111 protein-coding genes, 8 tRNA genes, 1 pseudogene and 1 riboswitch (1 of these 121 cut by a window edge) are annotated in these 111,712 nt (G+C 66.3%); of the genes and pseudogenes, 64 read left to right on the top strand and 56 right to left on the bottom strand.

Annotated elements, in window-relative coordinates:
* Window positions 1-128: 128 nt before the first annotated feature.
* From NGB94_RS06295 to NGB94_RS06305, 3 genes are all read right to left on the bottom strand, one after another.
* Window positions 129-596: a MarR family transcriptional regulator gene (locus NGB94_RS06295; RefSeq protein ID WP_325789772.1), complete on the bottom strand. Its 468-nt coding sequence runs from the start codon at window positions 594-596 to the stop codon at window positions 129-131.
* A 205-nt stretch (window positions 597-801) separates the two neighbouring features.
* Entirely contained in the window at window positions 802-1,626 is an 825-nt protein-coding gene (locus NGB94_RS06300) for a hypothetical protein (RefSeq protein ID WP_325789773.1), read from the bottom strand.
* A 282-nt stretch (window positions 1,627-1,908) separates the two neighbouring features.
* Window positions 1,909-2,400 (bottom strand): GNAT family N-acetyltransferase, encoded by a 492-nt coding sequence (locus NGB94_RS06305; protein ID WP_325789774.1) that lies wholly within the window; start codon window positions 2,398-2,400, stop codon window positions 1,909-1,911.
* A 186-nt stretch (window positions 2,401-2,586) separates the two neighbouring features.
* Between NGB94_RS06305 and NGB94_RS06310 the strand changes: the two genes are divergently transcribed.
* Window positions 2,587-4,455, top strand: coding sequence for an ABC transporter ATP-binding protein (locus NGB94_RS06310; RefSeq protein ID WP_325790017.1), 1,869 nt, complete (start codon window positions 2,587-2,589; stop codon window positions 4,453-4,455).
* Between the two features lie 54 nt (window positions 4,456-4,509).
* Here NGB94_RS06310 and NGB94_RS06315 read toward each other — a convergent pair whose 3' ends face one another.
* Together NGB94_RS06315 and NGB94_RS06320 are read right to left on the bottom strand one after the other, a co-directional pair.
* A complete protein-coding gene (locus NGB94_RS06315) occupies window positions 4,510-5,016 on the bottom strand; it encodes a MarR family winged helix-turn-helix transcriptional regulator (protein WP_325789775.1) in 507 nt (168 codons plus the stop codon).
* Window positions 4,997-6,550, bottom strand: a complete 1,554-nt coding sequence (locus tag NGB94_RS06320) for an MFS transporter (RefSeq protein WP_325790018.1) — start codon at window positions 6,548-6,550, stop codon at window positions 4,997-4,999. The genes NGB94_RS06315 and NGB94_RS06320 overlap by 20 nt, the downstream gene beginning before the upstream one ends.
* 280 nt (window positions 6,551-6,830) lie before the next feature.
* On the opposite strand from NGB94_RS06320, the gene NGB94_RS06325 reads away from it, so the two are divergent.
* Both NGB94_RS06325 and NGB94_RS06330 read left to right on the top strand, forming a co-directional pair.
* Window positions 6,831-8,249 (top strand): deoxyribodipyrimidine photo-lyase, encoded by a 1,419-nt coding sequence (locus NGB94_RS06325; RefSeq protein WP_325789776.1) that lies wholly within the window; start codon window positions 6,831-6,833, stop codon window positions 8,247-8,249.
* Window positions 8,250-8,361: 112 nt separating this feature from the next.
* Window positions 8,362-9,711 carry an LssY C-terminal domain-containing protein gene (locus tag NGB94_RS06330; protein ID WP_325789777.1) on the top strand — a complete coding sequence of 450 codons (1,350 nt, stop codon included), beginning with the start codon at window positions 8,362-8,364 and terminating at the stop codon, window positions 9,709-9,711.
* On the opposite strand, the gene gap is transcribed toward NGB94_RS06330, so the two are convergent.
* Window positions 9,704-10,714 carry a type I glyceraldehyde-3-phosphate dehydrogenase gene (gap, locus tag NGB94_RS06335; protein ID WP_325789778.1) on the bottom strand — a complete coding sequence of 337 codons (1,011 nt, stop codon included), beginning with the start codon at window positions 10,712-10,714 and terminating at the stop codon, window positions 9,704-9,706. The two genes, NGB94_RS06330 and gap, sit on opposite strands and share 8 nt — an antisense overlap.
* A 100-nt stretch (window positions 10,715-10,814) precedes the next feature.
* Between gap and NGB94_RS06340 the strand changes: the two genes are divergently transcribed.
* The 4 genes from NGB94_RS06340 to NGB94_RS06355 all read left to right on the top strand — a co-directional run bounded on the left by NGB94_RS06340 (window position 10,815) and on the right by NGB94_RS06355 (window position 14,028).
* On the top strand, window positions 10,815-12,050 hold the full coding sequence (locus tag NGB94_RS06340; protein WP_325789779.1) for an ROK family protein: 1,236 nt from the start codon (window positions 10,815-10,817) through the stop codon (window positions 12,048-12,050).
* Window positions 12,051-12,093: 43 nt separating this feature from the next.
* Window positions 12,094-13,191: a winged helix DNA-binding domain-containing protein gene (locus NGB94_RS06345; RefSeq protein WP_325789780.1), complete on the top strand. Its 1,098-nt coding sequence runs from the start codon at window positions 12,094-12,096 to the stop codon at window positions 13,189-13,191.
* A 103-nt stretch (window positions 13,192-13,294) separates the two neighbouring features.
* Window positions 13,295-13,774 (top strand): SDR family oxidoreductase, encoded by a 480-nt coding sequence (locus NGB94_RS06350; RefSeq protein ID WP_325789781.1) that lies wholly within the window; start codon window positions 13,295-13,297, stop codon window positions 13,772-13,774.
* Window positions 13,765-14,028, top strand: coding sequence for a hypothetical protein (locus NGB94_RS06355; protein WP_325789782.1), 264 nt, complete (start codon window positions 13,765-13,767; stop codon window positions 14,026-14,028). Before NGB94_RS06350 ends, NGB94_RS06355 begins: the two co-directional genes overlap by 10 nt.
* Here the strand turns inward: NGB94_RS06355 and NGB94_RS06360 are convergent.
* Window positions 14,025-14,504: an NUDIX domain-containing protein gene (locus NGB94_RS06360; RefSeq protein WP_325789783.1), complete on the bottom strand. Its 480-nt coding sequence runs from the start codon at window positions 14,502-14,504 to the stop codon at window positions 14,025-14,027. The two genes, NGB94_RS06355 and NGB94_RS06360, sit on opposite strands and share 4 nt — an antisense overlap.
* A 142-nt stretch (window positions 14,505-14,646) precedes the next feature.
* On the opposite strand from NGB94_RS06360, the gene NGB94_RS06365 reads away from it, so the two are divergent.
* Complete coding sequence (locus tag NGB94_RS06365) at window positions 14,647-15,477, top strand: polysaccharide deacetylase family protein (RefSeq protein WP_325789784.1); 831 nt, start codon at window positions 14,647-14,649, stop codon at window positions 15,475-15,477.
* 16 nt (window positions 15,478-15,493) lie between these two features.
* Here NGB94_RS06365 and NGB94_RS06370 read toward each other — a convergent pair whose 3' ends face one another.
* Complete coding sequence (locus NGB94_RS06370; RefSeq protein ID WP_325789785.1) at window positions 15,494-16,321, bottom strand: SDR family NAD(P)-dependent oxidoreductase; 828 nt, start codon at window positions 16,319-16,321, stop codon at window positions 15,494-15,496.
* Window positions 16,322-16,402: 81 nt separating this feature from the next.
* The gene (locus NGB94_RS06375; protein ID WP_325789786.1) at window positions 16,403-17,371 is read right to left on the bottom strand and encodes a bile acid:sodium symporter family protein; all 969 of its coding nucleotides are present in this window, start codon (window positions 17,369-17,371) and stop codon (window positions 16,403-16,405) included.
* Window positions 17,372-17,458: 87 nt separating this feature from the next.
* Here NGB94_RS06375 and NGB94_RS06380 point away from each other — a divergent pair, with 87 nt between their 5' ends.
* Window positions 17,459-18,397, top strand: a complete 939-nt coding sequence (locus tag NGB94_RS06380; protein WP_325789787.1) for a 5'-3' exonuclease — start codon at window positions 17,459-17,461, stop codon at window positions 18,395-18,397.
* Window positions 18,398-18,403: 6 nt separating this feature from the next.
* Here NGB94_RS06380 and NGB94_RS06385 read toward each other — a convergent pair whose 3' ends face one another.
* Complete coding sequence (locus NGB94_RS06385; protein WP_325789788.1) at window positions 18,404-19,354, bottom strand: zinc-binding dehydrogenase; 951 nt, start codon at window positions 19,352-19,354, stop codon at window positions 18,404-18,406.
* Window positions 19,355-19,651: 297 nt separating this feature from the next.
* Between NGB94_RS06385 and NGB94_RS06390 the strand changes: the two are divergent.
* Window positions 19,652-20,716 (top strand): annotated as a pseudogene (locus NGB94_RS06390) (MFS transporter); the annotation flags it as partial.
* Window positions 20,717-20,787: 71 nt separating this feature from the next.
* On the opposite strand, the gene NGB94_RS06395 reads toward NGB94_RS06390, so the two are convergent.
* Window positions 20,788-20,872, bottom strand: a tRNA-Leu gene (locus NGB94_RS06395).
* 130 nt (window positions 20,873-21,002) lie between these two features.
* Here NGB94_RS06395 and NGB94_RS06400 point away from each other — a divergent pair.
* Window positions 21,003-21,608, top strand: a complete 606-nt coding sequence (locus tag NGB94_RS06400) for an ANTAR domain-containing response regulator (RefSeq protein WP_325789789.1) — start codon at window positions 21,003-21,005, stop codon at window positions 21,606-21,608.
* Between the two features lie 83 nt (window positions 21,609-21,691).
* On the opposite strand, the gene pyk is transcribed toward NGB94_RS06400, so the two are convergent.
* The 11 genes from pyk to hisI all read right to left on the bottom strand — a co-directional run bounded on the left by pyk (window position 21,692) and on the right by hisI (window position 36,724).
* Window positions 21,692-23,203 carry a pyruvate kinase gene (gene pyk / locus NGB94_RS06405; RefSeq protein ID WP_325789790.1) on the bottom strand — a complete coding sequence of 504 codons (1,512 nt, stop codon included), beginning with the start codon at window positions 23,201-23,203 and terminating at the stop codon, window positions 21,692-21,694.
* A gap of 108 nt (window positions 23,204-23,311) precedes the next feature.
* The gene (locus NGB94_RS06410) at window positions 23,312-24,769 is read right to left on the bottom strand and encodes a glutamate synthase subunit beta (RefSeq protein WP_325789791.1); all 1,458 of its coding nucleotides are present in this window, start codon (window positions 24,767-24,769) and stop codon (window positions 23,312-23,314) included.
* The gene (gene gltB, locus NGB94_RS06415; protein WP_325789792.1) at window positions 24,762-29,348 is read right to left on the bottom strand and encodes a glutamate synthase large subunit; all 4,587 of its coding nucleotides are present in this window, start codon (window positions 29,346-29,348) and stop codon (window positions 24,762-24,764) included. The genes NGB94_RS06410 and gltB overlap by 8 nt, the downstream gene beginning before the upstream one ends.
* A 256-nt stretch (window positions 29,349-29,604) precedes the next feature.
* Window positions 29,605-30,657, bottom strand: a complete 1,053-nt coding sequence (lgt, locus tag NGB94_RS06420) for a prolipoprotein diacylglyceryl transferase (protein ID WP_325789793.1) — start codon at window positions 30,655-30,657, stop codon at window positions 29,605-29,607.
* A 2-nt stretch (window positions 30,658-30,659) separates the two neighbouring features.
* On the bottom strand, window positions 30,660-31,460 hold the full coding sequence (gene trpA, locus NGB94_RS06425; RefSeq protein ID WP_325789794.1) for a tryptophan synthase subunit alpha: 801 nt from the start codon (window positions 31,458-31,460) through the stop codon (window positions 30,660-30,662).
* A complete protein-coding gene (gene trpB / locus NGB94_RS06430) occupies window positions 31,457-32,809 on the bottom strand; it encodes a tryptophan synthase subunit beta (protein ID WP_325789795.1) in 1,353 nt (450 codons plus the stop codon). The genes trpA and trpB overlap by 4 nt, the downstream gene beginning before the upstream one ends.
* Before the next feature lie 74 nt (window positions 32,810-32,883).
* Complete coding sequence (gene trpC / locus NGB94_RS06435; RefSeq protein WP_325789796.1) at window positions 32,884-33,717, bottom strand: indole-3-glycerol phosphate synthase TrpC; 834 nt, start codon at window positions 33,715-33,717, stop codon at window positions 32,884-32,886.
* Entirely contained in the window at window positions 33,718-34,008 is a 291-nt protein-coding gene (locus NGB94_RS06440) for an HGxxPAAW family protein (RefSeq protein WP_325789797.1), read from the bottom strand.
* A 99-nt stretch (window positions 34,009-34,107) separates the two neighbouring features.
* Window positions 34,108-34,728 carry a Trp biosynthesis-associated membrane protein gene (locus NGB94_RS06445; RefSeq protein ID WP_325789798.1) on the bottom strand — a complete coding sequence of 207 codons (621 nt, stop codon included), beginning with the start codon at window positions 34,726-34,728 and terminating at the stop codon, window positions 34,108-34,110.
* The gene (locus tag NGB94_RS06450; RefSeq protein ID WP_325789799.1) at window positions 34,725-36,311 is read right to left on the bottom strand and encodes an anthranilate synthase component I; all 1,587 of its coding nucleotides are present in this window, start codon (window positions 36,309-36,311) and stop codon (window positions 34,725-34,727) included. The genes NGB94_RS06445 and NGB94_RS06450 overlap by 4 nt, the downstream gene beginning before the upstream one ends.
* A 29-nt stretch (window positions 36,312-36,340) precedes the next feature.
* Window positions 36,341-36,724, bottom strand: coding sequence for a phosphoribosyl-AMP cyclohydrolase (gene hisI, locus NGB94_RS06455; RefSeq protein WP_325789800.1), 384 nt, complete (start codon window positions 36,722-36,724; stop codon window positions 36,341-36,343).
* 90 nt (window positions 36,725-36,814) lie between these two features.
* Between hisI and NGB94_RS06460 the strand changes: the two genes are divergently transcribed.
* The gene (locus NGB94_RS06460; RefSeq protein WP_325790019.1) at window positions 36,815-37,459 is read left to right on the top strand and encodes a TIGR03085 family metal-binding protein; all 645 of its coding nucleotides are present in this window, start codon (window positions 36,815-36,817) and stop codon (window positions 37,457-37,459) included.
* 89 nt (window positions 37,460-37,548) lie between these two features.
* A complete protein-coding gene (locus NGB94_RS06465) occupies window positions 37,549-37,827 on the top strand; it encodes a hypothetical protein (protein WP_325789801.1) in 279 nt (92 codons plus the stop codon).
* A gap of 54 nt (window positions 37,828-37,881) precedes the next feature.
* Here NGB94_RS06465 and hisF read toward each other — a convergent pair whose 3' ends face one another.
* The 3 genes from hisF to NGB94_RS06480 all read right to left on the bottom strand — a co-directional run bounded on the left by hisF (window position 37,882) and on the right by NGB94_RS06480 (window position 39,878).
* Window positions 37,882-38,652, bottom strand: a complete 771-nt coding sequence (gene hisF / locus NGB94_RS06470) for an imidazole glycerol phosphate synthase subunit HisF (protein ID WP_325789802.1) — start codon at window positions 38,650-38,652, stop codon at window positions 37,882-37,884.
* A 10-nt stretch (window positions 38,653-38,662) separates the two neighbouring features.
* On the bottom strand, window positions 38,663-39,505 hold the full coding sequence (gene hisG, locus NGB94_RS06475; protein ID WP_325789803.1) for an ATP phosphoribosyltransferase: 843 nt from the start codon (window positions 39,503-39,505) through the stop codon (window positions 38,663-38,665).
* Window positions 39,506-39,614: 109 nt separating this feature from the next.
* Window positions 39,615-39,878 (bottom strand): phosphoribosyl-ATP diphosphatase, encoded by a 264-nt coding sequence (locus NGB94_RS06480; protein ID WP_325789804.1) that lies wholly within the window; start codon window positions 39,876-39,878, stop codon window positions 39,615-39,617.
* Window positions 39,879-39,998: 120 nt separating this feature from the next.
* Here NGB94_RS06480 and NGB94_RS06485 point away from each other — a divergent pair, with 120 nt between their 5' ends.
* Entirely contained in the window at window positions 39,999-40,871 is an 873-nt protein-coding gene (locus tag NGB94_RS06485; RefSeq protein WP_325789805.1) for a type II CAAX prenyl endopeptidase Rce1 family protein, read from the top strand.
* Window positions 40,872-40,968: 97 nt separating this feature from the next.
* Window positions 40,969-41,574, top strand: coding sequence for a DUF1349 domain-containing protein (locus NGB94_RS06490; protein ID WP_325789806.1), 606 nt, complete (start codon window positions 40,969-40,971; stop codon window positions 41,572-41,574).
* A gap of 64 nt (window positions 41,575-41,638) precedes the next feature.
* Here the strand turns inward: NGB94_RS06490 and NGB94_RS06495 are convergent, their stop codons facing one another.
* Complete coding sequence (locus NGB94_RS06495) at window positions 41,639-42,889, bottom strand: MFS transporter (protein ID WP_325789807.1); 1,251 nt, start codon at window positions 42,887-42,889, stop codon at window positions 41,639-41,641.
* A gap of 102 nt (window positions 42,890-42,991) precedes the next feature.
* On the opposite strand from NGB94_RS06495, the gene NGB94_RS06500 reads away from it, so the two are divergent.
* The 4 genes from NGB94_RS06500 (at window position 42,992) to NGB94_RS06515 (ending at window position 46,786) form a co-directional block, all read left to right on the top strand.
* Window positions 42,992-43,798 carry a MerR family transcriptional regulator gene (locus NGB94_RS06500; protein WP_325789808.1) on the top strand — a complete coding sequence of 269 codons (807 nt, stop codon included), beginning with the start codon at window positions 42,992-42,994 and terminating at the stop codon, window positions 43,796-43,798.
* Between the two features lie 74 nt (window positions 43,799-43,872).
* On the top strand, window positions 43,873-44,046 hold the full coding sequence (locus NGB94_RS06505) for a hypothetical protein (RefSeq protein ID WP_325789809.1): 174 nt from the start codon (window positions 43,873-43,875) through the stop codon (window positions 44,044-44,046).
* Between the two features lie 13 nt (window positions 44,047-44,059).
* The gene (locus tag NGB94_RS06510; RefSeq protein ID WP_325789810.1) at window positions 44,060-45,436 is read left to right on the top strand and encodes an MFS transporter; all 1,377 of its coding nucleotides are present in this window, start codon (window positions 44,060-44,062) and stop codon (window positions 45,434-45,436) included.
* Between the two features lie 123 nt (window positions 45,437-45,559).
* A complete protein-coding gene (locus NGB94_RS06515) occupies window positions 45,560-46,786 on the top strand; it encodes an amidohydrolase family protein (RefSeq protein ID WP_325789811.1) in 1,227 nt (408 codons plus the stop codon).
* 19 nt (window positions 46,787-46,805) lie between these two features.
* On the opposite strand, the gene ribH is transcribed toward NGB94_RS06515, so the two are convergent.
* The 7 genes from ribH to NGB94_RS06550 all read right to left on the bottom strand — a co-directional run bounded on the left by ribH (window position 46,806) and on the right by NGB94_RS06550 (window position 52,936).
* A complete protein-coding gene (gene ribH, locus NGB94_RS06520) occupies window positions 46,806-47,288 on the bottom strand; it encodes a 6,7-dimethyl-8-ribityllumazine synthase (RefSeq protein ID WP_325789812.1) in 483 nt (160 codons plus the stop codon).
* 31 nt (window positions 47,289-47,319) lie between these two features.
* A complete protein-coding gene (ribA, locus tag NGB94_RS06525; protein WP_325789813.1) occupies window positions 47,320-47,952 on the bottom strand; it encodes a GTP cyclohydrolase II in 633 nt (210 codons plus the stop codon).
* Entirely contained in the window at window positions 47,949-48,584 is a 636-nt protein-coding gene (gene ribB, locus NGB94_RS06530) for a 3,4-dihydroxy-2-butanone-4-phosphate synthase (protein WP_325789814.1), read from the bottom strand. Before ribB ends, ribA begins: the two co-directional genes overlap by 4 nt.
* Complete coding sequence (locus NGB94_RS06535; RefSeq protein ID WP_325790020.1) at window positions 48,581-49,231, bottom strand: riboflavin synthase; 651 nt, start codon at window positions 49,229-49,231, stop codon at window positions 48,581-48,583. The genes ribB and NGB94_RS06535 overlap by 4 nt, the downstream gene beginning before the upstream one ends.
* Window positions 49,232-49,241: 10 nt before the next feature.
* Window positions 49,242-50,300 carry a bifunctional diaminohydroxyphosphoribosylaminopyrimidine deaminase/5-amino-6-(5-phosphoribosylamino)uracil reductase RibD gene (ribD, locus tag NGB94_RS06540; RefSeq protein ID WP_325789815.1) on the bottom strand — a complete coding sequence of 353 codons (1,059 nt, stop codon included), beginning with the start codon at window positions 50,298-50,300 and terminating at the stop codon, window positions 49,242-49,244.
* 2 nt (window positions 50,301-50,302) lie between these two features.
* On the bottom strand, window positions 50,303-50,986 hold the full coding sequence (gene pnuC, locus NGB94_RS06545) for a nicotinamide riboside transporter PnuC (RefSeq protein WP_325789816.1): 684 nt from the start codon (window positions 50,984-50,986) through the stop codon (window positions 50,303-50,305).
* A 107-nt stretch (window positions 50,987-51,093) separates the two neighbouring features.
* Window positions 51,094-51,240, bottom strand: a riboswitch (FMN riboswitch).
* Window positions 51,241-51,343: 103 nt separating this feature from the next.
* Window positions 51,344-52,936 (bottom strand): ABC-F family ATP-binding cassette domain-containing protein, encoded by a 1,593-nt coding sequence (locus NGB94_RS06550; protein WP_325789817.1) that lies wholly within the window; start codon window positions 52,934-52,936, stop codon window positions 51,344-51,346.
* A gap of 135 nt (window positions 52,937-53,071) precedes the next feature.
* Here NGB94_RS06550 and NGB94_RS06555 point away from each other — a divergent pair, with 135 nt between their 5' ends.
* Window positions 53,072-53,902: an SMP-30/gluconolactonase/LRE family protein gene (locus NGB94_RS06555; protein ID WP_325789818.1), complete on the top strand. Its 831-nt coding sequence runs from the start codon at window positions 53,072-53,074 to the stop codon at window positions 53,900-53,902.
* Here the strand turns inward: NGB94_RS06555 and rpe are convergent.
* From rpe to NGB94_RS06585, 6 genes are all read right to left on the bottom strand, one after another.
* A complete protein-coding gene (rpe, locus tag NGB94_RS06560) occupies window positions 53,871-54,557 on the bottom strand; it encodes a ribulose-phosphate 3-epimerase (protein WP_325789819.1) in 687 nt (228 codons plus the stop codon). The genes NGB94_RS06555 and rpe overlap by 32 nt on opposite strands.
* Before the next feature lie 14 nt (window positions 54,558-54,571).
* Window positions 54,572-56,056: an RsmB/NOP family class I SAM-dependent RNA methyltransferase gene (locus tag NGB94_RS06565; protein WP_325789820.1), complete on the bottom strand. Its 1,485-nt coding sequence runs from the start codon at window positions 56,054-56,056 to the stop codon at window positions 54,572-54,574.
* Complete coding sequence (fmt, locus tag NGB94_RS06570; protein ID WP_325789821.1) at window positions 56,053-56,982, bottom strand: methionyl-tRNA formyltransferase; 930 nt, start codon at window positions 56,980-56,982, stop codon at window positions 56,053-56,055. Before fmt ends, NGB94_RS06565 begins: the two co-directional genes overlap by 4 nt.
* Window positions 56,983-56,990: 8 nt before the next feature.
* On the bottom strand, window positions 56,991-57,563 hold the full coding sequence (gene def, locus NGB94_RS06575) for a peptide deformylase (RefSeq protein ID WP_325789822.1): 573 nt from the start codon (window positions 57,561-57,563) through the stop codon (window positions 56,991-56,993).
* Window positions 57,564-57,637: 74 nt separating this feature from the next.
* Window positions 57,638-58,528, bottom strand: a complete 891-nt coding sequence (locus tag NGB94_RS06580; RefSeq protein ID WP_325789823.1) for a PD-(D/E)XK nuclease family protein — start codon at window positions 58,526-58,528, stop codon at window positions 57,638-57,640.
* 100 nt (window positions 58,529-58,628) lie between these two features.
* A tRNA-Val gene (locus NGB94_RS06585) sits at window positions 58,629-58,703 on the bottom strand.
* Between the two features lie 176 nt (window positions 58,704-58,879).
* Here NGB94_RS06585 and NGB94_RS06590 point away from each other — a divergent pair.
* The 7 genes from NGB94_RS06590 (at window position 58,880) to NGB94_RS06620 (ending at window position 59,912) form a co-directional block, all read left to right on the top strand.
* A tRNA-Gly gene (locus tag NGB94_RS06590) sits at window positions 58,880-58,953 on the top strand.
* A 39-nt stretch (window positions 58,954-58,992) separates the two neighbouring features.
* A tRNA-Cys gene (locus NGB94_RS06595) sits at window positions 58,993-59,066 on the top strand.
* Window positions 59,067-59,091: 25 nt separating this feature from the next.
* Window positions 59,092-59,163 (top strand) — tRNA-Val (locus NGB94_RS06600).
* A 34-nt stretch (window positions 59,164-59,197) separates the two neighbouring features.
* Window positions 59,198-59,271 (top strand) — tRNA-Gly (locus tag NGB94_RS06605).
* A gap of 47 nt (window positions 59,272-59,318) precedes the next feature.
* Window positions 59,319-59,390 (top strand) — tRNA-Val (locus NGB94_RS06610).
* A gap of 33 nt (window positions 59,391-59,423) precedes the next feature.
* Window positions 59,424-59,497, top strand: a tRNA-Gly gene (locus NGB94_RS06615).
* A 157-nt stretch (window positions 59,498-59,654) separates the two neighbouring features.
* On the top strand, window positions 59,655-59,912 hold the full coding sequence (locus tag NGB94_RS06620) for an antitoxin (protein WP_325789824.1): 258 nt from the start codon (window positions 59,655-59,657) through the stop codon (window positions 59,910-59,912).
* Between the two features lie 81 nt (window positions 59,913-59,993).
* On the opposite strand, the gene zapE is transcribed toward NGB94_RS06620, so the two are convergent.
* On the bottom strand, window positions 59,994-61,049 hold the full coding sequence (gene zapE, locus NGB94_RS06625; RefSeq protein ID WP_325789825.1) for a cell division protein ZapE: 1,056 nt from the start codon (window positions 61,047-61,049) through the stop codon (window positions 59,994-59,996).
* A 144-nt stretch (window positions 61,050-61,193) separates the two neighbouring features.
* On the opposite strand from zapE, the gene NGB94_RS06630 reads away from it, so the two are divergent.
* Genes NGB94_RS06630 through ybaK form a run of 3 tightly spaced genes read left to right on the top strand, consistent with a single transcriptional unit; the run spans window position 61,194 to window position 63,153 of the window.
* Entirely contained in the window at window positions 61,194-62,099 is a 906-nt protein-coding gene (locus NGB94_RS06630) for a sulfurtransferase (protein WP_325789826.1), read from the top strand.
* Between the two features lie 39 nt (window positions 62,100-62,138).
* A complete protein-coding gene (locus tag NGB94_RS06635) occupies window positions 62,139-62,642 on the top strand; it encodes a SufE family protein (RefSeq protein ID WP_325789827.1) in 504 nt (167 codons plus the stop codon).
* Between the two features lie 4 nt (window positions 62,643-62,646).
* Window positions 62,647-63,153 carry a Cys-tRNA(Pro) deacylase gene (gene ybaK / locus NGB94_RS06640; protein WP_325789828.1) on the top strand — a complete coding sequence of 169 codons (507 nt, stop codon included), beginning with the start codon at window positions 62,647-62,649 and terminating at the stop codon, window positions 63,151-63,153.
* A gap of 15 nt (window positions 63,154-63,168) precedes the next feature.
* Here ybaK and NGB94_RS06645 read toward each other — a convergent pair whose 3' ends face one another.
* The 5 genes from NGB94_RS06645 to NGB94_RS06665 form a co-directional block, all read right to left on the bottom strand.
* Window positions 63,169-63,657, bottom strand: coding sequence for an FBP domain-containing protein (locus NGB94_RS06645; protein ID WP_325789829.1), 489 nt, complete (start codon window positions 63,655-63,657; stop codon window positions 63,169-63,171).
* A 376-nt stretch (window positions 63,658-64,033) separates the two neighbouring features.
* Window positions 64,034-65,716: an HNH endonuclease gene (locus NGB94_RS06650; RefSeq protein ID WP_325789830.1), complete on the bottom strand. Its 1,683-nt coding sequence runs from the start codon at window positions 65,714-65,716 to the stop codon at window positions 64,034-64,036.
* 790 nt (window positions 65,717-66,506) lie between these two features.
* Entirely contained in the window at window positions 66,507-66,884 is a 378-nt protein-coding gene (locus NGB94_RS06655; protein WP_325789831.1) for a hypothetical protein, read from the bottom strand.
* Window positions 66,885-67,452: 568 nt separating this feature from the next.
* The gene (locus NGB94_RS06660) at window positions 67,453-67,836 is read right to left on the bottom strand and encodes a DUF1304 domain-containing protein (protein ID WP_325789832.1); all 384 of its coding nucleotides are present in this window, start codon (window positions 67,834-67,836) and stop codon (window positions 67,453-67,455) included.
* A 113-nt stretch (window positions 67,837-67,949) separates the two neighbouring features.
* The gene (locus tag NGB94_RS06665; RefSeq protein WP_325789833.1) at window positions 67,950-69,197 is read right to left on the bottom strand and encodes an alpha/beta hydrolase; all 1,248 of its coding nucleotides are present in this window, start codon (window positions 69,195-69,197) and stop codon (window positions 67,950-67,952) included.
* A gap of 94 nt (window positions 69,198-69,291) precedes the next feature.
* Between NGB94_RS06665 and NGB94_RS06670 the strand changes: the two genes are divergently transcribed.
* The 13 genes from NGB94_RS06670 (at window position 69,292) to NGB94_RS06730 (ending at window position 79,027) form a co-directional block, all read left to right on the top strand.
* On the top strand, window positions 69,292-69,783 hold the full coding sequence (locus NGB94_RS06670) for a hypothetical protein (protein ID WP_325789834.1): 492 nt from the start codon (window positions 69,292-69,294) through the stop codon (window positions 69,781-69,783).
* A gap of 81 nt (window positions 69,784-69,864) precedes the next feature.
* Window positions 69,865-70,305 (top strand): peptide-methionine (R)-S-oxide reductase MsrB, encoded by a 441-nt coding sequence (msrB, locus tag NGB94_RS06675; RefSeq protein ID WP_325789835.1) that lies wholly within the window; start codon window positions 69,865-69,867, stop codon window positions 70,303-70,305.
* 143 nt (window positions 70,306-70,448) lie between these two features.
* Complete coding sequence (locus NGB94_RS06680; RefSeq protein WP_325789836.1) at window positions 70,449-70,772, top strand: hypothetical protein; 324 nt, start codon at window positions 70,449-70,451, stop codon at window positions 70,770-70,772.
* Between the two features lie 50 nt (window positions 70,773-70,822).
* Window positions 70,823-71,299: a hypothetical protein gene (locus tag NGB94_RS06685; RefSeq protein WP_325789837.1), complete on the top strand. Its 477-nt coding sequence runs from the start codon at window positions 70,823-70,825 to the stop codon at window positions 71,297-71,299.
* An 11-nt stretch (window positions 71,300-71,310) separates the two neighbouring features.
* Window positions 71,311-72,330 (top strand): hypothetical protein, encoded by a 1,020-nt coding sequence (locus tag NGB94_RS06690; RefSeq protein ID WP_325789838.1) that lies wholly within the window; start codon window positions 71,311-71,313, stop codon window positions 72,328-72,330.
* Entirely contained in the window at window positions 72,317-73,633 is a 1,317-nt protein-coding gene (locus NGB94_RS06695; protein ID WP_325789839.1) for a V-type ATPase 116kDa subunit family protein, read from the top strand. Before NGB94_RS06690 ends, NGB94_RS06695 begins: the two co-directional genes overlap by 14 nt.
* Window positions 73,630-74,082: an ATP synthase subunit C gene (locus tag NGB94_RS06700; RefSeq protein WP_325789840.1), complete on the top strand. Its 453-nt coding sequence runs from the start codon at window positions 73,630-73,632 to the stop codon at window positions 74,080-74,082. Before NGB94_RS06695 ends, NGB94_RS06700 begins: the two co-directional genes overlap by 4 nt.
* Window positions 74,079-74,309: a hypothetical protein gene (locus NGB94_RS06705; RefSeq protein ID WP_325789841.1), complete on the top strand. Its 231-nt coding sequence runs from the start codon at window positions 74,079-74,081 to the stop codon at window positions 74,307-74,309. The genes NGB94_RS06700 and NGB94_RS06705 overlap by 4 nt, the downstream gene beginning before the upstream one ends.
* On the top strand, window positions 74,306-74,830 hold the full coding sequence (locus NGB94_RS06710) for a hypothetical protein (RefSeq protein WP_325789842.1): 525 nt from the start codon (window positions 74,306-74,308) through the stop codon (window positions 74,828-74,830). The genes NGB94_RS06705 and NGB94_RS06710 overlap by 4 nt, the downstream gene beginning before the upstream one ends.
* Window positions 74,818-76,596 (top strand): V-type ATP synthase subunit A, encoded by a 1,779-nt coding sequence (locus NGB94_RS06715; RefSeq protein WP_325789843.1) that lies wholly within the window; start codon window positions 74,818-74,820, stop codon window positions 76,594-76,596. The genes NGB94_RS06710 and NGB94_RS06715 overlap by 13 nt, the downstream gene beginning before the upstream one ends.
* Window positions 76,593-77,996, top strand: coding sequence for a V-type ATP synthase subunit B (locus NGB94_RS06720; protein WP_325789844.1), 1,404 nt, complete (start codon window positions 76,593-76,595; stop codon window positions 77,994-77,996). The genes NGB94_RS06715 and NGB94_RS06720 overlap by 4 nt, the downstream gene beginning before the upstream one ends.
* On the top strand, window positions 77,993-78,580 hold the full coding sequence (locus NGB94_RS06725) for a V-type ATP synthase subunit D (protein WP_325789845.1): 588 nt from the start codon (window positions 77,993-77,995) through the stop codon (window positions 78,578-78,580). Before NGB94_RS06720 ends, NGB94_RS06725 begins: the two co-directional genes overlap by 4 nt.
* A gap of 9 nt (window positions 78,581-78,589) precedes the next feature.
* On the top strand, window positions 78,590-79,027 hold the full coding sequence (locus NGB94_RS06730) for a DUF2809 domain-containing protein (RefSeq protein WP_325789846.1): 438 nt from the start codon (window positions 78,590-78,592) through the stop codon (window positions 79,025-79,027).
* Here NGB94_RS06730 and NGB94_RS06735 read toward each other — a convergent pair.
* A complete protein-coding gene (locus NGB94_RS06735; RefSeq protein ID WP_325789847.1) occupies window positions 79,008-80,159 on the bottom strand; it encodes an acetyl-CoA C-acetyltransferase in 1,152 nt (383 codons plus the stop codon). The two genes, NGB94_RS06730 and NGB94_RS06735, sit on opposite strands and share 20 nt — an antisense overlap.
* Before the next feature lie 170 nt (window positions 80,160-80,329).
* Here NGB94_RS06735 and NGB94_RS06740 point away from each other — a divergent pair, with 170 nt between their 5' ends.
* The 8 genes from NGB94_RS06740 to NGB94_RS06775 all read left to right on the top strand — a co-directional run bounded on the left by NGB94_RS06740 (window position 80,330) and on the right by NGB94_RS06775 (window position 88,758).
* Window positions 80,330-81,958, top strand: coding sequence for a peptide chain release factor 3 (locus tag NGB94_RS06740; RefSeq protein WP_325789848.1), 1,629 nt, complete (start codon window positions 80,330-80,332; stop codon window positions 81,956-81,958).
* Window positions 81,959-82,020: 62 nt separating this feature from the next.
* Window positions 82,021-82,653, top strand: coding sequence for a TetR/AcrR family transcriptional regulator (locus tag NGB94_RS06745; protein ID WP_325789849.1), 633 nt, complete (start codon window positions 82,021-82,023; stop codon window positions 82,651-82,653).
* Window positions 82,635-83,360, top strand: coding sequence for a VC0807 family protein (locus NGB94_RS06750; protein ID WP_325789850.1), 726 nt, complete (start codon window positions 82,635-82,637; stop codon window positions 83,358-83,360). Before NGB94_RS06745 ends, NGB94_RS06750 begins: the two co-directional genes overlap by 19 nt.
* A 110-nt stretch (window positions 83,361-83,470) precedes the next feature.
* A complete protein-coding gene (locus NGB94_RS06755; protein WP_325789851.1) occupies window positions 83,471-84,844 on the top strand; it encodes a DUF6421 family protein in 1,374 nt (457 codons plus the stop codon).
* A complete protein-coding gene (locus tag NGB94_RS06760) occupies window positions 84,841-85,566 on the top strand; it encodes an SDR family oxidoreductase (protein WP_325789852.1) in 726 nt (241 codons plus the stop codon). Before NGB94_RS06755 ends, NGB94_RS06760 begins: the two co-directional genes overlap by 4 nt.
* 42 nt (window positions 85,567-85,608) lie before the next feature.
* Window positions 85,609-86,673, top strand: a complete 1,065-nt coding sequence (locus NGB94_RS06765) for a low specificity L-threonine aldolase (protein ID WP_325789853.1) — start codon at window positions 85,609-85,611, stop codon at window positions 86,671-86,673.
* A gap of 122 nt (window positions 86,674-86,795) precedes the next feature.
* Window positions 86,796-87,422: a DUF3000 domain-containing protein gene (locus NGB94_RS06770; RefSeq protein ID WP_325790021.1), complete on the top strand. Its 627-nt coding sequence runs from the start codon at window positions 86,796-86,798 to the stop codon at window positions 87,420-87,422.
* Between the two features lie 55 nt (window positions 87,423-87,477).
* Window positions 87,478-88,758, top strand: coding sequence for an HRDC domain-containing protein (locus NGB94_RS06775; protein ID WP_325789854.1), 1,281 nt, complete (start codon window positions 87,478-87,480; stop codon window positions 88,756-88,758).
* On the opposite strand, the gene sigJ is transcribed toward NGB94_RS06775, so the two are convergent.
* Window positions 88,759-89,655: an RNA polymerase sigma factor SigJ gene (sigJ, locus tag NGB94_RS06780; RefSeq protein WP_325789855.1), complete on the bottom strand. Its 897-nt coding sequence runs from the start codon at window positions 89,653-89,655 to the stop codon at window positions 88,759-88,761.
* Window positions 89,565-90,725: an NAD(P)/FAD-dependent oxidoreductase gene (locus NGB94_RS06785; RefSeq protein WP_325789856.1), complete on the bottom strand. Its 1,161-nt coding sequence runs from the start codon at window positions 90,723-90,725 to the stop codon at window positions 89,565-89,567. The genes sigJ and NGB94_RS06785 overlap by 91 nt, the downstream gene beginning before the upstream one ends.
* A 234-nt stretch (window positions 90,726-90,959) precedes the next feature.
* Here NGB94_RS06785 and NGB94_RS06790 point away from each other — a divergent pair, with 234 nt between their 5' ends.
* The 8 genes from NGB94_RS06790 to NGB94_RS06825 all read left to right on the top strand — a co-directional run bounded on the left by NGB94_RS06790 (window position 90,960) and on the right by NGB94_RS06825 (window position 100,486).
* Window positions 90,960-92,321 (top strand): hemolysin family protein, encoded by a 1,362-nt coding sequence (locus NGB94_RS06790; RefSeq protein WP_325789857.1) that lies wholly within the window; start codon window positions 90,960-90,962, stop codon window positions 92,319-92,321.
* Complete coding sequence (locus tag NGB94_RS06795) at window positions 92,314-93,354, top strand: hemolysin family protein (RefSeq protein ID WP_325789858.1); 1,041 nt, start codon at window positions 92,314-92,316, stop codon at window positions 93,352-93,354. The genes NGB94_RS06790 and NGB94_RS06795 overlap by 8 nt, the downstream gene beginning before the upstream one ends.
* Before the next feature lie 78 nt (window positions 93,355-93,432).
* Window positions 93,433-93,888: a DUF6153 family protein gene (locus NGB94_RS06800; RefSeq protein ID WP_325789859.1), complete on the top strand. Its 456-nt coding sequence runs from the start codon at window positions 93,433-93,435 to the stop codon at window positions 93,886-93,888.
* Between the two features lie 103 nt (window positions 93,889-93,991).
* Complete coding sequence (locus NGB94_RS06805; protein ID WP_325789860.1) at window positions 93,992-94,597, top strand: DUF305 domain-containing protein; 606 nt, start codon at window positions 93,992-93,994, stop codon at window positions 94,595-94,597.
* A 44-nt stretch (window positions 94,598-94,641) separates the two neighbouring features.
* The gene (locus tag NGB94_RS06810; RefSeq protein WP_325789861.1) at window positions 94,642-95,511 is read left to right on the top strand and encodes a F510_1955 family glycosylhydrolase; all 870 of its coding nucleotides are present in this window, start codon (window positions 94,642-94,644) and stop codon (window positions 95,509-95,511) included.
* A gap of 112 nt (window positions 95,512-95,623) precedes the next feature.
* Complete coding sequence (locus NGB94_RS06815; protein WP_325789862.1) at window positions 95,624-96,865, top strand: thiolase family protein; 1,242 nt, start codon at window positions 95,624-95,626, stop codon at window positions 96,863-96,865.
* A complete protein-coding gene (locus NGB94_RS06820; protein ID WP_325789863.1) occupies window positions 96,865-99,006 on the top strand; it encodes a 3-hydroxyacyl-CoA dehydrogenase NAD-binding domain-containing protein in 2,142 nt (713 codons plus the stop codon). Before NGB94_RS06815 ends, NGB94_RS06820 begins: the two co-directional genes overlap by 1 nt.
* Window positions 99,007-99,958: 952 nt before the next feature.
* A complete protein-coding gene (locus NGB94_RS06825) occupies window positions 99,959-100,486 on the top strand; it encodes a DUF2231 domain-containing protein (protein ID WP_325789864.1) in 528 nt (175 codons plus the stop codon).
* A 22-nt stretch (window positions 100,487-100,508) separates the two neighbouring features.
* On the opposite strand, the gene NGB94_RS06830 is transcribed toward NGB94_RS06825, so the two are convergent.
* Genes NGB94_RS06830 through arsB form a run of 3 tightly spaced genes read right to left on the bottom strand, consistent with a single transcriptional unit; the run spans window position 100,509 to window position 103,570 of the window.
* Window positions 100,509-101,963: an FAD-dependent oxidoreductase gene (locus NGB94_RS06830; protein ID WP_325789865.1), complete on the bottom strand. Its 1,455-nt coding sequence runs from the start codon at window positions 101,961-101,963 to the stop codon at window positions 100,509-100,511.
* A gap of 24 nt (window positions 101,964-101,987) precedes the next feature.
* Complete coding sequence (locus NGB94_RS06835) at window positions 101,988-102,410, bottom strand: arsenate reductase ArsC (protein WP_325789866.1); 423 nt, start codon at window positions 102,408-102,410, stop codon at window positions 101,988-101,990.
* Complete coding sequence (arsB, locus tag NGB94_RS06840; RefSeq protein ID WP_418910615.1) at window positions 102,407-103,570, bottom strand: ACR3 family arsenite efflux transporter; 1,164 nt, start codon at window positions 103,568-103,570, stop codon at window positions 102,407-102,409. The genes NGB94_RS06835 and arsB overlap by 4 nt, the downstream gene beginning before the upstream one ends.
* Window positions 103,571-103,621: 51 nt before the next feature.
* Between arsB and NGB94_RS06845 the strand changes: the two genes are divergently transcribed.
* From NGB94_RS06845 to nhaA, 3 genes are all read left to right on the top strand, one after another.
* Entirely contained in the window at window positions 103,622-103,996 is a 375-nt protein-coding gene (locus tag NGB94_RS06845; protein WP_325789868.1) for a metalloregulator ArsR/SmtB family transcription factor, read from the top strand.
* Between the two features lie 62 nt (window positions 103,997-104,058).
* A complete protein-coding gene (locus NGB94_RS06850; protein WP_325789869.1) occupies window positions 104,059-104,226 on the top strand; it encodes a hypothetical protein in 168 nt (55 codons plus the stop codon).
* An 81-nt stretch (window positions 104,227-104,307) separates the two neighbouring features.
* Window positions 104,308-105,612: a Na+/H+ antiporter NhaA gene (gene nhaA, locus NGB94_RS06855; RefSeq protein WP_325789870.1), complete on the top strand. Its 1,305-nt coding sequence runs from the start codon at window positions 104,308-104,310 to the stop codon at window positions 105,610-105,612.
* A 22-nt stretch (window positions 105,613-105,634) separates the two neighbouring features.
* Here nhaA and NGB94_RS06860 read toward each other — a convergent pair whose 3' ends face one another.
* Window positions 105,635-106,246, bottom strand: a complete 612-nt coding sequence (locus NGB94_RS06860) for a dihydrofolate reductase family protein (RefSeq protein WP_325789871.1) — start codon at window positions 106,244-106,246, stop codon at window positions 105,635-105,637.
* Between the two features lie 3 nt (window positions 106,247-106,249).
* Complete coding sequence (locus tag NGB94_RS06865) at window positions 106,250-106,702, bottom strand: helix-turn-helix domain-containing protein (RefSeq protein ID WP_325790022.1); 453 nt, start codon at window positions 106,700-106,702, stop codon at window positions 106,250-106,252.
* 123 nt (window positions 106,703-106,825) lie between these two features.
* On the opposite strand from NGB94_RS06865, the gene NGB94_RS06870 reads away from it, so the two are divergent.
* Window positions 106,826-107,713: an oxidoreductase gene (locus NGB94_RS06870; protein WP_418910616.1), complete on the top strand. Its 888-nt coding sequence runs from the start codon at window positions 106,826-106,828 to the stop codon at window positions 107,711-107,713.
* A 43-nt stretch (window positions 107,714-107,756) separates the two neighbouring features.
* Here the strand turns inward: NGB94_RS06870 and NGB94_RS06875 are convergent, their stop codons facing one another.
* Together NGB94_RS06875 and NGB94_RS06880 are read right to left on the bottom strand one after the other, a co-directional pair.
* A complete protein-coding gene (locus NGB94_RS06875) occupies window positions 107,757-108,440 on the bottom strand; it encodes a DNA alkylation repair protein (RefSeq protein WP_325789872.1) in 684 nt (227 codons plus the stop codon).
* 14 nt (window positions 108,441-108,454) lie between these two features.
* Window positions 108,455-108,931: a DUF2975 domain-containing protein gene (locus tag NGB94_RS06880; RefSeq protein WP_325789873.1), complete on the bottom strand. Its 477-nt coding sequence runs from the start codon at window positions 108,929-108,931 to the stop codon at window positions 108,455-108,457.
* A 146-nt stretch (window positions 108,932-109,077) separates the two neighbouring features.
* On the opposite strand from NGB94_RS06880, the gene NGB94_RS06885 reads away from it, so the two are divergent.
* Window positions 109,078-109,353: a hypothetical protein gene (locus NGB94_RS06885; RefSeq protein WP_325789874.1), complete on the top strand. Its 276-nt coding sequence runs from the start codon at window positions 109,078-109,080 to the stop codon at window positions 109,351-109,353.
* 68 nt (window positions 109,354-109,421) lie between these two features.
* Here the strand turns inward: NGB94_RS06885 and uvrA are convergent, their stop codons facing one another.
* Window positions 109,422-111,712: the 3' portion of an excinuclease ABC subunit UvrA gene (gene uvrA / locus NGB94_RS06890; protein WP_418910620.1), read on the bottom strand. Its footprint extends 187 nt past the window's final position; the window shows 2,291 of its 2,478 coding nt (coding positions 188-2,478); its start codon lies beyond the right edge, outside the window; it ends in the stop codon at window positions 109,422-109,424.

Genomic DNA, 111,712 nt, shown 5'->3' on the forward strand with positions numbered 1-111,712 from the left:
CCGGCCGGAGCCAGACGGGCATTACCGTGGGACATGAAGACCTCTTGGGTTCGGCTGTGTGTGGTAACCACCAAACCTAAGAGGTCTTCACCCTATTCACGTGTAACCAACGTGGTGTCTCAGTACAACTAGTCCCTGCCGCGCGCGCTGTGGTGGTGCGGATTTTCCTCCGCCAGCTTCGCCAGGATCCGTTCGAGTTCGGCGCGGTCTTCTTCGGAGAGGACGGCGAAGTACTCATCCGCCTGCCGGGCGCGGTCTTCCCGCACCACGGAGCGCATACTCACGCCCTGCTCCGTCAGCGTGATCAGGGTGGCCCGGCGGTCGGACGGATCGGGTCCGCGCTTGACCAGGTTCTTGGCTTCGAGCTGGTCCACCACTTCAGTAGCCGACCGGGGTGCGATGCGGAGCAGCTCTGCCAGGTCTTTGAGCCGAAGTCCGCCGTCGTCCCCGCTCCGAGCCACGGCATTGAGCGCGCGGAACTGGTGCGGCGTGAGGTCGAACGGTGCCAGCTGCTTGATCCAGCGGCCCCGCAGCCCCCGGAAGGCGGCGTGCATCAGCTCGCCCAGGGTGGCGGAATCTACGGACTGTTGCGGCATGTTTCCCAGTCTAGCCATTCAGTCAGCAGCCACACTGTGAGGTAACCGCGGTACCTGCGTGGGGCCTGTAGCCCCGGCGATAACGCCGGCGGAAAGGCCGATGAGCGTCTGGGTCCGGCTCTGGCGCTGCCTCAGACCAACGAAGCCCCGGCGCCTTGGAGCGTGTCTCCTGGCACCGGGGCACAGTTTGTTCTTTTCCGGTGTTTCAACCGCCGCTGCACATGACATGTCCGCCAATCTGGGTGCAGCCACCACCGCCACCGCTACCTGCAGGAGGCGGTGTCCAGCCACCGCCTTGGCCACCCGGCGCAGGCGCAGGAGCGGGGGCAGGCACATAGGGTGCCGGCGCGGGGACATAGGTGGTGTGTCCCGGACCCTGCGGAGCGGCCAGGCGGTAATCTCCCGCGTACTGCGGGGGAACAGCGGCAGCAGCGGTAGCAGCGGCAGCGGCGGCAGCGGCTTCCGCAGCGGCGGATTCCTCCACTGCCTTGGCTTCTTCGGCAGCCTTAGTCTCCTCCGCTGCCTTGGCCTTTGCTTCGGCCGCTTTCTTGGCCGCATACTCTTCAGCGGCACGCTTTGCCTCGACCTGGAACGCCGTGACATCGGTGCTGAGTTTCTTGGTGGCATCAGTCAGAGCGGCCGTCTTGGATGTGACGTCCCCAGCTGCAACCTGCATGCCCTCTGCCTCGGATCGACTGGTGCACACCGTGCCCGGCTCGGACTTCTGAAGATTTTCCGTGCGTTCGTCCAGACTCTTCAGGAGCTCTGCTGCACCGTTGCGGTCTTCGTAGCCCTTGGCCTCGTCTGCTACGGAGCGAGCCCTCGTGGCCTCCTCCCAGGACTTGGCGGCGGCGGCGGAAGCCCTCTCGGCAGCGCCCGTTGCCACGGCGCAGAGCTCGGCGGTCTTGCCGCTGCTGACGTTGACGCCAACGATGATGCCTGCGGTCAGCACGAGCAGAGCTGCAACGCCCAGGGCAGAGACTAGCAGCTTCTTCTTCCTGCTCGGATTGGTAGATAGTTCTTGGCTCATGGCGGTGATTTCCTCACGTGTTGGCCGGCTCGGTTATCACCGCGGCGCCGGATGATGGTTGGTCTGTTTGCAGGTCTCTATCGGTTCTCGGCCGTCCCATGAAAGCGCCGGAAGGGGATTGAGACATGGCTGTGCTCTAGCACGGTTGCAGGGTTGGAATAGTTCGGTGAGGCCCCGGGGTCAGCGGTGATGTAGAGGTGCCTCACGGCATGTCTTCGCAGCTGTCGATGGGCTACCCACCTCTGGGCGTTACCGTATCTCCTGTTACCGGCGGGGTGAGGGTCAGTGCCGGAAGGGCAGACCGCCGCGATCCTCTACGGGGAGCACCATATAGACACTGTTCGGATCCTCCCTGTACCGCCCAAACGGATCACAGGTCACGAACTCGGCACTCGCATAAAGCCGGCGTGCCGGAGCGAAGAACTCCATGCTTCCGGTCTCCAGAGAAATCCGCTGAACGGACCTGCCGGCTGCATCCTCCAGCAGATGGTCCAGCATCAACCGGCCCAACCCGCGGCCACGCATACCGGGAGCCGCCCGCATGGATTTGAGCTCTTCATGCCCCGGTTCCAGATCGGCAAGGGCACCCGTCGCCGCGATGGATTCCCCGCCCCAGGCCACCCACACTCGAACAGACGGCTGGCTGAGAGCGTCCAAATCCAAGGCATGCCGGCTTTCAGCCGGCGCAGTGGGCCGCATTTCATCCAGGTGAGCCTGCAGGAAGGAAGCCAGGCGGGGATCAGAAAAATCCGCGCGGCGCAGCGAGATCGTCATACCGTTCAAACTACTGGCCACCGCCAACTTCACGCTTTCTGTGACGTCACACTCACATCTGTCCCTCAACCACATAATGAGGTAACCTCTACATATCCGGTCGACTGACGCCACCGCGCGGACCCGGATTCGCACAAGGAGGAACCTTTGGCCCTATCCAACACCCGTGAACGCCCAGGCGCCGGAATGCCCGACGGGCCCGGAGCAGTGCCCGGCACCTCCGGACCGGGCGGAGGCGGTGGCGGCGGTGGAGGCGGACGCGGACCTGCCCGCCTGAACCCGGCAGATAAGAAACAGCTGAACCGCCATCCGGTCAGCCTGCGCCGCATCGCCGCACTGTTCGCACCGCACAAGCGGACCATCGCCGTCGTTATCGCCCTGATCTCTGCAGCATCCGTCGTCAACCTCGCCCAGCCGTTCCTGGTCCGCGCCGTGATCGACGACGCGCTGCCCAACCAGAACCTCCGTCTGCTCGGGATTCTTACGGCTTCCATGGTCGGCGTCGCGGCGCTGACCAGCGCGATCGGCGTCGTGCAGACCTGGCTTGCCACCAATATGGGCCAGCGCGTCATGCACACCCTGCGGGTGAAGCTCTTCACCCACCTGCAGGCGCAGTCCCTGGGATTCTTCACACGCACCCGCGGCGGCGAAGTCCAGTCCCGCCTCACCCACGACATCTCCGGCATGCAGTCCGTGGTCACGACGACGGCGACGGGCGTGGCAGCGAACCTCACCGCCACGATCGCCACGGCTGCCGCCATGGTGGCCCTCTCCCCCGGACTTAGCCTGATCTCCCTGGTGGTTCTGCCGCCGGCCATCTGGCTTTCCCGCAAGGTCGCCCGGCTCCGGCGCACGGTCACCGACGAACGCCAGCGGGAACTCGCCGCCCTGCACACCCAGGTCGAAGAAGGCCTCTCCGTCTCCGGGGTCCGGCTCGCCAAAACGCTGGGAACCATCCCCCGCGACGCCGAACGCTTCACCGCCCGCTCGGAGAACCTGGTGGGCCTGGAACTGCGCAGCCAGCTGGCCGGCCGCTGGCGCATGGCAACCATGCAGGTGGTCTTCGCGGCAATCCCCGCCGTGATCTACCTGGCCGCAGGTTTTCCCGCCACGAGCGGCAGCATGACGATCGGAACGCTGGTCGCCTTCACAGGACTGCAGGCAGCTGTGTTCCGGCCCGTGATGGGCCTCCTGGACATTGGCGTCCAGTGGGTCACCGCCCTCGCGTTCTTCAGCCGCATCTTTGAATACCTGGACCTGGAACCGCAGCTGAAGACGCCGGAACATCCGGCGCGGCTGGATCCGGACCGGGTCCGCGGCGAGGTCCGCTTTGAGGACGTCGAGTTTGCCTACGACGGCGGCACACCGCTACTGCGCGGCATTCTCCTGACGCTGGCGCCGGGAACAACCACCGCAGTGGTGGGCTCTACCGGGTCCGGCAAATCAACCCTTGCCTCACTGGTTCCGCGGCTGAACGATCCCGGACACGGACGGGTCACCATCGACGGTGTTGACGTGGCCCAGCTGGCGCCGCAGGATCTCTCCCGGATTGTGGGTGTGGTGTCGCAGGAGACGTACCTGATCCACGCCTCGGTGCGGGAGAACCTGCTGCTGGCCAAACCCGGTGCCTCTGATGAGGAGCTGTTGAAGGCACTGGCTGCAGCCCAAATTGCTGACACAATAGGTGCGCTTCCGGAGGGGCTGGACACACTGGTCGGCGCCCGCGGCCACCGCTTCTCCGGCGGAGAACAGCAGCGCCTGGCGATTGCGCGGACCATCCTCCGCAATCCCCCGGTCCTGGTGCTGGACGAAGCCACCTCGGCCCTGGACAACACCACCGAAGCCCAGGTGCAACTGGCGCTGGAAAGACTCTCTGCGGGGCGGACGACGCTCACTATCGCACACCGGCTCTCCACGGTGCAGAACGCTGACCAGGTGGTGGTGCTGGAAGCCGGGCGAATCGTGGAGCGGGGAACTCCGGCCGAACTGGCAGCGGCTGATGGACCGTTTGCCCGGCTGGCCGCCCGGCGGGCCGGGGCAGGCGCATTGAGCTAGAACGCCAGAAGGCCAGCCCGGCTGGGCTGGCCTTCCAAGGTTAAGAGACGGAGGCTAGGCAGATTCCTCAAGCGCCGCCGTAGCTCTCTGGGCATCCTGCCGGGCCAGGGACTCCCGCAGTCCAGGACTTCCGCCGCCGAGCCGGGCAAGGTACCCGGCGAACCGGTGCAGGTCCTCAGTGGACCAGGAGCCCAAAACGGCCGGATCGAGCATGATCCCGGTCTGCACGGCAGTCACCCGTTCGGCAGCCGCCGGAGTCAGCACCAGCACCCGGGCACGGCCGTCGGCGGGATCGGGCTGAACTTCGATCAGGCCCAGTGCCTCGAGCTGGCGCGACTGCCGGCTGATGACGCTCTTGTCCACCATCAGCAGTTCAGCCACAGCGCCTGAGTGCAGCGGTCCGAACCGCTTGAGCAACTGCAGCACCTTCAGCCCGAACAGAGAGAGCGAGGGATCCACAGACCGGGCGGCCTCATGCATCCGGGAGCGGACAACCTCGGTAAGCAGGCGCAGGTTCTGTTCGACCTCACGCTGCGCCTGCTCACGGGAGAGCTGGTTCATTACCCTGCTCAGCCGCGGCCTTCTTCAGCTGCACGGCATTCTGGCGGCCCAGCTGCGAGTTGGGCAGGAAGATCACGGCGATCAGCGTCACGACGGCCAGCGGAACGCTGTACATGAACACGTGCCCGACGCCGACTCCGTAGGCGCTTTCCACCAAGGCGGCAATCGCGGAGGGCAGTTCGGAGATCTTCGGGATGCTGCCGCTGCCAAGGGCTGCCGCGGCTGCGGCCTGGTCTGCCGGGGCCAGGGCGGTGATGCCGTCCTTGATCCGGGAGGACACAATGGTCCCCAGTACCGAGCCGAGGACGGAAACACCCACGGTGCCGCCGAGGCTGCGGAAGAACGTGACGGCGCTGGTGGCCACACCAAGGTTCTTCACCTCGATTGAGTTCTGGACCACCAGTACAAGGTTCTGCATCAGCATGCCCAGGCCCGCACCCAGGACGGCCATGTAGATTCCCACCAGCACGAGGCTGGTTTCATACGTCAGTGTGCCCAGCAGGATGGTTCCCAGCACGGTGAGCACGCCGCCGGAGATCATGATGGCCTTCCACTTGCCGGTCCGGCTGATGATGCCGCCAAAGAGGGTGGACGCGATCAGCAGGCCGGCCATCATGGGAATGGTCAGCAGGCCGGACTGGGTGGGCGAAGCGCCGCGGGCGAGCTGCATGTACTGGGCAAGGAACACCGAGGTGCCGAACATCGAAACGCCCACCGAGATGCTTGCCACCACGGCAAGGGTGAACGTGCGGTTCTTGAACATGGAGAGCGGGATGATCGGTTCCGGGGACTTGAATTCAACCAGGACCGCAGCAATCAGCAGGACTGCTGAACCGGCGACCATCAGGAAGGAAGCAAGGGAGGCCCACTCGAACTGGTTGCCTGCCAGGGTCACCCAGATCATCAGCAGCGATACGCCGCCGGCGATCAGGACCGCACCAAGGTAGTCGATGTGGACCTTGCGCTTGGCGTGCTTGGGCAGGTGCAGGGTGAGCTGCAGCAGGATGATTGCGGCGATCGCCACGGGAAGGGCGATAAAGAAGTTCCAGCGCCAGCCAAAGGCATCGGTGACGACGCCGCCGAGCAGCGGCCCGCCGACGGTCCCCACAGCCATCACGGCACCAAACAGGCCGGCGTACTTCCCGCGGTCACGGGGGCTGATGATGTCCGCCATGATGATCTGGCTCAGCGCCGCGAGTCCGCCGGCGCCCAGGCCCTGGAGCACACGGAAGACGATGAGCGTCCCGGTGTCCTGCGAGAAGCCGGCCAGTGCCGAACCGAGGACAAAGATGCCAAGGGCCAGCTGGATGAGCAGCTTGCGGTTAAACAGGTCCGCGAACTTGCCCCAGAGCGGCGTCGAAACCGTTGTTGCGAGCAGCGTTCCGGTGACCACCCAGGTGTAGGCCGACTGGTCGCCGTTGAGGTCGGAAATGATCAGCGGCAGGGACGTGGACACCACGGTTCCCGCCAGGATCGAGACGAACATGCCCAGGAGCAGCCCGGACAGGGATTCGAGCACCTGGCGGTGCGTCATGGTTCCGTCGGGTGAAACCGTCCGTTTGGGTGCTTTCGACTTTGTGGGCTTCTTCGGCGGGGTGGAGGTGTTAACTGCGGGGGGCATCGGACTCCTGCTGATAGTTGATTTAGGTCAACTATACATTTGGTTGCCTCAGACAACTACTTTTGTGCTGAAGGACACGCGTCCCGGTGCAAGGGTTTGTCTCCGACACCCCATTCGGGGCAGCACGGACGTACCCGCGGGGCGCGGGTAGGGTCGTAGTACCCGGATCACCACGAGGAAAGGACGGCCGCCCGTGGTCTCCATTGCCTGGCTACGCGACGACCTTCGCACGGCGGATAATCCTGCCCTGCTGGCCGCGGCCCACGAAGGCGGCGCCGTCGCGCTGTACGTTCTGGACGAGGAATCACCGGGCATCCGCCCGCTTGGCGCTGCCGCGAGGTGGTGGCTGCACCACGCGCTGGAGACCCTGCGGGAAGACCTCGGTTCCCTGGGCATCCCGCTGGTTCTGCTGCGGGGTGCAGCCAGGCGTGCGGTGCCCGAATTCATCAGCGGGACGGGTGCTGACGCAATCTTCTGGAACCGGCGCTACGGAGGACCGGAGCGCGAGGTGGACGCGGCGGTGAAGGAATGGGCCGCGGACAACGACGTCCACGCAGAGAGTTTCCAGGCGTCGCTGCTGCATGAACCATGGACCGTCCGCACCGGCGGAGGCGGCCCGTACCGGGTCTTCACTCCCTTCTGGCGCACAGTGTCGGCGATGGACTTCCGGACCCCGCTGGAGGCGCCGGCTCCTTCCGTACCCCCGGACAACGTGCCCGCCGGTGACGACCTGGCCGACTGGAACCTGCTGCCGGCCCACCCCGACTGGTCCGCGGGACTCGCTGATGCCTGGACTCCGGGAGAGGCGGCCGGCCAAAGTGCCCTCGAGGACTTCCTGGCCGGACCGGTGCAGGATTACGACGACGGCCGCGACCTCCCGGCCAAGCCCGGTACCAGCCGGCTCTCCCCCTACCTGCGGTGGGGTCATGTGAGTCCGTTCCAGGTGTGGCATGCGCTGTCCCGGGTCCGGGGGGACGGTCCCGGACCGGACGTGTTCGGCACCGAGATCGGCTGGCGTGAATTCTGCTGGCACCAGCTCTTCCACAACCCGGACCTGGCCACCCGGAACCTGCGGCCTGCGTTCGACGCCTTTCCCTGGGAATACCCGCAGGATGCGGGCCCGCAGACCCCGCCGGTGCTGCGCGGCCGGAATCCGGACCAGTCGCCGTCGGGCTCCCGGCCGGAAGACCTGGCTCCGCTGGATGCCTGGAAGGCCGGACTTACCGGGATTCCGCTGGTGGACGCCGGCCAGCGGCAGCTCTGGCACATGGGCTGGATGCATAACCGGGTGCGGATGGTCGCTGCCAGCTTCCTGATCAAGAACCTCGGCATCCACTGGCGGACGGGTGAGGAATGGTTCTGGGAGACCCTCGTGGATGCGGATCCCGCGAGCAACCCGGCGAACTGGCAGTGGGTCGCTGGTTCCGGCGCGGATGCGGCACCGTTCTTCCGGATCTTCAATCCGGAGACCCAGGCGAAGCGTTTTGACCCCAACGGCGGCTACATCTCCCGCTGGGCGCCGGACGCGCTGACTCCGGCCTACCCGGAACCCCTGGTGGACCTGAAGGAATCCCGCCGGCACGCACTCGATGCGTACGAGAGCATCCGCTGACTGCTGCAATTGACTGAACGCGGCAGCCTGCAGGCGACCTGCTCTTCCCGCCTGCAGGACAACCGGGCTAGCTTTGGCTGCACATCACTGCGTGCCACCCTATGGAGGCCGGATGTCCCAGGCACAGCGCACCCGACGGGCTTCCCTGGAAGCCGCAGTGGACTGGGCCTTCTTCGTCTTCGGCGGAGCAGCGGCCATCTGGTTCGCCGAGCTTCTGCTGGACGAGAGCCTGAACGTCCGGCGCCTGTGGTTCCTCATCTTCTTCTGGGCCGCGCTCGCCTATCTGGTACTCCCCCGGCTGCATAAGATCCTCACCAGGATCTACCTTCCGGACTATTTCATGGGACGCACACGGACCAGCGACGGATTGTTCGGCGATCCGGTCAACCTGGCATTCAACGGCCAGCCGGGACAGGTGCATGCTGCCATGCGTGCGGCCGGCTGGACCATGGCGGATCCGGTGAACCTGGCCAGCAGCCGCCGGATAGTCACTGCCACGCTGCTGCGCCGCAGTTACGATGCCGCCCCCGTCTCCCCGCTGTTCCTCTTCGAACGCCAGCAGGACTTCGCGTACCAGCAGGAAGTAGACGGCAACCCCGGCAAACGGCACCACATCCGCTTCTGGAAGTGTCCGCCGGGCTGGAAACTCCCCGGCGGAATCAGCGTGGACTGGCTCGCTGCTGCCTCCTATGACCGCGCCGTCGGGCTTTCCTACTTCACGCTGCAGGTCACGCACCGCATCAGCGCAGACATCGACGGCGAACGGGACCACGTGGTGGAATCACTGCTGGGTGCCTCGCCGGCGGCTTCCGTCTCCGTGATCCGGGATTTCTCTTCCGGTTATCACTCGCGCAACGGCGGCGGAGACACCATCCGCACCGACGGAAACCTTCCCGTCATGGACCTCACCCGGCTTCAGCCGTATCTGCTCGCCTCCGGTGCCCATGCGCGCCACAGGCTCCGGCATCCGGCCCCCGTAGTGGTCGGTGCGGTGCTCGTGCTGTTCCGGGTCCTGGCCGCCCTTGCCGTCGCCGGACTGCTGTTCACGGGGTCTGCGGAACGGACCTGGGTGGCGGAGCTCGCGGGAACCGACCGGGAGCTGTTCAACAGCGCCGAGGTGTACGTCCCGGCCGGCGTCGTCCTGCTGGTCTTTTCCCTCTTTGAGTGCACGCTCGCGTTCCTGATCCTGCGTGGAACTAACTGGGCGCGGCTGACCGCCATGTCCCTGAGTTCGGTATCCATCATCCTGCAGGGATCTGCGTTCCTGGCCGGGAACACGTCGGAGGTGCCGCAGACCGACCGGCCGGCGTATGCCCTGGACGTGCTGATCCTCCTGGCGCTCTCCAGTGACCGCGCGCGCGTCTTTTCCCACGCCAGGCGGCAAAGCAGAAACCGCCGCTCCCGGGAGGAACAGCGGTTTCTGCGTCTGCGCGGGCCGGACGGCCCGGAGGCGTCTAGCTGAGCTTGGAGGCCACCAGGGCGGTGAGGTCCACCAGGCGGGAGGAGTAACCCCACTCGTTGTCGTACCAGCCGACGATCTTCACCTGGTTGCCCTGGACCTTCGTCAGGCCCGAGTCAAAGATGCAGGATGCCGGATCTCCAACGATGTCCGAAGAAACAATCGGGTCCTCCGTGTAGGTCAGGATGCCGGACCAGCGGTCGGAAGCGGCAGCGGCACGGAAGGCCGCGTTGACTTCTTCGACCGTGGTTTCGCGGCTGACGGTGACCGTCAGGTCCGTGGCGGAACCGGTAGGAACCGGAACGCGCATGGCGTAGCCGTCCAGCTTGCCCTTCAGGTCCGGCAGGACCTTGCCAATGGCCTTGGCTGCACCGGTGGACGTGGGAATCACGTTCAGGGCGGCGGCGCGGGCCCGGCGAAGGTCGCTGTGCGGGGAATCCTGCAGGCGCTGGTCTGCGGTGTAGGCGTGGATGGTGGTCATCAGACCCTGCTCAATGCCGAATTCGCGGTTCAGCACGTCTGCCATCGGTGCCAGGCAGTTGGTGGTGCAGGAAGCGTTGGAGATGATGTTGTGCTTATCGGCGTCGTAGTCGCCGTCGTTCACACCCATCACCACGGTGAAGTCCTCGTCCTTCGCCGGAGCGGAGATCAGGACCTTGCGGGCGCCGGCAGCGATGTGCTTCTCGGCGTCGGCGGCCTTGGTGAACAGGCCCGTGGATTCGATGACGATGTCCACGCCCAGCTCACCCCACGGCAGGCTTCCCGGATCACGCTCAGCCAGGACCTTGATGGTCTGGTTCCCCACCAGGAGGTCACCGTCGACGACGCGCACGTCCTCGGCAAGGCGGCCTGCGACCGAGTCGTACTTGAGCAGGTGTGCCAGCTGTTCGGGATCGGCCAGGTCGTTGACCGCGACTACCGAAAAACCGTTCTCGCTCTGCAGTGCGGCGCGGAGGAAATTGCGCCCGATGCGGCCAAAACCGTTGATTCCGACTCGAATACTCACAAGGGCCTCCTGAAGGCTTGGGGACTAAATTTAGAGACTAAATATATGAACTAGTACAATTATGCTGTTATTCCCGCCACTCGTCAAAGGGGCCCTAACTTTGGATGTTTCCGCCAGCACTCCGCAGCTGCTGCGCCGCACCAACCTGCGCTCCGTCCTGGATGTGCTCCGCGCCGTCCCCTCGGCGACGGGAACGGACCTCATCCAGGCCACCGGCCTCACCCGCGCCACGGTCATTGCCGTCTGTGATGACCTGATTGCCCGCGGCTGGGCAAGGGAAGCCGAGTCCCCCCGTCTCGGCGGACAAAAAGGCCGGCCCGCGCGGCGCTTCGAGTTCAACGAGAGCGCAGGCTTCGTCCTGGGACTCGACGTCGGCCTGGCCACCGTCCGTGTGGTGGTCTCCGACCTCGCCGGCAGCGTGGTGGGCGGCACCGAGTCACGCTTCCCGCACCACGGCGGCACCCCGGCGGACCGCCGCTCCGCAGTAATCGCGGCGGCGCAGGCTGCGCTGGCCGACGCCGGTGTACCCGAATCCCGCGTCCTGGGCGTTGCCCTGGGAATCGCTGCCCAGGTCACCCCTGACGGCACCATCGCTCCGGGCCAGGAACTGGCACCCATGTTCGACCTCGGTCTCACCAAGGAATTCGGCGAAGAATTCGGCTGGCCGGTGCTGGTGGAAAACGACGCCAAGCTGGCTGCCCTGGCTGAACGGTGGCGGGGAACCGGTGTGGATGAAAGCAACCTCGCCGTGATCCTCGCCGGTGAACGGCTGGGCACGGGAGTCATCGAGTCGGGCAGGCTGGTCCATGGCGCCCTGGGCCGTGCCGGAACCATGGGCGGCCTGGAACTCGTAGAGGGCGTGGGGAACCAGGACGGCATCGCCAAGCTTGCGCGTCTTTGGGGCACGGCGGCTCTGGATGCCGGACACGACGGCATGATCCGCCGCCTGGTGGGCAACCACACCAACCGCGTTTCAGCACGCTACGTCTTTGAGGCCGCAGCCGCCGGCGACGAAACCGCCGCAGAAATCCTTGAACGGATCGGCAAGCGGATGGCGCGGGTGCTGGCTTTGGTATCGACCTTCTTCGATCCGCGCCTCATAGTCATCGGCGGCGCCGTCGCCGCATCAGCCACAGCACTGCTGCCCGTCATGACAGACGAACTCGCCCGGTACGTTCCGGACCCGCCCCGGCTGGCGGTCTCGGAACTGGGCGAAATGCTCGTTGCCACCGGGGCCGTCCGGCTCGCCCTGGATCATGTGGAGGCCCGGCTGCTTGACCTCCGGCCCGGCGGCGCACCTGCAGCTTCCGCTCCGGAAACCGGCACTCCGGCCTAGACTTGCGGTGCACCGGCACCGGCACCGGAACGGCGGAGGATGGATGGAACCCATAGCGCGCGCTGAGCTGCTCCGGCGGCGGGCTTTCAGCCACGGACTGAGCACGCAGGCACTGCCCGGGGGCCCGGCAGCTGCCGCGAGCCGGCTCTTCGCGCTGCAGGGCCAGGATCTGCCGGGGGTACTGTGGTCGGTCGGTGTCCGCACGGGTGCCACCCAGGACGAGGTCCGGGCCGCCTTCAACGACGCCACGCTGGTGCGAACCTGGCCGTTCCGCGGCACGCTTCATGTCATGGCAGCGGAAGACGTGTACTGGGTCCTCGCACTGACCGCCGAGCGCACCGTACGGTCCGCCGCCCGCCGGCGCGCGGAACTGGACCTCGACCAACGCACCCTGGAACGGGCACGGGACACAGCCCGGGAAGCGCTCGCCGGGCGCCGCGCACTGAGCCGAAAGAGTCTTCTGTCCCGGTTTGAATCGGCAGGCATATCCACTGCCGGGCAGCGGGGATACCACCTCCTGTGGCACCTTTCAGTGACCGGAACCACTGTCCTTGGACCGTTCGACGGCGCGGAACAGCAGTTTGCGCTGCTTGACGAATGGGTGGACCGGCGGCGGAGTCTCGACGGCGACGCCGCCCTCGCAGAGCTGGCCCGCCGCTACCTCGCCGGACGGTACCCTGCCACGGAGGCGGACCTCGCCTGGTGGGCCAAACTCCCGGTCACCGCCATCCGGCGCGGCCTCGAGGCCTGCGGTCCGGAGCTGGAAGAAGTGGAGTACGACGGCGCCGCCCACCTGCAGCCCGGACAACAGCGCGACGGCGCGGACTCGGCCCGGATCGAAACCGCCGTGCTGCTGCCCGGGTTCGATGAGTACCTGCTGGGATACACCGACCGAAGTGCGGCACTGGCTGCCGAGCACGCGCCGCTGACTGTCCCGGGCAGCAACGGAGTCTTCAAACCCACCCTGGTCCTGCGCGGCCGGGTAGCCGGGATATGGTCACGGAAAACCACCCGGACCTCCACCGTTGTCACCGTTCGTCCTTTCTCCCCTCTGAGCACCCGCAGCTGGAACGCCGTCGAGCGTGCAGCCGCCGGCTACGGCCGGTTCCTGGGCACCCCGGTGGTGCTCGGTAAGTCCTGACCGGCCCAGGTTCCGGGGTTCCGGCACTACTGTCGGGGACGGGCGCGTCCCGCTAGCGTGGAAGGAACCGATCCGCAGCAGGACTGACCCGAGGGATCCCACCATGGACTCTGGAAAAGCAGCGGAAAAAGTCGCGGTCATCACCGGCGCATCATCCGGAATTGGAGCGGCAACCGCACGGGCCCTGCACGCCGGCGGATTCAAGGTCGCCCTGCTGGCCCGCCGGCTCGACCGGCTCCAGGCGCTTGCTTCCGAACTCGGCTCCGGTGCAGTGGCCCTGGAAGCCGATGTCACCAGCCGGGATGACCTCGAAAACGCCGCTGCGACGGTACGGATTGAGCTGGGCGGAACGGATGTACTGGTCAACAACGCGGGGGTCATGCTGCTCGGGCCGTTCGGACCGAAACTGGATTCGGACTACCGGACGATGGTCAACGTCAATCTCCTCGGCGCGATCACCGCCACGGAGGTCTTCCTTGACCAGCTCCGCGAACGCCGCGGCGACCTGGTCAACATCTCCTCCGTGGCCGGCCGGACATCCAGGCCCGGCGATGCAGTGTATGCCGCCACCAAATGGGGCTGATTGGGTTCTCCGACTGCCTGCGCAAGGAACTGCTGCCTGACGTACGCGTCACCGTCATTGAACCCGGCGCCGTGGCGACGGAACTTCCCGGCCACATCACCGACCCCGAAGTGCGGGCGCAGGTCGAAGCCAGCTATGCCCAGGTATCAATCACCGCAGAGGATGTCGCCGGCGTCGTGGCCTTTGCGGTAAGCCAGGCGCCGAATGTGGGCCTCAATGAGATCACCGTGCGGCCCCGGAAGCAGTCGCACTAGCCCAGCCGGGCCAGCAGGGCGTCAAGCACCTGGAGCTGGCCTTTGACCAGCTTTGTCCGGGCTGACAGGGCGCTAAACCAGCCGGCACGGTCGACTTCCGGAAATTCCCGGACGGTGCCCGACTTCGCCGGCCATTCGAGCGGGAAAGTGTTGCCGTGGATCTCCCGGGCGGGGAAGTCCGCAGCAGCGGCAAAGACCGTGATCTCCTTCGCCGCAGACTGCCGGAACATCCCCAGCAGCTCGTACTCCCCCGCCGGCGCGGGCCATCCCATCTCTTCGCCGAATTCACGCAGGGCCGCTTTCAGCGGTTCCTCCGGAGCAGTGAATTCACCTTTCGGAATGGACCAGGCATGATCCTCTTTGCGGGCCCAAAACGGTCCACCCATGTGCGCGATCCAGACTTCGACGCCGCCGGCCGGGTCCGCTGCCCCGCCGGGAGTGCGGCGGTACAGCAGGATTCCGGCACTGGTGATCATGCGGACGGCTCCTCTGCTGGCCTGGACGGGACAATTGAGTGTAGAAGCACCCCGCGCATTTGTCCCGGGTTTCCCGGGGTGCGGGGCACATTTTGGGCAACGGACCTGTTCCCTGTGCCCCCTGTGTCCCTACGCTGGTGCGGTGCCGCCGAACCCCGCCCAGCATCCGTCCCTGATCAGCCGCCGGAAGGCACTGGCCGCTTTCAGCGCGGCTGCCGCTGCCGGGCTGGCGGCCTGCAGCCGTCCGGCTGTGAGCCCTGTGCCTTCGGCCGCGGGGACGACCACAGAGCGGCCGCTGCCGAAAGGCACACCAGCACCCGCCGCCGTCGAGGTTCCCCCGCCTCCTCCGCCAACGCCGGTTTATGTCCCGGACTACCGGCTTCCACCCATCACGGATGGATTCGCGCCCGTCATCAGCAGGATTCCCACCGCCCACCCGGTAGTCTTCCTGACCATCGATGACGGCATGGTCCGCACGCCGGAAGCCCTGGCACTGGTCAGGGAATACGACTATCCGGCTTCCATCTTCCTCGCCCGCACCTTTGTGGAACCCGACCCGCTCCACTTCACGCAGTTCCCTCATTCACGGATCCAGAACCACACCCTGAACCACGACACCCAGATGGTGTACCGGATGGGCCACGACCAGCTGTACGGGGAAATCGCCGGGATGCAGGACTACGTGACGGAGCACTTTGGCCGTGCACCAACGCTTTTCCGGCCACCCGGCGGGGCTTACTCCGCTGCCATGCAGCAGGCCGCCGCAGCGGCGGGCCTGCAGGCAATCATCACCTGGGAAGCCAAGGCCAGCGCGGGGTCCATGCAGTACCAGGCGGGTAATGCCCTTCGGCCCGGGGACATAGTGCTGATGCACTTCCGGCCCGAATTCGCGGATGACCTGAATGCCTTCCGTGCCGCCCAGCAGGCAGCCGGGCTGGACGTCCTCCTGCTGGAGGACTTCCTGAACGTCTAGTCCTGCTGCGGGTTCGCTAGCCTTCCAGCATCGCCACGGAGCGGTTCCACAGGTCCAGCGCCAGCGCGTGGTCACCGGCCAGCTTGTTGGTCCGGGCAGGCTTGGAACGCACAAAGTACTTCCCGGTGGGGTAATCGGCTCCCGGCGTGCCCTCAGCCAGGAACACCAGCGTCTGCGCCCCCTTTTCCGGAGACTGCAGCACGAACCTGCCCAGGAAGGACGTGTACACCGCCCGCATGGCTGAGCCCTCGGCACTGGAGAAGCTTGAACCAATGACGCCCGGATGGAAAGCGGTCGAGGTGGCACCCGCGGCCCGGTACCTTCGGTCGAATTCTTCGGTAAAGAGGATCTGCTCCAGCTTCGAGTTCCCGTAGGCCTTCTGCGGCGTGTAGTTCCGCTCCTCTTCCAGGTCATTAATGTCCAGCTTGGCGAACAGCCGGTTCGCGGCGCTTGAGGTGTTGATGACCGTGCCCCGGGATTCGAGCAGCCGGTTGGTCAGGAGCCGGGTCAGCAGGAAGGGCGCCAGGTAGTTCACCTGGAAAGTCATTTCGTGCCCGTCCGCCGTGACCTGGCGTTCCTTCCCAAAGATGGCGCCGGCGTTGTTGGCCAGGACGTCAATCCGCGGATAACGCTGCAGCAGGTCGGATGCCAGGCTGCGGACCTGCCCCAGGTCTGCGAAATCGGCCGTGAAGTACTCGCTGCCGATGTCCTGTGCGGCCGCCGAGGTCTTCTCAAGCGAACGGCCCACGGGTACAACATGGTGTCCGTCTTTGGCGAGCCGGCGCGCTGCAGCCGCACCCACGCCGTCGGACGCGCCGGTGATCACGATGGTCTTGGGAGCCACGCAGGCCTGCTTTCCTTGAAATGCCGGGACTGGCTCACCTTAGCGGTGACCCGGCCACCGGCGGTAGCTGGGCGCGGCCATTTAGGACGACGGACGACGGCGCCAGTAAGCGGCCATGAGCGCCCCGGAAACGTTGTGCCAGACAGAGAACACAGCCGCGGGAAGGGCAGCCTCCGGACTGAAGTACTCCCTCGCCAGCCCTGCCGCCAGTCCGGAGTTCTGCATCCCCACCTCAACCCCCATGGTGCGCCGGGATGCGACCGGCAGCTTGAACAGCCGGGCTGCTCCATACCCCAGTCCCAGGCCCATGCCGTTGTGCAGGACCACTGCCAGGAGGATGAGCCAGCCGGCGGTGAGGATCGCCGCAGCGCTTCCCGCCACCACGGCGACCACAACGAACGTGATCGCCGCGACGGAGATCCAGGGCAGGACAGGAAGGACACGGTCCACCGCGCGTGGAATGAGGTAGCGGATCAGCAGCCCCAGGAGTACCGGGATCAGCACAATCTGAACAATCGAGAGAGCCATTGAACCGGCGTCGACTGCCATGTACCGGCCGGCGAGCCAGAGTGCCAGCAGCGGCGTGAACAGCGGCGCCAGCAGCGTGGAAACGGAGGTCATGGCAACCGAGAGGGCAACGTTGCCCCGCGCAAGGTAGGTCACCACGTTCGATGCCGTGCCTCCGGGGGCACAACCCACCAGGACGACGCCGGCTGCAAGTTCCGGCGGAAGCTGAAGCGCCCACGCGATGCCCAGACCCAGTAGGGGCATGATCAGGAACTGCGCCACTACGCCCAGCAGCACCGGCAGCGGCTGGCGGACCACCATGGCAAAGTCCGGCAGGGTCAGGGTCAGCCCCATGCCGAACATAATCACCATCAGGCCGGGGTTAATCAGGGGTGCCAGCGAAGTAAACGGATCCGGAAATGCCAGGGCCACAGCTCCCCCGGCGAGGATAAGCAGCGGAAACACCGTGACGGCGATCCTCGCGCTGCGCTCCTCCGCTGCGCGCACTGGTTTGGGGACGGTGGTTTCATCGGTTCCGGCCATGGCCAACATGCTGGCACAGCCCTCTTCGGCTGTGCCCGCGACTCGCCGCCGCGGATATCCGGGGCGAATTCATGGCAGGATCTGCGTATGCCTGAACGCCTGATGCTGCTTGATACGGCTTCGCTGTACTTCCGTGCCTTCTACGGGCTGCCGGATTCGCTGCGCCGCCCGGACGGTACGCCGGTGAACGCTGTCCGCGGGCTGGCGGACATGATTGCCCGGCTGGTCACCGAATTTGAACCCACGCACCTGATCGCCTGCTGGGACGACAACTGGCGTCCGCAGTGGCGGGTGGACCTGCTGCCGTCCTACAAGGAACACCGGGTTGCCCGCACGGTGAAGGACGGTCCGGACGTTGAAGAGGTTCCGGACGCCCTTGTGGCCCAGATTCCAATGATCCGGGAGTTCCTGCGCCTGGCCGGAATCCCGGTGGTCGGGGCCCCCGACCATGAGGCGGACGACGTGATTGGCAGCTACGCAGCGCAGGCAGCAATGCCGGTTGACGTCGTCACCGGAGACCGGGACCTGTTCCAGCTCATTGATGACGCGCCCAGTGTCCGGGTGCTGTACACGGCCGGCGGCATGAAGAACCTGAAGGTAATGGACGACGCCGCCGTGGTCGCCAAATACCGGGTGCTGCCCGAGCAGTATGCCGACTACGCCACGCTGCGCGGTGACAGTTCGGACGGCCTGCCGGGGGTTTCCGGAATCGGTGAGAAAACCGCTTCCTCCCTGCTGGGTGAGTTCGGCACCCTCGATTCGCTGCTTCAGGCTGCCGAAAGCGGGAACGGCGGAGTTTCTTCGGCCGTGCGGGCGAAACTGGCCGGAGCCCGGGAATACCTCAAGGCCGCGCCAACCGTCGTGCGGATTGTGCGCGGCCTCGAGGTGCCGTCCTTGGAGGACGCCGGCGCCAGGCTGCAGCCTCCGGGCGGGGATGCGCGGACCGGACTGGAGAAGCTGGCCGGGGAATGGAACCTCGGCGGCTCCGTCAGGCGTCTGCTGCAGGCGCTGGACCGGACGGGCTAGGCGGCTTTAGTACTGGGCGATGAAGCGGCCGATCACGCCGCCGGCCCGCAGCTTGTCGATCGCCTCCGGGATTTCGGCGTGGGTGATGATGTTCATCGGCGGGTTCAGCTTGCCGGACTTCATCAGCTCATAAAGAGCTTCCAGGTCTTCCTTGGTACCGGACTTCGAACCCTTGATGCTCAGCTGGTTGATGATGATCGGGTAGGTGTTGATGGTCGCTTCGAGCCGTCCCATGCCTACCTGCACCAGGGTGCCGAACTCGGCGAGGGTTTCAATGGCCTGGGACGTGGTGGTGCCGAAACCGGCGTAGTCCACGATCAGGTCGAGTCCCTTGTCCTTGAATTCGGTGATGGACTCGGCAACGCCGGCCAGGCCGATCTCATCGGCGAGCTTGCGCGTCTCGGCGTTGATCTCGGCGCCGTAGACTTCCGCACCGGAAAGCACCGCTACGCGGGCGCCGATGTAGCCCAGGCCGCCAAGGCCAATCACTCCGACCTTCATGCCGGCCTTCGCGCCGCCGACTGCCATGATCGCGTGGTACGCCGTCAGTCCGGCGTCAGTGGCCATTGCGGCAAGGTCGAACGGAACCTCATCCGGGAGCTTCACCAGGTTGTCATCGGTGGCAACCAGCTTGGGTGCGAAACCGCCGTCCCACTTGCCGTAGCCCAGGGCATCGCCGTCGCTCATGACGGGGGCCAGGCCAACACGGTCGCCTACCTTCCAGTGCTCCATGCCGGGACCCACTTCGGTGATCACACCGGCGTTCTCATGGCCCATGGTCCGCGGGAGTTCGAAGAACAGCGGCATCCAGCCCGGATCATCCAGGGCGGTGACGTCCGAGTGGCAGACGCCTGCTGCCTTCACTTCCACGACCACCTGTCCGGGGCCTGCGTGGGGTTCGGGGACTTCATTGAGTTCGAGGGGCTTATTAGTGCCGGTGAACTGCCATGCCTTCATGGGGCATCTCCTTTTCCTTTGGCTCAGCGGAGGCCCTGATCGAGGCGCCTCCACAATTTCACCCTACGCCCGCCGGCACCCCGGAAATGGCCGTCCGGGATGTGAAGACCAGCACGTCAGGCAGTCCTTTTGGCCACCGTCCGGGATATCCTTCCGGGAGACACAGTCACTCACGGACGGGGAGCAATGCACGAACAGCCCAGAACCACAGCTACCGGTTCCCAGGCGTCCGTGCTTCCTTCCCAGCGCCGGGTGCTTGCGGTCCTCGTGGCCGGACAGATCCTCGGCGGAATCGGGATGGGCGCCACACTCTCACTGGGGGCACTGCTGGCCGCCGAACTTTCCGGCTCGCCGGCGTGGTCCGGAATGGCCGCGACAATGAGCACCCTCGGTGCCGCGGCCGCCGCAGTACCGCTGGCCCGCCTGGCGCAGGCGCGTGGACGCCGGGCTTCCCTCTCCACCGGGGCCCTGATTTCCGCAGCAGGGGCGGTCACGGCGGTTTCCTCGGCAATCCTCGGAGTCTTTCCGCTCCTGCTGGCCGGACTGGCATTGCTCGGTGCCGGCAGTGCGGTCAGCCTTCAGGCCCGGTTCGCGGCTGCGGACCTCTCGCAGCCCGGCTCGCGCGGCAGGGACCTGTCCGTTGTCCTGTGGTCCACCACGATCGGTGCGGTGATGGGTCCCAACCTCTTCGGCCCGGGTGAAGTCCTGGGCTCAGCCCTCGGCCTTCCGCCGCTCACCGGTGCCTTCGTGATTTCCATCGCCGCCCAGCTGGCCGCGGCGGCCGTCTACCTTGCCGGGCTGCGGCCGGACCCGCTCCTGGCTTTGAAGGCTTCCAGGCAGACCGCGGACAAAGCCGGGGGCGCTGTGCCGGTACCGCGCCGTTCCGGCCTGTCAATCCTGCGCAGCCATCCCGGTGCGCGGTACGCCGTTGCCGTGATCGCGCTGAGCCATGCGGTGATGGTGGCCCTGATGTCCATGACGCCGGTGCACCTGAGCAGCCACGGTGCTGCCATCAGCGTGGTTGGCTTCACGATCAGCCTGCACATTGCCGGGATGTATGGGCTTTCCCCGGTGTTTGGCTGGCTCTCGGACCGCGCAGGGCGGATCAAGGTGATCCTGCTGGGGCAGCTCCTGCTGCTGGGTGCGCTGGTGCTCGCGGGAACCGTTTCGGAGTCCACGGCCGGGGTCACGCTCAGCCTGATCCTGCTGGGGCTGGGCTGGTCTGCGTCCGTGGTGTCGGCGTCGGCCCTGCTCTCTGAGACTGTGGCCGTCGAAGAGCGGCCTGCGGTCCAGGGGATTTCCGACCTTGGAATGAATGCTGCGGGAGCCCTCGGCGGAGCGCTGGCAGGACCGGTGCTCACCGCCGCAGGTTACTCCGGCCTGGGCTACGCGGCCGTGGCGCTGGTAGCCGTGGTTATTGCGTGGAGTGCTGCTGGTGCCCGAAGTGGGACTCGAACCCACACACCTTTCGATACTGCATTTTGAGTGCAGCGCGTCTGCCAATTCCGCCATTCGGGCAGGCCCTGTGACGTTGATCAAGCGGATTGATTCCCCGTGTTGGGCGCGAAACCACTCTACATGCAGATAGGCTGTTTTCGTGAACTACCGGCAGCCACCGGTAGTGCTGTCGTCTTTCCAAGGAGCATCTGTGTCTGAGTCATCCGAGTCCGTCCCGTCCAACACTCCCGCGCGGCGCGTCCTCGTAGCGGAGGACGAGACGCTGATCCGCCTGGACATCGTCGAGATCCTCACCGGTGAGGGCTACGAAGTCGTGGGCGAAGCAGACAACGGCGAGAAGGCCGTGCAGATGGCCAACGAGCTGAAGCCGGACCTGGTGCTGATGGACGTGAAGATGCCCGTCATGGACGGCATCAGCGCGGCTGAGTCGATCGTGAAGGCCCGCATCGCCCCGGTGGTCCTGCTGACCGCGTTCAGCCAGAAGGAACTGGTGGAGCGTGCCCGCGAGGCCGGTGCCATGGCCTACGTGGTCAAGCCTTTCACCCCCGCCGACCTGATTCCGGCCATCGAGATCGCACTCTCCCGGCATGAGGAAATCAAGGCGCTCGAACACGAGGTCACCGACCTCAAGGAACAGTTCGCCACCCGGAAGCTCGTGGAGCGCGCCAAGTCGCTGCTGACCACCAAAATGGGCCTCACTGAGCCGGAGGCATTCCGGTGGATCCAGAAGACGTCGATGGACCGCCGCCTGAGCATGCGCGAGGTCGCCGAAACCATCATCAACCAGGTCAATTAGCTTCCCTGCCGTCCGTCGGGCGGCAGGACGTAAAAGCCCCGCCGGGAAGAATCCCGGCGGGGCTTTTGCGTGCCCGGCGAGTCCTAGATGGGCTTCGCCTTGCCCTTGTTGGCTTCCTTGACCGGCCAGGGGCCGACCTTTTCCTTCTCGCGGCGGCGGCCGTCACCCTGCTGGCCGGTGTCCGCGGCGTCGCCTACGCGGTGCACCTTGATCAGGTTGGTGGATCCGGCCTGTCCGGGAGGCGAACCGGCGGCGATGACCACCATGGCGTCCTCCTCCACGATGCCCTTCTCGAGCAGAGTCTGGTCAACCTGTTCGGTCATCTTGTCCGTGTGCTCCACGAATGGCACCAGCATCGGCTGGATGCCCCAGAACAGGGACATGTAGTTCAGCGTGGATTCAACCGGCGTGAACGCGAATACCGGCTTCTTGGGACGCAGCCGGGAGAGCCGGCGGGCGGAGTCGCCGGACTGCGTGAAGGTGCAGATGCAGGCCGCGTCCAGCTGGTCGGCGATTTCGACGGCGGCACGGGTGATGGCTCCGCCGCGGGTGCGCGGCTTGCTGCCCAGCGGAGGAACCCGGTTCAGTCCGTGCTCTTCGGTGGATTCGATGATCCGGGCCATGGTCTTGACGGTGTCGATCGGGTACTTGCCCACCGAGGTTTCGCCGGAGAGCATGACGGCGTCCGCGCCGTCGAGCACGGCATTGGCACAGTCGGAAGCTTCTGCGCGGGTGGGCCGGGGGCTGTCGATCATCGACTCAAGGACCTGGGTGGCCACGATAACCGGCTTCGCCCAGCGGCGGGCCAGCTCAATGGCGTTCTTCTGGACCAGGGGAACGTCCTCAAGCGGGAGTTCAACGCCCAGGTCTCCGCGGGCAACCATGATGGCATCGAAAGCGTCGATGATCTCTTCGATCGCGGCGACGGCCTGCGGCTTCTCGATCTTGGCGATGACCGGGACCCGGCGGCCTTCTTCGTCCATGATTTCGTGGACACGGGCAACGTCAACGGCGTTCCGGACGAAGGAGAGGGCAACCATGTCCACTCCGCGGCGAATCGCCCAGCGGAGGTCTTCCTCATCCTTGTCGCTCATGGCCGGAACATTTACTGCAACGCCGGGCAGGTTAATGCCCTTGTTGTTGGAAACCGGACCGGGCACCGTTACCTCGGTGACAACCTTGGTATCGTCAACGGCGGTGGCGCGCAGGCCCACCTTGCCGTCGTCGATCAGCAGGGTGTCCCCTACGTTCACGTCTCCGGGCAGTCCCTTGTACGTGGTGGAGCAAAGGGTCGCCGTACCGGGAACGTCTTCGATGGTGATCGTGAATTCGTCACCGCGGTTGAGGTGGTGCGGTCCGTCAGCGAACCGGCCGAGCCGGATCTTGGGGCCCTGGAGATCGGCGAAAATACCGACGGGCTTGCCGAGTTCCTCGGAAGCCCGGCGCACGTTCTCGTACGTATTGTTGTGGACCGAGTGGTCACCGTGGCTCATGTTCATGCGGGCTACATCTACCCCGGCACGAAGCACGGCTACGGTGTTCTCGTAACTGGCTATGGCAGGACCAAAAGTGGCAACGATCTTTGCGCGTCTCATATTTCCTAGCCTAGTCTCCTGTGTGGCTTTATGCAGTCCGGGACGGTCCCGGACCGCTTGCAGCAAAGGCGCCGGACGAAAGTGTCCGGCGCCTTTGCGCTTGGTTTCTTACAAGGGTGTGATGGCCCGGTCGCTGGGAGCTACCGGCGCCGGCAGGCGCGTGGAGCCTTCCAGCCACTTATCGACGGCGGCGGCGCAGGCCCGGCCCTCGGCGATGGCCCAGACAATCAGCGACTGCCCGCGTCCTGCATCTCCGGCCGCGAACACGCCGGGCGTGGCGGTCATGTAGTAGCCGTCCCGCTTGACGTTGGAGCGCTCGTCGAACTCGGTGTGCACCTGCTCGGCCAGTCCGGCCGGCTCGGGTCCGGTGAAGCCCAGGGACAGGAACACCAGATCGGCCGGAATGATCCGTTCCGTGCCTGCCTTGGGAAGGCGCTTGCCGTCCACGAACTCGGTCTCGGCGACCTTCACGCCGGTGAGGCGGCCGCCCTCCCCCACGAACTCAACGGTGGAGGCGAGGTAGGTCCGCTCTCCGCCTTCCTCGTGGGCACTTGCCACCTCGAAGAGCGTCGGGTACATCGGCCACGGCTGGTGCGCTGCGCGCTCCGTCGGCGGCTGCTGGCCGATCGCGAGCGTGGTGACCGAAGCTGCCTGCTGTCGGTGAGCGGTGCCGATGCAGTCGGCTCCCGTGTCGCCGCCGCCGAGGATTACCACGTGCTTGCCTTCAGCGCTGATCTGGTTTTTGACCTTCTCGCCTGCGACTGCGCGGTTGGACTGCACCAGGTAGTCCATGGCGAAGTGCACGCCGGAGAGTTCACGGCCCGGGATGGGAAGGTCGCGCGGCACGGTGGCACCGGTGGCGATGATGACGGCGTCGTAGCGGCGGCGCAGCTGCTCCCAGGAGATGTCCTTGCCAACCTCGACGCCGGTGCGGAAGCGGGTGCCTTCGGCGCGCATCTGCTCCAGGCGCCGGTCCACCTGCATCTTTTCCATCTTGAAGTCGGGGATGCCGTAGCGCAGCAGGCCGCCGATCTTGTCATCACGCTCGTACACGGCCACGGTGTGGCCGGCCCGGGTGAGCTGCTGTGCGGCAGCGAGCCCGGCGGGGCCGGAGCCGACGACGGCGATGGTCTTGTCCGTGAGCCGTTCCGGGGCGTGCGGGTGCACCCAGTTCTCGTCGAACGCCTGGTCGATGATGGAAACCTCGACCTGCTTGATGGTTACCGGCGGCTGGTTGATGCCCAGCACGCAGGACGCCTCGCACGGTGCCGGGCAGAGCCGCCCGGTGAACTCGGGAAAGTTGTTCGTGGCGTGCAGCCGCTCGATCGCTTCCTGTCCCTTGTCCCGCCAGGTGAGGTCGTTCCACTCCGGGATGAGGTTCCCCAGCGGGCAGCCCTGGTGGCAGAACGGAATGCCGCAGTCCATGCAGCGGCCGGCCTGTTCCCTGAGCACGCCCTTTTCCTGCCGCTCATAGACTTCCTTGTAGTCCATGATGCGCACGGAAACGGGCCGGCGGGGCTGCGTTTCGCGCTCCCGTACTTTCAAAAATCCGCGTGGGTCAGCCACCGGTTACCTCCAGAATCTTGGTCCATGCTTCGGCGCCGTCGGGGTCCAGCCCCGCTTCGACCGCGGAGGCGCGGGCGTCGAGCACAGCTGCGTAGTCGCGCGGCAGTACCTTGGTGATGCGGGAAACCGTGGTCTCGAAGTCCTCCAGCAGGCTGGCCGCCAGGGGGGATCCGGTTTCTTCCGCGTGTTTGACCAGCAGTCCGCGGATGATGTCCGCGTCCTCGGCGTCGGGCTGCAGCAGCAGGAGCTCGCCGTTGTCCAGTGCGTCCTTGTTCACCCGTGCCGGGACCAGGTCCACCACAAACGCGGTGCCGCCGGACATGCCGGCACCAAAGTTGCGGCCAGTGGACCCGAGGATCAGGGTCTGCCCGCCGGTCATGTACTCGCAGCCATGGTCGCCGATGCCTTCAACAACAGCGGTGGCCCCGGAGTTGCGGACCATGAACCGCTCGCCCACCTGGCCGCGCAGGAACATCTCCCCGCTGGTGGCCCCGTAGCCGATCACGTTGCCGGCGATCACGTTGCGTTCGGCCGGGAACACATTGCTGCGGTCCGGACGGACGATGATCCGTCCGCCGGAGAGTCCCTTGCCCACGTAGTCGTTGGAGTCGCCGTAGAGCCGCAGCGTGATCCCGGCAGGCAGGAACGCGCCCAGGGACTGCCCGGCCTGGCCGGTGAGGGTGATGTCGATCGTGTCCGTGGCCAGGACGTCCGTTCCGAACGTCCGGGTGACCGTGTGGCCCAGCATGGTACCCACGGAGCGGTCCGTGTTCACCACGTCCAGTGCGATCCGCACCGGCTGGCGGCTGGAGAGCGCGTCGGCGCTCATCTCGATCAGCTTGTTGTCGAAGTGCGCATCCAGTTCGTGGTTCTGCGGCACCAGGCTGCGCAGCGGCGCACCCGGGTCCACTTCGTGGCCGCGCAGGATCGGCTCGAGGTCCAGTCCGTCGGCCTTCCAGTGGTCGACGGCGGCGCGTGTGTCCAGCATTTCGCTGTGCCCAATGGCTTCTTCCAGGCTGCGGAAGCCCAGTTCAGCGAGCAGTTCGCGCACCTCCTCGGCCAGGAACTCGAAGAAGTTCACCACGAACTCGGGCTTGCCGGTGAAGCGTGAACGCAGTTCGGGGTTCTGGGTGGCGACGCCGACCGGGCAGGTGTCCAGGTGGCAGACCCGCATCATGATGCAGCCGGAGACCACCAGCGGCGCGGTGGCGAATCCGAACTCCTCACCGCCCAGGAGTGCGGCGATAACGACGTCGCGGCCGGTCTTGAGCTGACCGTCCACCTGCACTACCACGCGGTCGCGCAGGCCGTTGAGCATCAGGGTCTGCTGGGTTTCGGCCAGGCCGAGTTCCCAGGGCGCCCCGGCATGCTTCAGCGAGTTCAGCGGGGACGCGCCGGTGCCGCCGTCGTGCCCGGAGACCAGTACGACGTCGGCCTTTGCCTTGGTCACGCCCGCCGCCACGGTGCCGATGCCGGCCTCGGAAACCAGCTTCACGTGGACCCGGGCGGACGGGTTGGCCCGCTTCAGGTCGTAGATCAGCTGGGCGAGGTCCTCGATGGAGTAGATGTCGTGGTGCGGCGGCGGCGAAATCAGGCCGACGCCGGGGGTGGAGTGCCGGGTGCTGGCTACCCAGGGGTAGACCTTCTGGGCCATCAGCTGGCCGCCTTCGCCGGGCTTGGCTCCCTGCGCCATCTTGATCTGCAGGTCATCGGCGTTGGTCAGGTACAGGCTGGTGACGCCAAAGCGGCCGGAGGCAACCTGCTTGATGGCCGAGCGCCGCTCGGGGTCCAGCAGCCGGTCCACGTCCTCGCCGCCCTCACCGGTGTTGGACTTTGCGCCCAGCCGGTTCATGGCGATCGCCAGCGTTTCGTGCGCTTCCTTGGAGATGGAGCCGTAGCTCATGGCACCGGTGGAGAAGCGCTTGACGATCGAGGAGACCGGTTCGACTTCCTCCAGCGGAACCGGCGGGCGTTCTCCGGTCTTGAAGTCCAGCAGGCCGCGCAGCGTCATGAGGTTCTTGGCCTGGTCATCCACGCCGCGGGTGTAGGCCTTGAACACGTCGTAGCGGCGTTCGCGGGTGGAGTGCTGGAGCCGGAACACGGTCTCCGGGTTGAAGAGGTGCGGCGGGCCTTCGCGGCGCCACTGGTACTCGCCGCCGTTTTCCAGGCTGCGGTGCGGTTCCTCGATTTCGTCCGCCGGGTAGGCGGAGGTGTGGCGGGCCGCCGCTTCGGCGGCGATCACGTCCAGCCCGACGCCGCCGAGCTGGGTCTGGGTGCCGTGGAAGAACTCGTCCACCAGTTCCTGGCCCAGGCCGATGGCTTCGAAGGTCTGTGCGCCGCAGTAGGACGCCACGGTGGAGATGCCCATCTTGGACATGATCTTCAGGACGCCCTTGCCCAGGCCCTTGATCAGGTTGGCCACGGCCTGTTCACGGGTGACACCGGTGATGTCGCCGTTGCGGACCAGTTCCTCGCAGCTTTCCATGGCCAGGTACGGGTTCACGGCGGATGCGCCGTAGCCGATCAGCACGGCAACGTGGTGGACTTCGCGGACGTCGCCGGCTTCCACGAGCAGCGAGATCTTGGTGCGGTTGGCGCTCTTGAGCAGGTGGTGGTGCACGGCGGAGAGCAGCAGCAGCGACGGGATGGGTGCCCACTGCGCGTTGGAGTCGCGGTCGGAGAGCACGATGTACTGCACGCCGCGGTTCACGGCGCCGGAGACCTTTTCGCAGATCTCGCTGATGCGTGCCCGCAGTTCCGCTTCGCCGCCGTCGGGCCGGTACAGTCCGCGGACCTTCAGGGCGACCTTGTCGCCTTCCTCGTTCTTGAGGTTGGCGATCTTGGCGAGTTCGTCGTTGTTGATCACCGGGAACTTCAGGGCGATCTGGTGGGTCTTCACCTGGCCCAGGGCCAGCAGGTTGCCGTTGGGGCCGATCGAGCTCTGCAGGGAGGTGACCAGCTCTTCGCGGATCGCATCCAGCGGCGGGTTGGTGACCTGGGCGAAGGACTGCACAAAGTAGTCGAAGAGCAGCCGGGGCCGCTTCGAGAGCACGGCAATGGGGGTATCCGAACCCATGGCTCCCAGTGGCTCGGCACCGTTGCGGGCCATCGGCCCCAGCAGGATGCGCAGTTCTTCCTGGGTGTACCCGAACGTGCGCTGGCGCCGGTTGATGGAGGCCTTGGTGTGGAGCACGTGCTCACGCTCGGGCAGCTCTTCGAGGGTCACCTGGTTTTCCCGGACCCATTCGGCCCAGGGGTTCGCGGCTGCGATCTCGGCCTTGATCTCCGAGTCCTCCACCAGGCGGCCCTCGGCGGTGTCCACCAGAAACATCTTGCCCGGGGAGACACGGCCCTTGCGGACTACCTTCGCCGGATCGATGTCCACGACGCCCACCTCGGAGGCGAGGACCACCAGGCCGTCTTCGGTGATCCAGTAGCGGGCGGGGCGCAGGCCGTTGCGGTCCAGGACGGCACCCACCTGGTCGCCGTCGGTGAAGGAGACCGCTGCCGGTCCGTCCCAGGGCTCCATGAGCATGGAGTGGTACTGGTAGAACGCGCGGCGGGCCGGATCCATGGTGGCATGGTTTTCCCAGGCTTCCGGAATCATCATCATCACCGCGTGCGTGATGGGACGGCCGGAGAGCATCAGCAGCTCGGCTACTTCATCGAAGGATGCCGAGTCGGAAGCACCAGGCGTGCAGATTGGGAAGAGTTCTTCCGGGGTCTCCCCCAGCAGCGGGCTCTTGAGCTGGGACTGGCGGGCGCGCATCCAGTTGCGGTTGCCCTTGACCGTGTTGATCTCGCCGTTGTGCGCGATCGTGCGGAACGGCTGGGCCAGGGGCCAGGACGGGAAGGTGTTGGTGGAGAAGCGCGAGTGAACAATGCCGAGTTTTGTCTTGAACCGCGGGTCGGAGAGGTCCGGGAAGAACGGCTCAAGCTGTGCCGTGGTGACCATGCCCTTGTAGACCATGGTCTTGGAGGACAGCGACGGGAAGTACACGCCGAACTTGTTCTGGGAGCGCTTCCGGACGCGGAAGGCGCGGGCATCAAGGTCCGTGCAGCCGTCGTCTTCCGGAGCGAGGAAGACCTGGACGAAGTAGGGCATGCAGGCCCGGGACATGGCGCCCACCAGGCCGGCAACCACGGGTACTTCGCGCCATCCGAGGACCTTGAGCCCCTCGGACTCCGCGATTGCTTCGACACCGGCGCGGGCGGTTTCCTGCTCGCGGTCTTCGGTGGGAAGGAAGGCAGTGCCGACGGCGTAGCCGCCGGGTGCGGGAAGCTCGAAGCCAGCTACGGCGCGGAAGAATTCGTCGGGAACCTGGGTGAGGATGCCGGCTCCGTCGCCGGTGCCTTCGTCTGCGCCCACGGCGCCGCGGTGCTCGAGGTTGCGCAGGGCGGTCAGCGCCGCGTCGACGATGTCGTGTCCGGGTTCGCCGCGGAGGGTGGCGATAACAGCCAGGCCGCAGGCGTCCTTCTCGTTTTCAGCGCGGTAGAGGCCTGAATCTTCCGGGTAGGCCGCGAACCGCTGGAACGGAGACACCACCTGGGCGGCCTGCGGGGACATTGCGTCAGTCATAGGGTAAGTCCTTCCCCCTGTTGAGCGTTGGGAGGGGACGACGTTGGCCCCACACCGCCGGCATCTACCGTCCGGTGTGTTCGATGATTTTACGGTCGCTTAGTTGTGAAAGCCCTGCATGCTGGGATGGGGCCGGCTCACAATCGAAGGAACCGTCCGGTGTCCTGCCGGGGTTGTCCCCGGCACGGTTACCGCTAGCCGCCACCGCGGTGTGGCATCCGGACCGGCGGCGGGTGGTAACCCGCGCTGCACGGTCCTACGTGGCTGGGCCCGAGTCTTCGGACCGCTGAGGCTTGGCCGCCTCGTTTTTTGTCTCTGCGACAGTAGCACGCGTGTCATGCGATTGTGATCCAGAATTCACATTCGCGGAATCTGTTTCGTTCTTGTTATCAAGCGGGGATTTGTTACTGCGGCCGGCAGTTTCGCCCTCCGGCAGAGTGTGTCCGGGAAGCATCAGGGAGGCCTCGGGCTGTTTCCGGGCCCGCACGCTCAGGTAGATGAACATGCCAAGGGAGACCACCAGGATCAGGATCGAGGTCCACACGTTCAGCCGCTGCGTGATGCCCAGGATGGTGATCATCTCCGCATCGTCGATGCGGAGCATTTCGATCCAGACGCGTCCTGCCGTGTAGAACGCGGCATAGAGCCAGAACAGGCGTCCCCCGCGCAGCCGGAAGCGCCGGTCCAGGAGAATCAGCAGCGCCACACCGGCCAGGTTCCACAGTGATTCATAGAGGAACGTGGGATGGAACAGCGTGCCTGGAGCCGCGCCGTCGGGGAAGTTCGTGTTGTTCGGATCGATTTCGAGGCCCCAGGGCAGATCCGTGGGCCCGCCGAAGAGTTCCTGGTTGAACCAGTTTCCCCAGCGGCCCACCGCCTGGGCCAGCAGCACACCGGGGGCAGCGACGTCGGCGAAGGTTGAGAGCTTGATGCCTGCCCTGCGGCAGCCGATCCAGGCGCCCACCGCGCCCAGGGCGATCGCACCCCAGATGCCCAGCCCGCCCCGCCAGATCTGCGGGATCAGGGCAAGGTCGCCGTTGGGTCCGAAGTAAGCGTCCGGCGATGAAATGACGTGGTAGAGCCGGCCGCCGATGATGCCGAACGGGATGGCCCAGATGGCGATGTCCCAGACGGAGTCCGGCGGCAGTCCGCGCCTCTTCCAGCGGACCGAGGTCATCCACAGCGCCAGGATGATCCCGGCCAGGATGCACAGCGCGTACGCGTGGATGGTCAGCGGCCCCAGCGAGAAGCTGCTGAACTCGGCAGGCGGGCTGGGGATTGCGGCCGGGACCGGCAGGGACATCGGCATGGTCAGCTCTTTCGTGTTCCGGTACTAAGTTCGCGCGTCAGTGCACCGACCGCGGCCGGTCCGCCGTCGCGGAGGGCAGCGACCAGCGCAGTGCCCACAATGACGCCGTCAGCGTAGGCACCGATTTCCCGTACATGGTCCGAAGTCGAGACACCCAGGCCTACGCAGACGCGTTCGGCTCCGGCGGCACGGGCGGCACTGACTACGCCTTCGGCGGCGTCGGAGACCTGGTTGCGGGTACCCGTCACGCCCATGATGGACACGGCGTAGACAAAACCGCGGCTGGCTTCCACCGTTGCCCTCATCCGGGCGGTGGTCGAAGACGGGGCAACCAGGAAGACCCGGTCAAGCCCGTACTTGTCCGATGTTTCCATCCATTCACCGGCTTCATCCGGGATCAGGTCCGGGGTGATGAGCCCGGCGCCGCCGGCCTCGGCGAGGCGGCGCGAAAACTCGTCCACGCCCATGCGCATCACGGGGTTCCAGTAGGTCATGACCAGCACGGCGGCGTCGGTCTCGGCAGTGATGCCGGCTACGACGTCGAACACGTCGGCGACGCGGAAGCCGGCCTCGAGGGCCTGGCTCGTGGCTGCCTGGATGACGGAGCCGTCCATCACAGGATCCGAGTAGGGGATGCCGATTTCAATCAGGTCGGCTCCGCCGCGGGCCAGCTCGATTCCGGCGGCGATGGTCTCCTGAACGGACGGGAAGCCGGCCGGGAGGTAGCCGACCAGGGCCGCGCGGCCGTCGGCCCGTGCCCGGTCGATTGCGGCGGCGGACTTACTGGCGGTCGAGACGCTCACAGCTGTTCTCCTTCTTTGCCGATCTCGGCTTCAGCTGACTTCTCATCCAGCAGGTTGAACCATTCAGCGGCGGTGGCTACGTCCTTGTCTCCGCGGCCCGAGAGGTTGACCAGAACGATCTTCCCGGCTGCATCGCCCTCGGCGGCAAGCCGCTTGCCCACCTTGATGGCGCCCGCCAGGGCGTGGGAGGACTCGATGGCGGGGATGATGCCTTCGGTGCGGCAGAGCAGCTTGAAGGCGTCCATTGCCTCGGAATCGGTGACCGGTTCGTAGGAGACCCGGCCGATGTCCGCGAGGTAGGCGTGTTCGGGGCCGACACCGGGGTAGTCCAGGCCGGCGGAGATCGAGTGGGATTCGATGGTCTGTCCGTCCTGGTCCTGCATCAGGTAGGTACGGGCACCGTGCAGCACGCCGGGGCGCCCCAGGGTAATGGTGGCTGCGTGGCGCGGGGTGTCCACGCCGTCGCCCCCGGCCTCGAAACCGTAGATCGCCACCGACGGGTCGTCCAGGAAGCCGTGGAAGATGCCGATCGCGTTGGAGCCGCCGCCCACACAGGCGCAGACGGCGTCGGGAAGCTTTCCGGTCTGTTCCAGGATCTGCTCGCGTGCCTCGTCACCGATGACTTCGTGGAAGTAGCGCACCATGGCGGGGAAGGGATGCGCCCCGGCCGCCGTGCCCAGCAGGTAGTGGGTGGTCGAGACGTTCGCCACCCAGTCGCGCAGGGCTTCGTTGATGGCGTCCTTGAGGGTCTGGGAACCGTTGGTCACCGGGATCACGGTGGCGCCGAGCAGCTCCATGCGGGCCACGTTCAGGGCCTGCCGGCGGCAGTCCTCCGCACCCATGTACACAACGCATTCAAGGCCCAGCAGGGCCGCGGCGGTGGCGCTGGCAACACCGTGCTGGCCGGCACCGGTTTCGGCGATGATGCGGGTCTTGCCCATGCGCTTGGCGAGGAGGGCCTGCCCGAGCACGTTGTTGATCTTGTGGGAGCCGGTGTGGTTCAGGTCTTCGCGCTTGAGGAAGATCCGCACTCCCCCGGCGTGCTCAGCGAAGCGCTTGGCTTCGGTGAGCAGGGAGGGGCGCCCGGAGTAGTTCTTGTTCAGTTCGGCGATCTGCGCGGTGAACTCGGGATCGGCCTTGGCTTTGTGGAAAGTGTCAGTGAGTTCGTCCAGCGCCGCGATGAGGGATTCGGGCATCCACCGTCCGCCGTATTCGCCAAAGTAGGGGCCAGCGGCGTGGCGCAGGGACGGGCCGCCTGCCAGGAAGGAGTCCGTCACCTTCCCGTCCACCGTCTGCTCTGGCGTACCTGCCGCGGTGGCGGGGGTGCTGTTCTCCGGGATCCCGGTCATGGAGCTGTCCTGTCCTGCTCTTTGTCCGCTGGCCGCCGGGGGCGGTTTACGGAAGGTTTGTCGAAAGTAAGTCCTCAGCGTCCGCTGGCCTGCAGCCGGCTGGCGATGGCCCCGGCTCCGGTCTCCATGAATTCCGCAATGGTGGCTGCGGGGTCATTGTGCTTCACGAGCGCTTCACCCACGAGCACCGCATTGGCACCGTGGGCTGCATAGTGCTCAACGTCGGCTGCGTCGCGAACGCCGGATTCCGCCACCACGACCGCACCGGCGGGAATGGACTCGGAAAGCGCGGCGAAGACTGAGCGGTCCACGTCGAGGGTCTTAAGGTTGCGGACGTTCACGCCGATGATCCGTGCTCCGGCAGCGCCGGCCCGCTGGATCTCTTCGGCGGTGTGCGCTTCAACCAGGGCGTTCATGCCCAGCTCGTGGGTCAGGTCCAGGAATGAACGCAGTTCCTCGTCGTCCAGGGCTGCCACGATGAGTAGCACCAGGTCAGCGCCGTGTGCCCGGGCTTCCCAGATCTGGTAGGGATCGACGGTGAAATCCTTGCGGAGCACCGGAATGCGAACGGCAGCGCGTACGGCGTCGAGGTCTGCCAGCGAGCCGTTGAACCGGCGTGCCTCCGTGAGGACGCTGATGACGGACGCGCCGCCCTGCTCATAGCGGCGCGCCAGGTCCGCGGGGTCTGCGATCGCGGCCAGCGCGCCCTTGGAGGGGCTGGAGCGCTTAACCTCTGAGATCACGCGGAGCGTGGCCCGGGGGCTGTCGTTGCCGCCGAGCGCGGCGTAGGCATCGAGGGCAGGAGCGGCCTGTGCGGCGCGCTCCTGCACCTTTTCCAGCGGCATGTCCTGCTGCCGCTGCGCCATGTCCTCGCGGACCCCGGCGATGATGTCGTCGAGAACGCTCACTTAGTGACCGTTGCTGGACAGCTTCGAACCGCCGACGCCGTATCCGGCCTTGCGCATGATGAAGCCCACGATCAGGCCGAGGACGATCACGCCGAGGCCGATGTTGAACCAGAGCCAGCTGGCGATGACGAAGCCAATGCTGGAGACCAGGGCACCGGCCATCATGATCAGCACGCAGGTCCAGGCGGCGGGGGTGTTGCCGTGGCCGATGGTCTCGTCATGGATGCTGGCGTGTGTCTCGGCCTCGTTCTCGGGCTTGGTGTCCTGCTGGTCAAGGGCGTTTGTGCTCATGGTAAATCTCCTCGTAAACGGGTCTGGCATCCATTCTGCCATTAGCTGGCAGAAACTCTCGTACTTGTTGCGCCGCGTGCTGCGCGGCCCAGGCTCCGCTTAGCGGAAGTTGGTGGGGTCTTCGCCCTTGGTCAGGCGGTCCCAGCTGTCGATCTCGTCGATCGGCGGCTGCGTGGACGCCTCCTTGGCTGCAGCGCCGGTAGCGGGCTGCGCTGCGTAGCGGCGGGATACCGCCCAGCTTCGGGATGCAACAGCCAGCCACACTGCGGCAAGGGCGATCAGCACGCCTGCCGCGGCAGCCAGGTACGGCATCGAGGTGAGCGTGATGTCCGCTCCCGCACTGCCGCTGACGCCGATCGCCTTGCCCACTGCGCCGGCTGCGCCCTGGGCCGGATCAGCGATCACGGATACGCTCGCGGTGGCGATTCCGACGCCGGCCACGAGCAGCACGGCTGCAATGATCCAGCGGGCCACCTTCCCGGCGATCGAGGCGGCCAGCGCAGCCGCAAGGGCTACGACGGCGAAGGCGGTGACGGCCGTGGCTGCCTCGTTGCCGGCAACCGCGATGTCGCCCGTCTCCACCGCGGCCTGCGGAAGGACGACGTCGAGCCAGGTCTGGGTGGTGGTGCCGAACGCAGCAGCACCCAGCAGGACCGTACCCAGAACCACAGTTGACTTGCGCCGCCAGCGCGGGGCAGCGGCGGCTGGCTTGGTGCTCACTTTGAATTGTCCTGTCTGTTGAAGATGTGCCTGGCGACCTCGGCGGTCACCGGCTCCAGTCCCCCGGCGATCAGCGCGGCGCGCAGCGGTGCTGCGGCCTTGTTGACTGTTTCCTGTGCCTCGGCCTCGAGGTCCGAGTCGGCGACGATTCCGCCGCCGGCCTGGACGTAGGCTTTGCCGTCGCGCAGCAGCGCCGACCGGATGGCAATGGCCATGTCCATGTCTCCGGCGAAGTCCAGATAACCGACCACGCCGCCGTAGATGCCGCGCCGGTGCGGCTCGAGCTCGTCCAGCAGGCGCAGGGCACGCGGCTTCGGCGCCCCCGAGAGCGTACCGGCGGGGAACGTGGCGGACAGGACGTCGTAGGCGGAGTTCTGCGGAGAGAGCTCACCCACCACGGTGGAGACCAGGTGCATGATGTGGCTGAAACGTTCCACCTCCATGAACTGCGTGACGTCCACGCTGCCCGGGCGGCAGACCTTCGAGAGGTCGTTGCGGGCCAGGTCCACGAGCATCAGGTGCTCGGCGCGTTCCTTTTCATCAGCCAGGAGCTCCTCCGCCAGGGCACGGTCCAGTTCCTGCGTCTTGCCGCGCGGACGGGATCCGGCGATCGGGTGCGTGATGACTTCACTTCCGGTCACGGTGACCAGCGCTTCGGGCGAGGAGCCAACGACGGCGAACGGGTTGCCCCGTGAGTCCTCGAAATTGAAGAGGTACATGTACGGGCTGGGATTGGTGTTGCGCAGCACCCGGTAGACATCCAGGGCCTCTGCCCGGCAGTCCATCTCGAACCGGCGGGAGATCACCACCTGGAAGACCTCACCGTCCACGATGGCATCCTTGCCGCGTTCAACAGCCCGCAGGTAGTCGGGCTTGGGCCAGGATTCCTTGACGCCGGCAGTAAGCGCAGTGACGTCCACCGTGCCGCCATCGAGCACTGTGACGGCCTGGGGCGACTGCGCCGCCAGGCGGTCGAGCATGCTGTGCAGGCGGGACACGGCGTCCTGCCAGGCATCGTCGACTCGTTCATCCGAGCCGTCGAAGTTGATGGCGTTGGCCACGAGCAGCACGGTGCCGTCGGAGTTGTCATGAATCGCCATATCCGACACCAGGTTCATGGCGATTTCCGGCAGGTCCAGGTCATCCACCGGCGGCGAGGCGAGCTTCTCCCAGTGCCGCACGGATTCCCAGCCCACAAAACCAACCAGGCCTGAGGTGAACGGCGGCAGGCCCTCGAAGCGGTCCGTGGCAAGCAGCTGCAGCGTTGCCGCCATCGCTTCCACCGGGTTGCCGTCCACCGGCACACCGGCCGGCGGTTCGCCCAGCCAGAAGGCAGACCCGTCGCGGGTGGTCAGCGTGGCGCGGGAACGGGCACCGATGAAGGAGTAGCGGGACCAGACACCGCCGGAGGCAGCGGACTCCATAAGGAAGGTACCCGGTTCACCGCCGGTGAGCTTCCGGTAAATGCCGATGGGCGTGTGCGCATCGGCAAGCACCTTCAGGCGGACCGGGACCACGCGCCGGTCAGCAGCCAGCGCCCGGAATTCCTCCAGGGAGGGAGAGATAACACCTAGATCCTGCATGTATTGGGCTTTCGGTTTGGAAGGGAGGTTTAAGCGGAGACCGGAAGGCCGCGGCCTTCGAAGCAGGTCCTGGTGCCGGTATGGCAGGCAGCCCCCACCTGGTCCACCTGGACGAGCAGGGCATCGCCGTCGCAGTCCAATGACACGGACTTCACGTACTGCACATGGCCGGAGGTGTCCCCCTTGCGCCAGTACTCCTGCCGGGAGCGGGACCAGAAAGTCACCCGGCCCGTGGTCAGCGTGCGGTGCAGTGCTTCGTCGTCCATCCAGCCGAGCATCAGGACGTCGCCGGTGTCATGCTGCTGGATTACCGCTGCAACCAGCCCGGCGCCGTCGCGCTTGAGCTTTGCTGCCACGGCAGGGTCCAGGGCGGAGTCCGGGCTGGGGGTCTGGGGGGTGGTGTCTGTTGCCATCGCTACGATTCTAGTGCGTTTGGCCGCGCCGGGACGGAATGGCCGCGTTCGGCGGGCAATGCAGGGTGTTCCATGCTAGTTTCAGCAGTGATGCAATTCGTAGAACCCTCACGTGAAGTCCTGGCCGAAACACTGCTCGCGGCCGGTCCCCACGCGCCCACGCTCTGCGAGGGGTGGGAGACCAGGCATCTTGCTGCGCACCTTTACCTGCGCGAACACCGGCCGGCCTCTGCCCTCGGCTTTTTCGTCAAGCCGTTTGCCGCCAAGACCGCCAAAGCCATGGACAGCCTGGCCGTGAAGGCCTCCACATCCGAAGGCTACGCAAAGCTGGTCAAATCCTTCCGTTCCGGACCGCCGCTGCTCTCCCCCATGCAGCTTAAATCGGTGGATAACAGTGCCAACCTTGTGGAGTATTTCGTTCATACGGAAGACATCCGCCGGGCAGGCGACCGCTGGGCTCCCCGGGCCCTTGATGCCGAGTACTCCGAGGCTCTCTGGTCCGAGCTGCTCAAGCGCGCCGCCCTCCTCTACCGCGGCGTCGACGTCGGTATTGTCCTGGTGCGCCCGGACGGACCGCGGCACGTAGCCAAGCGCGCCCCCGTCTCAGTGGCAATCGTTGGCGAACCGGGCGAGCTGCTGCTGCATGCCCACGGCCGCACCCAGCAGGCCCTGGTGATGTTCGAAGGCCAGCCCGACGCCGTCGCGCTGCTTGAGAGCGCCGAGATCGGCCTCTAGCGATTTCGGCTTCTCCGCCCCGTCCTCCTGCCGGCGAAGCCGTACAGGATCCAGGCCAGCGGCCCCGCGTCCTGCAGACCGTTCTGCTGGTGGCGGCCAATCTCGTGTTTTTGCTGCTGATCTATCCTGTCTACGCCCTGGCCGGATTGAACCAGGACATTTCCGAATTCAACGGCTCTGAAGCCGGCGGCGGGTGGCTCCTCCTGTGGCCCGGCATGCTCATTATGTGGGGCGTGGCCTGGCTCGGATTTGCGGTCTTCGCTTTGCGGGGCCGGTTGCGGAGCGCGCTGACCGCATTCAATGCAGTTGCCGCTCTGTGGTTTATCCCCGTGACCGTGTATGTGCTGAGCCTCTTCGCCGGGGCCTGACACGGCAAAGGCGCCCCGCCGCATGGACGGGACGCCTTCTACCGCTACGCCGGGTTACCGGACGGGATAGCCTGCGTCGGCGATGGCCTTCTTGACGTCCGCGATGGCATTGTCCGGTCCGAAGTGGAAGATCGATGCGGCCAGGACGGCATCCGCTCCGGCTTCGATGGCCGGCGGGAAGTGCTCGGGCACTCCGGCGCCGCCGGATGCGATCAGCGGCACGTTCACGGCAGCGCGCACGGCACGGATCATTTCCAGGTCGAATCCGTCGCGGGTGCCGTCGGCGTCGATCGAGTTCAGCAGGATCTCTCCCACACCGCGGTCGGCTGCCTCCTTGGCCCAGGCGACGGCGTCGATCCCCGTGCCCTTGCGCCCGCCGTGGGTGGTGATCTCGAAGCCCGACGGCGTTGAACCGTCGTGCGTGCGGCGTGCGTCGACGGACAGGACCAGCACCTGCGAGCCGAAGTGCCTGGTGATCTCATCGATCACGTCCGGCCGGGCGACGGCGGCTGAGTTGATGGAGGCCTTGTCCGCGCCGTAGCGCAGCAGGCGGTCCACGTCCTCAACGGTGCGGACGCCGCCGCCTACGGTCAGCGGAATGAAGACTTCCTCGGCGGTGCGGGAGACGACGTCGAACACGGTTTCCCGTGCGCCGGAAGACGCGGTGACGTCCAGGAACGTCAGCTCATCTGCTCCGGCGCGGTCGTAGCGGTGTGCCAGTTCCACCGGGTCACCGGCGTCGCGCAAGCCTTCGAAGTTGATGCCCTTGACGACGCGGCCGGCGTCGACGTCCAGGCAGGGAATGACGCGGATCGCAACACTCATGCCGCTCCCCCTAGATCCGGCAGGCGTGGATGGTGCTGACCAGGATGGCGCGGGCGCCCAGATCGTACAGTTCATCCATGATGCGGTTGGTGTCCGACTTCTTGATCATCGAGCGCACGGCCACCCAGTCGGAGTCCCGCAGCGGGGAGACCGTGGGGGATTCGAGACCTGGCGTGAGCGCTGCTGCCGCCTCCACCAGTTCCTTGCGGACGTCGTAGTCCATCATCACGTACTGGCGCGCTACCAGGACGCCCTTGAGGCGGCGCTTGAGCACGTCGAGTCCGGCAGGGTTGGCACCCTTGCGGCCGATCAGCACGGCCTCGGACTTCAGGATCGGTTCGCCGAAGATCTCCATGCCTGCGGCACGGAGGGTGGTTCCGGTTTCAACGACGTCGGCGATCGCATCAGCGACGCCGAGGCGTACGGAGGATTCGACAGCGCCGTCGAGGCGCACCACGGAGGCGTCCACGCCGTGTTCGGCGAGGTAGTCACGCAGCAGGCCGTCGTAGCTGGTGGCTACGCGCTTGCCGTTGAGCTCCGCCAGGGAGGCGAACTCCCCTACCGGTCCGGCGAAGCGGAATGTTGAGGCGCCGAAGCCGAGGCTCATCAGCTCTTCGGCTTCTACCTGCGCGTCCAGGAACAGGTCGCGGCCGGTAAGTCCGACGTCGAGCGTTCCGGAGCCGACGTAGACGGCAATATCGCGGGGGCGGAGGAAGAAGAATTCAATGTCATTGTCGGGATCGACCATCACCAGTTCGCGGCTGTCGCGGCGCTGGCGGTATCCGGCCTCGGAGAGCATGGCGGAGGCGGATTCGGAAAGGGCGCCCTTGTTGGGCACTGCTACACGGAGCATTTGATTTTGTTTCTTTCGCTGGAAGTCAGATGGGTACTGGGCCTGCCGGCGGGCCACACACTGTTTGAGGGGTGCTCAAGTTTGAGGAGTACTCAAAGGCAGCGCGTGGCTAGAGATGCTTGTAGATGTCCTGCAGGGTGAGGCCTTTGGCCAGCATCAGCACCTGCAGGTGGTAGAGCAGCTGGGAGATTTCCTCGGCGGCGGCTTCATCAGACTCGTACTCGGCGGCCATCCAGACTTCGGCGGCTTCTTCGACTACCTTCTTGCCGATGCCGTGAACGCCTGACTCCAGTTCGGCGACGGTGCGTGAACCGGCTGGCCGGTTCTCCGCCTTCTCACTGAGTTCGGCAAATAGCTCTTCGAAGGTTTTCACAGAATAAGGGTACGCGCTGCGTCACAGTCTGCCCCATTCCGGCCCGCGTGTGTGACGAACACCGCTTCTGCGGGCGGGTGTGGAGGATTGGTCAGCAACCGAGCGATATATCGTTGCAGCGTGACGGACTCACGGATCGCATGGCAGTTCACGGCCCTGACCTTCCTGATCGCCTACGGCTTCGCAGGCGCTCTGGTCATCGCCGGACGTTTCGGGTACGAGATGAACAATGTAGTCACGACTTTCCCCGAGTTCCTCGCGAATGTGCCGTTCTCGATTTACATCCTCTCCCCCGCCATCGCTTCCTACATCGTCCTCCGAAGGGGCGGCAAGGTATCCGGTGTTCGGGAATGGCTGCGGATCGTTTTCTTTGCCAAAGGACGTCCGGCAGGTTTTCTGTTAGTCCTCTCGGCGCTTGTCCTGTACTTCCTGCTCCATCTGCTCGTGTCCGGGCCCTCTGCCTATGCACTCCCCTGGTTCATGTTAATCCTGTCCCTGCCCGGCAACCTCATTATTGGCGGCCTGGAAGAGGCCGGGTGGATGACGGCGCTGCAGCCGCAGCTCGACCGGCGGTGGGGGTTCCTGGTTTCCTCTCTGGCGGTCGGGACCATCTGGTTGCTCTGGCACCTGCCACTGTTCTTCATCCCTGGCACGAATCATGAATCAGGTGTCATCAACTTCTGGATGTTCGCTGTTCAGATCATGGCTTTCCGCTTCCTCTACGGTGCGGTCCTCGCTGTGTCAGCCCAAAACGCGGTGTTCCTCTGCGTCCTCTTCCACACCATGTTCAATGCAGCCAGCTTCACCGCCGGAGTTCCACCGACCACCTGGGCGGGCACCATCACGGCGAACGCTGCCGTGGTGGCTCTCGCCGTTGGCGCCGTGTTCTTTTCCCGCAGGCATACAGAGAGAACTCCGCGTCGGCTGTCCTTTGGCGTCAGCCGGCACGCCGTGGAGAACCTGCGGCGAACGAGCAAACGCGGAGTCCTTTGATGCCAAGTACCTTCCGGACGCCCGGCGGCCGAACCGGACCGTCGGGCCCCCTAACGATAAGTTGGCAATCAACTCAGAATTCAAAGGGAAGAGCGTGATGACGGACATCAAGGAAAACCGGATTAGCTGGGACCGGGGGACGTGGCGTAATCCACCGGTGCGAGTCGTCAGTGACGGGCCTCATCTGCAGGTGACCGCAGCCGAGGAAAGTGACGCCTGGCGGCACACCTCGTATAAGTTTGTCCACGACAGTGCACATGCCCTCCTTGCGCCGTTGGGCGCGGAAGGCGCGGTGGAGGTCTCGTTTCTCCTGGACTACGCGGAGCAGTTCGATCAGGCAGGAATCTATCTTCACGTCTCGGAATCCGTTTGGATCAAGGCCGGTGTGGAGATTTCCGACGGGACTCCGCAGGTCGGTGCCGTCGTAACGCGGGAGGTCTCGGACTGGTCGGTGGCACCTGTTCCGGAGTGGAAGGATCGTGAGATTACAGTGCGGTTGAGCAGATCCGGGAACGCTGCAACCATCAGGGCACGCGCCGGAGATGAACCTTTTCGTCTCATCCGGGTCGCTCCCTTGAGTGAGACGGCGAGTGTCGAAGCCGGCCCCTTTTGTGCCTCACCCACGCGGGCAGGATTCACCGCCACCTTCACCCGATGGGTCGAAACCGATGCGGATGTCTCGCTTCACCCGGAGCAGGGTTAGGGCCGTGCACACTGCGTCAGCGGGGCCGGCCGGAGTTCTATGAGTAAAACGGCAGCATCCGGTGTCACCCGGCGAGCTCCGCCGCAGCGATTGCATTGTCGTTGAGAATTGGCATCATCACCAGCAGCGCCAGGGTAAGCACCCCCATGATGCCGAACATGGCCTGCAGCCCCAGCCATTGGGCCAGCACTCCCCCGGCCGCCGCTCCGAGCGGCATTGTTCCCCAGGCCAGCAGGCGGTACGCACTGTTGATGCGCCCCAGCAGCCTGGCGGGAGCGATCCGCTGCCGCAGCGTGACCGTGATGACGTTCCACAGAACGGCCAGCATGCCTCCCAGAAAGAAGCTTGCACCCAGGATGTAGGGGTTGCTGGTGAGCGCCGGTGCTCCCACGAACAGCGCGCAGCCAAGGATGGTGAGCACCAGGGACCTGGAGCGGCCCAGTTTCGCTTCCACTGATTCCGCCAGAAAGGAACCAATAAAGGCGCCGATTGCCGACGTCGTCAGGAGCAAACCAAACCCAGCCTCCGACAATCCCATTACGGAGCCCGGCCCAACGGCGAACAGCACGAGGACGGCGAAGGCGGCATTGGACGCGAAGTTGAGGACTCCGGTCATCAGCGCCAAAGTGCGAAGGATTTTCTGGCTCCACAGGAACTTCAGCCCTTCCTTGATGTCGAACCGAAGTGTTGTCTTCTGTTCCCGCTCCACCCGGAAACTGCCGGGCAGCATCAGCAGCGCTCCGACCGCCGTCAGCCACAGCGCTGCCGGCACGGCCATTCCGGCCATCAGGCCAAGACCCACCAGGAGACCGCCCAACGGAGGTCCAATGAACTGGTTGGCGGTCAGCTCAACGGCATAGAGCCGGCCGTTGGCACGTGAAAGCTGCTCCCGCTTCACCACCTGCGGCAGGATCGACTGCGCCGAGGTGTCGTACAGGGTTTCCGAGACCCCCACCATCAGGGCGACGACGTACAGAGCCCAAATGGACCCCAGGTCAAGCAGGATCACCGCGGCCAGGAGGGCAGGCAGGGCAGCGCGGCTGACGTTGGCCCACAGCATCAGCTTCCGCCGGTCCAGTCGATCAGCCAGGGCACCCGCGGTCAGCGCGAAGAGAAGCCACGGAAGCGTTGCGGCGACAGCCAGTCCGGCGATCAGCGTAGGAGACTGCGTGAGCTGAATCGCCATCAACGGGAGCGCAATCTTGAAGACCCCGTCCGCCAGGTTGGACAGCCCCGATGAAGTCCACAGCTTCCAGAAGGAAGAGCCGAGGGGCACGCCGTCCGCCGTCTTCGACTGTGCTGCACTGTTGGCCATGACGTGAACCATCGCATACCGGACGCCGAAACGGGAAACGATGAAACTCCCTTGTCACGCTACTGTGTATGGACACCCTGCCGGCCTAGGAAGGCAACAGCCATGGACTTGTCCTTTTCTCCGCCCCGTTCGGTCTCGATCAGTGAAGCGGCTCTGCTCGCCAGGTCCACGCCGGAGGACATCCGCCGCTACCAGGAGGCCGGACTGTTCTCCTCTCCCGCCGGCGACAGTGAAGATCCCCGGTACGGCTACGACGATTTCATCCGGCTTCTCTGGATCGAAAAGATGGCCGGCGCGGGCATCGCCCTGGACGATATCCGGAAAGCCTTTGCGGACCCGGCACCCTCCACCGCCGACGACGATGCCCCGGGCCGGCGCGCCGGCACCTTCGACGGCAGGCTGGCTTTGCTGTCCGACTTCGTCGCCGACCGTTTGGAGGGGCTGCCCGAGGGATCCCTGCGCCTGGCAGATCTGGACAGCCTGCTCCTCTCAGAACACACCTTTGGCCCGCTTGGCTCGGCGGTTCAAGCCGGCCGCTTCATCGCCCTCGCCGCCCACCCGGAACTGAGGGAGGAATCAGACCGCGTCGACGCCGCAGAAGAGGGCCTCGATGACTCGGTCGCCGTCGATGACCCCCGGGTGATGCAGGTGGCTGCCGAGCGCCACGCTTTCGAACTCGCCTTGGAGTCCGTCATCGAGGAGTCCGGGCTGGCGGAGAGCAACGAGGCGCTTTTCGATTCCTGGGAGGCGCTGCACCCTGCTGCACCTGACGCATGCCAGCGCGGGCCGGAGGGTTCCATGAGCCTCGTGGAAGCGGTCGGAAGAATGCCCTATGACTTCTCCCCTGCCCGCCTGCGCAGCATGGAGCTGTCAGCAGAACTTGCCGCGCAGGGCCCGTCAGCTTCCTAAAGCCCAGCTAGGTGCCGCTAGGTGAGCCTGCCGGAATTCCGCATCAGTTGTCCCCGATGTCCGTAAACAGGGCTATGAACGTAGTCCCGGTAGCCTTCAGCTGGTCCATGAAGTCCCTGGCCCCGGCAGGCATGAAGGACGCGTACGCCACCGCGTTCCGCCAGCACTTCCTGGTTCAGCTGTCCCCGAAGCAATGCTGCACGGCGGAGTTCGGTGGAATGATGGGAGCACATGCCACCCTGTCCTGAAAGGGCGCACCACATGGCAGAAACAGCTCCCGCCCCTGCAAGCAAGCGCAGCCGCCTGCTCGTCGTCGCGATTCTGGCCTCCTTCGTAGCGTTTCTGGACGGCAGTATTGTCACGGTGGCCCTGCCGGCAATCGGCACGGAGCTGGGCGGCGGCCTGGTCACGCAGCAGTGGACCGTGAATGCCTATCTGCTGACACTTGGGGCGCTGATCCTGCTTGCCGGGTCCCTCTCCGATTCGTTTGGAAGGCTTCGTGTGCTTGCCTGGGGGCTGGCCGGCTTTGGCGCAGCCTCCATCCTGTGTGCACTCGCCTGGACGCCGGAGGTCCTGGTCTTCGCCCGCGCGCTCCAGGGCATAGCCGCCGCCCTGCTGGTGCCAAGCAGCCTGGCGCTGATCACTGCAGGATATGCCGGACCAGCACGCGCCAGGGCAATCGGCACCTGGACGGCCTGGACCGGAACCGCGGCAATCGTTGGTCCGCTGCTGGGCGGCGTGCTGGTGGACTGGGCGAGCTGGCGGCTGATTTTCGGCGTAAACGTGCTGCCGGTTGCACTGACGCTGATCCTCATGGCCGGACTCCAGGACAGCCCGCGGCGGCGGACGGCGCTGGACATCCCGGGTGCGCTGCTGGCGGTCACCGGGCTGGGCGGGTCGGTGTACGCGCTGATCGAACAGGAGCGTCTGGGCTGGGGCGATCCGGCAGTTCTACTACCGCTGGTTGCGGGCGTGAGCGCACTCGCGCTCTTCGTCCTCCGCGAGTCGCGGGCCAGGGCACCGATGATGCCGCTTCGCCTCTTCCACGCCCGCAATTTCCGCTACGGCAACCTGGTGACCGCGGCGGCTTACGGCGCCCTGTCCCTCGGCAGTTTTGCCCTGACCGTTTTTGTCCAGGAAGCTGCGGGTTTCAGCGCGATCGAAGCGGGGCTTATTTCGCTGCCCCTTCCGCTGGCGATGCTGGCGTTCTCAACCTACTTCGGCAACCTCGCCGGCAAACACGGGCCGCGGATCTTTATGACCGCCGGGCCGGCGATTATGGGGATCGGGTTCCTGCTGATACTCACGGTCAGTCCGCCGCTGAACTTCGTCACCCAGCTGCTGCCAGGCCTGCTGCTGTTCAGCCTGGGGCTGGCCGTGATGGTCGCTCCGCTCACCGCCGCTGTGCTCGGTGCACTGGATGAGACCGACGCCGGCATCGGGTCAGCGGTCAACAACGCCGTCAGCCGTGTGGCCGGCCTGGTTACGGTAGCCCTCATCGGCAGCATTTCCGGCGGGTCCCTGGACTACCCCGGGTTCCAGCGGACGGCCCTGGCGACGGCGGCGCTGTTCCTGGCCGCGGGCCTCATTGCCTTCCTGAGGATCCGTACGCCGGAGCGGGACAACACCCAGGCTTAGCTTCCCCGGCGCGTCAGGTCACGGGTGCATGCCCGCGATGGGAGGATCTACTTGTGCGGGGATCCCGTCCCGCAGTGAACGCCTCCCGGCCCAAGCAACCCTCCGGAACAGGACATCGATACCTTGACCGTCATCCTCCGCAATGTCCGCCCCTGGGGCGCAGAACTCACCGATGTGACGCTGGACGGAGGGGTGATCTCAGCCCTCGGGCCTGTGCCTCCTGCAGCCAGCGGCTCCGCGCACGCTGCGGCGCCCGCAGCTGTAGTCGAAGGTGCGGGGCGCATCCTGCTTCCCTCGTTCTCGGACGTCCATGTGCATCTTGACTCCAACCGGCTGGGACTGCCGATGCGTCCCCATACCGGTGCCCCGGGGGTATGGGGCATGATGCTCAATGACCGGAGAAACTGGCGCGACGCCGAGTCCTCCGTTTCGGACCGCGCCACCAACTGTTTGGGTGCGATGATTGCCCGCGGCACCACCCGGGTCCGCACCTACGCCCAGGTGGATGTCGACGCAGGGCTGGAGCGCTTCGAGGGTGTCCTCGCGGCCCGGGAATCCCACCGGGACCGGGCCGATGTGGAGGTCATCGCCTTCCCCCAGGCCGGACTCCTCCGCGAAGACGGCAGCGCCGACGTCCTGGAGGAAGCCCTCAAACTGGGTGCCGACGTCGTCGGCGGCATTGACCCGTGCTCCCTGGACCGCGATCCGGTGCGGCACCTGGACATCGTTTTTGGGCTCGCGGAAAAGTACGGCGTTCCGGTGGACATCCACCTGCACGAGCCCGGCCAGCTGGGCCTGTTCAGTGCACAGCTGATCGTGGAACGCACGAAGGCCCTCGGCATGCAGGGGCTCGTCACCATTTCCCACGGTTACGGATTGACCGACCTGCCCGCAGACCAGCTCCAGGACCTCCTCGATGAGTTCGCGGCACTGGACATCTCCATGACGACTATTGCTCCGGCGGGCCAGCCCCTGCCGCTGCAGCAGCTCGCGGAGGCGGGGGTCCGGGTGGGGCTGGGCCAGGACGGCCAGCGGGACTACTGGTCCCCGTATGGGAATGCAGACATGCTGGACCGGACGTGGCAGCTGGCCTTCACCAGCCGGTTCCGCGCCGATGAGCTCATCGAGCACTGTGTTGCCGTGGCGACCGTCGGCGGAGCCAGCGTCCTCGATCCGCGCTCGCGCAGGCTGTCATCCGTTGCGGATCGTCCCGGACTTGCTCTGGGCGATCCGGCTGAGCTTGTGCTGCTGGAGGGGGACACGGTGACGGCCGCTGTGATGGACCGGCTGCCGGGCCGCGCTGTCATTCACCGCGGCCGAGTGGTCGCGGAGGATCTGGAGCTGACCTGACCGGTACCCGGAAGGAGCCCTAGACGCCGGCTCCGCGCAGCACGTCAACGGTGTTCACCACAGCAGCAAACGCCTCATAACCCTTGTCCTCCGAGGAGCCCTCAAGCCCGGCACGGTCCAGCGCCTGTTCCTCGGTGTCGCAGGTCAGCACACCGAAACCGACCGGGGTTCCGGTCCGCACGCTCACCTCGGTCAGGCCCTGGGTCGCCGAGGAACACACGTAATCAAAGTGCGGGGTCCCGCCGCGGATGACGACGCCGAGGGCAACGACGGCGTCAAAGTGCGGTGCCAGCCGCGCGGCAGCCACGGAGAGCTCGAACGTGCCCGGAACCCGGATCAGCTTGGGTCCAAGCCCGGCGTCGGCCGCTGCGCGCAGCGAACCCTCAATGAGGCCGTTCATCACTTCGGTGTGCCAGCTGGCGGCAACAATGGCCACCCTAATGTCCAGGCCCTTGGCCTTGATGCCGCTGACGTCGTTTTCGGGGGCGCCGTGTCCGCTCATGTCTGTTGTCCTTTGGTAGAAGAAGTAAGAGTTAGCTCTGCTGAACGGGATGAGCCCGGAGCAGGTTCAGATGGTGGTTCATGCGGTCCCGCTTGGTCTGCAGGTAGCGTTCGTTTTCGGCCCGGACCGGCACTTCGGTGGGAACCATGGCCTCCACCTCGACGCCGTACGCTTCCAGGCGGTCGCGCTTGACGGGGTTGTTGGTCAGCAGCCGGATCCGCGACGTGCCCATCAGCAGCAGGATCTCCGCCGCCGCCTGGTAGTCCCGCGCATCCACCGGCAGGCCCAGCTGTTCGTTCGCCTCAACGGTGTCCGCTCCGGCTTCCTGCAGCGCATACGCGCGGAGTTTGTTCGCCAGGCCAATCCCCCGGCCCTCGTGCCCGCGCAGGTACAGCACGGTTCCGCCGTGCAGGCTGATCAGGCCGAGCGCCTGTTCCAGCTGTTCCCCGCAGTCGCAGCGGTAGGAGGCAAACACATCGCCGGTCAGGCATTCGGAATGGAGCCGCACCAGCGGGGTGCCGTCGCCGGGCTCTGCACCCGGGGCTGACACACTCAGGTGCTCGGCGCCGGTCCGGGTGTCCGTCCAGACCCGCGCGGTGAAGTTCCCAAACGCCGTCGGCAGCTGGACCTCGGGTCCCGGCACTACGTTCTGCGCCCCGGTCACCGCCGGACTCCCGCAACTGCCGGTGCGTTGAGGTACAAAACCAGCTCCTCAATCGACACCAGCGGCAGACCGTGCGCGTCCGCGAATTCACGCAGCGCGGGCAGCCGCATCATGGATCCGTCGTCGTGCACCAGCTCGGCGATCACGCCAACCGGCGTGCAGCCGGCCAGCCGGGCGAGTTCAACCGCGGCCTCAGTGTGCCCGCGGCGGCCACGGACTCCGCCGTCGTGGGCGCGCAGCGGAAAGATGTGTCCCGGCCGGTTCAGGTCTCCGGCCGTGGATCCCGGATCGGCCAGCACCCGCGAGGTCAGCGCGCGGTCGGCGGCGCTGATGCCGGTGCTCGTGCCCGCGGCGGCGTCGCAGGACACGGTGTAGGCGGTGCCCTTCGCATCCTGGTTCACCGCAGTCATGGGCGGCAGGCCGAGGCGGTCCGCCCACTCCCCGGGGAGCGGAACGCAGACCACACCGGAGGTGTACCGCACGGTGAAGCCCATCAGTTCCGGGGTGGCGTGCTGGGCGGCGAAGATGATGTCGCCTTCGTTTTCGCGGTCCTCGTCATCGACGACGACGGCGGCGCCGCCCGCGGCGATTGCACGGGCTGCCGCTTCAATAGAGTCCAGGCGGGTGCTCATGAGCGCACCGTCCCTTCATCTGCGGCAGCGGCGGGCGCGGCGAACGCGAGCAGCCGTTCGGCGTATTTCGCCAGTACATCCACCTCCAGGTTCACCGGGGAACCTGGTTCAAGTGCGCCCAGTCCGGTCTCGGCCAAGGTGGTGGGAATCAGCCCGACCTCGAACCAGGGTTCGGGATCCTGCGGCGCGCTCACGGCCGTGACGGTGAGGGAAACGCCGTCGACGGCGATTGAGCCTTTCTCCGCGATGTAGCGGGCCAGCCTGGCCGGAACACCGAATCGGAGCCGGTCCCAGCTGCCCAGGTCTTCGCGCTCCAGGAGCGTTCCGACGCCGTCAACGTGTCCCTGCACCACGTGGCCGTCCAACCGCCCGCCGGCGGGAACACAGCGTTCAAGGTTCACCTTGCTTCCGGGGACCAGGTTTCCCGTGGTGGTACGGTCCAGGGTTTCACCCATCACGTCCAGCGAGATCCGGATTCCGTCCAGCGCGGTGGCAGTGAGGCAGACACCGTTGACTGCGATCGATCCGCCCAGGCCAAGCTCCGCGGACGTGCCCGGAGCGTCGATGACCAGCACCTTGCCGGCGCCGGATCCGTCAGTATCCAGGGAAACAACGCTGCCCTGTTCAGCGACAATGCCGGTAAACACGTTCGGGTCCTTACTGTCGTTCAATCGTGGGTTCTGGCAGCGGTTCAAGATGCAGGCGCAGGTCCGGTCCCACGGGTACGGCAGCGCCGCCCCCAGCCGAATCCCAGCGCCACCGCTGAACCTGCGCCATGGTGGTGATGCCGAGTCCGGCGAATGCCGGAGTGCCCGCGCCTAGGAGCGCGGGCGCCGTGTAGGCGAGCAGCTCATCGGCCAGCCCGGCACGCAGGAACGCACCGGCTACCGTGCCGCCGCCCTCGACCATCACGTGCCGCACCCCGCGCGCATACAGTTCCGCCAGTACGACGGCGGGATCATGCGTGGTCAGCTGGAGGAACCTGCCGTCGGTCCCCCGGATGCGGGCGCCGGCAGGAACCGGGGTGTGGCCCATGACCACGCGCAGCGGCTGGTCTTCGGCATCGCTGCCGTCCGGGTTGCGGGCGGTCAGCATCGGGTTGTCAGCCTGGACGGTTCCCGTGCCCGCCAGGATGGCGTCTGCCCGCAGCCGAAGCCCCTGGGCATCGACCCGGGCCTCGGGTGAGGTGATCCACTGGCTCGTGCCGTCGGCGGCGGCAGTGCGGCCGTCGAGTGTCTGTGCGGTTTTTACCGTCACGAACGGGCGGTGGGCGGCAACGGCAGCCGCCCAGCGGTGGTTCAGGTCCCGGGATTCCTCCGCCAGCAGACCGCCCTCAACCTCCACCCCGGCGGCGGCCAGCATTGCTGCTCCCCCGGCGGCGTCGTTGTTGGTGTCCGCGGCTGCGTAGACCACCCGTGCGATCCCTGCACGGAGGATGGCCTGCGCGCAGGGTCCGGTGCGTCCGGTGTGGTTGCACGGTTCCAGGGTGACCACCATGGTTGCCCCGCCCACATCGATGCCGGCCTCAACCGCGGCTGCCAGGGCGTCGGCTTCGGCATGCGGGGTTCCGGCGCCGCGGTGCCGGCCGGTGGCCAGGACCTGCCCCGCCGGGGACAGGATGACTGCCCCTACCAGGGGGTTCGCGCCGCGCACTCCCGTGCGTGCCAGCTGCAGCGCCTGCTCCATCGCCGCATGTTCTGCCTGGGAGAAGCCCATGATTACCGCACCGTGGGATCCGGCATGGACACCTGTACCTGGGGCTTCTCATTGGCTTTGGCCCGCCACCAGACGAAGAATCCGATCAGGGTGAAGATGCCGTAGAAGAGGTACATGAACGCGGTCGCGTAGTAGCCGGCGCTGAAGAGCAGCGGCACACCGACAATGTCCACGGCCACCCAGATCAGCCAGAACTCCACCCATCCCTTGGCCATGCCGTAGGTGGCCAGCAGCGAGCCGACGAAGGTCCAGGCATCCGCCCAGACCGGTTCGTAGGAGCCCAGCATGCCGAACACCGGAGTGAGTGCGGCAGTGCCGAGGATCAGGCCCGCAACCAGGCCGATCCGGGCACGGCCGGAGGCCCACCGGGGAGTGACGGCGTCCGCGCCGGAGCTTTTGCTGGCCTGCCAGCGGCGCCAGCCGTAGATCGCGACGGCGATGAACATCACCTGGCGGCCGGCCTGGCCGAGCAGGTTGGCGGTGCTGGCATCACCGAAGATGGAGCCGAGGAAAACGGTGAGCAGAAGGACGTTGCCGGCAATGCCCACCGGCCAGGCCCAGATCTTCCGGCGCATGCCGCCGAGGGCGCTGAGCAGCCCGAAAATGTTGCCTAATACTTCGCGCACCAGCAGGGAAGAGCTCCCCACGGGGATCTGCGCGTCAAAGAGCCACCGCAAAAAATCCAATGTCGTTCCTTATCCCGTAGCGGCGGCTCCGGGGGTACGACAGTGCGGTGCGCCGAGGGTCGCCTGGTACCCCAAATGGGCACGACGACGCGTCGGTTCAACAAACTGTACGTGCTTCTCCCATCCAGACTTTAACTGTCGGTACCGGAATTTCACCGGTTCAACCGTCCATCCTGCTGAGGGATCCCAGCCGGACGTGCGGGTCGCGGACTATAACCGCCGGTTCGGAATTACACCGACCCCGGAGCACGTTTGTTAATTCATTCTTGCACAGGTGGTTTGGGCGGGTTCAACTTTTACGCCCCGGGCGTCATCCCCGGACACCCGCCGTCACACCGCCGTCATACCGCCGGAGCCTTAGGCGACCCGCAGGTCGATCTCCCCCGGAGCTCCCCCGCCGGCGCCGAAAACAAGCTGCCGGTTGGCGACTTTGTCCGTGAAGAACCGGTCGTGGCTGACCACCACCACGGCTCCCGGGAAGTGCAGCAGCGCCTGCTCCATGACCTGGGTGCTGGAGAGGTCCAGGTGGTTGGTCGGCTCATCGAGCAGCAGCACGGAAGCCCCGGAAAGCAGGCACTGGGCCATCGCCACGCGTGCCTTCTGTCCGCCGGAAAGGTTCCCGATCTTCTGCTTCAGGTCCGCTTCGGAGAACTGGAACATGGCCAGGAACCGGTTGACGGATTTCTTCGTCGCCTTCAGCGCCAGGCTGTCCGGCATCGCGTTGACCGCGTGGGTAACCGTGTCGGCGTCGTCCAGTTCCGCCAGGACCTGGTTGTAGGAAACCATCCCGGCGCCGTTCGCCCAGGCCACCTTGCCGGCGTCAGGCGTTTCCTCTCCGGTGAGCACACGCAGCAGCGTGGTTTTGCCGCTGCCGTTGGCACCCAGGACAACCAGCCGGTCGCCACGCTGGATCTCGAAGGACACACCGCTGAACAGGATCCGGTCCCCGTAGGACTTGGATACATCCTGCACCCGGCACAGGTTGTCCTTCACATGCAGGCCCGAATAGATCTCGGTGATGATCTGGTCCACCGGCCGCGGCGCACGGGACTTCTTGATCTTGGCCAGCTTCGCGCCCAGGGTCCGGCCGCCAGCCTTGGCCGCCTCCCGACGGTCCGCGATTCCCTCGGCTTCGAAGGCCAGCAGCTCCGATTCGTGCACGAACTGGGAGGCCAGGCTCTTGAGCCGGAACTGCTTCTGGATGACGTATTCGGCAAAGTTTCCCGGATATTCGTGCAGGTGGTAGTTCTCCACTTCGACGATGCGGGTGACCACGGCGTCCAGGAACGCCCGGTCATGGGAGACGACGACGGCGGCACCGCGGAAGTCGCGGAACCAGCCTTCCAGCCACTGGACGCCCTCAACGTCGAGGTAGTTGGTGGGTTCGTCCAGCAGCAGCACATCCGGTGCCTGCAGCAGGATCTTGGCCAGCGCCGCACGGTTGCGCCAGCCGCCGGAAAGGGCGTCGATAGGGCAGGTCCGGTGAGCTTCGCTGAACCCAAGTGTGGTCAGCGCGGCGTCGATCCGGCGCGGATAGTCCCATCCGTCCCGGTGGTCCATGGCTTCGAAGAGCTCGGCCTGGCGGCGGATGAGCTTGTCCATGGTCTTCTCATCCGGGTCGGCGCCCAGTGCCTCATCGATCGAGGCGAGCTCCGCTTCAATCTCCTGGATTTCGGTGAAGAGACCGTTCAGGACTTCGGTGACCGTGGTGTCGCCGGCCAGTTCGGAGAACTGGGAGAAGTAGCCGATCTTCAGGCCGTCATCCACGCTGACGGTGCCGGAGTCCGGTTCCAGCTGCTGCAGGATGAGCTTGAGCAGGGTGGATTTCCCGGAGCCGTTCTTGCCGATCAGGCCCACCCGGTCCTTTGGCTCGAGCCGGAAGAAGACTTCCCGAAGGATCTGGTTCTTCTCGAAGCCAACGTTGACGTCCTGCAGCCTGATCAGGCTCATTCGGGGGTGTCCTCTCGGGATGGAAGCAAGCCACTTATCCTATCGGTCCGGGCCGGTGCCCTGTTCCCCGCCGGGGCGCCGACGCATACTGGAGTCGTTTGGGAGGTCAACCAACCGCTCGCAGGAGGTGCCGCAATGGCGCAGGCAACAACGCTGGTTACCGGCCTGGGAATGGGGGAATCCGCTCGCTGGCATGCCGGTGAGTTCTATTTCGCGGACTGGACCGCCGGGACGATTTCCGCCCTGGACGCTGCCGGCAATGTGCGCCGCGTGGCGGGAGTCTCCTCTTTTCCCATCACGTTCGACTGGCTGCCCGACGGCCGCATGGCCGTCGTTTCCGGTTCCGACGGCGCAGTGCTTGTGGAGGTTCCGCACGCCGGACTGGTTCCTCTCGCCGACCTGCGCGGGCTTTCGCCGTACCCCTGGAACGAGATCGCCGTGCATCCTTCCGGCAACATCTACGTCGACGGAATCGGCCAGGACTACTCCGGCACGCCGCAGCAGAATGGACTGATCGCCCTGATCCGGCCGGACGGGACCATCCAGCAGGTGGCAGGAAACCTCGCGTTTCCGAACGGAATGCTTGTCTCCGCCGACGGCCGGTTCCTGGTGGTGGCTGAGTCCGAGGCCGGCCGGCTAACGTCCTTCGAGATCCTGCCGGACGGAACACTCGCCCCGTCCCACACGTGGGCCAGCATCGAGGGCAGCGCTCCGGACGGTATCAGCTGGGACGGAAACGGCGGGATCTGGTTTGCCGAGGTTCCCGGTGAACGGTGTGTCCGGGTGCAGGAAGGCGGCGAAGTGCTTCAAACCGTGCAGCTGGATGACGGGTGCTTCTCCTGCGCCGCCGGCGGGGACGACGGCGGGCTGCTGTTCATGATGACGGCGCAGTGGCCGCAGGCCATGGATCCCGGCTGGGAGAAAACTGGCCGGGTTATGGTGCAGCGGGTTCGGCCGCCGCTGTAACAGCCTGGGCCTGGGCACGGAGCTTCGCGATCGCCTCGTTGGGGTCCGGCGTGCCGTAGACCGCTGAACCAGCGACAAAGACGTTGGCACCGGCTTCCGCGGCACGTTCAATCGTGTCCGGGGCAATCCCGCCGTCCACCTGGATGGCGATTGGCAGCCCGGATCCGCGGACGGCCGCGGCTGCCCGGCGGATCTTGGGCAGGGTGACGTCCAGGAACTTCTGGCCGCCGAAGCCGGGTTCGACCGTCATGATCAGCAGCATGTCCAGCTCCGGCAGCATGTCCAGGTACGGCTCCACCGGTGTGGCCGGCTTCAGGGCCATGCCGGCCTTCGCACCTCGGTCGCGCAGCTCACGGGCCAGGCGGATGGGTGCGGCGGCTGCCTCTACGTGGAACGTGACGGAAGCCAGCCCTGCCTCGGCGTAGGCCGGGGCCCAGCGGTCGGCGTCGGCGATCATCAGGTGCGCGTCCAGCGGCAGCCTGCTGACCTCCTGGATGCGCTTGACCACGGGCAGGCCAATGGTCAGGTTCGGCACAAAGTGGTTGTCCATAACGTCCACGTGCACGGCGTCGGCGCCGCTGATGCGGTCCAGCTCAGCTTCCAGGTTCACGAAGTCGGCGGACAGGATGCTCGGGTTGATGCAGCAGTTGCTCACGGTGCTCTCCTTGGTCAGATCTTCCGGCGGATCAGGGCCAGGAACATCGCGTCGGTCTGGTGAATGTGGGGCCACAGCTGGGCTGTGGACTCGTGGCCTGCTTCGAGGGATCCGGTCAGGCTGACCGCGTCCAGTGCGGCACCGGCGTCGAGCAGTTCCAGGTCGTTGCGCTTCCGGAGCACGTCCGCCACCACGGCCTTGGTCTCGGCGGGATGCGGCGAGCACGTCACGTACGCCACCACTCCCCCGGGCTTCACGGCGTCCACGGCGGTGGTCAGCAGCTCGCGCTGCAGGGAACCCAGGTCGCCGACGTCACCGGGCTGGCGGCGCCAGCGAGATTCCGGGCGGCGGCGCAGGGCACCCAGGCCGGTGCAGGGAGCGTCCACGAGGATGCGGTCGAAGGTCTCCGGGTAGTCCTCGGCCACGGTGCGGCCGTCTCCGGTGCGCACGTTCCAGGTTTCCCCGGGCACGGCTTCGAGTGCCTGGCGGACCAGGTGCGCGCGGTGCGGGGCCGGCTCGTTGGCCAGGATCACCGCTCCCTTTTCGTGGGCGAGAGCGGCGAGCAGGGCTGCTTTGCCGCCGGGTCCGGCGCACATATCCAGCCACTTCTCCACGCCGTCCTCATCCGGAGCAACACCGTCGAGGTTCAGTTCGGCCAGGGCCCGGGCCACCAGCTGGGAACCGGCGTCCTGCACGCGGGTGGTTCCGGCGCGCACGGATTCAAGCCGTCCAACGTCGCCGGCGGCGAAGAGCGCGGAGTCCTTAACCAGTTCGCCGTCCACGGCGCCTGCTTCACGTGCCTCGTCGAGGCTGCCGAGTCCGGGCAGGGCCACGAGGTTCACGACCGGCGCGTCGTTGTCTGCCTGAAGCAGGTCGGTGATCTCCTCGACGCTGCGTCCGTGCGCGACCAGCGACTGGCGCAGCGCGCGCACAATCCATTCCGGGTGGCTGTACTCGATAGCCGAGCGCTTCACCGCGTCCGGCTCATCCTGGGTCAGTATTGCTGTCCACTCGGCGAGATCCCGTGCCGCGACCTTGCGGAGCACGGCGTTGATCAGCGCGGACGGCCCGGCACCGATCACCGCGCGGGCCAGTCCCACGGTCTGGTCAAGTGCTGCGTGGGCGGGCACGCGCATGGCCAGGAGCTGGTGCGCTCCGATGCGCAGGGCATCCAGGACGGCGGGATCGAGTTTTTCCAGCGGACGGTCCACGCAACGGGCCAGGATGGCGTCGTATATGCCCTGTCCGCGCAGTGCGCCGTAGGCGAGCTCGGTGGCGAAGCCGGCGTCGCGCTTGTCCAGGCGGTGCCTGCGGATGCTCTTGGGCAGCACGAGGTTGGCGTAGGCGTCCTCGCCGGAGACGGCGCGGAGGACCTCGAAGGCAACCAGGCGGGCCGGATCCGCGGCGCGGGTCCGCTGTGACGGGGCGGCCGTTGTCCGGCTGCGGACGGATGGGCGGCTGCGCTGGTGTCCTTTGGCGTTGCGGTCGCTGCTGCTCACTTAAAAACCACGTCCTCACGCTGGCCCAGTCCGCGGGCCCAATCGGCCCCGGACATCATTTTCTTTCCTGCGGGCTGAACCCGCTGCAGTTCCAGGGCACTGCTGCCGGTGCCTACCAGGGCAACGGCAGCGCTGCCGGATCCCAGCCGTACCTGGCCGGGGGCCAGATCGGTGACGTCCGGGCGCGGAACTGCGGCGCCGATCTTGAACCTGGCTCCGTCCCAGGTGGTCCAGGCTCCGGGTTCCGGGGTAACGCCGTTGATCCGGCGGCGCAGAGCCAGGGCGGGCTGCTGCCAGTCCAGGTGTCCGTCTTCGATGGTCAGCTTGGGTGCCAGGCTGATTTCCCCGCTCTGCGGAACCGGAACGGCACGGCCGGCCTGGATCGCTGCGAGGGTCTGCGCCAGCAGGACGGCGCCGCTGTGCGAGAGGCGTTCGAGCAGTTCCCCGCTGGTCAGGGCCGGGTCAACGGTTTCGGTGAGCTGTCCGAAGACCGGGCCCGTGTCCAGTCCCTTCTCCAGCAGGAAGGTGCTGGCGCCGGTGATCTCATCTCCGGCGATGACGGAGTGCTGCACGGGAGCCGCGCCGCGCCAGGCCGGGAGCAGGGAAAAGTGCAGGTTGATCCAGCCATGCGCAGGGATGGTGAGCGCCCGCTCCGGGATCAGCGCACCGTACGCCACGATGGCCGCGGCATCGGGTGCGAGGGCAGCGATGGCGGCAACGGCGTCGTCATCAATCCGGTCTGCCTTGATAACCGGCAGCCCCAGTTCATCTGCCCGGGCCGCTACCGGCGAGGGCGTCAGGACACGCTTGCGCCCCAGCGGGGCGTCGGGCCGGGTCAGGACGCCGACGACCTCGAATCCCGCCTCCAGCAGTGCGTTCAGGGAGGGGACGGCGACGGCCGGGGTTCCGGCGAAAAGTACGCGCATACCGGCCGCTACGCTCCCGTTGCCTGTCCGAAGGTGCCAAAGCTTGAGCCCACGCTCTGGGCGCGCTGGGCCGTGGTGCGCTCGGCAATCGAGTCGTACTCAGCCATGCGGATGGCGCGCAGTGCGGCCTTGCGGTCTTCGCCCTTGAGCCTGTCGATGAACAGCACGCCGTCCAGGTGGTCGGTTTCGTGCTGGAACGCGCGGGCAAGCATGCCTTCACCCTCCACCGTGACGGGATTGCCGTCCTTGTCCTGGCCGGTGACGCGGGTCCAGCGGCGGCGCGGGACGGGGTAGCCGAGGCCCGGGATGGACAGGCAGCCTTCCACCTCGTCCTCCTGGAAGTCTTCGCTGAGTTCAAGCACGGGGTTCACCACGTGGCCGGAAACACCGCCGATCCGGTAGGTGAACACACGCAGGCTGACGCCTACCTGCGGGGCAGCCAGGCCGGCGCCGTCGACGTCGTCCATGGTCTCTTCCATGTCTGCCACCAGCTTGGCGAGTTCCGGACCAAACTCCGTTACTTCCTCCGCACGGGTCCTCAGGACGGGGTCGCCGATGATCCGAATCGTCAGGATTGCCATCTGGAATGTGTTCCTTACTCTCGCGAAGTGCTGCGTGCTGGTACGTACTGCGGGGCCAAAGCCCGGTTACCAGTCTAGTTGGACGCCGGCTGCCCGGCAGGTACGGCGTGTGATCCCGCTGCCTGTACGGGCGGCGGAGCAATCGGAAGCAGCGCACGGCCGGCGGCAGCGGCGTCGTAACTGGTCTGCCAGAGCCGGCGCAGCGCGCAGAACTTGTACCAGTGCTGGGGCAGGACCTCCGGGTTGGCCCGCATGGGCCGAACCTCCGTCTGTCCCACGGCCACTCCCAGCAGCACCGGGCTCTGCCCGTACGCCCACGGTTCCCACGTTCCGGCAGCGGCGTCAACGAGCGATTCCTCAGCCTTCATGCCGGCCACCAGCTGCATGACCACCTTGTCATCCAGTGCCTTGACCTGGCCGTCACGGTCGGTGTTCTTGGTCTTGTAGTCGATCAGGCAGAGCCTGCCGCCGATGTTCGCAACCAGGTCCAGGGTTCCGGCGTAGCCCAGTTCGTGGTTCCAGACAGTGATTTCCGCCGCGACGGGTTTCACCTGGTAGAGCTGCCACCACTCGTCGAAGCGGTCCGCGAACTGGTGCTCACCGTGCTCGGCCAGCGCCGAGCGTGCCTCGGCGACCTGGTGCGGCTGGTCCAGGGCGCGGAGGGCGACCTGCTCGCAGTAGTAGTGGACACGGGTTCCGCGTTCGGCGGCCGCGTCGCGGTAGCGTTCGGAGGCGCGGGAGGCTTCCTGGACGATGGTGCGCAGCTGGGAAGAGTTGCCGATCGCCTGGGGCAGGCCGGGATGCTTCACGACGGCGCTGGCCGCCATGTAGCTGTGCCAGCCGTCCAGCGAGGTGCTGCCCTGAGCGATAACCGTAGTAATGGACGGAACCGCCGGTGCTTCGGTGAGGGAGCGCGAGTACATCCGCCCGTACTCGGTTGAATGGGCCAGTGCTGGTGCAGTCATATAAACAGTCTGCCACCCGCCGCTGACACCCGATGGCATGGCATCTGCCCGGGGGGACAAAAAAGGCCGCCGCCTTCCATAACGGAAAGCGGCGGCCTGCTGGTGGGCGATACTGGGTTCGAACCAGTGACCTCTTCGGTGTGAACGAAGCGCGCTACCACTGCGCCAATCGCCCCTGCGGGAGTTGCCGTTGAACTGCTGCAACGTCTAAAGATGCTAGCCCACAATCGCCCCTCGTCAAAACCGGTTACAGGCAACTCGCCGCGGGCGGGCCGATTGGACGAACACGCAATCGTCCTATAGAGTTTTTCTTCGTTGGAAAGCGGCCGAACGCCGCTGAAACACCAACATGCGGACGTAGCTCAGCTGGCTAGAGCACCACCTTGCCAAGGTGGATGTCGCGGGTTCGAATCCCGTCGTCCGCTCGCAAGTCACTGTATTTCCGGCCCTCAAAAGCTGGTCACGGTGGGGTGGCCGAGAGGCGAGGCAGCGGCCTGCAAAGCCGTATACGCGGGTTCGAATCCCGTCCCCACCTCCACGGTTACATGCAACACCCATTATGGGCGCGATTGGCGCAGCGGTAGCGCGCTTCCCTGACACGGAAGAGGTCACTGGTTCGATCCCAGTATCGCGCACGAAGTTCAGAACTTTGTGTATGGACTTTATTTTGCGGACGTAGCTCAGCTGGCTAGAGCACCACCTTGCCAAGGTGGATGTCGCGGGTTCGAATCCCGTCGTCCGCTCTCCTGTACTGCACGGCACCGGCTATCCGGAACCAGGGCAGTATCAGGCGCGATTGGCGCAGCGGTAGCGCGCTTCCCTGACACGGAAGAGGTCACTGGTTCGATCCCAGTATCGCGCACGGAAGACCGGCTTTTGGGCCGGCCTTTTGTCTGCGGACGTAGCTCAGCTGGCTAGAGCACCACCTTGCCAAGGTGGATGTCGCGGGTTCGAATCCCGTCGTCCGCTCGGAATCACATACAGAAGGAGCAGGCCATTGCGGCCTGCTCCTTCTGCGTTAAGCGCATCCGTGCACCCCAGCCCGGGCCTTGGCGATGTCCGTCAGTGGGCTTACCATTGTTCTGAACGGGAAACGTCTGGTTTCCCCTGTGGAAGGAGGTGATCCGTGTCTGCATTTGACGCGCTCAAGGGCAAGACCGGGCTGCTGAAGGATAAGGCTGCCGAGTTTGTTGGAGAGAACTCCGACAAGGTCAAGGGCGGCATCGATAAGGCAGGGGACTTCGTCGACCAGAAAACCGGCGGCAAGTACTCGGACAAGATCGACGGTATCCAGAGCAAGGCCTCCGACGCGGTAGACAACCTCGACCGCAAGCAGGGCCCAGACTCTGGCACTACGCCCGGACAGACTCCTCCGGCCACCTAAGAGGCCCGAGCACGGCAAGAAGGCCCTGGTTCCGCACTATGCGGGACCAGGGCCTTCGTCGTCGGCCGCCTTCCGGGTTGCCTAGGAGGCCTCGCCCGTCTGGCCTTCGCGGGCCAGGGCGGTGAGGCGGGAAACGGCACGGAAGTACTTCTTCATGTACCCGCCGGCCATCATCTCCCTGGTGAAGAGCTGGTCGAAGGGCACGCCGCTGGCAAGGATCGGTACATCCTTGTCATAGAGGCGGTCCGCCAGGACCACAAAGCGAAGCGCAACGGACTGCTCGGAGATGGTGTGCACGTTATGCCAGGCGACGGCGTCAATTCCGTCGATCAGCTGGCGGTAACGGCTGGGGTGCACGTTAGCCAGGTGGGCCACCAGGTCCGCGAAGTCGTCCTCGGCAACGGTCTTGCCGTCGAACTCGGATGCGATCCGCTCCGACAGGCCCGCGTCATCCAGCGGCGGCGGGGATTCCGGCAGGCCGCGGTGGCGGTAGTCCTCGCCGTCGATCCGCACGACGTCGAACTGGTCCGCCAGCACCTGGATTTCGCGCTGGAAGTCCACGGCCGCGAAACGGCCTTCGCCCAGGGATCCGGGCAGGGTGTTGGACGTTGCTGCCAGCTTGACGCCGGCGTCGGACAGTTCCCGCATGAGGCGGGACATCAGCACCGTGTCTCCGGGATCATCGAGTTCGAATTCGTCGATGCACACCAGCTTGTACGCGGAGAGAGCTTCGACGGTCTTGCGGAAGGACAGGGCGCCCACAAGGTTCGTGTACTCGACGAACGTGCCAAAGGCCTTGGGCCCTTCGACTGCGTGAAAGAGCGAAGCGAGCAGGTGGGTCTTGCCGACGCCGAACCCGCCGTCGAGGTAGAAACCGGCCTTTGTTTCGGGCTTCTTGGCGCCGAAGAGCTTGCGGAAGCCGCTGGGCGCCGGGGTGTCGACGCTCTCGGCGAAGGCGCGCATTGCTGCGACGGCCTCAGCCTGTGAGGGCTGTGACGGATCGGGAATGTAGCTGTCGAAGGAGACTTCACCGAACCTGGGCGAGGGGAAGAAACCCTGCAGGAGTTCGTCCGTGGAAACCTGGGGAGTCCGCTTAGTCAGCTGCTCCACTTGTCCTGCTGCGCCCAAACCATCCATCCGATTCTGCTAGGGGTACCGGCATTTGCTGCCGTAGCAACGATACGCCACTGCAGCGCGTGGGCAGTCCTCAAGGAAGTTTTAGGACGTGCACATCGTTAGGCTTGGTAGTAAACCTGCCGTCTTACCCAAAGAGGAACACCCATGCCGCTGCCCGCAGATCCGAATCCGAAGTTCGCCGACTACGCCCACCCGGAAAAGCTCGTGTCCACCGACTGGCTGGCCGAGCACCTGGATTCCCCGGATCTGGTGGTGCTGGAGTCCAACGAAGACATCCTGCTCTACGACACCGGCCACATCCCCGGTGCCCGCAAGATCGACTGGCACACTGATCTGAACGACGCCGACACCCGGGACTTCGTTGACGGTGCTGCCTTCGCGAAGCTCATGGGTGAAAAGGGCGTTACCCGGGACTCCACCGTGGTGATTTACGGGGACAAGAGCAACTGGTGGGCCGCCTACGCCCTCTGGGTCTTCACGCTCTTCGGCCACGAGGACGTGCGGCTGCTCGACGGCGGCCGGGACAAGTGGATCGCCGAAGGCCGAGAGCTGACCACCGACAAGCCGCAGGTCACCGCCACTGACTATCCCGTCGTCGAACGCCGGGACGAGCCCGTGCGTGCCTACCTGACCGACGTCGTGTCACACCTGGGCAACGGACCGCTGATCGACGTCCGCTCCCCCGCCGAATACACCGGCGAACGCACCCACATGCCCGACTACATGGATGAAGGCGCCATGAAGGGCGGGCACATCCCCACCGCAGTGTCCGTGCCCTGGGGCAAGGCCGCTGCTGAGGACGGCACGTTCCGCAACCGCAGCGAACTGGACGCCCTCTACGGCGGCGAAGCCGGGCTCAAGGCGGGCGACGACGTCGTTGCCTACTGTCGGATCGGAGAACGTTCCAGCCATACTTGGTTTGTGCTGAAGCACCTGCTCGGATTCGAATCGGTCCGCAACTACGACGGATCCTGGACCGAATGGGGCAACGCGGTCCGTGTGCCGATCGTCCGGGGCAGCGAGCCCGGGGCCGCTCCGGCTTCGCGCTAGAGATCTGCCAGCAATCCACAACCGAAAGTACTTGGTTTTATGAGCACCCCTATCCCGTCCTCCGCTGAATCGGCCGTTCCGGCGCAGCTGCAGGAGATCGTCGACGATTTTCAGGCCATGAGCGAGCCAGACCGGCTTGAGCTTCTGCTTGAGTTCTCGCGGTCGCTTCCTGCCCTGCCTTCCCGGCTGGCGGACCACCCGGAAATGCTGGAGCAGGTTGTCGAATGCCAGTCGCCGCTGTTCCTGACCGTCGAGGTGGGCGATTCTCCGGAACATCCGGTGGAGCTGTTCTTCTCCGCTCCCCCGGAAGCTCCGACCACGCGTGGTTTTGCCGGCGTGCTGCACGAAGGCCTGAACGGCCTTTCAGCAGAGGAGATCCTCGCGGTCCCGGCCGATATGCCGGACCGGCTCGGGTTGACCCGGGCGATCACACCCCTGCGCATGCGCGGAATGTCCGCCATGCTGGGCCGGATCAAGCGGAAGGTCGCCGAGCAGGCAGCTGCCGGTTCCGCTGACGCGTCTCCAGCAGGACTGGGGAGCTAAGGCCATGGCCGGCAGCAGCAGGAAAAGCGGGCACGGCGCGACGCCGGCCACTCAGGCACTGGATGCTGCCGGCGTCGCCTACCGGACCATGAGCTACCACCACGACGCGTCCTCTCCGTCCTACGGGCTGGAGGCGGCAGACAAGCTCGGCGTTCCTCCTGAGGCGGTCTTCAAGACGCTCATGGTTTCCCTGGACAACCGGTTTGCGGTGGCGATGGTGCCCGTAGCTGCCATGCTCGATCTGAAGAAGGTCGCCTCCATACTCGGCGTGCGTAAGGTTTCCCTTGCCGACAAGGCAGAGGCCGAGCGGTGCACCGGATACGTGGTAGGAGGCATCTCGCCGCTGGGGCAGCGCCACCGCTCCCCTGCAGTGATCGATTCGAGCGCCGAAGCGCTGGACATCATCTACGTTTCCGGTGGCCGCCGGGGGTTTGAGATTGTTCTCTCCCCCTTCGACCTAATCCGCCTCACGGAGGCCCAGACCGGGCCAATCGCCGTCTACAAGGAGTAGCCGGCCGGCTGGACCCTAGCTGCGCACTTTGTTGATGAACTGCTCCGTGCGTTCGATCAGCTTGCGAATCCGTTCAGCCTTCACCAGCTCCGGGTCGGGACGAATAGGAGTGGGAAGGACCTCCGCCCGGACATTCCTGGAGCAGCTGAACGCGCTGTGGATGAGTGTTCCCACCGAGTTGCCGTTCTTTCCGGATGCCCCGGCCTTGGGGGCAACGAACAGGTAGACATCGTCATTGTCTTCGAGGTCCTCGCACAGTGCGCACATGGCTTTCCTTCCCGCTGACACGAGTTCCGGTGCGCGGAGAAGGATGGTCGTGGGCTTTCCGGCCGATTCGGTAACCAGGTAGGCGCGCTGGGGCATCTTGTGGTCCCGCCAGCCGTACTGGTCGATGTTTTCCCAGTCGATCTCGTCGAAGTCGGCGGGAAAGTTCACGGCAGCTGTCTGGGAGCGGCTGGCGTTGATGAAGGACTTGCGGATGGCTGCTTGGGTTAGGGCTTTCATGGTTCAGGCTTTCGTTTCGGGTTGCTCGTACGAGCGGTGGTGCAGGCTGGGGCGGCTGGCTGCGTGCTGACCTGGGGCTGAAGACGCACCGCCGCACTGAGCGGAGCCAGGGTGTGAATAAGTCATCAGCCGGGATCTGGCGAGGTGCATGCAATGCAATGTCCTGAGGCCAAAGTGGCCGGATGCTCATCGATTGCTGGCCACCGGGCAGCGCAAAAATGCGCGGACGCACAGCAGCAGCTAAGGCCGTACCTGCGATTCTCTGGGGCGGGTGCTAGGAGCGTGCCGCACAGCAGGGCCTGAGGCCCACCAGCCCTTCCGCTGCGATAACGCAGCCGGGTACCGAAACGATCATGCGGAAAAGCGTAGCAGGTCTTTATGCTCCAGCGTGATGCCCGGTTTCCTGCTGCAGTGGAGGTCCGGGAAGCGCGGGGGCCCTTGAAGTGTAGACGTGGCCCGTTGGCGTGGTGATCCGCACAGTGTGTCTGGGCCTGGCCGGCATGCCGGGACTGGATCGTCTGTTGGTGTCCGGTTGCCTGGTGTGACCTAAAGGTTCTGTCTTTTCAACCCGTGCCGCTGATCGCACCGAAGGAAGCGCCGCTCCTGCGCGGTTATGGGCTTCGCTGGCAGTTCCTGCGCCGGCACTTCCTGCGCTTGCAGAAGCTACTGCGGTCCAGCCGGGAGCTTCCTTGGCCAGGTTGCAGGCTTCGCAGAGGCCTTGGCCGTTGGTGTAGCTGGTTGGTCCGCCGGCGGCGTGGGGCTGGATGTGGTCGATGTGCCGGATCGGTGCGTCGCACCACGGTGTGCGGCAGGTTTGATCCCGGGTATGAATCATGCGAGCCAGTCCGGCCGGGAACGCCCGGGCTTTGGACTCCATCGCGGTCAGGTCTCCGGAGACGGGATCCACGTACAGGCGGCGCAGGGTGACCAGGGAAGCTTGCTGCATGTGTGGTCCTGTCCTGGGGCCAGAACCTGCATCTGGTGATGAATCCTGGCTGCCTGCGCCGGGTGGTGAATCCGGGAGGCCCGAATCTGGGGCTGAGGCCGGGCGGTCTGCAAGGGGCGGCGCATCCCGGTGTCCCGCACCCGGCGGTGAGCCCGGACGGCCGGCATCTGGTGGCCTGCTCGGGCAGCCGGGATCTGGTGGCCTGCTCGGGCAGCCGGGACCGGATGGTTGCCCGGCGGCTGGTTCGACAGCTGAAGAATCTGTGTGGTCGTCGTCCCCGGTTCCCAATGCCAAGCGGAGCAGGCCCCTGGCCCAGGCACCAGATACGGTGCCGTATCCCGGGAAGTATGCCGGAACGTCCCATGACACCGCGGGTGCGCAGGCACCCGGGACTTCGGCCAATAGCTCCGGAAAGAACAGGGTCCGGTCCGTGATGACAAGCTGCACTTCAACCGGAACCCGGTCTGCGGTTGCTTGGCCGGTGACGCGTTCGACGAGGGTGTCGGCCATGATCTGGCCACGGCCGCGTTCATCTCCGGTAGCGCGCAGGGAGTCCGCGGCCCGGGACAGTGCCGCGTACACGGCAACTCCCTGGGCGACCGGGAGCAGTCCGGTCAGGTAGGACATGGTGTCCGGGGCCGGACGGCAGGAGACATACCGGTTCGACACGGCTTCGGAGTTGCGCCGGACCTGGGAGGCAGGGTCGATGGCCTGGGTGATCGACCGGATCCGGGCGATGAGCTTCCGGTCCCCGACTCCTTCCAAAGTGGAGGGGTCTGAGCAGATCAGTTCATCGACCCGCCGCCGATCCTCCACATCCAGGCACGCAGTTTCCCGGACCATGAGGGTCGCCCGCCATTCACTGAGCACACCCGCAGAGAGGGCATTGAGGGTGTGGGGCATTTCGTGGACCAGGGCTTTGCCGAAACCGAGGTGCCGGCTGCCTCGGTGCGGGGAGTCCCGGCGGGCCAGGGCGATCTGCGCGCCGACACCGCGGCCGAGCTGGCCGGCCGGCACACCGGCCCGGGACTGGGCCCGGCGCTGGGAAGCATCAAACACCGCCGCCGCACGGGCCTGCACCGCCGCAGCAGCAGACTTGAGTTCTTCCAACACCCGCATCAAATCGATGAGCTGCGGGTCGGGGGTCTCGGATGTATCGGCATCTGCGAGCGCCGCGGAGAAGCTTCGAACGGCCTCAACTGAAATCCTCCCCTGCAGGGAAACTCCAGGGGCTGATGACGTCCCGAGGGCGTGCAAAGCCGACGCGCCGTGTTTCCTCTCGAGTTCTTGCCGATCAAGCTGGGTCCTGTGAGGTTGATCCAACCCGCGTAGGGCGTGGTGGGGTTGATCGCACTCGAGCTGGGCCCACTCCGGTTGGACCCCGTCAAGCTGGACCCAATCAGATCGATCCCGCTCCGGTGGGGCCCATTCGAGTTGGGCCCATTCAAGTTGGGCCCAGTCAGGATTGTTCCGGTCAGGATGGTTCCCCTCACCCTGAATCCCGTCACACGGGTTCCACTCATGGCGCTCCGGAGGCAAGAACGCCGCGCCTTCCGCGGCTTCAAACCGACCCAGCAGGTCCCAGGCATTTGCGTCCGTCTCAATCACGCTGGACGTGCGGCCGCGGGCGCCTAAACAGCCTGCAGCGGTTCCTGCGCCCTTGGAACCAACATCGATTGATTCGAACATGTGTTCGAGTCTAGATTTCTTTTTTTGCCTTCGAAAGACCATCCCTACGGGTCCTCCTACCCGCTTTTCGTGGGCGCAAATGGTTGTTTCCAGGCGTACCCGTATCTGCAACGCGTGCCAGGGCCGCCTCTTGAACCGGGATTATCGTGCGTAACGGAACCCAGCTCGGGAGCCGGTGCGGAGCCGCCCTAGGTGCTGATGAGGGCTCCCCATGTCAGACCGCAGCCAAAAGACCCCGGGATTCTCTCGCCAGGCGCCAAGCAGCAACAAAGGCAGCAACGGCCATGAAACCCAGCACCGCAAGGGCCACCCATCCAACAGACAGAAACGTGACCACGACATACGCAGCGAGCGCCATGACACCCGTAGCCGCGGTAAGGGAATCCCGCGTCCGGACAGCCAAAGCCAGAAGCGCAGCGCCATACACGCCGCTGAACGTCACGCTCCACAGCGGCAGCATCGGAAACAGGGCAGCGGAACTCAGCAGTACGAGCGCACCGCGCTGGCGTCGAACCCCTAGCCGGCTCTCAAACCGTGCGACAAAGGCATAAGCCCCAAAGATCAGCAGCGACGGCAGCAGCAAAGGCAGCAAGACACCTACTGGAACGAACGCCCCCACAAGAACGACAGGAAGGTCAAGGGGCTCCCACAATGGACGGAATCTGCCATTCCCACTGAGTTCGTAGAGCAATGCGAAAACCGCGCCCAGCCCCACAGCACGCAGCAGCCAGGCGCCGGCAGCAGCGTCAGCAGCGGAGTCGGCAGGGGCATCCCCGGCGCCGCCGGCCGCACCAGCCCCGGAACTGACCGCACCGGCCGGCTCACCCTCCTCATCGAGTGCAGCGCTTCCTCCGGCAGCTGCCGCCGACGGCCGTGCCGCTCCCCCAGGCATCTCGCTCACAGGTCGCTCCCCCAACATTGACATGATGAAGCCGCCGGACGCCGCCCGGCCCATCGCGCGGGCCCGCATGTGCTTCCATCGCCTGGGCGCAATGTAGCACGCGGGGCCTCAGTGCCCGACGGCGGAGATGCGGACACCCTCACACGGCGCGTAGATACCGAGCGAGCCATGAGCTTGCGGTAAGCGGCGGTGCCCGCCCCCCCCGGGATCGGGAAGCGACCGCAAGGCAACGGCCCGCGCTCAGGCAAGGGTGCTACCTTCACACCCCCACGAAGAGGAACACCAGCGCAAGCAGTGCGGGAACGGCCTGGATCAGGGCCGGACGGAGCATACGGGAGTCTTTCAGCAGCAGGACTATCCCGGCGAGCATCATGCAGGCAGCCGCAAACCCCACCAGGGAAGCACCAACTGCCACGTTCCCCATGCCCAGCAGCAGAACGCCAAGGACTGCCCCGACTGCGAGGAAGAGGTTGTAGAAGCCCTGGTTGTAGGCGAGCGCCTGGGTGTGGGCCGCCTGCTCGCCGTTAGGGATCTGGAACAGGGCCATAGTGGCCGGAGCCGTCCAGCGGATGGACTCCAGCACAAAAATGTATACGTGGATGGCTGCAGCAATAAGAGCGAAGACCGATGCGGCTACAAGCATGGTTCCTCCTAGGGGTACCGGAACACCCGGAGACCCGCTTACCCCAATGCTCCCACCGGCCTCAGCGCGTCACAATGCGCCGTCACCAAGGGCGCCGGAAAACCGGCGAAGAGCTACCGGTGCTCGGCCGGACGGCGGGTGCGGCCGAGGGCAGTCTGCAGCCAGCCGGACACTGTGTCTTCCCACCTCGCAGGGTCAACGTTGTATTCACGCGTGTGCCCGCCCTGGGGGAACCGGACGAACGTGACCAGGTCCGGATTCTTCTCGGCCAGATCGGCAGACGGGCCCACCGGAACAAACTCGTCCCGCTCACTGTGCACAATCAGCACGGGAGTCCGGATCTCCTCGGCCCGGGACACCCAGTCCATGCTCCGCAGGTCCAGCGGCGCGGCCAGCCCGGTCAGAGTGCGTCCGGCCGCGTTGGAGATCAGCCACTGGCCCAGCCGGCCAACCTGAGCCGGAATCCGGTTCAGCCGCGCGTGGTGGGCCAGGACTTCCACCCAGTTCACCACCGGACCGTCCAGCACCAGGGCGCGGATGTGGCGCTTCAGCGGTGAGAGGTCGGCAGTCTGCAGTGCGATCGCACCGCCCATGGACCAGCCGAAGAGAACGACGTCGCGCGCACCGTTCTCCAGCGCGTAGCGGATGGCTGCTTCGACGTCGCGCCATTCAGTAAGACCCAGACCGTAGCGGCCGTCTGAGGCATAGGGGGCTTCGCCGTCGTTCCGGTAGGAGATCAGGAGGCTCGTCATGCCGGCACGCCGCGCGGCTCCCAGGCCGCGGATCGTTTCGGTCCGCTGGGCGCCCCGGCCGTGGACCATGATGGCCCAGGTGCCTGTATCGTCCAGCGAGCGCACCAGCCAGGCCGGTGCCTTGCCGTTCTCGACGTCGATCTCCACGTCCTCCTGCGGGAAGCCCGCTGCCGAGGGCGTGGGATGCATGGCACCGGACCACCAGCCCCGCACGGCCGTGGAGAGGTCCCCGGAGTAGACCTGTTCGACGTCGCGCTGCACGGTTCCTTCGCGCGGCACGTAGGAGCGGATCTGCCCGATGCGGGCATGGCCGGCGCCCCTGTCCCAGTACAGGCCGTACGTTCCGGGGACTGTGGTGTCCTCGTTCGCGGGCAGGATGATCTGCAGCCCGTGCGGCGAGTCGAAAACGGCGAGGATCTCCAGGTCCTCGTCCCGCGCCTTCCGGGGAGTGACGATCTGCCGCGCGAAGTACACGGCAAGTCCCGACGTCGCAGCCAGCACCGCGGTAGAGGCGGCAACACCCATTCCGGCACCGAAGGCCGTCCATTTGACCCACGGCGCGGTCAGGCCGGAGGTGGATTCGGGCACTTCGGAAGCGGAAAGAGGCATGTCTTTATTCTTACCGACTTTCCGCTCCGGCAGGTAAACGCCGTCAAGGAGCATTCCCTGTGGCGCCGTCGTCCGGAAAAGCTAGGCTGGCGTAATGAACCCAACGATCCTTGTGCTCACCGAAGAAACCCTGAACGAGGCCGATGCCCGCAACCTGGGCTACCTGGCGGAAGACAACCCGGTGCGGTTTGAAGTCCTGGTGCCGGCAGATCCGGGACGGAACATGCTGGTGGACGTCCTCGACAACCTGAGCCTGCTGGACTTCGCCGCGGCGTACCGCAACATCGCAGGACCGCATCTGAGCCCCAAGCAGGAGGTCAAGGCAGCCGAGCAGGAGCTGGCAGAGTCCCTGGACCTGCTGCGCGGACTGGGGTTCGACGCCGATGGCCGGGTCACCGGCGAAAACCCGGTTGAAGCGGTGGTGGAGGAAGCCAGGCGTTCCCAGGCCCAGCAGGTTGTAGTGATAACCACTCCGCACGCGGTGGAGGACACCTTCGGCACCGACTGGGCCAACGAGGCCCAGGACCGGCTGGGCGTGCCGGTGCTGCACCTCTACTCCGGATCCACCTTCATCGGAGACTCATAAAAGACCAACTCCGGGACTTATTCACTCCCTCCGGACGTTGTGCCGAACATGAGCTATACAGGAACGAACAGGAAGGCGGCAATGAACAGCACTAACGACACCGGCATGCAGTTCCCGGTCCAGAAGTCCGACGACGAGTGGCGCCGCGAGCTGACACCGGAGGAGTACCAGGTACTCCGCAAGGCGGGCACGGAGCGCCCGTACACCGGAGAGTACTGGGACACCAAGACCGAAGGCGTGTACGCCTGCCGGGCCTGCGGGGCGGAGCTGTTTACCAGCAGCGAGAAATTCGATTCGCACTGCGGCTGGCCCTCGTTCTTCGCGCCGCTGGCTGAAGGCAAGGTGCGCTATCTGCATGACCGCAGCATGGGCATGGACCGCATCGAAGTGCGCTGCGCGAACTGCGACTCCCACATGGGACACCTGTTCGAAGGTGAAGGTTTCGATACTCCCACCGACCAGCGGTACTGCATCAACTCGGTTTCCATCAAGCTGGTCCCCAAGACCGCCGACGGGAACTAACCGGCACACCGCGCAGTTGCCGCCCGGCCATTGTGCCCCCCGGTAGCCCGCCGTACGCTCGAATAACGGGTCAAACACGTTTTCGGCCCAGCGTACGGCGGGCTTTTCCGTGCCTGCGCTGGATCGGACAGCCAGGAGCTGCAATGGGAACAGACCAGTATCATGAGCCGCCTTCGGAGCTTTCTGCCGAAACACGGACGTTCGCCAGGATGTGCGCCAGCCTGAGCGAGGAAGCGGAAGCGATCGGCTGGTACGTCCAGCGCATCTCCGTTGAGCCCGACGCCGCTTCCCGGGCGATCATGCAGGACTCCCTTGGCGAGGAGTTCAAGCACTTCTCCATGGAACTTGAGTTCCTGCTCCGCAAAACTCCCGAATGGCGGGAAATGGCACGCGGCATCCTCTTTACCGACGGTGACATTGTTGCCCACGGCGAAGCGTCAGAGGCAGCGGCGACCGACAACGAGTAGGTCCCGGCGCAACAGGTTCTGAATGCCGATCCCCCGGAGGTGCATGAGCTTTGGCACGGCCAACCATTCTGGACCGGTTCCGTCCGGTAGGCGCACCCGGCCCCTCCGGTCCCGCGGGCGTGCCCTCCACTGATCAGGAAGGTCCCGACGCCGAGCTCCTCCCCGTTTTTGCAGCGCTTCAGCCCGATACGGACGAGGGCAGGGCACAGATCCAGGCAGCGGCCGTCCAGGCCCGCAACCTGCTGGCCGAAGCACGGCGCCAGGCCGACGCCGAGGTGGCCCAGGCAAGGCTGGACTCCGGCTCCGTGCGTGCCCGCGCAGCCGAAGAGGTGGCGCAGCAGGCCGCGGCCCAGGAACAGGAAATGCTGGCACAGGCCAGGAACCGTGCCGAACAGCTCAGCCGCTCTGCACAGGAACGCCTTCCGGCCCTCGCCGCGAAAATCGCCGAATCCATTGCCCGGGACAATCTCGCCGGAGACGGCGGCAGCGAATCAGCTTCGGGCAGCAGCAGCGGGCGAACCCCATGAGGTCGGACTGGGTGGCAGCGACCGTCCGGGCCAAGGCCATGGCCCGCCGGCGGGCCGGGGCCGGTCTCTGCCGCGAGGCCGCAGCCCTGGAATCTCTCTCCCGGGCCGTAGAACTCTTCGAACAAACCGGCTACGGCCCGGAGCTGGCCGCGATCAGGAACCCGGACAGGACTTCCCTCCGGAACAGCGGCCCCGGCCCGGAGGCTGACCTCGCCCAGGCCCAGCACGCCACCCGCCGCAGCGTCCTGTGGCAGCTCCGCGTCCTCGCGGGCTGGCTGCCGGTCTCCGGCGCACGCATGGTCCGGGCCGCCGGAGCAGCGTTCGAGCTTGCGAACATCACCGTGCTCTGCCGCCGGCTCCAGGAAAAAGCGGCCGACGAAGCCGGAACCCCGCTGCGCCGCACCGTGGTGCTTCCGGAGTACTTTGAGCTGGGCGGGCTGGCCACCGCCTGGCCGCGGCTGTCCCGCGCCGGCAGTCTTGCCGAGCTGGCAGAGCTGCTGCGCACCAGTCCCTGGGGAGATCCCGGCTCTCCGGAGGACCTTGCCGACACGCTGGCTGTGGTCTGGATCCGCCGGCTGGCCGCCACGGCGCCGCAGACCCGCAGCTGGACGGTCTCCGGCGCAGCGCTGCTGGCGGCACGCCGGGTGCTTGTCCACCCCGGTGCGGAAACCGGTCCGGGAGCGGGTGTCCGGCCCGATCCCGACACCCGGCTGAACAGCCTCCTGCAGCCGCTGATCGGCGGCACCTGGTCCGAAGCACAGGACCTTGGCTCCTTCCGCGCCGCCCTTCCGGCAGCAGTGGCGCCGGTGCTCGACGGCGTCGAGGAACCCGGGGACCTGTGGCGGGCCGAGGCAGCGTTGCGTGCCCGCATCGAGGAAGACGCCTTCCGCCTGCTGCGCTCGGGACTGCCCGGGCCGGATGTTGCCGTCGGGGCGATCACCGTGCTGGCCGTGGACGCGTGGCGCGTCAGGGCCGCGCTCGCAGCTGCTGCCTCCGGCGGCGGAAGTGAGGTGCTCGATGCAGTGGCGTGAGACTCTCAGCCCCATCCGGATGGACCGCGTCGCGGTTATCGCACCGACGGACCGCACCCACGAAGCGCTGGAAGAAGTGGCCCGCAGCGCCGCCGTCGAACTTGAACTTCCCTACACCCCCGGCGACGGACCGGAGGAAATAGACCGTGCCGCCGAAGCCGCAGTGGAGAACGGCGCCGTCTCCGGCCTGGTGGGCTGGGCGCCGTCGCTCCGGGTTCCGGAAGTGCAGCAGGCGCTCAGGCCGCTCGGCGCCGGTCTCGTGCCGCTGAAGGCACCCCGCGGAGTCCAGCCGCCCACCCTGCTCACCGGCAACGAACGCCGCACCCGGCAGGCGCCGAAACTCTCCCGCCTGCTCGTGGACACGTACACCACGGTGCCGTACGCAGACGTCGACCCGGCGCGGCTGGCCGGCCTGGCGTACGTGGTGATGTTCGGCATGATGTTCGGCGATGCCGGGCAGGGGCTGCTGCTGGTCATCGCCGGGCTGATCGTCCGCTCCGGGAGGATCGCCAGGATTCGGCGCTTCCAGCGAACCTGGCTGTTCATCTTCGGGGCGGGACTGGCAGCGGTGTTCTTCGGCGTGCTGTACGGCGAGTTTTTCGGACCCACCCACGTCATACCGGTGCTCTGGCTGGAACCCGTCGAAAACCCCATACCCCTGCTCATTGCCGCCCTGATCTTCGGTGCCGTGCTGCTGGCGCTGGCCTTCACGGTAGGCACCATCAACCGGGTTCGGGAAGGCGGCTGGGGCTACGCCCTGTACGCCCGGACCGGGCTGGCCGGCGCGCTGCTGTTCCTCGCCGTCGGAATGCTGGCCGGCGGCCTGGTTGCCGGCTGGACTCCCATGGTCATCGCCGCAGCGGTACTGGCAGCGCTGGCCCTGGTGCTCATCTTCACCGGACTGTTCGTTGAAGCCGGCGGCGGGGGCACCGGCACCATGCAGGCCTCCGTGGAGCTGGTGGACACCGTCATCCAGCTTGCCTCGAACCTCGTGTCCTTCACCCGGCTCGCGGCCTTCGGCCTCACCCACGCCGCGCTGATGTCCATCGTCTGGCAGGGCACGACGGCGCTGTGGCATCCGGACTGGCGGGCCGTGCTGGCAGTGGCGGTGTTCCTGGTCGGCAACGCGATCACGTTCGCGCTCGAAGGCCTGGTCGCCGCGATCCAGGCGCTGCGGCTGGAGTACTACGAGCTGTTCTCCCGCATCTTCACGGACGAAGGCCGTCCGTTCAAACCCTGGAGTCCCCAGCTGCCCGATTCCGCGGCATCCGGTCCGTCCACCATTGAAAGGCAAACGCCATGAACCCTTGGTTTGCCGGTATTCCCCTGGCACTAATCGTCACCGTCCTGCTGGCCGGCGGAGCGTTCTGGCTGCTCCGGCGCCGGCGCGGAGCAGGCCTCAAAGTGATGCTCGGCGTGAACGGCCTGATCATGGCCGGAGCTCTGGCCCTGCTGGCCGCAGCATTCGCAGCAGCGCCGGCCACAGCCTCCGGCGGAGCAGCTGGAACGGCCGTCTCCATGGCCACGGACGGCAGCGACAGCTCCAGCGCGGCCCTGTTGGGCGCGGCGATCGCCGTCGCCGGTTCCTCGATTGGTGCGGCCATCGCCGTGGCGTACACCGGCTCGGCCGCGCTCGCTGCCATGAGTGAGCGGCCCGAGATCTTCGGCCGCGCCATGGTGGTGGTGGGCCTGGCCGAAGGCATCGCCATCTACGGGCTGATCATTTCCATCATCCTGATCGGCCAGGCATGAGCCCCCGGACGGTCATCGCCGCCCTGGGCGCGCCGGGGATCCTGGCCGGCTACGAGCTGGCCGGCGCCCGGCTGGTTCCCGCGAAGTCGGACGAGGACGTGCGGCAGGCATGGCAGCAGCTCCCGGAGGACACCGCCGTCGTTATCCTGACCGCCGACGCCGCTGCCGCCCTGGCCGGGCACCTGGACGATCCCGCGGCTCCCCTCACCGTGGCGCTGCCCGCATGAGCAGCCTGCCGCGCGCCGCAGCACCGGCCCTGGTACCGATCCGCGAAGCCATCAGCTCCGAGGCCGCTGCGCAGGCCCAAACCATCCTGGACACCGCCGAACGGCAGGCAGCGGACATCCGAGAACGGGGCCGTGCCGAGGCAGAGCAGATCCGCAGCCGGGCAGAGGCGGACGGCCGGGAAGCGGCACGGGCCGAAGCCGTGCTGCGCTCGGCCCGGGCACGGCGGGCAGCAGGCGGCACGGTCCTGGCGCGGGAGGAGGAACTGCGCGGGCAGCTCCGCCGGCAGGTGCTGGCTGAGGCAGCCCGGCTCCGTGAGGATCCGCGGTACCCGGCGCTGCTTGATGCCCTGCGGGACCAGGCACGCAGGCTGCTGGGTCCGGGCGCACAGATACAGGAGGCCCCCGGCGGCGGTATCACCGCCAGCCTCGGCTCGCGCAGTGTGGACCTGTCACTGCCGGCCCTGAGCAATGCAGCAATGGAACGCTATGCCGGGGAGGTGCGGGACCTGTGGCAGGAGTGAACACCGGGGACATCCCCCGTGAACAGCAAGCGGCCGGGGCCGGCACGGGCCGCATCCGCCGGGTCAGCGGACCGCTGGTGGAGATCAGCGGGCTGCCGGACGTCTCCATGCTGGAAGTGGTGGCGCTCGGGCCGGACCGGATCTCGGCGGAAACGATCGCCGTCAACGGCAATGACGCCGTGCTCCAGGCGTACGAGTACACCGGAGGGCTGAAGGCCGGGGACGCCGCTGAAGGAACCGGCCACCAGCTCTCCGCCCTGCTGGGCCCGCACCTGCTGGGACAGGTCTTTGACGGGCTGCTGAGGCCGTTGTCCTCCGCTCCCCTGTGGCTCAGCGCGGACCGGGAGGACGCTGCGGAGGATCATCTGGTCCTGGACCGGCAGTGGAAGTTCGAGCCGCAGGCCACCGTGGGCGACACGGTAGGCCCGGGGCAGGTGCTCGGCACCGTGCCGGAAGCCGGCAGCGTACCCTTCCGCGTCACCGTTCCGCCGGGAATCGAAGGTGAAGTCACCTGGCTGGGCAACGGCATGCTGCGTCCGCTGGAACGCGCCGCGGTGGTGGGCGGCACGGAAATCAACCTGGCCCAGCGCTGGCCGGTCCACCGGCCCCGGCCAGTGTCCTCCCGGCTCTCGGACGCGGTGCCCATGCACACCGGGCAGCGGGTGCTGGACCTGATGTTCCCGCTGCCCCGCGGTGCCGCCGCCGCCGTCCCGGGCGGCTTCGGCACCGGCAAGACGCTGCTGCTGCAGCAGATCGCCAAATGGTCCGACGCCGATGTGATCGTCTACGTGGGCTGCGGCGAGCGCGGCAACGAGATGGCGGACGTCCTCGACGGGCTCAGCCACCTGGAGGATCCGCGCACCGGCGGCGCCCTGCTGGAGCGGACCGTCATCATCGCCAACACTTCCAACATGCCCATGATGGCGCGGGAAGCGAGCATCAACACCGGCGTCACGGTCGCGGAGTTCTTCCGCGACATGGGCTACCACGCCGTGGTGATCGCCGATTCCACTTCCCGCTGGGCCGAAGCGCTGCGCGAGTTCGCCAACCGCAACGGTGACCTGCCGGCCGAAGAGGGCTATCCGGCGTCGCTCGCCTCGGAACTCGCCGCATTCTATGAGCGGGCTTCGCTGGCGGTCACGCTGGGCGGGGAAACGGCGTCGGTCACCGTCATCGGGGCCGTCTCTCCCCCGGGCGGGGACATGAGCGAACCGGTAACCACGGGCACCCAGCGCTTTGTCCGTTCACTCTGGCAGCTGGACCGGGACCTGGCATACTCACGGCACTATCCGGCAGTGAGCTGGCGGGGCTCCTTCTCCCGGGACGCCGATGCGCTGGGCCGCTGGCATGCGGCCGACGGCGACCCGGAATGGGCCTCCCGCCGGGCCCGGGCCAGCCTGATCCTGGCTGAGGCCGACCGGCTGGCCGCCCTGGCCGAAATCATCGGAGCCAACTCCCTGCCCGGCCACGAGCAGGTGGTACTGCTGGGCGGCCGGCTGCTGCGCGACGGCGTGCTGGTGCAGAACGCTCTCAGCGACAACGACGGCTACTCCTCCGCAGCCAAGGGGGCGGCGCTGCTGCAGGCGGTGCTGGACACCATCGACGCCTGCCAGGACCTGGTGGCCCACGGAGTGCCGCCGGCCACCGTTGATTCCTACGACTTCTCCCCGCTGCTGCGCCTGCGCGAGTCCGCCGGGCCTTCCGACGCCGAGGGCGTCACCGAACGCGCTGCGGCCTTCCTGGCCGGACTGAAGGAGCTGCAATGACCGTCCCGAACCGGAACCTCGTTTCGCACCGCGACGTGCGTGAACTGCGCGGGCCGCTCATGGTGGTCGGAGATGCCGACGACGTGGGCTGGGACGAGTTCGCCGGTGTGGACGTGGACGGCGGCCCCGAACGCCATGCCCTGGTGCTGGAGGTCAACGGCGACCAGGCGCTGCTGCAGGTCCTGGAAGGGACCGAGGGGATGCGTCTGGGCGGTATCTCCGTGCGTTTCCAGGGCCGGCCGCTGCACATCCCGGTAGGCCCGGAATGGCTGGGCCGGGTGTGCAACGGACGCGGCGAACCGCTCGACGGCGGTCCTCCCATTACCGCTGACGCCGTGGAGCCGGTCAGCGGATGGCCGCTGAACCCGGTCTACCGCATTCCGCCCAAGGAAGCGGTGATCACCGGCATTTCCGCCATTGATGCCCTCACCACCCTGGTCCGCGGACAGAAACTGCCGATCTTCTCCGTCGCCGGACTGCCGCATCTGACCCTTGCAACACAGATCGCCGCGCAGTCCCGGACCGGCGGCAAGAACTTCCGGGTGGTCTTCGCCGCCATGGGCATGACCCACGCGGACATTTCCTACATCCGGGACCGGCTGGAGGAACGCTCCGGCGCCGGAGAACTGGTACTGCTGCTCAACGCAGCCGATGATCCGGTGATTGAACGCATCCTCACCCCGCGGATCGCCCTGAGCATCGCCGAGCACCTGGCGTATGAGGAAGGCAGCGACGTCCTGGTGGTCATGAGCGACATGACCAGCTACGCCGAAGCCGTCCGCGAAGTCTCCGCCGCCCGGAAGGAAATCCCGGCCCGGCGCGGCTATCCCGGCTACCTCTACAGCGACCTGGCAACCCTGTACGAACGCTGCGGACGGGTCCAGGGCCGGGAGGGTTCCGTGACGATCGTTCCGGTGCTGACCATGCCCTCGGGTGACATGACCCATCCGGTGCCGGACCTGACCGGCTATATCACCGAGGGGCAGATCGTACTTTCCCCGGAGATCAGCGCACGGGACATCTACCCGCCGGTGGACGTGCTCTCCTCCCTGTCCCGGCTGATGCGTTCCGGCGCCGGCAAGGGCCGGACCCGGGAAGACCACCTGGATGTGGCAGCCCAGGTACTCGCGGCCATGGCCCGGGCGCGGCAGGCTTCGGAACTGGCGGAGCTGGTCGGTCAGGAAGCCCTGGGCGAGGCAGACCGGGCCTACATCGAGTTCCGCTCCGTGGTGGAGCAGAAACTGCTCAACCAGGGAGTGGACGAATACCGGTCCCTGGAGGAGACCCTCGGCCTTGCCTGGGAAGCCCTGGGTGTGCTGCCGCGCCGCGAGCTGAGCATGCTCTCCCCCGAGCTGCTGGACAAGTACCTGCCGGGACCGGTCGGCGGAGCCCGGCTGTGAGCGGCACCGGCCGGGCAGCCCGGGCGGAGACCGAACGCCGGCTCGAGACAGCACGCCGCGGAGCGGAACTGCTGGACCGCAAGCAGCAGATCCTGCGGATCGCCATCGGCAACCGGGCCGAACAGTCAGAGGAAAGCCTGCGCCGCTTCCATGAAGCAGCCGCCCGGGCCGAACTCTGGCTGGGACGGTCACTGGCGCTGGACGGGCTGGGCCGCATCCGGGAGTCGGTGCCGGGCACTCTTGCCGAAGCGGAAACCCGGTGGGGCGGGGCGATGGGCATTTCCTATCCCGAAGACGCCTCAGTGGCGCTGCCGGCCCAGGTGCCCTCTGCGGGCTCATCGGCCCTGCTGTACGCCGCCGCGGCGCACCGGGAGGCGCTCGCCGCCGCCGTCGTCCATGCTGCGGACGCGCGGGCCCTGCTGCTGGTCAGCCGGGAGCTTGCCGCCACCCGCACGCGGCAGCGCGCCGTCGAACACCGTTGGATTCCCAAACTGGAGGCGGAGCTGGAGCGGATCCAGCGCAGCCTCGCAGAGCAGGAACTCGAGGAAAGCCTGCGGCTGCGCTGGGCTGCGGGCGCCGTCTAGTATCCAGGTATGCCGTCAGCAGCCAGAGTGCGCCCCGCCCCACCATCCCGCCCGGGGCGTGCCCTGCCGCTGTTAGGCGCGGCCGCCGCCGTGATCGCGGCCGGACTCATGGCACGGCAGCTCCCCGGGACCGCCGGCGACGCTGCCGGGGGCATCCTGTATGCCGTCCTGGTCTACCTGCTCCTGGCGCTCGCCGCCCTGCCGTTCGGACGGCCGGCAAAGGCGCTGCCGCTGGCCGGCGCGGCCTTCCTGGCCTGCGCGCTGGTGGAGCTGTTCCAGCTCACGCCCTGGCCGGCCCGCCTGGGCGAGGCGTGGGCACCGCTGCACCTGGTATTCGGCAGCACCTTCAATGCCTGGGACTTCCCGGCCTACGCAGCAGGCGCCGTCCTTGCCGGAACGGCGGACACGGTTCTTCGCCGGGCTGGGTTCAGCCGAGCCGTTCGATGATCGTGACGTTGGCCTGGCCGCCGCCCTCGCACATGGTCTGAAGACCGTACCGGCCGCCGGTGCGTTCGAGCTCGTGGAGCATCGTGGTCATCAGGCGGGCACCGGTGGCGCCGATGGGATGGCCCAGGGAGATGCCGCCGCCGTTGACATTGACCCGGGACATGTCCGCTTCCAGCTCGCGCTGCCAGGCCAGGACCACGGAGGCGAAGGCTTCGTTGATCTCCACCAGGTCCATCTGGTCCAGGGACATCCCGGTGCGCTTGAGTGCGTGCCGGGTAGCTTCAATGGGGGCGCTGAGCATCATGACCGGATCGTCTCCGCGGGCCGAAATCTGGTGGATCCGTGCCCGCGGCTTCAGGCCGTACCGGCGGACGGCGTCCTCGGACGCCAGCAGGAGGACGGCAGCGGCGTCGGAAATCTGCGACGACGTGGCGGCGGTCAGCTTCCCGCCCTCGCTCAGCGGTGCCAGGGATTCGATCTTCTCCCGGTTCGGCACCCGCGGACCTTCGTCGGCCGTGATTCCGGCAACCGGCAGGATCTCCCGGTCAAAGCGCCCTTCGGCCTGGGCTGCGAGCGCCCGTTCATGGGAGCCGACGGCGAAGTCCTCCATCTCCGAGCGGCTCAGGCCCCAGCGGTCCACCATCATTTCCGCGCCAATGAACTGTGAGATGGGCTGGGTGCCGTAGCGGGCTTCCCAGCCGGCGGACCCGGCAAACGGGTTCTCGAACCCCAGCTCCCCGGCGGCAGTGTTGGAGTAGCCGATGGGCACCGCGGACATGCTCTGCACCCCTCCGGCGACCACCAGGTCAGCGGTCCCGCTCATCACCGCCTGCGCAGCATAGGACACTGCCTGCTGCCCGGAGCCGCACTGCCGCTCCACCGTGGTTCCCGGCACCCGCTCGGAGAGCCCGGCTGCGAGCCAGGCGGTGCGGGCAATGTCCATGGCCTGCGGACCCACCTGGTCGATGCAGCCCAGGATCACTTCGTCGAATTCATCCGAGTCGATCCCGGTGCGCTGCACCGTTTCACCCAGAACAGCGGCAGCGAGGTCAGCCGGATGCATGCTGCTCAGTCCCCCGCCCCGCCGGCCTACCGGAGTGCGTACCGCGTCGATAATGAATGCTTCAGCCATGGCTGGCCCCCTTGCCGCTTGTCCGCCTGTGTTCTGCACCACATTAGGCCAGAACTCCTCCCGTGCGGCCCCCTGCCGGGCTCCGGGTAGAATGGAAAAGCTGTGTTCGCAGCGAACCGGCTGCCGTTCAGCACGCAGCCCACCCCACACCCAAGTCTGAAAGCAGCGGAGTGTCCCAACAGGTTTCCACCACCGTCAGCGCCACCGCCTCCCGGGAGATCGTGAAGGAAGCCGGCCGCCGGCGTACCTTTGCCGTCATTTCCCACCCGGATGCCGGCAAGTCCACGCTGACCGAAGCGCTGGCCCTGCACGCCCGAGTGATTGGCACCGCCGGGGCAACCAACGGCAAGGACAACCGGCGCGAGACGGTGTCTGACTGGATGCAGATGGAGAAGGACCGCGGCATCTCCATCAGCTCCACCGCCCTGCAGTTCGCCTACCGGGACACAGTGATCAACCTGCTGGACACCCCGGGCCACGCCGACTTCTCGGAGGACACCTACCGTGTCCTCGCCGCCGTCGACTGCGCCGTGATGCTGGTCGACGCGGCCAAGGGCCTGGAAACCCAGACCATGAAGCTCTTCGAAGTCTGCCGCTCCCGGAACCTGCCCATCATCACCGTGATCAACAAGTGGGACCGCCCCGGCCTGGACCCGCTGGCGCTGATGGATGAAATCACCGAACGCACCGGGCTGGCGCCCATGCCGCTGACGTGGGCCGTGGGCATTGCCGGGGACTTCCGCGGCGTGTGGGACCTGCAGAAGGACGAATTCGTCCGCTTCACCCGGCAGAACTCCGGCGCCTCACTGGCGCTGGAGGAGCACTTCAGCCCGGAGGAAGCCGCAGCAGCCGAAGGTGATGCCTGGGAAGACTCAGTCGGTGAAGCCGAGCTGGTCATCGACGGACGCGAATTCGACCGGCAGGCATTCCTGGATGCCAAGGCCACCCCCATCCTGTTCTCCTCCGCAGCACTGAACTTCGGCGTGAAGCAGATCCTGGACGCACTGGTGGAACTGGCCCCGTCCGCTGCCCCGCGCGTGGACAACGACGGCGGCCAGCGCCCGGTGGACGCACCGTTCTCCGGTTTTGTGTTCAAGGTCCAGGCCGGCATGAACAAGGCCCACCGTGACCACGTCGCGTTCATCCGCGTGTGCTCGGGCATCTTCGAACGCGGCATGGTCGTGACGCATTCGAACACGGGCAAGACGTTCGCCACCAAGTATGCCCAGCACCTGTTCGGCCGCGAGCGCGAGGTCATTGACCAGGCGTACCCCGGCGACGTCGTCGGGCTGGTTAATGCGTCCGCCCTGCGGGTGGGCGACAGCCTCTACGTGGAGGAACCGGTGCAGTACCCGCCGATTCCGTTCTTCAGCCCCGAGCACTTCCGGGTGGCCCGGTCCCAGGACCCCAGCCGGTACAAGCAGTTCCGCCGCGGCATCGACCAGCTGGAGCACGAGGGCATCATCCAGGTGCTGCGTTCGGACCGCCGCGGAGACCAGGCTCCGGTGCTTGCCGCCGTCGGCCCCATGCAGTTCGAGGTCGTGGAAGACCGGATGAACCAGGACTTCAACGCTCCGATGCGCATGGAACAGCTTTCCTACTCGCTGGCACGGCTCACCGATGCCTCCGCCGCGGACATCCTCAGCAATGTGCACGGGGCAGAGGTGCTGGTCCGCACCGACGGAGCCTATGTTGCAGTGTTCAACGACATCTGGGCGCTGCGCCGCGTGGAGAAGAACCATCCCGAGGTGCCGCTGGCCGTCATCGGCACGGAGTCCCCGAACAGCACGGGGTATTAGTCCTGCGGAAATAGTTTCCGCTAGCCCTGGCCCGGCTTACCTGACCGGCGTACTTTTTACCCATGCAGGTAAAAGTGCTGTCCTTCACGGGAGCTGCGCGCCGCGCGCAGATCATTGATGCGACCCTCGCTGTCATTGCCGACCAAGGCTACGGCAGCGCTTCCTATGCCCGCATCGCCGAGCGTGCCGGACTTTCCAGCACGCGGCTGGTCTCCTATCACTTCTCCAGCAAGGCAGAGCTCATCAGTGCCTGCGCTTCGCAGGTGATCAGCCGGATAGGTGAGTGGACCGGCGCGGCAGTGCACGCCGAAAAGACGGCCGCGGGCGCGCTGGCCGCCTACATCACGGCGACGGTCGGGTTCATCGACCGCAACCGCGCGCCCATGGCCGCGCTGACGCGCATTGTGCTGGCCGGGGCGCTTGACTACACCCCTGCGGACGACGCCGAGGCCGCGGCCCCGCTGGAAGACCTGCTCCGGCGCGGACAGGACAGCGGGGAGTTCCGCGCCTTCGACCCCGCGGTGATGGCGCACGCCGTCCAGCGCAGCATCGACGGACTGCCGTTTGTGCTGGAACAGAAACCGGAAACGGACTGCGCCGCTTATGCACGCGAGCTCGCCGCGCTGTTCGAACTCGCAACCCGCGCCGGGGAATCCTCCATGCCGGGAGGCAGGATATGGGCAGCACCAACATAAACCGCAGGAAACCGGCCGCAGCCAGACTCCTGCGCGCGGCCATTGAGGTCCTGCTTCCGGTCGCACTGTTCTACGGGCTCCGGGCGGCAGGAGTCAGCGCCTACGCGGCCCTGCTGGCCGGGACAGCTGTCTCGGTGGCGGGCTCGCTCGCGGACCTGATGCGGTCGCGGAAGCTCTCCCCGTTCGGCCTCTACGCCCTCTCCCTGATGGTGCTCAGCACGGTGGTCTCACTGATCCCGGGAGACGAGCGCTTCCTCCTGGCCCGCGGCGCCTTGGTCATGGGTGTATCCGGGCCGTGGTTCCTCATCAGCGCGGCCACGCGGAAGCCCCTGGTCTACGTCATGACCAGGCCCATACTCGAAGGACGATTCGGCTGGCCCGGGCAGTGGGACAGTCTGTGGACCCGGCTGCCGCGTTTCCGCAGGATCTGGCGGACCACGAGCATTCTGTGGGGCGTCGGCCTGTGCACTGATGCCGCACTTCGCGTCCTCATGGCCTGGAATCTGCCGGTGGACTCCGTGCCGGGCCTGACGACGGCGCTGACCGCAGCAACCACAGTGGCCCTGATCGCCGCAGCCAATATCTACTACCAGGTGTCCGGCGCCGCCCGCGCATGGTCTCCGTTCTATGCCGGTATCCCCGGGGCGGCCGACAACTACCCGAAGGCCCGCTGGGCCAAATCCAGCAGCGGAAAGCAGAAAGCCTAAGCGTTGCTAATCTAGCCTGTCTTCGAGACTAAGTTTGCTTGATTTGTGGCTACGCTGGGGCCAACACATCTTCCCGGCCCGGGAGTTCGTGCAACCGGAAGGTCTCAGCTATGTCATCCACTGCTTTCTCCTCCCCCGCTGACCAGCTCGCTGCTCCGGAGGACTCCGCCGCCTGGCAGCGGCTGAAGAACGCGGCTACTGAGTTCGCGCAGCTCCAGGAACAGGACGGCTCCGTACCCGAGGAGCACCAGGCTGCTGCCGCCCCTCTGCTTGAGGCCGTCCGCAGCGCCATCACTGAGCTGGCACCTGGTTTCCCCCACGATGCCCGTTACCTCGACCTGGTGGTCCGGGACCTGGACCGCTGGCTCGAAGCGGGGCTCGGTATGCCGGACTTCCTCGATTCGCTGATGGCGTTCCAGCCGCAGCTGGACCGTACCGACGGGCTCCTGCACCTGGTGGTGTTCCCGATGTACACCCAGAACGGCTCCCGCTCCCGCCTGCTCGAGGCCGTGCTGGTGGAAGTGATCTGGCCGGACTTCATCGCCGAGCTGGAAGCCGGCGAATACTCAAACAAGCTCTTTGTGCCGATCCGCTTCCGGGACTTCACCCCGGGCTATGACACCAACTCCGCCGTGCTGTTCCCGGAAACCGTCGCCGTGCGCGAAACGCCCACATTCACCTGGGGAGCTATCTTCGCTGACCGCGAGGCAGCCCGGTTCCGCCGGGTGCTCCGGGCCGCCGCGGACATCACGTCCCTGGAGCTTCCCGAGGGCGCCGCGGACATGCTGGACAACCAGGAACTCACCGAAGAGACCTTCGTGATGTGGGACCTCATCCACGACCGTACCCACATGCGCGGAGACCTGCCCTTCGATCCCTTTATGATCAAGCAGCGCATGCCCTACTTCCTCTACTCGCTCGAAGAACTGCGCTGCGACCTCACGGCCTTCCGCGAGTCAGTAAAGATCCAGAAGGACGACGACGCCGATCCCAAGGCGCGCAGCACTGCCCAGCTGGTGCAGTACGCGGTGATCTTCGACCGGATTTTCCGCTTCGCCATCACCGGCTCCCGCGTGCGCAACTACGACGGCCTCGGCGGGCAGCTGCTCTTCGCCTGGATGCACCAGCACCGCGTGCTGCACTGGACCGATGGAAAACTCAGCATCGACTGGGACGAGGCTCCCGGCGTCGTCGTCAAGCTCGGCGAGGAAATCGAGGACCTGTACTGGCGTTCCATCGACCGCCCGAAGACAGCCCACTGGCTCGCCGCGTACGCTTTGGTTTCAGGCACGCTGACACCCCACCCGGCATCCCGCTGGGCCAAGGGACCGGACGCACTGCCGCTCGAGGGACCGCCCCGGGCACTGACGGACCAGGTGCTCGACGACGAATTCCCGCTGTCAATGTTCTACGAGGCACTGTCGAAGAAAATGGCACCGGTCATCGAATCCACCGCCGGAATCACAGGGAGCAGCACGTCATGAGCACAGCCGGAGCAGAGGACACCACTGCATTGGCGGGGCTGAAGGTCCTGGTGGCCGGCGCGTCCTCTGCCTCCGGAAGCGCAGTGTGCAAAGCCCTGGCCGGAGCCGGAGCGAAAGTCGTGGCCGTTGGCTCCAGCGCCGGCCGGCTCGCCGAAGCGATGCTTGATGTGTCCGGCGTGGAGCTTCGCACCTGCGACCTTAGCCGGCAGGGCGACGTTGACGGGCTCGCACGCGACCTGGAGGCCGAAGGCGGCGTGGACGGACTGATCCACCTCGTGGGCGGCTGGCGCGGCGGAGGAACGCTCACGGACCAGAGCGACGAGGACTGGGAGTTCCTGCAGGAAAACATCCTGACCACCCTGCGCAATGTCAGCCGCAGCTTCATCGGCCAGCTGGCCGCCTCCCCGCACGGGCGCCTGGCCATCGTCTCCTCCACCGCAGTTGAATCCCCCACGGCGTCAAACGCAGGCTACGCCGCAGCCAAGGCTGCCGCCGAAGCATGGGTCCAGGCCATCGCTGCCGATTTCAGCGGCACGCAGGCCGCCGCCGTCGTCTTCGTCGTAAAGGCCCTGGTGAACGATTCAATGCGTGAGGCGGCGCCGGAGCGGAAGTTCCCGGGCTACACCGGCGTCGACGAGCTGGCCGCAGCCTCCGTGCGTCTCTTCACCACCGATGCCGCACAGATCAACGGAAAGCGGATCAGCCTGGTGCCCCGCACCTGACCCGTTTTCACCAATGACCCACCTTGAGGAATACTGACACCCGTGACTGATACTGCCTCCCTGCATGATCCTGCCCTGCGCGCCTTTGCCTCGGACAACTACTCCGGGGTCCACCCGGAAATCCTCGATGCACTTGCTGCGGCGAACCTGGGCCACCAGGTGGCCTACGGCGAAGACGTGTACACCGCCAAGCTGCGTGAAGTCTTCACCGACCACTTCGGCAACCGGATGCGCGCCTTCCCGGTATTCAACGGCACCGGAGCCAACGTCATCAGCCTGCAGTCCCTGCTGCCCCGCTGGGGAGCCGTCATCTGCGCCTCCACGGCCCACATCAACGTGGATGAAAACGGTGCACCGGAACGTGTGGGAGGGATGAAGCTGCTCACCGTCCCCACGCCGGACGGCAAGCTCACCCCCGAACTGATCGACCGTGAAGCCTGGGGCTGGGGCGACGAGCACCGCGCACAGCCGCTGGCCGTCTCCATTACCCAGTCCACCGAACTGGGCACGCTGTACACCGTGGAGGAAATCAAGGCCATCGCCGACCACATCCACGCCCGCGGCATGAAGCTGCACATGGACGGTGCCCGGCTGGGCAACGCTGCCGCCGCTCTGGGCGTGCCGCTGCGTGCCATCACCGCCGACGCCGGAGTGGACATCCTGTCCCTGGGCGGCACCAAGAACGGCATGATGTACGGCGAGTGCATCGTGGCCCTGGATCCGGAAGCAGCACCCGGACTGGACTACCTGCGCAAGATGAACATGCAGCTTGCCTCCAAGATGCGCTTTGTGTCCGCCCAGTTCATTGCCCTCTACGGAACGGACCTGTGGCTGCGCTCCGCGTCCACGGCCAACGCCATGGCCGCACGCCTGCGTGCAGCAGTGGAAAAAATCGAGGGCATCACCCTCACCCAGCCCACCCAGTCCAACGCGGTGTTCGCCACCCTGCCGGCCGGAGTTGCCGACAAGCTGCGGGACAAGTTCCGCTTCTACGACTGGGACCAGGCCACCGGGGAGGTCCGCTGGATGTGCACCTTCGATACCAGCGAAGCCGATGTGGACGCGTTCGCCGCAGCGATCGCCGAAGAGGTTTCCGCAGCCCGCTAAACCCACGTACTGTCGGTGCCGGTATGCACCTGCGTAAGCTGTAGCCACGTAACGAATAGGACACACCGGCGAGCCTGCATTCCCCACGCGCGGGACAGCCGTAATCTTCGAGGGTGAGTGCGATTGGTGACCTGTCAGAGGTGCCCCCGGATTTCCTGACAGCCCTGGGGGCTCTGCGCCGGGCGAAGTGCCGGCCCGAGCTGCGGTTGGAAGAAATTCCGGCGCCCACCAGGCTGGCTCCGTATGCCGTTTCATTGGCTGCCGACGTCACGGCGTCCGGCCCCCAGCCGGTGAACGGAACCTTCCATGGTCCGGTGGGACCGGTGCTGCCCGAAAGCCGGGAGCTGGCTACGGGCCGGTTCATCCTGCTGCACGATCCGGACGGAAGCGACGTCTGGAACGGCACCTTCAGGATCGTCACCTACATCCGCGCTGAACTCGAACCGGACATGGGCAATGACCAGATGCTCGGCTCCGTGGCCTGGACCTGGCTGGTGGATGCCCTGCAGGAGCACGGCGCCCGCTACTCATCGGCGGGAGGAACCGCCACCCGCATCCTCTCCGAAAGCTACGGCACCCTTGCCGGGCGCAGCGACGCCATCGATATTGAGCTGCGGGCATCCTGGACACCGGCAGACGCCGACGTGCAGGCACATCTGGAAGCCTGGTCGGACATGGTGTGCACTTTCGCCGGGCTTCCACCTCTGCCGGACGGCGTATCCCCGCTCCCGCGGCGGCGCCTGAACTAGCCTCAACCAGCCGGGAAACGGGTATACCGCCAGTTCTCGATAGACTGAAGTTCTTATGACCGCGCAAACTTCCGGCAAACCGGCTTCAGAGCTGTCCGCAGACGAAACTGCAGCACCCCTTCCAGTCCTGGATACTCCGCGTGAGGGCGTCCCGCTGGTCATCGATACCTTCAGCGGGCTGGAACGTGCAGCGAAGGCACTTGCCGCCGGCACCGGGCCCGCAGGCGTCGACGCCGAACGGGCCTCCGGCTTCCGCTACGGGCAGCGCGCCTTCCTGGTGCAGATCCGCCGCGAAGGCGCCGGAACCTGGCTTATCGACCCTGAGCCGCTGCGGGACCTGGGCATTATCAACGAAGCCCTCCGCGGCGTGGAATGGATCCTGCATGCCTCCACCCAGGACCTGCCCTGCCTCTCGGAACTGGGCATGTGGCCGGACAAGCTGTTCGATACTGAACTGGCTGCCCGGCTGGCCGGCCTGCCCCGCGTGGGACTGGCCGCCGTGATCGAAAACCTGCTCGGCTTCAGCCTGGCCAAGGAACACTCCGCCGCGGACTGGTCCACCCGGCCCCTGCCCGAGCCCTGGCTCCGCTACGCAGCGCTGGACGTGGAAGTCCTGGCCGAACTGCGCGAGGAACTGATCAAAATCCTCGAAGCCGACGGCAAGCTCGCCTTCGCCGAGGAAGAATTCGAGGCCATCCGCACCGCCGATCCGGCACCGCCGCGCACCGACCCCTGGCGCCGAACGTCGGGCATGCACCAGCTGCGTGACCGCCGACAGCTGGCAGCCGTCCGCGAGCTGTGGCAGGAACGCGAGCAGCTGGCCGAACGCCGGGACACCGCGCCGGGCCGGCTCATCCCTGACGCCGCCATTGTCGCTGCTGCCAGGGCGATGCCGTCCACCGTGCCCCAGCTCCTTTCGACGCCGGGGTTCCACGGGCGGGCCGCTCACAAGGAAGCTCCGCGCTGGCTGCGCTGCATCGCGGCTGCACGGGGCACCCAGGACCTTCCCCCCCTCCACATCCCCACCAACTCACCGCCGCCGCCGCGCGTCTGGGCCCGGAACGATCCCGCCGCTGCAGCCCGCCTGCACACGGCAAAGCCGCGTCTCGCAGCACTGGCGGAACGGCTGAACATGCCGGTGGAGAACCTGCTCACCCCGGATCACCTGCGCCGGCTGGCCTGGCGTCCGCCGTCCGTGATCGACCTGGATACCGTCACCGCAGCCCTGCGCAGCCTGGGCGCGCGCGAGTGGCAGATCCAGCAGACCGCCGCAGTCCTCACCGTGGCGTTCCTGGATCCTGACCCGCTGCCGGAGAAAGACTCCGAAAAGGAGTAGCTACTGCAGGCGCAGGAGCTTATCCGGGTTCCGCATGGCATAGACACCGGTGACCAGCCCGTTCTCCCACTCCAGCTGGAACACCGTAGTCACCGATCCGTCCTCCCGGAAGGCAACGGCGGGCAGACCGTTCAGTTCTACAAACTCCGGCGCTGCACCCTCGCCGAATTTGGCGGCCAGGCCCAGCAAGAGAGCTGCAACCTTCTCCGCACCGTATACCGGCCGGCGGGCTGCGCTGACCTTTCCGCCGCCGTCGGAGTGAAGCACCACATCCGGGGCCAGCACCTCCAGCAGTGCCTGCGTCTGCCCGGTCAGGGCAGCCTGGAGGAAACGCTCGACGGCGGCGCGGTGCTCGGCCTTGTCCGGAGCAGACCGCGGACTGCCGGACCGCACCTTCTCCCGTGCCCGGTGGACCGTCTGGCGAACCGCCGCGACAGAGGAGTCAAGAATTGAACCTATCTCGGCGTAGCCAAAGCCAAAGACGTCGCGCAGCACCAGGGCCACGCGTTCCGGGCCGCCCAGCTGCTGCAGCAGCACCAGCATCGCCATGGACACCTCGGCCCGGGTAAGCGCGGAAGCTTCCGGATCGGACTGGTCCGAAGATTCCTGCCCGGTGGGAAGGGGTTCGGGCAGCCACTCCCCCGGATACTCCTCACGGCGCCGTGCCGCCGTCCGCACTGCATTCAGTGCCTGCCGGGACGCTATCCGGGCCAGATAGGCCCGCGGATGATCCGTCGGGCGCGGCACAGCCGCATACCGCAGCCAGGTTTCCTGGACCACGTCCTCGGCGTCGGACACAGAGCCCGTTACGTCGTAGGCGATGGTGAAGACCAGGCGCCGGTGGGCGAGGAATTCCTGCTCGCGCCCTCCGCTGTCGTCCGGGGTCCGGCCGGCCATGTGTATCCTCCGCTTCGCTTGGCTTCGCCGCGGATCCACCGCAGCGTCATGCGGCAGATTACTTCCTTTAGGCCCGCGGCGCTTCTGCCGTGCACGTGGAACCGCCGCGGCGTGTAACCGGGGTGGAGGAACTGCACCGCCCCGTCCCGCCGGCCAAGGGAAACGCACTGCGCCTGGAAGCCGCTGTCGTGCGGGGGCAGGGGCTTGCCTGCCAGGGAGCGCAGGATGTTGGACGCCGCTTCGGCACCCATCGGCATGGCAGAGGCGCAGGTCTGCGGAAGATAGCCGTATCCGGGGTCGGTAATGACCGCCGCATCTCCGGCTCCGAAGATCCGTTCATGCCCCTGGGCCCGCAGGCTTGAGTCCACCATGAGCCGGCCGGCGTCGTCGACCGGCAGCCCGCTGCAGGCAGCCAGGTCCGGGACCCCAAAACCCGTGCACCACAGCACGGCCGCAGCTTCCGGCAGATGCTCCGGTTCCACGAGCTGCCTCCGCACCTGCACCCCGGCCCGCTTCAAACTACGCAGCACTCCCGCGCGGGCTCCGGCGAAGAAGTGCGGCACCAGCGGTCCGGCGACATACAACGTCACCGGGTTTTCCGGATAGGCGTTCGCCGTTTCAGCAGCCATCTCAACGGCGGTCAGCCCTCCGCCCACTACCGCCACCGGCTCGCCCGGCAACAGGCCTGCCAGCTTCTCCCGCGCGGAGCCTGCGCCGGTTAACCGGTCAGGTGCATCCGCCCCTGCAGGCACGGAACCGTTCCCGCTGCCCACGGCATAAACCAGCCAGTCATAGTCCAGGACCCTGTTCCCGGAGAGTGTGACGCGGCGGGCAGACGCATCGATTTCCACCGCAGCGCCCTGTTCCAGCTCAACGTCCGGATGCAGGAGGCTGCTGAAGGGAACCGTTGGATCCGCCCGGGTGCCGGCAGTGAACTCATGCAGCCGGATCCGCTCGGTGAAGCGCTCTTCGGGACTGACCAGACGCACTCTGACACCCCGGCCTGCCAGCCGGTTCGCTGCCATCACGCCGGCATAGCCGGCGCCGAGAATTACTGCTGTGCTGTCCACTGGTTCTTCCTCCTGTAACTGGGTGCTGCTCGGATCTCCTTGCGCACATAGGACACCGGCCGAGCCATTTTTGTGACAGCAGGCATGCAGGATTCGCGCCGGCTGCCCTCTGGCTAGGCCTTTTCAGGATTTTCCTAGGAAAAGCCCGTAGGATTCTGGCTACTATGGACGATCCTTCTCATAAACCCATGCCCTCCTGTGTGCCAGACGACTTGGTTCTAGGAGGGCAGCCCCATGTATGAATGGCTCATGATCGGCGTTGGCCTCCTGCTGACCGTCGGTACCGGCCTCTTCGTGGCCTCCGAATTCGCCCTGGTCAACCTCGACCGCAGTGACCTGGAGGCCCGCCAGGCCGCCGGGGAAAAGCGCCTTGGACCGACCATCAAGGCCCTGAAGATCACCTCGACCCACCTTTCAGGCGCCCAGCTGGGCATCACCCTGACCACGCTGCTCTCCGGCTACACCTTTGAACCGGCCATCAGCGCCCTGCTCCGCGGCCCGCTGCTCTCGGCTGGCATCCCGGAAGCAGTCGTCGGCGGCACCGGCGCAGTCATCGCCATCGCCGTCGCCACCCTGCTCTCGATGATCATCGGCGAACTGGTGCCGAAGAACTTCGCCCTGGCACTGCCCAAGGCCACCGCCAAGGTGGTCGTTCCGTTCCAGGCTCTCTTCACCACCGTCTTCAAGCCCGTCATCCTGGTCTGCAACAACACGGCCAACAAGGTCATCCGCTCCTTCGGCATTGAGCCGAAGGAAGAGCTTTCCGGTGCGCGCAGTGCCGAGGAACTGAGCTTCCTCGTCCGCCGCTCCGCCCTGGAAGGCGTGCTGGACCAGGACCACGCCGAGCTGCTGCACCGCACCCTGCGGTTCAGCGACCACACCGCTGAAGACGTCATGACCCCTCGCGTGCGCATGGTCGGCGTCCAGGCAACGGACACAGCCGAGGACATCATCGCGATCGCCGTCTCCACCGGATACTCCCGGTTCCCGGTCCTGGGCCGCGACTCGGACGACATCCTGGGCGTACTGCACGTCAAGCAGGCCTTCGCCCTGCCGCTGGAAGCACGTGCCGCCACAACGGCGGCAGACGTGATGGTCCCGCCGCTTCGTGTTCCGGAATCCATGGGCGTTGACTCCCTGCTGGGCATCCTGCGCAGCCAGGGCCTGCAGATCGCGGTGGTGACCGACGAACACGGCGGAACCGCCGGCGTCGTCACCCTCGAAGACCTCGTGGAGGAGATCGTCGGCGAGCTGGAGGACGAGCACGACCGCGCACGCGTCGGCGTTGTCCGCACCGGACGCTCGGTTACCTTCGATGCCTCGCTGCGGCCGGACGAACTCCTGGACCGCGCCGGAATCACCGTACCGGAAGGCGAGGATTACGAGACGCTGGCCGGCTTTGTCACGCACTGCCTGGACCGGATGCCCGAACTGGGCGACGAAGTGGAGGTCGACGACGGCGTCCTGCGCGTCGAGCGCGTCGTGGGAACCCACATCGAACGGCTCCGCTTCACCCCCAGCCCCGGCTCGGAATCACCGCGCAGCGCGCACGACCGCCTAGTCGACACCCTGACGAAGGAAGCCATCCATGAGTGAGTATCTGCCCGGCATCATCTGGCTGTTCGTGCTGCTGGCCGTGAACGCCTTCTTCGTCGGTGCCGAATTCGCCGTCATTTCCGCCCGCCGATCCCAGATCGAGCCCAAGGCCGCCCAGGGCAGCAAGGCCGCCAAGACCACCCTGTGGGCGATGGAACATGCCACCCTGATGCTGGCCACCAGCCAGCTCGGCATCACCGTCTGTTCGCTGCTGATCCTGAACGTGTCCGAACCGGCCATCCACCATCTGCTCGAAATTCCGCTGGCCAATACGCCGCTGACCCCGGAGGCCATCAGCATTACAGCCTTCATCGTGGCGCTGCTGCTGGTCACCTTCCTGCACGTGGTGGCAGGCGAGATGATCCCCAAGAACATCTCCTTCTCCGTTCCGACCCGCGCGGCCCTGCTCCTGGCTCCCCCGCTGGTGCTCGTGGCCAAGATCTTCAAGCCGGTCATCTGGACCCTGAACTCCATCGCCAACGGCGTGCTCCGTCTGTTCCAGGTGGAGCCCAAGGATGAAGCGACCAGCACCTACACACTGGATGAGGTCGCCACGATCGTGGAGCAGTCCACCCGTGAAGGCGTGCTGGACGATGCAACCGGCGCCCTCACCAACGCCTTCGAGTTCACCTCGAAGACGGTTGCCGACGTCGAGGTGCCGCTGGCTGACATGGTGCTGGTTCCGGCCCAGCCGACACCGGCGGACATCCAGGCGGCGGTGGGCAGCCACGGCTACTCGCGCTACATCCTGGCCGACGCCGACGGCGGGCTCACCGGCTACCTTCATCTGAAGGACGTCATGGACCTGAACACGGCGGAGAAGTTCAACGCCCCGGTTCCGGCCAAGCGCATCCGCCGCCTCGCCTCGGCGTTCCGCGGCAGCGAGCTGGAGGACGCCCTGGATACGATGCGCCGCACCGGATCCCACGTGGCCCGCGTATTCGACGCCGAAGGCAACACCACCGGTGTCCTGTTCCTCGAGGACATCATTGAAGAGCTGGTGGGCGAAGTCCAGGACGCCACCACCGTATAGCAGCACCTGTCCCGGGAGCCGGAACCGCACTGCGCGGTTCCGGCTCCCTCGTTTTTCGCTGCTAGACTCCTTGCCATCATGAGGGCCGCCATCCGCACCGTAGCTGCCCGGACAGTGCATGTCCGGTCGCTTCCGCGGCTCGTGATCCCGGCGCTGGGCCTGCTCTCGATACTCGCCGGCATTCTGGGGATGCACATGGTAGCCGGCCCCTACCCGGCCGCGGACCACACGGCCGCCCATGCCTCTGCCCCCTCCGCGCAGGAGCACAGTGCCGGCCCATCGCCTGACACAGGCACCGCGGCGCCCGCCGGCGGGCATCATGCGGAAGGCTGCGCCCAATGCGGGCCCGCGGGATGCATGGCAGGGCTCTGTGTCCTGTTCCTGGTCCTGGTCAGCCTTGCCGCCGTACTCGGGCTCGATCCCCTGCGGCTGCTCCGCGGTCCGGACAACACCGGCCCGCCTTCGGTCCTGCCCAGGGCAGTGGCCCCGGTGCCCACTCCTTCGCTCGATCAGCTCTGCATCAGCCGTACGTAAAATCCGCGGCTCCGGCCCTATGCCCGGGCCCATCCTGCGCACCCTTCTCCGGTGCGCAGGGCTGAATGCACAGTCCCAGATCGTTCTCATGAAGGAACCCACCATGAACAACCATGCCCTTTTCCCCGCGGCAGCCGTTGCTGCTGCCCTCCTCCTCGCAGGCTGCAGCACCCCTGACGCCCCGGGCTCCACCCCCGGCGCTGCGGGCAGCATGAGCCACCATGCGGAAGAAACATCCGGCGGCACGGCGGAGAACAACAGTGCGGACACCATGTTCGCGCAGATGATGATTCCGCACCACGAACAGGCCATCACCATGAGCGACATCATGCTCGCCAAGGAAGGACTGGATCCCCGCATCGCCGAGCTGGCCGGGAAGATCAAAGCGGCGCAGGGTCCGGAGATCCAGAAGATGGAGGATTGGCTCCAGGACTGGAATGAGCCGGCGGCGCCGATGGACGGGCACTCCATGATGATGGACGGAATGCTCAGCGACGAGGATCTCGCGGCACTGGAGCAGGCACAGGGCACGGAGGCTGCCCAACTTTTCCTGACCCAGATGATCGCCCACCACGAAGGGGCCGTGGACATGGCCCAGGATGAGGCCGCAGCCGGGGCGAACGCCGCCGCCGTCGAACTGGCGGAGGCGATCACAGCGGAACAGAACGCTGAGATCGAGCAGATGAAAGCGCTGCTGCGGGACTTCTAACCGCCTCTGCCCCGAGAATCCGCACCAGTTCGATTGGAACCACCATGACCATTCACCACATCTCCCGCCGGCGCCGGCTCACCGCCGCAAGCGCCGCAACTGCCCTCCTCTTCACGCTGGCCGCATGCGCCCAGGACGGCGGGGACGGACAGGAAACGGCCAAACCGTCCTATCCCACCCACGTCCATGCACTGGCCCTCAAACCGGGAACCACTGACGTGTTAATCGCCTCGCATGAGGGCATCTACGAAGTCTCCGGCAGCGAGCTGCATCCCACCGGGGCAAACATCGATCTGATGGGCTTCACCGTTGACGGCGACGGCGTTTACCTGGCCTCGGGGCATCCGGGGCCAGGAGTCGATTTGCCGGATCCGGTTGGGCTCATCAGCTCCGCCGACGGGGAGGACTGGACACGGGAGTCACTGGCCGGCAAATCCGACTTCCACGCCCTCACTGTCGCCAGCGGCGGAATCATCGGGTTCGATGGCACGCTCCGGCTCAGCGCGGACGGCCGCTCGTGGACCGATGCACCGGCGCAGTTCACGCCGCACAGCCTGGCCGGATCGCCGTCGGGCCCGCTGGTTCTCGCCACGACCGAGGACGGACCGCTGGTTTCCAACGACTCCGGCCTCACCTGGAGCCCGCTTCCGGATGCACCGGTGATCATGCTCGCTGCGGTGACGGAGTCACGCCTGGTTGGCGTACTGCCCGATGGAGGAATCCGGATCAGCACGGACAGCGGGCAAAGCTGGGACCCGGCAGGCAGCGTATTGGGCTATCCCGCCGCGGTCGCAGCTGCCGAGACGGAAAACGGGCTGCAAATCTGGGTTATGACCGACGCCGGGCTGGAACATTCCGCTGACGGCGGGCAAACCTTCAGCATCCCTGTCGAACAGCCCGCAGCCGCGCCGTAACCTAACTGCAGGGCCAGGGGCGGGCAAGGTCCCGCCCCTGGCCCTTGCAGCCTAAGTTACCCGCGAGTAACATTGAGCGAGAGCTAATCCACATCTCAAAGAGGAGCAGTACGTGAGCCCACAAAGCCGAGCACGGCAGATCAGGGACGTCGTTTTTGTCGACGGCGTTCGGACCCCCTTCGGACGCGCCGGCGAGAAGGGCATGTACGCCGACACACGCGCCGATGACCTGGTGGTCAAGTGCATTCGTGAACTCCTGCGCCGGAATCCCTCCCTGCCGCCCGAGCGGGTAGACGAGGTAGCCATCGCCGCCACCACCCAGACCGGCGACCAGGGCCTGACCATCGGCCGCACCGCCGCGCTGCTGGCCGGACTCCCCCGCACGGTTCCCGGCTTCGCCATTGACCGCATGTGTGCCGGTGCCATGACGGCCGTGACCACCACGGCGTCCGGAATTGGCTTCGGCGCCTACGACGTCGTCATTGCCGGCGGCGTGGAACACATGGGCCACCACCCGATGGGTGACGGCGCAGATCCCAACCCCCGTTTCGTTACCGAGCGCCTTGTGGATCCGGCAGCACTCAACATGGGCAACACTGCGGAGAACCTGCACGACCGTTTCCCGGACATCACCAAGGAACGCACCGACGCGTACGCCGCCGCCAGCCAGGAAAAGCTCGCCAAGGCCTACGCCGGCAACCAGATCCAGCCGGACCTGGTTCCCGTTGCCACCAAGAAGACCGGGGCCGGCTGGACCCTGAGCACGGTTGACGAAGGACCGCGCCCGGGAACGACGGTCGAGGACCTCGCCACCCTGCGCACCCCCTTCCGTCCGCACGGCCGCGTCACCGCCGGCAATGCCTCCGGACTGAACGACGGCGCCACCACGGCCCTCCTTGCGTCTGCGGACGCCGCCGAGGAACTCGGCCTGCCCGTGAAGATGCGCATGGTCGGCTACGCCTTTGCCGGCGTGGAGCCCGAAGTCATGGGCATTGGACCGGTGCCCGCCACGGAAAAGGCGCTGAAGCAGACCGGCCTGACCATCGAGGACATCGGCCTGTTTGAGATCAACGAGGCCTTCGCTGTCCAGGTGCTCTCCTTCCTGGACCACTTCGGCATTGCCGACGACGATCCCCGCGTGAACCGCTACGGCGGCGCGATCGCCGTCGGGCACCCGCTGGCCTCCTCCGGCGTGCGACTGATGACTCAGCTGGCCCGCCAGTTCGAGGAAGACCCCTCGGTCCGCTACGGCATGACCACCATGTGCATCGGCCTGGGCATGGGCGCCACCGTCATCTGGGAGAACCCCAACCACCCCGAGTACAACACCGAGTCCACGGAGGCTTCGAAGTAATGACCGCAGCACCTGATTACCAGCGCCTGGCCGGGCTTTTCCCGAACGAGGTTGTCACCCACTCCTACGTTTCCGATGTGGAGCTGCCCGGAGGTGCCGGCACCTTCGCCCTCATCACCCTGGACAACGACGTCGACCATTCCCGTCCCACCACGCTGGGTCCGAACACGCTGCTGGAACTCGGCGGCGTGCTGGATGAGCTGAAGGAACGCGCTGCCAAGGGCGAGATCGTGGGCGTCGGCGTGACCGGCAAGCCGCACTACCTCGTGGCCGGGGCCGACCTTTCAGCAGTGAAGACCCTGGCAGAGTACGAGGACGGCGTAGCCATGGCTGCTCTCGGCCACGAGGTTTACGGCAAGCTCGGCACGCTGGGCGTTCCCAGCTTCGCGTTCATCAACGGCGTCGCCCTCGGCGGCGGACTGGAGATCGCTCTCCAGTCCGATTACCGCACGGTCTCCACCGGTGCGGGTGCCCTGGCACTGCCGGAAGCGTTCATCGGACTGGTACCGGGCTGGGGCGGCGTCTACCTGCTGCCCCGCCTGATCGGCCCCGAAAACGCCGTGAAGGTGATGATCGAGAACCCGCTGAGCAACAACCGCACGCTCTCCGGCCCCGCGGCCTACAAGCTCGGCATTGCTGATGCCCTGTTCGAGCCGGCCGACTTCCTGGAGCAGTCCCTCGCCTGGGCCTCCCGCGTCATCACCGGTGCGGAGACCGTCACGCGGCCCAACGCCGTCGAGCCTTCCGAAGTGGGCGACCGCTGGGACGCCGCCGTCGCCGCCGGCCGCGCCTTCGTGGAAGCACGCACCTCCAACGCTGCTCCGGCCCCGGCGAAGGTGCTGGACATTTTCGAAGCCGGCAAGGACTGGACCCGCGAGCAGTCCCGCGAAGCAGAGTGCGACGCACTGGCCGAACTGATGCAGACCCCGCAGTTCCAGTCCACCGTGTACGCGTTCCTGGATCTGGTGCAGAAGCGCGGCAAGCGTCCCGCCGGCGCACCGGACAAGAAGCTTGCCCGTCCGGTGACCAAGGTCGGCGTCGTCGGCGCAGGCCTGATGGCCAGCCAGCTGGCGCTGCTGTTCGCCAAGCAGCTCAAGGTGCCCGTGGTTATGACGGACATCGACCAGGAGCGCGTAGACAAGGGCGTGGGCTACGTCCACGCGGAGGTGGACAAGCTGCTCGGCAAGGGCCGCATCTCCCCCGACGCCGCGAACCGCACCAAGGCGCTGGTCACCGGATCCGTGTCCAAGGAAGCCTTCTCCGACGCTGACTTTGTGATTGAAGCCGTGTTCGAGGAAATGTCCGTCAAGAAGCAGGTCTTCGCCGAGGTGGAGGCAGTCGTCTCCCCCGAGTGCATCCTGGCAACCAACACGTCTTCACTCTCCGTCACCGAAATGGCGGCGGACCTGCAGCACCCCGAGCGCGTGGTCGGTTTCCACTTCTTCAACCCGGTGGCCGTGATGCCGCTGCTGGAGATTGTGCGCGCCCCGAAGACCGACGACGCCGTGCTGGCCACCGCGTTCGTTCTGGCGAAGCAGCTGAAGAAGACCGCAGTGCTGGTGAAGGACGCGGCTGCGTTTGTGGTCAACCGCATCCTCGGCCGCATGTTCGGCGAGATCACCAAGGTGTTCGACGAGGGCACCGACGCCGCCACTGCTGACAACGCGCTGCGTCCGATGGGCCTGCCGATGACCCCGTTCAACCTGCTGGCCCTCGTCGGTCTGCCGGTCGGACAGCATGTCCAGGAGTCCCTGCACGCAGCCTTCGGCGACCGGTTCCATGTCTCAGAAAACTCGCAGAAGCTGATCGATGCCGGCATCAAATCGCTCTGGCAGAAGGATGAGGACGGCAAGCCCTACGTGCCGCAGGAAACCCTCGACCTGCTGACCTTCAGCGACTCGCCCTCCACCTCCGAGGAAGTCCTGCGCCGCACGCAGGACGCCCTGGCTGAGGAAATCGGCATGATGCTGGACGAAGGAGTGGTGGCCGGTCCGGAAGACATCGACCTCTGCGTCATCCTGGGCGCGGGCTGGCCGATGCACCTGGGCGGCATCACGCCGTACCTGGACCGGGTGGGTGCCTCTAACCGGGTGAACGGGAAGCTCTTCAACGCCGGTGCTGTTCCGGTGGCTGCTTCCTAGTTCGTTCTATCTGCTTGGCGCGCTTGTCAAGCGCCGGGCGGACCGGAGCGGCGGCATTCCTGCCGCCTAACCCGGTCCGTCCGGCGCTTTTGTTATGCGTACCGTCTCGCTTCTTGAGCAGCAGCAAACCTTCGGGGAGATGACGCTGCTTAGGCAGTGAATCACGAAACCCTCGGTGGGTTGACGCTGTATTGGAGCTCTCAAAGCGACGTTAGCTCACCGAAGGTTTTTTAGAGGGGTCCTAAGCAGCTGTATCGCACCGAAGGTTGAGCCTGAACGCATCCGGGGCGGAAACGGAAGGGCGGCATTCCTGCCGCCTAACCCGGTCCGTCCGGCGTCTCAGGATCTTTGGCGCGAGCTCTCTGCATTAGGAGGGCTACAAGTATGCCCAGAACGGCAGCCAATCCAAGGCCCGACGGAATGAGGCGGACGCTTTGTGGCGCGTCGAGGACGATAAGGACGATGCTCGCGGCGGCACACACGACGCAGACCCCTGCCACCACCCACCCGGTGGCGGTCGGCCAGGCAGCACGTTTGTCCCCCATGAACTGATGCCTCCATCGCTGAGAATCGAACTGTGCGATCACGCTAGCATGCGGGCCATCGGACTTAGGTCAACGAATATCCTGTGCTCGCAGGGCTAGCAAGGAGCAATAAAGCCGCCTAACCCGGTCCGTCCGGCGCTTTTGCTGTACGTGCCCTCGCGCTTCTTGAGCAGCAGCAAACCTTCGGGGAAATAACGCTGCTTTGCCCGTGAATCACGAAACCATCGGTGGGTTGACGCTGCACTGGAGCTCTTAAAGCGACGTTAACTCAACGAAGGTTTCTCCAGAAGGGCTCTAAACACCTGTAACTCACCGAAGGTTGAGCAGGAATCCCCGGGGGGCTTGCTGTTGCACCAAGTCCATGCCCACCCTAGGCAGCCGGGTTTCGCGGGCGTAGCCTGACCGGCGTGAATCAGCCACCAGCATCGCAGCAGCTCATCCGGACGATCAGCGACAGTGCCTTCGCTGAACGGGCTGCGGATCTGCAGTCCAGGTTCTACAAACCTATCCTGGACTGGGTCCCCCGAACCGTCCTGAACCGGAGCCTGGCGGGCCACTCGGTTCACCCGATCCTCACCGATCTGCCCATCGGTTGCTGGGCGGCCGCCAGCATTGTTGACTTTTCCGGTGGCGCTGGCGGCCGCCGTTCCGCAGGCCTTCTGCTAGCAGCAGGAATCGCGGCGTCCATACCTACGGCGTTCTCGGGTGCCAACGACTGGAAATACCTCACCGGCACGGACCGGCGGACCGGTGCCGTCCACGCGCTTGGGACCGACATCGCTTCGTTCCTCATGATGGGCTCACTTATCGCCCGGCTCCGCGGCAAATCCAATGCAGGGCGCGGGCTTGCCGTCGCCGGCAACGTGGTGATGGCAGGTGCGGGTTTTCTGGGCGGATATCTGGCGCTGACCCGCGGGGCTGCCCACCGCGATTGAGCGAGGTGCGGATCCGTGTGGGTCAGGACAGTCCTCCGGAACGGCCGTGCTGCAGGCCGGTGGGGATGCCGAGGAAGGCCGGTTCCGGAGCAGCGCAGCAGGAGGACTCCGCACTTGCAACGGCGGGAGCCTCCTCGGCGGGAGCGCAGCAGGAGGACTCCGCTGATGCCGCAGGGGCAGCCTCCGCAGGAGCGTCACAGCAGCTGCTGCCTGCGTCCGTGGAGCACACCCCCGTCTCGGGCAGCACGAGTTCCACATTGTCTGCTGCAGCCTGGTCCCCCGCGAGGGCAGCGGCGATGGAACGGACCTGCTCGTAGCCGGTGGCCATCAGGAACGTGGGAGCCCGCCCATAGGACTTCATGCCCACAATGTAGAAATCCTTCTCCGGATGGGACAACAGCCGCGCTCCGTGTGGTTCAACGGTGCCGCAGCTGTGGAACTCAGGATCGATGAGCGGACCAAGCTGCCGCGGCGCTTCAACGGCAGGGTCCAGGTCCAGGCGGATCTCGCGCAGCAGGTCCAGGTTCGGCCGGAAACCCGTGGCCGGGACCAGCAGATCCACCTTCAGCTCTTTCCTGCCGTCGGGCGTGGTTCCCAGGACAGTCAGGGTGGTCGCCGATTCGAACCCGGTGATCGTGAAGGACGTGTGCAGCTCGATCCGGCCGTCCTCAACCAGGGAGCGCAGCCGGCTGCCAAGGGCACCGCGGGCCGGCAGCCCGTCCAGATCTCCGCCGCCGTAAACACCTGCAGCACTGGAGCTTCGGATGGCCCAGCTGATCCGGGTCCCCGGTTCCCGCTCGGCCAGTTCGCCAAGGGACAGCAGGGTGTTTGCAGCCGAATGGCCTGCCCCGACCACCAGGACGTGCCGCCCGGCGAACTGCGCCCGGATGCTGCCAGTGACGTCGGGCAGCGGATCCGTGATGAAACCAGCCGCATGTGCCTCGGTTTCGCCAGGGGCAGGGAGTCCGGCCTGGCCCAGCGGATTGGGAGTGTGCCAGGTCCCGGACGCATCAAGGACTGCGCGGACGCGATGGTCAGTGACCACGCCGTCTGCCGTGCGCACACGGACCAGGAACGCCGCCGTCTCCCGGCCTGCGCTGCGGGTCTTGTCCAGGCCTTCCCGGCTGACCGCGATGACTTCGCTGGAGGTATGCATTGCGGCGGCTAACGCCGGGATCTCGGACAATGGGCGAAGGTACTGGTTCAAGAGTTCGGCGCTGGTCGGGAGTTCATCCGGCTCCGGCTCCTGCCAGCCGGTGGACGCCAGCAGCCGGCGGGCAGCGGCGTCGGTGTTGTAGCGCCAGGGCGAAAACAGCCGGACGTGGCCCCAGCTTGCCACCGCCGCGGCCGGAGAGGCACCTGCTTCGAAGATGACCGGGGTCAGGCCCCGCTCGAGCAGGTGCGCCGCGGCGGCCAGTCCAACGGGACCGGCCCCAAGGACGGCGACTGGCAGTTCGGATGGTTGGATCTTAGACACTGGAGTTTTCCTTAACTGAGGTTCTTAGGCTGCAGGCAGCAGGTCGGTGATGAGCAGCTGGATGCGGTGCTTGATGTCGTCACGGATGGGACGGACGGCCTCCACACCCTTGCCTGCCGGGTCCGCCAGCTGCCAGTCCTCGTAGCGTTTGCCGGGAAAGACGGGACAGGCGTCGCCGCAGCCCATGGTGATCACGACGTCGGAATCCCGGACGGCGTCAACCGTCAGCACCTTGGGCAGTTCCGCGGACATGTCGATGCCGTCTTCCGCCATCGCTTCCACGGCGGCCGGGTTGACGCTATCCGCGGGGGCGGATCCGGCTGAGCGGACTTCGATCCGGCCCTGTCCGAGGACGCGCAGGTAGGCCGCGGCCATCTGGGAGCGCCCGGCGTTGTGGACGCAGACGAACAGGACAGAGGGCTTTTCCCGGGCTGAAGACGGCTTCACTGGGTGCTCTTTTCGGCGGGTGCGGATACGAGGACGGCGGGTTGGACGGGCCAGAACTTCCTGCGGGCCCAAAGGGCGGCATAAACCAGGGCAACGAGGACTGGGACCTCGATCAGGGGTCCGACGACGCCGGCCAGCGCCTGCCCGGAGGTCACCCCGTAGGTGGCGATGGCCACGGCAATGGCGAGTTCGAAATTGTTCCCCGCAGCGGTGAAGGCCAGGGTGGTGGTACGGGCGTATCCGAGCCCGAGCAGTTTGCCCAGCAGCATGCCGGCTCCGAAAACCACGGTGAAGTAGACCAGCAGCGGAACGGCGATCCGCACGACGTCGAGCGGGTTGGAGGTGATCTCGTCACCCTGCAGCGCGAACAGGAGCACGATGGTGAACAGCAGTCCGTAAAGTGCCCAAGGGCCCAGCCTGGGCAGGAAGCGGTCCTCATACCATTCCCTGCCGCGTGCCTTCTCACCGAGGGCGCGTGTGAGGAATCCGGCCAGCAGCGGAATGCCCAGGAACACCAGAACGCTCAGGGTAATCGCCCAGAAGGAGAACTCCACGCTGGTGGTCTCCAGTCCCAGCCAGCCGGGCAGGACCTGGAGGTAGAACCAGCCCAGCGCGCCGAAGGCCAGGACCTGGAAGACGGAGTTGATCGCCACCAGGACCGCGGCAGCCTCCCGGTCGCCGCACGCGAGGTCGTTCCAGATCAGAACCATGGCGATGCAGCGTGCCAGCCCCACGATGATCAGGCCGGTGCGATACTCCGGCAGGTCCGGGAGGAAGATCCAGGCCAGGGCAAACATAAAGGCCGGTGCGGCCAGCCAGTTCAGCACCAGTGACGTGAGCATGAGTTTGCGGTCCGCGACCACCGTTCGGGTTTCGTCATACCGCACCTTTGCCAGCACCGGGTACATCATCACCAGCAGGCCCAGGGCGATCGGCAGGGACACCCCTGCCACCTTGACCGAGTCCAGCGCCGGTCCGATGCCGGGAACAAACCTGCCAAGCAGCAGGCCCGCAGCCATAGCCGCCAGGATCCAGACGGGCAGCAGCCGGTCCAGTGTGGAGAGCCTCAGGGCCGTCCTCCGGTCAGTCCGGTCGGCGGCTGCCGGCAGCGCGGGGTGGGTCACGGGGCTCCTTGAGTGCAGAGTGTGGAGAGTTGCCATCGGAAAACATCGATGACTTTCGATGTTGAGTATCCGCGCAGATATCGACGAATGTCAATCTATGGGCATAATGGTCGGGTGAACGCTGTTGAGACCTCCCCCGAAAGCCCTGCTGCGGACTGCTGCACCCCGCTGACGCAGGAAGTGCTCAGCGTTGAAGAGGCCCAGCAGTTTGCCCAGCTGCTCAAGGCGGTGGCGGAGCCTACCCGCCTTCGCCTGGTGTCCATCATCGCCGCCCAGGAGAACCGGGAGGCGTGTGTCTGCGACCTGACCGAGCCGATCGGCCTGGGCCAGCCCACGGTGTCGCATCACTTGAAGATCCTCGTGGATGCCGGCATCCTTCATCGCGAAAAGCGCGGCGTCTGGGCCTACTATTCGATCGTCCCGGGATCCCTGGAACGGGCGGCCGCCGTACTGGCGCCGTAGTAGCAGGTATCCGCTGCCGCCTTCTTTCCGGGGATATCAGCAACCTTGGTAAGGTGGAGTGCATGACTGCCCGACGCCGCCAGGCCCAGCCTGCCTCGACGCAGGCGCTGGGGGCGTACCTGAAGCGGCTGCTGCTGGCGAAACGGGCCAGCGGAACCAACGGCTGGATGAGCTCATGGGGCACCAACGCGCACGGAGAAATCGCCGGCTGCCCGCCGCCACGTACCTGATTCCGCACCTGCCAAACACCCACACCAGGTTCTTCAGGTGCACTCTGCCCACTTCAGGTACAGCGCACGAAAGAGCACGTCATGCCCTCATCCCCCCATGCCCTTCCGGACAACCAGCGCCCGCATGCAATCTGGCGCGGCGTCCACCAGACACTTGCCAAGGACACCACCGGCGGAGCCCTGCTTCTCGGGGCCACCGTCCTGGCCCTCGTCTTTGCCAACTCGCGCCTCGCCGGTTTCTATGAGGAGGTGCGGGAATTCTCCTTCGGTCCCGAAGCCCTTCACCTGAACCTGAGCGTCGCCGCCTGGGCCGCCGATGGCCTGCTGGCCGTGTTCTTCTTCGTTGTCGGGCTCGAGCTCAAGGAAGAATTCGTTGCCGGCAAGCTGCGGGACCCGCGCACAGCCCTCGTTCCGATTGTCGCCGCAATCGGCGGCGTCGCGGTTCCCGCCCTGATCTTCACGGTCATTAACCTGAACGCCGGCGGTGACGCGCTGAATGGCTGGGCCATCCCGGCCGCCACGGACATCGCCTTCGCGGTGGCCGTGATCGCCGTCGTTGGCCGGTTCCTTCCTCCCGCACTGCGCACCTTCCTGCTCACCCTTGCCGTGGTGGATGACCTGCTCGCCATCTCCATCATTGCCATCTTCTACACCGACGGCATTGCCTTCGTGCCGCTGCTTGCCGCCCTGGTCCCGCTGGCCGTATTTGCGGTCCTCGTCCAGCGCGGTGTCCGGTCCTGGTGGGTGCTGATTCCCCTCGGCGTCGCGGTGTGGACTCTCATCCATGCCTCCGGGGTCCACGCCACCGTAGCCGGCGTCCTGCTCGGCTTCATGGTTCCGGTCGTCGCGAAGGGCCGTGCCAAGGTCCGGGTTGGCACCAAGGACGACGGTTCGCCCCTGTACGAGGGCATGGCAGCCCACTTCGCTGACAAGTGGTCCGTCTTCTCGAGCGCATTCGCCGTGCCGGTCTTCGCGTTCTTCTCCGCCGGCGTCACCGTGGGTGGTTTCAGCGGGCTGCTCGATTCGCTCGGGAGCAGCATTGCGCTGGGTATCATCGGAGGTCTGGTGCTCGGCAAGGCCATCGGCATCACGGCGGGAACGTTCCTCGTCACGCGCCTCCGCGGCATCGTCATTGACAAGTCGCTGTCCTGGATCGACATCATCGGAATGTCCTTCATCGCCGGCATCGGCTTCACCGTTTCCCTGCTCGTCGGGGAACTCTCCTACGATGCCGCCAGTGACGCAGCCGGGGAAATGAAAGTTGGGGTGATCGTCGGGTCCGTCATCTCGGCGACAATCGGTGCGGTGATCCTGACAGCCCGGAACCGGCGCTACCGGGCCGCTGCGGCCATGAGCACGGAAGCTGCTGAAGCGCGCCGGGACTGATTTCTGCCTGGTCCGGTAGGACCTATTCGCCGGCGTCGAGCCCTGTTACCGGCATCCCGTTACGGTCATAGACCAACCGCAGCACCCCGGAAGGAAAGGCCTGTGGCGGCTCCGCAAGTGTGAACGCCGCCGGGACACCGCCGTCGCCGGAAAACACCCGCTTCCCGGTGCCCAGCGTTATCGGATACAGGAAGAGATTCAGCCGGTCCAGGATCCCGGCCGCCAGCAGCGACCCGGCAAGGGCGCCGCTGCCCACAACGTGGATGTGCCCGTGCCGGTCCTTCAGCGCGGCAGCCTCTTCCGCGGTGGACATTACAGTGGTCCGCTCCCAGTCCGCTCTGTCCATGGTCCGGGAAACCACGTACTTCGGGAGGGCATTGAACTTCTCCGCGATCGGGTTGGAGTTCCCCCGCTCCGGCCAGTACCCGGCAAGGATGTCGTAGGTCCTGCGGCCCAGCAGCAGGGAGTCCATCTCATTGATGCCGGCCATGATCGCGCTGCCGGATTCGGCGTCGGCAAAGGCGGCCTGCCAGCCTCCGAGCGTGAAGCCCCCGGAGGTGTCCTCCTCCGCGCCGCCGGGACCCTGATAAACACCGTCGAGTGTCAGGAACAAGTCCAGCGAAATGGTGCCCACCGTTCACGCCCCTCCGGTCGGACCGCTGCTGACCGCTGTCGCGGAGCCGCGGGCGTCATAAGCGGTCCGCTCGGCGAATACCTCCTCCATGTGCTGTTCCGCCCAGCCCTTGAAGCCGCGCAGCAGCTGGTGGAGGGACAGCCCAAGGGCCGTGAGTTCGTAGGTAACCGTCACCGGCACGGTCGGCGTGACAGTCCGGGTGAGCAGTCCGTCGCGCTCCAATGACCGCAGAGTCTGGGTCAGCATTTTCTGGCTCACTCCGGCCAGGACCCGCGACAGCTCTGAGAAACGCATCGGCTGCGGATGACCGTCACAACCGGGACCGCTCCCCAGGGCCGAAAGGATCAGCATGACCCACTTGTCCGAAATACGGTCCAGCAGCTGGCGGCTGGGACACGCTGCCAGGAAGGCGTTGTACCGGGCCTTGGATTCTTCCCGTTTTTCGGCCGCCGTCATAGTTGCCACTGCGCTGCTCCTGTTCCTTCGGGGTTACCTAGGCACCCGAAGGTGCCGTCTTCCACACGCAAAGTTCCGTGCCAATACTGGAGTAACCCGCTTCAGAACACCACCTTCCTCCGCATGAAATGGCAGAACATGAATTCTTCGACTAGATCCCTTCCGGGCGGCACCTGGACTATCGGCAACCTTGCACTCAGCCGCTTTGGATACGGTGCAATGCAACTGGCCGGACCGGGGGTTATGGGCCCTCCACCAGACCGCGACGGCGCGCTGGCCGTCCTGCAGGAAGCGGCGGCGAGCGGCATCACGCACATCGACACGAGCGGGGCGTACGGCCCCAACATCACGAACCGTCTGATCCGTGAAGCGCTCTATCCCTACCCGGACCGTCTGCACCTGGCCACGAAGGTCGGAGCTGTCCGCGACGAACAAGGGTCATGGGTCCCGGCGAGCCGGCCCGGCCAGCTGCGCCGCGCCGTCGTCGAAAACCTTGAAACACTCGGTCTTGACACACTGGATCTCGTCTATTTCCGCGCAGGCGATGCGCGGGGCACGGTGCCGGGGTCCATAGCCGAGCCAATGGAAACCCTTGCCGAGCTGCAGCGCGACGGCATAATTCGCCATCTCGGGGTCAGTAATGCTCTGCCCGAACAGGTCGCAGAGGCCAGGAGCATAACCCCCATCGTCTCCGTACAGAACATGTACAACCTCGCCTTCCGCGGGGACGACGATCTCATCGATTCTCTGGCACGGGACGGCGTGGCCTACGTCCCGTTCTTCCCGCTTGGCGGATTCAGCCCGCTGCAGTCGGCAGCCCTTTCGGCGGTGGCGGCCCGGCTCGGTACCAGCCCCATGTCCGTAGCGCTTGCCTGGCTGTTGCGCCGCTCCCCCAACATCCTGCTGATTCCCGGCACGTCGTCACAGGCACACCTGAGGGAGAACATCTCCGGTGCCTTCCTGGACCTTTCAACCACCGACATTGCAGAGCTGAACGGAATCGGCCGATAGACGCGACCGTCCCAGGTGCTGTGTCCCGGCCGGCAGCAGCTCGCTACTTTCCCTCCTTCCGGCGGACGATCTCCTGGATCCAGACGGGCGCGTAGGGCGACGTGCAGTTCGGCGGCGTCGGGTAGTCCTTGAGTACCTCCAGCCGTTCGCCGATGCTGATGGCCCGGCTGCGGAAATCAGGGTGGCTGATGCCAATCTGGGCCAGGCAGGTGTTCATGGCCCACTGCAGCCGATCGGGGGCGTCCCGCAGTTCAGCCTCGATCGTGTCCAGCAGTCCGTTGAGGTCCAGCCCCTCGGGGTTCCTGGAGACTCGTTCGCTGGTGAGCGCCCAGCCGGCGCTGGCCACCTCGGGATCCGGATCAGCAACCCAGAGTAGGCGCAGGTCCTCTGCGTGAGGGCTCTTCTTGACGACATAGTTCAGCAGCCAGTCCTGTACCTTGGGGCTGCGTGCCTCCCGAATCATGACGTCCAGTTCGTCCTGTCCGAAGGATTTCGGCCGGCAGATCAGCACTGCCAGCAGCCGTGCCGCGGTGTCCCCGGTTTGCCAGAGCTGACGGGACAGTTCCTGCTGCGTTTTGAGCTCCTTGGCAACCGCGCGGAGACGGCTGAGGTTCACCCCGTGGTCGTCTCCGTGCCGTTCGTTGACCGCACGAATCTTCGGGTCCTCAAGGGCGGCAAGCTGGACCATCACCTCTTCAACGGTGGTTACGGTGCCTGTCGCGGCCATGCGGCTGTTTCCTTTCACGTCCAGCGGTACGGACCAGGGATCTCTCCGGCATTGCTGCCGGCTCGCAGGACCCTGTTCCGCAGCGCCACCGCTGCAGGGACGAGGGCAAGCCCGGCGAGAAGCCCCGCCAGCATCGCGGGGCCGCCTATGCCCGCTGCAAACCCGGCATGGGCGCAGATCCCGGCAACGGTGATTCCCGAGAGTCCGAGAGACACAGCCATGACGGTTGCCGGTCCGGCTGCACGAAGGGTCAGTTCGCCGTCTGCCACCACAAGGCCCAGCATCCGCCACGCTGCCAGGAGTGCCGCCTCGACACAGGCTACCGCCGCAATTACCGCTGCGGCGTAGGGGACGGCGAGGTGCGCGGCCTGCGGATACGCCGCGGCGTACTCGCCCGCCATGCGCGGCAGCAGCACTGTCTGAGACAACAGGGCCAGGAGTCCGGCAGCGACAAGGACAAAACGAAGTGGCAGCGCTTCCTGCTTGGTCATAGCGCAATGGTCGTCAGGTCGGTTCATGCTGTCAACCACACGGTTCGTGCCTTCCTGGGGTGGTGTGTCCGGCGTCGTCCAACAATCGTCACGGTATTCCTCCCCGGCCCGATGACAGGATCCCTGGGGTTCTATAAGCTCGGCCCGTGAACACCGGCCCCGACGCAAGGAAGCTGCGCCAGCCGAGCCCCGTGCTCGCGACGCTGTTCTGCGTCATGGTTGCGGTTGTCTCGCTGTATACCGTGCTGCCCCACAGCCAGCCGTGGACCTGGCTGTTGCTGGGGCTCGTTGTATTGTCGACAGCCGCCTTCGTGGTGTCGCTCGCCGGTTTTGCCCTGCGTCAGCGCGACGACTACTGGCGTGAACGCGGCAGGGATCGCAAGAACCCTGAGTCACCCGGCACGAAGAATACGAGCCCCTAGCCGTACCCCTGCGCCGCGCCGACGCGAGTGTCCCAGCGACGGATTCCTCCGGCCGAACCCGGACGAACTCAGCTCAGCCGCTCCAGCGCAGCAGCCAGATACGGCGCCGTCCGCGACGCGTCACAGGCTGCCACGTCGCCGGCGGTCCCGGCACAGATGATCCGTCCGCCGTCGTCGCCTCCTGCCGGCCCCATGTCGATGACCCAGTCAGCCGAGGCAACAACGTTCATCGAGTGCTCCACCACTACAACGGTGTTGCCGGCGTCCACCAGCCGGTTCAACTGGGCCAGCAGCAGCTGCACGTCCTGGGGGTGCAGACCGGTGGTCGGTTCGTCCAGCAGGTACAGGGTGTGGCCGCGGCGTGCCCGCTGCAGCTCGGTAGCCAGCTTGATCCGCTGGGCCTCGCCGCCGGACAGTTCGGTGGCGGGCTGGCCCAGCCGCAGGTATCCAAGCCCGACGTCGAGCAGGGTCCGCAGGCTGCGCTCAGCCGCCGGAACGCCGGCAAGGAACTCAGCCGCTGTCTCCACCCGCATGCCCAGGACATCGGCTATGGATTTGCCGCGGTAGGTGACCTCGAGGGTCTCCTCGTTGTAGCGGGCACCGTGGCAGTCCGGGCAGGGACCGTAGGTGCCGGGAAGGAACAGCAGCTCGACGGCGAGGAAGCCCTCACCCTGGCAGGTTTCGCACCGGCCGCCGGCGACGTTGAAGGAGAAGCGCCCGGCGTTGTAGCCGCGTGCCCGTGCTTCGTCCGTGCCGGCGTAGAGCTTGCGGACGTGGTCGAACAGGCCCGTATAGGTGGCCAGGTTGGAGCGCGGCGTTCGGCCAATGGGGCGCTGATCCACCCGGACCAGCCGGTCCAGGTGCTCGAGGCCGTGAATTCCCCGCACCTGCACGCCGGGATCTTCGCCGCCCTCCTGGGCGTCGCCGTCATCCTCAGCTTCCGGCGGTGCGCCGTTGACCTGGGTGCCCACGGCTTCGGCGAGGACCTGGCTGACCAGGGTCGATTTGCCGGATCCGGACACACCGGTGACAGCGGTGAGTACGCCGAGCGGAATATCGGCGTCGAGCTCCCGCAGGTTATGCCGCGAAATGCCCTTCAGGGACAGCCAGCGCTCAGCCCGGCGCCGGGCAGGCACGGTTGCTTCCGCGTCTCCAAAGAGGAACGGCCGGGTGGCGCTTTCGGGCACGTCGGCGAGCCCGGCGACGGGACCGCTGTAAAGCACGGTGCCGCCGCCGTCACCGGCCTGCGGACCGACGTCGACTATCCATTCGGCGCTGCGCACCACGTCCATGTTGTGCTCAACGACGAACACCGAGTTCCCGGCGTCCTTGAGTTCCTGTAGGACGGCGAGCAGCGGTTCAGCGTCTGCCGGGTGAAGTCCTGCCGACGGTTCGTCCAGGACATAGACGACGCCGAACAGGCCCGACCGCAGCTGCGTGGCGATGCGCAGCCGCTGCATCTCCCCCGGTGAGAGCGTGGGGGTGGCGCGGGACAGGCTGAGGTAACCCAGGCCAAGCGAGATCAGGATCTCCAGCCGGGACAGCAGGTCCCGGGTGATGGTGACGGCAACCTCGGTGTCTTCGTTCGATGCCGCAGACCGGGAGGCCGTGCCTGCGGCCTTGAGTTCCGCCGTCGGCCGGATGATTTCGGCCAGCTCCCCCAGCGTTGCTCCGTTGAGTTCGGCAATGTTGCGTCCGGCGAAGGTGACGGCCAGCGCTTCCGGACGCAGGCCCGCTCCGCCACAGACCGGGCAGGGGCCGGAGACCATGTACTCCAGGACCCGTTCGCGCATCTTCGCGCTCCCGGAATCGGCCAGGGTGTGCAGCACATAGCTGCGGGCGCTCCAGAAGCGGCCCTTGTACGGTTTGGCCACGCGGTCGCGCTGGGGTGTGATGGTGACGACGGGCTGTTCCTCGGTGAAGAGGATCCAGTCGCGGTCCTTCTTCGGCAGCTTCCGCCAGGGCACATCGACGTCGTAGCCCAGGTGGATCAGGATGTCCCGCAGGTTCTTGCCCTGCCAGGCACCCGGCCAGGCCGCGATGGCCCCCTCCCGGATGGTCAGTGACGGATCAGGGACCAGGGACTCTTCGGTGACGGTGTGGGCGACGCCGAGGCCGGAGCATTCGCGGCACGCACCCGCCGCAGTGTTGGGCGAGAAGGCATCCGAATCCAGGCTGCCGGGCTCGGCGTCGGCTGGATAGGTGCCGCCGCGGGAGAACAGCATCCGCATCGAGTTTGAAAGCGTAGTGAGGGTGCCGACCGTTGACCGCGAACTGGCCGTACCGCGGCGCTGCTGTAGCGCGACGGCGGGAGGCAGGCCCGTGATGGCCTCCACCTTGGGATTGTGGCCCTGGGAAA

The sequence above is a fragment of the Arthrobacter koreensis genome (assembly GCF_035792275.1).
Lineage (GTDB): Bacteria > Actinomycetota > Actinomycetes > Actinomycetales > Micrococcaceae > Arthrobacter_B > Arthrobacter_B koreensis_A.

Bases quoted from the DNA above. Each gene is read 5' to 3' on its own strand.
- NGB94_RS06630 (WP_325789826.1), top strand. From the start codon at position 61,194: ATGCCGCTGCCCGCAGATCCGAATCCGAAGTTCGCCGACTACGCCCAC.
- NGB94_RS06645 (WP_325789829.1), bottom strand. From the start codon at position 63,657: ATGAAAGCCCTAACCCAAGCAGCCATCCGCAAGTCCTTCATCAACGCC.
- arsB (WP_418910615.1), bottom strand. From the start codon at position 103,570: ATGGCAACTCTCCACACTCTGCACTCAAGGAGCCCCGTGACCCACCCC.
- NGB94_RS06305 (WP_325789774.1), bottom strand. From the start codon at position 2,400: ATGACGATCTCGCTGCGCCGCGCGGATTTTTCTGATCCCCGCCTGGCT.
- ribB (WP_325789814.1), bottom strand. From the start codon at position 48,584: ATGAGCACCCGCCTGGACTCTATTGAAGCGGCAGCCCGTGCAATCGCC.
- NGB94_RS06550 (WP_325789817.1), bottom strand. From the start codon at position 52,936: ATGAGCCTGATCAGGCTGCAGGACGTCAACGTTGGCTTCGAGAAGAAC.
- NGB94_RS06865 (WP_325790022.1), bottom strand. From the start codon at position 106,702: ATGACGGCGGCCGAAAAACGGGAAGAATCCAAGGCCCGGTACAACGCC.
- def (WP_325789822.1), bottom strand. From the start codon at position 57,563: ATGGCAATCCTGACGATTCGGATCATCGGCGACCCCGTCCTGAGGACC.
- NGB94_RS06755 (WP_325789851.1), top strand. From the start codon at position 83,471: ATGTCATCCACTGCTTTCTCCTCCCCCGCTGACCAGCTCGCTGCTCCG.
- NGB94_RS06330 (WP_325789777.1), top strand. From the start codon at position 8,362: ATGTCCCAGGCACAGCGCACCCGACGGGCTTCCCTGGAAGCCGCAGTG.
- NGB94_RS06320 (WP_325790018.1), bottom strand. From the start codon at position 6,550: ATGACGCACCGCCAGGTGCTCGAATCCCTGTCCGGGCTGCTCCTGGGC.
- lgt (WP_325789793.1), bottom strand. From the start codon at position 30,657: ATGCCGATGTCCCTGCCGGTCCCGGCCGCAATCCCCAGCCCGCCTGCC.
- NGB94_RS06355 (WP_325789782.1), top strand. From the start codon at position 13,765: ATGGGGCTGATTGGGTTCTCCGACTGCCTGCGCAAGGAACTGCTGCCT.
- NGB94_RS06845 (WP_325789868.1), top strand. From the start codon at position 103,622: ATGTCAATCTATGGGCATAATGGTCGGGTGAACGCTGTTGAGACCTCC.
- NGB94_RS06375 (WP_325789786.1), bottom strand. From the start codon at position 17,371: ATGGCCGGAACCGATGAAACCACCGTCCCCAAACCAGTGCGCGCAGCG.
- hisI (WP_325789800.1), bottom strand. From the start codon at position 36,724: ATGGCAACAGACACCACCCCCCAGACCCCCAGCCCGGACTCCGCCCTG.
- NGB94_RS06875 (WP_325789872.1), bottom strand. From the start codon at position 108,440: ATGGCCGCGACAGGCACCGTAACCACCGTTGAAGAGGTGATGGTCCAG.
- NGB94_RS06680 (WP_325789836.1), top strand. From the start codon at position 70,449: ATGGGAACAGACCAGTATCATGAGCCGCCTTCGGAGCTTTCTGCCGAA.
- NGB94_RS06295 (WP_325789772.1), bottom strand. From the start codon at position 596: ATGCCGCAACAGTCCGTAGATTCCGCCACCCTGGGCGAGCTGATGCAC.
- NGB94_RS06385 (WP_325789788.1), bottom strand. From the start codon at position 19,354: ATGAAGGCATGGCAGTTCACCGGCACTAATAAGCCCCTCGAACTCAAT.
- NGB94_RS06300 (WP_325789773.1), bottom strand. From the start codon at position 1,626: ATGAGCCAAGAACTATCTACCAATCCGAGCAGGAAGAAGAAGCTGCTA.
- NGB94_RS06790 (WP_325789857.1), top strand. From the start codon at position 90,960: ATGTATGAATGGCTCATGATCGGCGTTGGCCTCCTGCTGACCGTCGGT.
- NGB94_RS06810 (WP_325789861.1), top strand. From the start codon at position 94,642: ATGACCATTCACCACATCTCCCGCCGGCGCCGGCTCACCGCCGCAAGC.
- NGB94_RS06800 (WP_325789859.1), top strand. From the start codon at position 93,433: ATGAGGGCCGCCATCCGCACCGTAGCTGCCCGGACAGTGCATGTCCGG.
- NGB94_RS06510 (WP_325789810.1), top strand. From the start codon at position 44,060: ATGGCAGAAACAGCTCCCGCCCCTGCAAGCAAGCGCAGCCGCCTGCTC.
- ybaK (WP_325789828.1), top strand. From the start codon at position 62,647: ATGGCCGGCAGCAGCAGGAAAAGCGGGCACGGCGCGACGCCGGCCACT.
- NGB94_RS06705 (WP_325789841.1), top strand. From the start codon at position 74,079: ATGAGCCCCCGGACGGTCATCGCCGCCCTGGGCGCGCCGGGGATCCTG.
- NGB94_RS06735 (WP_325789847.1), bottom strand. From the start codon at position 80,159: ATGGCTGAAGCATTCATTATCGACGCGGTACGCACTCCGGTAGGCCGG.
- NGB94_RS06880 (WP_325789873.1), bottom strand. From the start codon at position 108,931: ATGACCAAGCAGGAAGCGCTGCCACTTCGTTTTGTCCTTGTCGCTGCC.
- NGB94_RS06710 (WP_325789842.1), top strand. From the start codon at position 74,306: ATGAGCAGCCTGCCGCGCGCCGCAGCACCGGCCCTGGTACCGATCCGC.
- NGB94_RS06555 (WP_325789818.1), top strand. From the start codon at position 53,072: ATGGCGCAGGCAACAACGCTGGTTACCGGCCTGGGAATGGGGGAATCC.
- NGB94_RS06760 (WP_325789852.1), top strand. From the start codon at position 84,841: ATGAGCACAGCCGGAGCAGAGGACACCACTGCATTGGCGGGGCTGAAG.
- NGB94_RS06580 (WP_325789823.1), bottom strand. From the start codon at position 58,528: ATGACTGCACCAGCACTGGCCCATTCAACCGAGTACGGGCGGATGTAC.
- NGB94_RS06635 (WP_325789827.1), top strand. From the start codon at position 62,139: ATGAGCACCCCTATCCCGTCCTCCGCTGAATCGGCCGTTCCGGCGCAG.
- NGB94_RS06820 (WP_325789863.1), top strand. From the start codon at position 96,865: ATGACCGCAGCACCTGATTACCAGCGCCTGGCCGGGCTTTTCCCGAAC.
- trpB (WP_325789795.1), bottom strand. From the start codon at position 32,809: ATGACCGGGATCCCGGAGAACAGCACCCCCGCCACCGCGGCAGGTACG.
- NGB94_RS06870 (WP_418910616.1), top strand. From the start codon at position 106,826: ATGAAATGGCAGAACATGAATTCTTCGACTAGATCCCTTCCGGGCGGC.
- NGB94_RS06345 (WP_325789780.1), top strand. From the start codon at position 12,094: ATGGAACCCATAGCGCGCGCTGAGCTGCTCCGGCGGCGGGCTTTCAGC.
- NGB94_RS06440 (WP_325789797.1), bottom strand. From the start codon at position 34,008: ATGAGCACAAACGCCCTTGACCAGCAGGACACCAAGCCCGAGAACGAG.
- NGB94_RS06695 (WP_325789839.1), top strand. From the start codon at position 72,317: ATGCAGTGGCGTGAGACTCTCAGCCCCATCCGGATGGACCGCGTCGCG.
- NGB94_RS06360 (WP_325789783.1), bottom strand. From the start codon at position 14,504: ATGATCACCAGTGCCGGAATCCTGCTGTACCGCCGCACTCCCGGCGGG.
- fmt (WP_325789821.1), bottom strand. From the start codon at position 56,982: ATGCGCGTACTTTTCGCCGGAACCCCGGCCGTCGCCGTCCCCTCCCTG.
- NGB94_RS06660 (WP_325789832.1), bottom strand. From the start codon at position 67,836: ATGCTTGTAGCCGCATCGGTCTTCGCTCTTATTGCTGCAGCCATCCAC.
- NGB94_RS06750 (WP_325789850.1), top strand. From the start codon at position 82,635: ATGGGCAGCACCAACATAAACCGCAGGAAACCGGCCGCAGCCAGACTC.
- hisF (WP_325789802.1), bottom strand. From the start codon at position 38,652: ATGAGTGTTGCGATCCGCGTCATTCCCTGCCTGGACGTCGACGCCGGC.
- pyk (WP_325789790.1), bottom strand. From the start codon at position 23,203: ATGAGACGCGCAAAGATCGTTGCCACTTTTGGTCCTGCCATAGCCAGT.
- NGB94_RS06805 (WP_325789860.1), top strand. From the start codon at position 93,992: ATGAACAACCATGCCCTTTTCCCCGCGGCAGCCGTTGCTGCTGCCCTC.
- NGB94_RS06670 (WP_325789834.1), top strand. From the start codon at position 69,292: ATGAACCCAACGATCCTTGTGCTCACCGAAGAAACCCTGAACGAGGCC.
- NGB94_RS06310 (WP_325790017.1), top strand. From the start codon at position 2,587: ATGCCCGACGGGCCCGGAGCAGTGCCCGGCACCTCCGGACCGGGCGGA.
- NGB94_RS06700 (WP_325789840.1), top strand. From the start codon at position 73,630: ATGAACCCTTGGTTTGCCGGTATTCCCCTGGCACTAATCGTCACCGTC.
- NGB94_RS06795 (WP_325789858.1), top strand. From the start codon at position 92,314: ATGAGTGAGTATCTGCCCGGCATCATCTGGCTGTTCGTGCTGCTGGCC.
- ribD (WP_325789815.1), bottom strand. From the start codon at position 50,300: ATGGGCTTCTCCCAGGCAGAACATGCGGCGATGGAGCAGGCGCTGCAG.
- NGB94_RS06490 (WP_325789806.1), top strand. From the start codon at position 40,969: ATGACGGACATCAAGGAAAACCGGATTAGCTGGGACCGGGGGACGTGG.
- NGB94_RS06720 (WP_325789844.1), top strand. From the start codon at position 76,593: ATGACCGTCCCGAACCGGAACCTCGTTTCGCACCGCGACGTGCGTGAA.
- NGB94_RS06505 (WP_325789809.1), top strand. From the start codon at position 43,873: ATGAACGTAGTCCCGGTAGCCTTCAGCTGGTCCATGAAGTCCCTGGCC.
- sigJ (WP_325789855.1), bottom strand. From the start codon at position 89,655: ATGGCCGGCCGGACCCCGGACGACAGCGGAGGGCGCGAGCAGGAATTC.
- NGB94_RS06665 (WP_325789833.1), bottom strand. From the start codon at position 69,197: ATGCCTCTTTCCGCTTCCGAAGTGCCCGAATCCACCTCCGGCCTGACC.
- hisG (WP_325789803.1), bottom strand. From the start codon at position 39,505: ATGCTCCGTGTAGCAGTGCCCAACAAGGGCGCCCTTTCCGAATCCGCC.
- gltB (WP_325789792.1), bottom strand. From the start codon at position 29,348: ATGACTGACGCAATGTCCCCGCAGGCCGCCCAGGTGGTGTCTCCGTTC.
- NGB94_RS06495 (WP_325789807.1), bottom strand. From the start codon at position 42,889: ATGGCCAACAGTGCAGCACAGTCGAAGACGGCGGACGGCGTGCCCCTC.
- NGB94_RS06315 (WP_325789775.1), bottom strand. From the start codon at position 5,016: ATGAACCAGCTCTCCCGTGAGCAGGCGCAGCGTGAGGTCGAACAGAAC.
- nhaA (WP_325789870.1), top strand. From the start codon at position 104,308: ATGCCCTCATCCCCCCATGCCCTTCCGGACAACCAGCGCCCGCATGCA.
- NGB94_RS06500 (WP_325789808.1), top strand. From the start codon at position 42,992: ATGGACTTGTCCTTTTCTCCGCCCCGTTCGGTCTCGATCAGTGAAGCG.
- NGB94_RS06745 (WP_325789849.1), top strand. From the start codon at position 82,021: ATGCAGGTAAAAGTGCTGTCCTTCACGGGAGCTGCGCGCCGCGCGCAG.
- msrB (WP_325789835.1), top strand. From the start codon at position 69,865: ATGAACAGCACTAACGACACCGGCATGCAGTTCCCGGTCCAGAAGTCC.
- zapE (WP_325789825.1), bottom strand. From the start codon at position 61,049: ATGGATGGTTTGGGCGCAGCAGGACAAGTGGAGCAGCTGACTAAGCGG.
- NGB94_RS06460 (WP_325790019.1), top strand. From the start codon at position 36,815: ATGCAATTCGTAGAACCCTCACGTGAAGTCCTGGCCGAAACACTGCTC.
- NGB94_RS06380 (WP_325789787.1), top strand. From the start codon at position 17,459: ATGCCTGAACGCCTGATGCTGCTTGATACGGCTTCGCTGTACTTCCGT.
- NGB94_RS06775 (WP_325789854.1), top strand. From the start codon at position 87,478: ATGACCGCGCAAACTTCCGGCAAACCGGCTTCAGAGCTGTCCGCAGAC.
- NGB94_RS06730 (WP_325789846.1), top strand. From the start codon at position 78,590: ATGCCGTCAGCAGCCAGAGTGCGCCCCGCCCCACCATCCCGCCCGGGG.
- NGB94_RS06450 (WP_325789799.1), bottom strand. From the start codon at position 36,311: ATGCAGGATCTAGGTGTTATCTCTCCCTCCCTGGAGGAATTCCGGGCG.
- ribH (WP_325789812.1), bottom strand. From the start codon at position 47,288: ATGAGCGGACACGGCGCCCCCGAAAACGACGTCAGCGGCATCAAGGCC.
- NGB94_RS06850 (WP_325789869.1), top strand. From the start codon at position 104,059: ATGACTGCCCGACGCCGCCAGGCCCAGCCTGCCTCGACGCAGGCGCTG.
- NGB94_RS06350 (WP_325789781.1), top strand. From the start codon at position 13,295: ATGGACTCTGGAAAAGCAGCGGAAAAAGTCGCGGTCATCACCGGCGCA.